The sequence below is a fragment of the Streptomyces sp. NBC_01244 genome (assembly GCF_035987325.1).
Classification (GTDB): Bacteria; Actinomycetota; Actinomycetes; order Streptomycetales; family Streptomycetaceae; genus Streptomyces.
This window is the reverse complement of the sequence record NZ_CP108488.1, coordinates 8,109,742-8,223,645: the sequence shown is the minus strand read 5'-3', so window position 1 is coordinate 8,223,645 and position 113,904 is coordinate 8,109,742. Positions and strand designations below refer to the sequence as shown.

The following is a 113,904-nucleotide window of genomic DNA, read 5'->3' as shown; positions in this document are numbered from 1 at the left end:
CGGACCGGCGACGGCACCCGGGTGGTCGTCGCCGTCGGCGGCGACGGGACGGTGCTCGAAGTGGTGAACGGCCTGATGGCCGGCGCCGGGCCCGGCGAGCGCACCGCGTTGCTCGTGGTGCCGGGCGGCACCGGCAACTCCGGTTACCGCTCCCACTGGGGCACGCGCCCCTGGCAGGAAGCCGTCGACACCGGGCTCGGCGCCCTTCCGGCGGCGCTGCGCCGGCTCGACCTCGCGCGGGTCCGGGAGCTCGACGCGCTGGTGGTGCTCGGCGCCGGCGCCGGACTCACCGCCGAAGTGCTGCGCAGCGCCCGGGAAGTGCCGCTGCGGGGCCGGGCCCGGCTCCAGGCGGGACTGGAACGCGCGGCGTCGGTGTTCACCCCGTACCCCGGACGGGTGACCATCGACGGGGCCGTCGTACACAAGGGCGAAACGGTGCTGGTCAACATAGGCGGCGGGCGGCACCGTGCCTGGCAGTACCTGGTGCTGCCGCATTCGGTGCTGGACGACGGGCTCCTCGACGTCTGTGTGGTGGGCGCCGGCACCGACCCCGTCGACGTGCCCCCGCTGCTGCTGACCGGGGAGCACGTCGACCGGACCGGTGTGGTCTACCGCACCGGCCGCAGCATCGTCGTGGAGCGCACGGACGGCCTGCCGCTGTGCTTCGAGCACGACGGCGAACTGGTGCCGTACGAGGGCTCGCGGCTGACCATCGACATCCTGCCCGGGGCGCTGCCCGTGCTGTGCGAACCCGCGCCCGCCCGGCCGGAGCGGACCCGGTGACCGGGCGCAGCCCCCGGCCGGGGCCGACGCAGCAGTCCGCACCCCCGCCGTCCCGAACCGCCGAGCTGGCGGGCTGGGCCGCCGGACTGCGCCTGGAGGAGCTCCCCTCCCGGGTCGTCGGGCTCGCGCGCAGCCAGGTCCTGTCGCAGCTCGCCGCCATACGCACCGGCCTCGCCCACCCGCTCGGGCGCAGACTGGTGTCCGCCTTCGGAGAGCCGCTGCAATCCGAGCCGGCCCGGTCCGCCGCCGTCTTGGCGGGCCTCGGGTCCTGGCTCAACCTGGACGACACCGCGTACGCCGGGCACTTGTCGAACTCGACGGTCGCGACGCCACTCGCCTACGCCCGCTCCGAGGGGCTCGACGGCGCCGCCTGTCTGACCGCCGTCGTGGCGGCCAACGAGTGCGCCGCCCGGGTCACCGCGGCGGCGACGCTCGGCCCCTTTCGCGGCCAGACCGCCGCGCACACCAGCCTGATCGGCGGTGTCACCGGCAGGCTGCACTGCACCGGAGCCGGCGCCGACACCTGGACCCACGCGATCGGGCTGGCCATGACCATGCCGCCGTGGACCTTGCTGCACGGTTTCCTCAGCGGCGACGCCCGGGTCCTCACCGCCCTGACACCGGTACGCGCGGCGATGGACGCCTGCGACGCGGCCGAGGCCGGACTGACCGCGGCCCCGGACGTGGTGGAACACCCCGACGGCTTTCTGGCCAGGTTCGCGGTGGTGCCGCTCCCCCAGGCCGTGAACGAGGGGCTCGGCCGGCGCTGGCACACCGACACCCTCTCCTTCAAGGTCCGTCCCGGCGGGCCGGGTGTCGACACCGCCGTGGACTGCGCCCTGGAACTGCGCCGCCGGTCACCGGGGGCCGACTTCGCCGAGGGGATCGAGGAGATCGTCGTGGAGACGTCGCGCTACACGACGTACGTCGCGCACCTGACCGACCGGCACGGCAACGGGCCGGACACCCCGCCGAGCATCCTGCCGCTCTCGGTGCCGTACGCCGTCGCCGTGGCGCTGCTCACCGGCGATCTGTCCGTGGCCGACTTCACGGCGCCCGCCACGCACGAGGCACGCCGCTGGGAACTGTCGTCCCGGGTACGGCTGGTGGAGGATCCCGGGATGACGGACGACTTGCTGGCGAGTGCCGCGCCGTTCGGAGCGGCGGTGCGGCAGGCGGGGGCGCCCGCCGTCGACTGGCTGGCCGCGTTCGCGGGGCGGGACGCCGCCGAGCGGGCCGTACTGGGTGCCCCCGAGGAGACCTTCGAGCAGTCGACCAAGCACACGGGCTCCCGGCTCACCGTGCGCTGGGCGGACGGCCGTACGGCCACCGCACGGCGAGACATCCCGATCGGCGCGGCGGGAGAGGAGACCCGGGCACGGCACTGGGGGCTGGTCCGGGAGAAGTTCCGCAGGGCCGGAGGCCCGGACGAGGCCGCCGACCTGTGCGCCCATCTGGAGGAACTGTCCCCCGCGGAGCTCGCCAAGCTGACCGCGACGGCACTCGGCGGCTGACCCGGCGTACGCCACGGGGGGCGGCCCGGGCTTCGACCGACCATGTCGCCGAAGCCCGGGCCGCCCCCCGTCGCGTACGTGTCTTCGGGCTTCCTCAGACGCCCCGGGACTGCTCCGCGGCCATCCGGACGTCCAGCTCGCGCACCACTTGGGCGGCGTTCCTGGCGATCTCCTCGTCGTCCGGGGCACCGATGACCTCCATCAGGAACGCGACGAGCGACTCCTGCAGGGCCTGGGTCTGCGACTTCTGTATCTGCTGGGACATGACCGACTCCTCTACGGCGTGAAGATGGGCGGGCGTGCGCTCAGAACGCCTTGCAGGCGCGGAAGACATGGGCGAAACCGGCTGGTGAGGCCGGCCCGTCGAAGGCCACGTACTCGGGGATCAGCTCCTCCGGAGCCCATTTCTCCTTGTAGGACAGCTGGGTCCTGGCCGGGTACAAGGCCTCTCCGTGGTCCCACAGGAAGTGCATCAGCCACTGGAACGCCGGGCTGTACCCCGGCACCTCGTGCGACGGGTCCAGTCCGGTGAACGGGGTGAAGCCGAAGTGCAGCCACTCCACCCCCTCCGCCCGGAAGGTGTCGATCGCCCGGGAGTTGATCGCTTCCATCAGTCCGGGCGAACCGCCGGGGATGCGCCGGCTCAGGTCGTGCATCCAGCCGGACCGGCTGCCGTAGACCGGCGAGTAGGAGATGTATCCCACGGCAGCGCCGTCGATCGTGCCGAGGAAGAGGCGGCGGTGCTCCTGTGCCGGACCGCCCAGCTCCCCGACGAGGAACTCCAGCGGACGGGCGTGTTCTCCCTTGGAACCCAGCCACGCCCGGTCGATGTCGTGCAGTGCCTCCTCCCACCGGCCGGAGTCCACCTCCTCCACCTCCAGGCCGTTGCGGAAGGCCCTGGAGATCTTGTTGCGCAGCTGCATGAAGCGGGTGCCGCGCAAGGTGAAGTCGGGCAGGTGAACGGCCCACGAGGCGCCGATCTGGTTGACCGTGAAGCCCTGTCGCCGGTACGCCACGGCATCCTGCCGCTGCAACTGCACTCCCACCAGGCCCAGATCCTGCTCACGGGCGAAGGCGGTGAAGCGTTCGAGCAGGGCGTCGTACGCCTCCGGGGCGGCGAACGGGCCGCCGAACTGCACCAGATGGCGCCCGGTCCGCCGGTAGACGACGAGGCCGTCCAGACCGGGCGCGGTGAACACCTCGTTGCCCTGGTTGAGGGCCAGAAAGGAACTGGGATTTTCGGACCGGGTGTGCCGCTGGACGGCACTCAGCACCGGATTTTCAAGAGCGGGGGAAATGGTCACGGTCTGCTCCCTGTCAGTACGAAGCAACTTGCCGAAAGTACATCAGCTGCAATGGCCCGGCGAAAGGGCAAGGGGACAGCGGCCGTTGCGCCGTCAGATCCGTATCAGCGCCGCATAAGCGAGATATCAGGTGGGCCTGGCAATGTAGTTGTTGTGAACGGCGCGGGAAACCGGGCCGGGAACGAGGAGAGGTGCCCGGAGTGGTTTATCGGGGTCCGGCGCTCGCGCCGGTCTGGCTCAGGCCTCCGCAGGTTCGAATCCTGCCCTCTCCGCCCATGGTGAACGCATTGAGTACGGCCGGTTGCCCCGGGAGGGCGGCCGGCCGTTCTTTCGTTGCGGGAAAGGTGAGAGTCAGTCGCTCATCAGCGGTCGGTCAGGTGTGGCTGTAAGCATCGAACCGTTCCGTGCGGAGCGTGAATTCGGGGAGGCGTGAGGATGCGCGACAAGCCACTGCTCAGCTACAAGCTCTACATCGCCGGGAAGGACGTGGAGGGCGACGGCTGGGTGTACACGGTCAGCTCCCGGTCCCTGCTCGAGGACGTGTTCACCAGTGTCGGTCTGAAGCGGGACCTGGAGCGCGACCCGACGTCCGAGGCCGCGCAGCACCCCTACGTCATCGGCCGCTGCGCCATCGCCTCTTCAGACGCCATCGACCTGGCGACCGAGGCCGCGGCCGCCGCGGCACCCGGCTGGGCCGCCGTGCCGCTGGAGCGGCGGATGCGGCTCGGCACCCGCTTCCGTGAGGAACTGCTGGCCCGCCAGGACGAGTTCGTCGACATGCTGGTGGCCGAGGGGCACCCCGTCAAACTTGCGCGGTGGGAGCTCAGCTGCCTCTTCCAGGTGTACAGCGAGGAGAGCCTGGGCTGGTACCGCGAACAGATGCACACCGAGTTCAGCCACGGCGGCCGCCGGCTGATCGTGCGCCGCCGCCCGGACGGAGTCGTCGGTTTCCATCCGCCTCAGAACGCCCCGGCTCCGAGCGCCGCACTGGCCGTACTGGCCCTGATGGCGGGCAACGCCGTCGTGGTCAGGGCGCCGCGCTCGATCGCGCTCAGCACGATGTGGCTGTTGCGCGACGTGGTGGGGCCGCTGCTCGACGAACTCGGTGCGCCTCCCGGCGTACTCAACGCCATCTGCGGCAATCCCAAGCAGACCCTGGACCGCTGGCTCGCCGATCCGCTGATCGACGACATCTTCTACATCGGCGGCAGCAAGGAGGGCCTGCTCTTCGAACGGGACTGCGTCGCGGCCGGCAAGAAGCCCATTCTGGAGCTGGCGGGCAACGACACCATCGTGGTGTGGCGCGACGCCGACGTGGAGAAGGCGGCGGAGGCCATCGCCGAGGCGTTCTACGGCTCCGGTCAGATCTGCATGGTGCCGAATTGCGTCGTCGTCCACCCCGCGGTCGCGGAACGGCTGTTCAAGGAGGTCCGGGCCCAGGTCGCCGCGATCCGCCCCGGGTACCCGCAGGACCCCGAGGTCCTGCTGTCCCCCGTACGCCGCAGCGAGCGGTTCTTCGGGCTGCTCAAGCAGGCCACGGACCTGGGTGCCGAGCTGGTGATCGGAGGCCTGCGCACGGAGCTGGACGGCACGCCGTCGCAGACCGGCGTCTTCCTCCAGCCGACCGTGGTGCGGGTGAACGGGCTGGCCGGGGCGCGCGCGTACGACGTGGTGGACCAGGAGACGTTCTTCCCGCTGCTGCCGATCGTGGTCGCCGAACCCGCCGGCGACGGCGAACTGCTCGACCGCTTCATCGACTTCGTCAACAGCAACCGGTACGGCCTGCGCAACTCGCTGTGGGCCGGGTCGGAGAGGGTGATCGACACCTTCGTCGGCCGGATCTCCAACGGCGGACTGCTGAAGGTCAACGACTCGCACATCGGGTTCCTGCCCTATCTGCCGAGCCACGGTGGCACCGGCCTCACCGGCGGAGCCTTCGGCGAGGCGAACTACCCGATGCTCAAGACCTCGCACCTCCAGGGCGTCAGCATCGCCCGCGGCATCAGTCCGCACGAAGCGGTCTTCGGCTCATGACCGTCCCCGTACCCACACCCACAAGGACCGCCATGCGTTCCCTCTCCACCGCACGAGATCTCTGCGACCACCACCACCCCGGCCTGCTCAAGGCCCTGGGAGACATCCCGTACGAGCGGCGCGAGGCCCCCGGCAGCCCGGTCATCGACCTGTTCCGCAACCACGACGGGGCCGGACTGCTGATCCCGCGGGAGTACGGAGGCCACGGCGCGGACGCGCTCGACGCCATCCGGGTCCAGCGCGCCCTCGGCTCGCTCTCGCCCTCCACCGCCGCCGTGGCGGCCATGCACCACTTCACCGCCGCGACGCTGTACGCCCTCGCCGCCGATCCCGGCAGGCTCACCCCCGCCCAGCTGGAGACGCTCTCCGGCATCGCGCCGGGGCGCCGGCTGATGGCGTCCGGCTGGGCGGAGGGACGTACCCAGCAGAACATCCTCGTTCCGGCGGTGGCTGCGACCCCCACCGAGGGCGGCTACCTGCTCAACGGCACGAAGAAGCCGTGCAGCCTGTCCCGTTCCATGGACCTGCTCACCGCCAGCATCGCGGTGCCCGGTCCCGACGGCGCCCCCGAACTGGCCCTGGCCATGGTGAACCTGCCCACGCGGGGGCTGTCCGTGCACCCGTTCTGGGGCAACGACGTCCTCGCCGCCGCCGAGAGCGACGAGGTCCGTCTGACCGACGTCTTCGTCCCCGAGGAACTGGTCGTCCGGACCACCGCCGAGGACCCCGGCCGGCTCGACGACCTGCAGACGGTCGCCTTCGTCTGGTTCGAGCTGCTGATCTCGGCCGCCTACGTCGGCGCGGCGAGCACGCTGGCCGAGCAGGTGCTGGTCCGGGAGCGGGGTACCGCCGGGGAACGTGCCGCCCTCGTCATCCGGATCGACTCGGCCTTCGCCCTGCTGGAGGGCGCCGCGCGGGCGGTCCTCGCCGGGCTCGGCGGTGAAGAGGCCGTCGCCCAGGTGCTGGTGGCCCGGTACACCGTGCAGGACCTCCTCGCCCAGGCGGTGGACCAGGCCGTGGAGCTGCTCGGAGGCCTCGACTTCATCCGCTCCGGCGACCACGCCCGGCTGGCCACCGCCGTGCGCGCGCTCGCCTTCCATCCGCCCGGCCGCGGCGCGGCCGCCGAACCCCTGGTGGCCTGGTTCGCGGGCAACCCCCTGGAGCTGTCATGACCACCACCCACCAGGTCCCCGGGACCCATACCGAACAGCAGATACTCGACCTGTACCGGGCCCATCTGAGCAAGGGCCGGGCCACCCTCGCAGAGCTCTTCGGCACTCACATGGAGATGGCGTCGGAGGGAGCGTGGATCACCACCAGCGACGGGGCGCGCTTCCTGAACGCGGGCGGGTACGGGGTCTTCATCATGGGAGCCCGGCACCCCGTCGTCATGGAGGCGGTCGAACGGCAGCTGCGCACGCACCCCGTCGCCACCCGCATCCTGCTGGAGCCGACCGTCGCGCTGGCCGCCGAGGCCCTCGTCTCGGTGATGCCTCCGGGCCTGGACAGGGTGCACTTCGCCCTGTCGGGCGCCGAGGCCGTGGAGACGGGACTCAAGCTGGCGCGGGCCAACGGCCGCAAGCGCACCGTCTCGATGAACGGCGGCTACCACGGCAAGACCCTCGGGGCCCTCTCGGCCACGGCGAAGGAGGTCTACCAGCGGCCCTTCCGCCCGCTCCTTCCCGACGTCCGGCACATCCCGTACGGGGACGCCGACGCCCTGGAGGCGGAGCTCGCCGCACACCCCGGCGAGGTGTGCGTGATCCTGGAGCCCGTCCAGGGCGAGGGCGGCGTGATCATCCCGCCCAAGGGATACCTCAAGCGGGTCGAGGAACTCGTGCGCGAGTACGACGGATTCCTCATCCTCGACGAGGTGCAGTCCGGCTTCGGCCGCCTCGGCGAATGGTGGGGCGCCGACATCGAGGGCGTCGTCCCCGACGTCCTGCTGGCGGGCAAGGCGCTCGGCGGCGGAGTGGTCCCGGTCTCGGCCGCCGTCGCGACCCGGGAGGCGTTCCGGCCCTTCGACAAAGACCCCTACGTCCACACCGCCACGTTCTCCGGACAGCCGCTGCTGATGGCCGCCGTCCAGGGCTCGATCCAGGCCATGCGGGACGGCCGGCTGGTCTCCCGCGCCGGCGACCTCGGGGCGGTACTGCTGCCGCGCATCGCCGAGATCGCCCGCCGCAACATTCCCGACCTGCTCGTCGACGTACGCGGTCAGGGGCTGCTCATCGGTGTCGAGCTGACCGAGGCGGGCCTGGCGGGCGAGCTGCTCATCGAACTGTTCAACCACGGAGTGGTGGCGAACCACTCGATGAACGGCAGTTCGGTGGTGCGGTTCACGCCTCCCGCGACCCTCACCGACCAGGAAGCCGACGTGCTCCTCGACTCCTTCGACAAAGCCACCCGCGCCCTGATCAGCGGGTCGGCCACCCTGCCCGGAAGGCGGTAAGAGATCGTGCGGCACGTCGAACTGGAGGCCTGTGTGCGCTCCGAAAAGGCCCGGCACGTCTACGACAACGTACTGCGCTGGGAGCGCTATCCCGAGCTCGCACCGCACGTGCAGTCGACCACGGTCCACGCGACCCACCCCGATCCGGAGGCCGGCTCCAGCTGGGAACTCCACTTCCGCAGTGGGCTGCTGCGCTGGACCGAACGGGACCGGTTCCTCCCCGACCGGCTGGAGATCCACTTCGAGCAGACGGAAGGGGACTTCGACGCCTTCTCCGGCACGTGGCGCCTGGAGCAGCGGGGTGACGACGTCGCGGTCCGCTTCTCGGCCGACTTCGACTTCGGCATCCCCAGCCTCGAAGGAATCCTCGACCCCATCGCGGAGCGCGTGATCAGAGAGACGGTCGCCTGGGCCGTCACCGGGCTGTTCCCCCGGACCGACCTGGTCGGCGACACCGGTCTCGACGACTCCGCCCCCGGCCTCCCGGCCACCGTCTGATTCCCGCCCGCCACCCCGGCGGGGCCCTCAGCAGGATCCGCAGGAGACGACTCATGGACCAGGCCAACCCCTTCGAAACGCCCAGGACCTTCAGCCTCCACCGCGCCGAGTATCTGGTCGGGCTGGCCGTGTCGACCGGGCTGATCATCGCTCACTTCGGCGAGATCCGGTGGCTGCCGGCCATCGCGCTGTTCCTCTACATCGACCTGATCGGCTACCTGCCCGGCGCCATCGCGTTCCGGCGCAGCGGCGGCCGGCCCATCGCCAAGACGTACTACGTGCTCTACAACGTGATGCACAGCATGATCACCCAGGGCGCGGTCGCCGCGCTGTGGTGCTGGCTGGTGAAGCCCGAGTGGGCCCTGCTCGTGCTGCCGTTCCATCTCTTCGGCGACCGGGGACTGTTCGGCAACTTCATGAAGTCGTTCGCGCTGCCCTTCGAACCGGTCCGGCAGACGGGCTACCTGCGACTGCTGGACGATCTCGGACTCGCCCACCCCAAGCCCGTCGGGCACGCCACCGAGCCCACCCCCGTCGGCCACGTGGCCCCGCAGTCGGCCGGAGCGGCCCGATGAGGTCCTCGGCGAAGGCACCGGCCCGGCTGCTGATCGACCAGTTGGCCGCACCGGTGGCGGTGCTCACCGTGCGGCACCAGGGGCGTACGCACGGCACCACGGTCAGCACTCTGACCCGGGTCTCGCACCGCCCGCTGCTCGTCGGTACGGCGCTGCGGGCCGGTTCGGTGCTGTCCCGGCTGGCCTCCGCCGAAGGGCGGTTCGCCGTCAACGTACTGGGTGCGTCCCAGAGTTCCATCGCCCGCTGGTTCGCTTCCAGCGCCCGCCCGGACGGCGTCGAGCAGTTCGCCGCCGTCGACTGGCACCCCGATCCGTACACCGCGGCGCCCCTGCTCGACGGTGCGCTCGCGCACTACGCCTGCCGGCTCTCGGCGAGTTACGTCGTCGGCGACCACGAGGTGCTGCTCGGGCAGGTCGTCCGGGTGGACAGCGGCGCCGGCGACCCGCTGCTGAGCTACGGGGGCGGACTCGTCGCCGGCGCGCTGCACCCGCAGACCGGCCCGGGCGGCATACCCCAACCCCACATCGAGGAGGAAGCCGGATGACCGACACCACGCGCGACCGGACGGCCGGCGCGAACCGGGTCACGGCCCCCGAGGCCGACTGGGACACCGCGCCGGGCCTGCTCGACGGCGCCATGAAGCTCACGCTCGGGCCCGAGGACTGCGACCTGGCGTACTGGATCACCTCGGTCGCCCAGGGCACGCTGCGCGACCGGGGGGTGACCGGACACCACGAGGACGCCGGGGTGCCGGAGCTGCTGACCCGGCCGGGTCCGCTGAACGAGGCGCTGACCCTGGAGTTCGGCTTCCGCAGCGTCGCCGAGGAGATCGCCACCCGGCTGCTCGGGCACTACGTGGCCCTCGCGCCCGGCATCCCCGAGATGGAGTTCTACGCCACCCAGATGATCGACGAGGCCCGGCACTCCCGGGTGTTCCGCAACCACCTGGTGGAGCTCGGCAGGCCGGCCGCGACCCTGCTGCGGGACATCGACGAGATGGCGGCCGACTACCGGCGCAGGGTACTGCGGCCGGTCGAGGACTTCACGCTCGAAGTCATCCGGGACGAGGGGGACTTCCTCGGCGGTGTCGCGGTGTTCGCCATCGTCATCGAAGGGGTCCTGGCCCCCGCGGCCGAACTCAGCGAACGCAAGTGGACCCCCCTGTCGCCCGCGACCGGGGAGATCTCCCGGGGGACGGCCATCGACGAGATCCGCCATCTGACCGTCGCCAGCACCATCCTGCGCGACCGGTTGCGGGAACACCCCGAGGAGCGGCCGCGGGTGCTGGACGTCATCGGGCGGGGCGTCAGGCTGTGGGACGAGATCCCCGACCGCGAGTTCGTCATCCACCGCGAGGAACTGTTCCAGGAAGGCATGAAGGAACACGCCGACCTCATCGGGGACTACGAGATCTGGCCCGGCGTACGGATGCTCGACACCACCGCCGAGCAGCGCTACGCCATGGCGGAGCGCTGGACCGACGAGATGGCCGAGGCGCGCATGGCCTACATGGAACTGCCCGTCGACGTACTGACCGGCGGTCCGGGGCGGCCGGCATGACAGCGGGCGCACCGGCAGCGGTGATCTGCGGCATCGGCGGGTACGTACCGCCCGGCGTGGTCACCAACCAGGACCTGACGAGCCGTCTGGACACCACCGACAAGTGGATCCGCAGCCGGACGGGCATCGCGTCCCGGCACGTGATCTCGCCCGGCACCGCCACCTCCGACCTCGCGGTCGAGGCGGGTGGGCTGGCCCTGGCCTCGGCGGGTGGCGAGCCCCCGGACGCGGTGGTGCTCGCCACCACCACACCGGACCGGCCCTGCCCGGCCACCGCACCCGAAGTGGCCGCCAGGCTGGGACTCGACGGCGCAGCCGCGTTCGACGTCGCCGCCGTGTGCTCGGGATTCCTGTACGGCCTCGCCACGGCCTCCGGGCTGATCGTGTCGGGGACCGTGCGCAGGGTCCTACTGATCGGCGCCGACGCCTTCACCACCATCGTCGACCCGGCCGACCGGGGGACCGCGGTCATCTTCGCCGACGGCGCGGGAGCCGTGGTCCTGCGCTCCGGTGACGCTACCGAACCGGGGGCCGTCGGGCCGCTGGTCCTGGGCAGCGACGGCCGGCTGAGCGACCTGATCGAGGTCCCGGCGGGCGGCTCACGCCAGCGGTCCTCCGGCCGCCCGCCCGCTCCGGGCGAGGAGTACTTCCGGATGCGGGGGCGCGAGACGTACCGGCACGCCGTGGAGCGGATGAGCGCCGCCTCGCGCACGGCCCTGGAGACGGCGGGCTGGGAGATCGGCGACGTCGACCGGTTCGCCGCCCACCAGGCCAACGGCCGCATCCTCACGGCGGTGGCCGAGGAGCTCGGTGTGCCGGCGGAGCGCTCCCTGTCCAACATCGAGCGGGTCGGCAACACCGGTGCCGCCTCGATCCCCCTGCTGCTGGCCCAGTCCGCGGCCGACGGCTCCCTCGTAGGAGGGCACCGGCTCCTCATGACCGCCTTCGGCGGAGGTCTCGCCTGGGGCGCCGCCGCCCTGGTCTGGCCGAACGTCAAGGCCGCCTGACCGACACCGCCTCACCGCCCTTCTCGCGTACGCGCCCATCGATGACTCAAGGAGACCGCAATGCCGAACACGTTCGAGACCCTCAAGGAAATCCTGGTCAGCAAGTTGAAGGTGGATGCCGGGCAGGTGACGCCCGAAGCCACCCGGGAGGAGGTCGAGCTGGACTCGCTGGCAGTGGTCGAACTCTCGCTGCTGCTGGAGAAGGAGCTCGGCGTGAAGGTCAGCGACGACGAGCTGCTGGACCTGGACACCATCGGCGACATGGCGCTGCTCGTGGAGCAGCGGATGTCGACGGTCTGATGCCCGCCACCGACACCGCGGTCACCGGCCTGGGTCTGGTCACGCCCGGCGGCGTCGGTACGGAGCCGACCTGGGAGGCCGTCCTTGCGGGGCGGGCCACCGCGGCGCTCGACCCCGTGCTCGACGGCCACCCGGTCCGGCTCTCGTGCCGGGTCCCCGGATTCGATCCGGACGCACTGCTCGGTGGCCGGCGGGCGCTGCGCCTCGACCGGTTCGTCCAGTTCGCGCTGGTGGCCGCCAAGGAGGCGGTTGCCGACGCCGGACTGGACCCGGCGACCTGGGACGGCGCCCGGGTCGGCGTCGTCCTCGGCTGCGCGGACGGCGGGCCGGGCACCGTCGAGACGCAGCACCGGACGCTGCTGAAGGAGGGCCCGCGGCGGGTGTCCCCGCTGCTGCTGCCCATGCAGCTGCCGAACATGCTGGCGGGGCAGGCCGCCATCGAGTTCGGCGCCCGCGGCCCCAACCTGGTGGTGGCCACCGCCTGCGCCTCGGGTGCCACCGCGATCGGCACGGCCCGTGATCTGCTGGCCATGGACCGGTGCGACATCGTGCTGGCGGGCGGCAGCGAAGCCATGATCACGCCCTTGGTCATGGCCGGCTTCGCGAGCATGGGGGCCTTGTCACGGCGCGAAGACGACCCGGCGACCGCGTCGCGCCCCTTCGACGCCGGGCGCGACGGCTTCGTCGCCGGTGAGGGAGCGGGGGTGCTGGTCCTCGAGCGGGTCGCCGACGCCCGTGCCCGCGGCGCCCGGATCCGGGCGCGCATCGCGGGCTATGGAGCCAGCGCGGACGCCCACCACATGACCAGCCCGGATCCGCGGGGCCGCGCCGTCGAGGCCGCCGTACGGGCCGCGCTCGCCGACGCGGGTGCCTCGCCCGGTGACATCGCGCACGTCAACGCGCACGGTACGTCGACGCCGTTGAACGACCTGATGGAGGGCCAGATGCTCGCCCGGGTGTTCGGAGGTCACCCGCTCGTCACCTCGACGAAGGGGGTGACGGGCCATCTGCTGGGGGCCGCCGGAGCGGTCGAGGCGGCGCTGGGTGTGCTCACCGTGGAGCGGTCGGTGATTCCGCCCACGGCCTCGCTCCAAGAGCTCGATCCGCGGCTCGACCTCGAGGTGGCCACCTCCGCCACCGGCGCGCGCATCGACCTGGCCCTGAGCAATTCCTTCGGATTCGGTGGTCAGAACGCGGTCCTGGCCATCGCCGCCGCCTGACCCGACGGACAGGGGAGTCCCGTGCACGACGTACGAGAACTGATCGAGCGGGACCAGAGGACGGCGGCCGCGCTCGCCCGCCGCGGCTACGAGCTGCGGGTCGCGCCGCTCCGGGAGGCCCAGCGGCGCCGTACCGAGGCCGCTGACCGGGTGACCCGGCTGCGGGCCGAGCTGAACCGGGTCTCCCGGGCCGCCCGCTCCGCCGGCGGCGGACCGTCCGATGCCGAGCGCGACGCGGCCCGGGAACTGCGCGGCGCGGTCCGGCAGGCCGAAGAGGCGGTCTCGGCGGCCGAACGGGAACTGCGCGACCGGCTGCTCACCGTCCCCAACGTGCCGGACGACGACGTGCCGGACGGCCGTACCGGGGACGACACGGTGGAGGTGCGCCGGGGCGGGCCGCCTCCCGTGCCGGCCGGTCCGGAACGCCATCACGCCAGGATCGGCGAGACCCTGGGGATCCTGGACGCCGCCGCGGCCGGCCGCCTGTCGGGGGCCAGGTTCAGCGTCGCCCGCGGCGCCGGAGCCCGGCTGGAACGGGCGCTGGCCGACTTCTTCCTGGACCTGCACACGGAAGGCCAGGGGTACACGGAGTACTCGGTGCCCTACCTGGTCAGCCGGGAGACCATGACGGGCACGGGGCAACTGCCGAAATTCGAGGACGATCTCTTCGCCACCTCGGTCGGGGGCCGGGAGCTGATGCTCATTCCGACCGGCGAGGTGCCTCTGACCAACCTCTTCGCCCGGCAGACGATCGACGCGGCGGGGCTGCCGCTCGCCGTCACGGCCCGCACCCCTTGCTTCCGCGCCGAGGCGGGCTCGTACGGCCGTGACACCCGGGGGATCCTGAGGCTGCACCAGTTCGAGAAGGTGGAGCTGGTCAGGATCTGCCGCCCGGAGGACTCCCGTGCCGAGCTGGAGGTCCTGCTCGGGCATGCCGAGGAGTGCCTGCGGAGGCTGGAGCTCTCCTACCGGGTCGTGCTGCTGCCCGCCGGTGACCTCGGGTTCTCCGCGCGCATGACCTACGACATGGAGGTGTGGCTGCCGGGTTCGGACGCCTACCGGGAGATCTCCTCGGTCTCCGACTGCGGCACCTTCCAGGCGCGCCGGGCCGGGATCCGCGTGCGGACGCGCGACGGCGTCAGGTCGCCCGCCGCCACCCTCAACGGCTCGGCCCTGCCGATCGGCCGTACGGTCGCGGCGCTGCTGGAGCAGGGGTTGCGCGAGGACGGTTCGGTGGAGCTCCCGGCCGCGCTCGTGCCGTACGCCGGGTTCCGCCGCGTGCTGCCCGGCGGCGGTACGGCATCGTGAGCGGCAGTGGACGGCACCCGTCCATCGCCGCTCGCGATGCCGGTCAGCAGACCGGGAAGGGCTGACGCAGCGACGGGTCCTGGTTGAGGATGTCCCTGAAGCGCTGCCGGAGCTGGACCGACGGCTCCATGCCCAGCTCCTCCACCAGCCGGCTGCGCGCCTTGTTGTACGCCTCGACGGCCTCGGCCTGCCGTCCGCAGCGGTAGAGGGCCAGCATCAGCATCTCGGTGATCCGCTCCCGCCAAGGGTGGACGGTACTCATCCGCTTGAGTTCCCCTATGACGTGGAACGGATCCTCGCATCCGATTCCGAGCCAGAGCTTGTCCTCCAGCGCCGTCATGTATTCCTCGTCGAGCTGGAGGGCCACGCTCTGGCACATCGGCCCGGCGGGCACGTCCTGGAGGGGCGAGCCCCGCCACAGCCCCAGCGCCTCTTCCAGTAATGCGTAGGCCCGCCGGGGGTCGTCGGCGACGACCCGCCGGGATTCCGCGATCCGCCCGCGGAAGACGTTCATGTCGAGGTGATCGGCCGCGACCTCCAGGGTGTACCCGGATGCCCGAGTGACCAGGTGGGCGGGTGGGGCGGTCGTTCCCGCCACCTTCTGGAGGGTCCCGCGCAACCGGTAGATGTGGGCTTGCAGAGAGTTGTTCGCCGTCGGCGGCGGACTTTCCCCCCACAGCTCCGTGTAGAGCTGCTCCGCCGGCACCGGCCGGCCACCGCTCACCAACAGGGCCGCGAGAAGTGTCCGCTGTCTCGCTCCCGGAATGCTGTGGAATTGACCATCCAGCTGATAACCGACCGCGCCGAGTATTCGGAACATCACTGGCTCGATTCTCCTTACGCGTGCTCTGCGTTGGCATATCCTCGGCGGGCCAGCAACCCGTGGGGAGGGTGGCCCGTGTCACAGATGGTTGCACCATACAGTTGGGGGATTCGCGCTCGATTTCAAGATTGCCATGGAACGTCCGCGCCGAGTCGGGGTATTTATGGGCAGCCGATGTTTATCCGCCAATGGAATGATCAAATCCGCATAAGTTTCGACCGATTTATCACCATCTCTACGGCGGATCGGGCGCACACACGTACGCCCTTCGGCCTGCGCGTCGATGGAGTGACCATAGAGCGAGAGGTCGGCGGCAATCCCGCCCCGGGAACACGGCCAAGGGCGGGACAGTGTTTGGCCTGATCTCTTCATTACCTCCGACGTAATTGACGGAACTGCAGGAGAGGCAGAAGCTGTTTGCCCGGTTGTAAATTCCGGATGAGCAAGCCGAACTGGAGTCCTGGGATGACGTCAGAAGCAACTCCTCACACCGACACCAGGAGCGGTGGCAAAACAACAGGTGGCGAAGGACCGTCCTGGGGCGCACTGGTCATCGTCATGGTGGGCACCTTCATGACCGTCCTCGACTACTTCATCGCCAATGTGGCCATCCCCGCCATCCAGAGTGATCTCCAGGCCAGTGCCGCACAGGCGCAGCTGGTCATCGTCGGATACGGCGTGGCCTTCACGGCGGGTCTGATCACGGGCGGCCGGATCGGGGACCTCTTCGGCCGCCGGCGGATGTTCGCCCTGGGCCTCCTGCTCTTCGCGGTGGCCTCCGCGGCCTGCGGCCTGGCGCCCAACGCCGAACTGCTCGTCGTGGCCCGGGTGGTACAGGGCGCCGCGGCCTCGCTGATGGTGCCCCAGGTCCTCGGCATCATCGGCACGGTCTACACCGGCCCGAGCCGCGCCGCCGCCTTCAACGTCTACGGAATGGTCGTCGGACTCGCCGGCGTCTTCGGACAGGTGATCGGCGGCGTGCTGATCACCGTCGACATCGGAGGCCTGGACTGGCGGAGCATCTTCCTGATCAACGTGCCGGTCAGCCTGGTGGCGCTGCTCTTCGTCTTCCGCACGGTCCCCGAGTCGCGCAACGCCGACGGCACCCGTCTCGACCTGCCCGGCGCGGTCCTGGTGACCGCCGCCCTGGCCCTGCTGGTGACCGCCCTCGTCGAGGGACGCGAACAGGGCTGGCCGACCTGGAGCTGGGTATCCCTGCTCCTGGCGGTCGTGCTGTCCGTCACGGCGGTCTCCCACCTGCGCAAGCGTGAAAGGGAGGGACGCGGCCCGCTGATCTCGCTCACACTCTTCCGCAGCCGCGTCTTCTCCATCGGGCTCGCCGCCACCGTCACCTACTTCCTCGCGATGGGCTCCTTCTTCTTCCTCCTCGCGCTCTATCTCCAGCAGGGCCGCGGACTGTCCCCGCTGGAGTCCGGACTGCTCTTCCTCGCCCTGGGCGCGGGCTACTTCGGCTCCTCGCTGATGTCCGGCCGACTGGCCGGCCGACTGGGGCGGAGCCTGGTGGTTTCGGGCCCGCTGACCCTCGCCGCCGGATACGTACTGACGGGTCTCGCGGTCACCCTGAACGGCACCGACGGCAACATCCTCTGGCTCGTCCCCTCTCTGCTGATCGCCGGCATGGGCATGGGAATGACCACCGGACCGCTCACCGGGCTGGTGCTGTCCGGTTCCGCCCCCGAGCACGCGGCCTCCTCGTCCGGAGCGGTCAACACGGCGCAGGAGGGCGGCGCCGCGATCGGCGTGGCCATCGCCGGCACGGTGTTCTTTCCCGCACTCGGCGGAGCCGCGCTGGCGGCCGACTACCCGCACGCCTTCACCCTTTCGCTGATCCCGCTCGTCGTCTTCTGCTGCGCCGCGGCCTTCATGATCCGCATGATTCCGGCCGCCGCCGACGCGGACTGAGGACACCGGGCACCCCGCTGCACCCGCCGCATCCACCCCGCCCACGCTCCGGCACGAACGAAGGGACCGATCTCCATGCCGTACATCACCACGGAAGACGGCACGAACCTGTACTGCACCGACTGGGGTTCGGGCCGCCCGGTCGTCCTGCTGGGCACCGGGGTGATGAGCTCACGGGTCTGGGAGTTCCAGGCGTCGTACCTGACGGAGCGGGGCCTGCGCTGCGTCAGCTACGACCGGCGGGGCTGCGGCCGCTCCGACTGGCCGTGGTCCGGGTACGACTACGACACCCTGGCCGGCGATCTGGCAGCGGTGCTGGACGGTCTGGACCTGCGCGAAGTGGCCCTGGTGGGCTGCGGCGTGGGCGCCGGGGAGGCGGTGCGCCACCTCTCCCGGTACGGTGCGGACCGCATCGACAGGCTCGTACTGATCAGCCCGACCACGCCGTTCATGATGCGCACGGACGACAACCCGGACGGCATCGACGTGGCGTTGCTCGACGCGATGGCGGCGACGATCGACGCCGACCGGCCGCGCTGGGCGGCCGGTCTGGCGGCGCCGTTCTTCGGCGGCCCCGGCGCCGGTCCCGAGGACCTCCCCGTCTCTCCCGAACTGGCCCGCTGGATGGCGGACCTGGCACTGGACAGCTCACCGCGGGCCACTCAGGAGATCTACCGGACCCTGTTCACCACCGACCAGCGCGCGGAGACCGCCGAGGTCACCGTCCCCACCCTCGTCATCCACGGGGAGGCCGACCTGGCGGCGCCGGTCGAGCTGTGCGGAGCGCGGACGGCGGGCCTCATGGCGAACAGCTCGTTCATCCGCTACGAGGGTGCGGCCCACGGTCTGTTCGCCACTCACGCCGACCGGCTCAACAAGGACATCCTGTCCTTCCTGTCCGGCTGACGTTCCGCGGCCGCCCGGAAGGCGGCGGCCGTGTGGCCGTCCGCCGGGTGCATCGTCTCCAGTGACAGCTCGGCCACCGTGATGTCGGTGGCCGCACCGAAGGTGGTGATCGTGCTGAAGAGCTTCAGCTCCGTGCCGAGCGCGCGGATCCGGATCGACGCGACGATGGTGTCCGAAAGTTCCTGACAGTCCTTCGCGGTGCGCTGGCCGTATCTCGTCACCTCCTCGTACAGCTCGCGCAGGCTCTCCCGCCCCGAGTACACCGACTGGCGGTAGAGCCGCCCCAGCAGGTGGCTGCGCCACTCGTCGACGTTGACGACCTGACGGGCCAGCCCCTCGGGGTGCAGGCAGACCCGCATGACGTTGACCGGAGGGACGAGGAGGGTGGGCGAGACTTCCGCCAGCAGCAGTTCGGCGCCCAGGTTCATGGCGACGATGTCCTCGTCGGCGTCGACGGCCAGTGCCGGATAGGGGGCGTGGGCGGTGATCAAGCGGTCGACCGCTTCCCGCACCACCTTCAGCCTGGGGGCCTCGAGGGGGGTCTCCTGGTAGAGCGGCGAGTAACCAGCCGAAACCAAAAGGGTGTTGCGCTGCCGGAGCGGGATCTCCAGACCGTCCGCCAGTCTGTGGAGCAGCGACCGGCTGGGCCGGGAACGCCCGGTTTCGACGAAACTGAGATGACGTGCCGAGGTCTCGACCTGGAGGGCGAGCTCGTGCTGACTGATCTTCCTTCGTCGGCGCCACTCACGTAAGAGGGAGCCAACTCCGCCTTCTGTAATGGGCAGGGTCATGGTGCGAGCATAACCGGCCAGGCTTCGTGCGGGCCGGTCCCAGCGCCATGATCCCGCTAAGACCAGCCACCCGAACCGCGCGGCCCGCACCGACCGCGACCCGCCGCCGAGCTGAACGATCGGGGTCTGGGCCCGGGGCGGAGGGGTGCCGCGCACCGTCCCGTGATGCGGGGCCGCTAGTCCAGAACCGGCCTGCCTGGGGCGGAAAATCCGACCGCCGTTCGCCTGGTGTACGCGCCGGCGTCACGTCAGGCTCCCTTACCGGAACCCCGGACGCGCTGTGCTGGGGTGTTCAGCCACCCCTCAACCGCGGAGGTCGTTCCCGCCATGGCAGAACTCAATCGTCGGCGTTTCCTGCAGCTCGCAGGCGGCACGACAGCCCTGACGATGCTGGGCGAGAGCATCGCCCGCGCCGCCGCGATCCCCGCCCAGGGGACCACCGGCTCCATCGCGGACGTCGAGCACATCGTGGTGCTCATGCAGGAGAACCGTTCCTTCGATCACTACTTCGGCGCGCTGCGCGGTATCCGCGGCTTCGGCGACCCGCGCCCGGTGACCTTGCCCAGCGGCAAGTCCGTCTGGCACCAGTCCGACGGAACGAAGGAGACGCTGCCCTTCCGGCCGCCGTCCGAGGACCTGGGCATGGAGTTCCTCCAGGGCCTCAACCACGACTGGGCGGGCGGCCAGAGCGCCTTCAACAAGGGCAAGTACGACAACTGGGTGCCCGCCAAGACCGCCACCACCATGGCCCACCTGACCCGCCAGGACATCCCCTTCCACTACGCCCTGGCGGACGCCTTCACCATCTGCGACGCCTACCACTGCTCGTTCATCGGCTCCACCGACCCCAACCGCTACTACCTCTGGTCGGGCCACACCGGCAACGACGGCCAGGGCGGCGGCCCCGTCCTCGACAACGCCGAGGCCGGCTACGGCTGGACCACCTACCCGGAGCGCCTGGAGGCGGCCGGAGTCTCCTGGAAGGTCTACCAGGACATCGGCGACGGCCTCGACGCCGCCGGCTCCTGGGGCTGGATCAACGACGCCTACCGCGGCAACTACGGCGACAACTCGCTGCTGTACTTCAACAACTACCGGAGCGCCCAGCCCGGCAGCGCCCTGTACGAGAAGGCCCGTACGGGCACCGACGCCAAGGCCGGCGAAGGCTACTTCGACAAGCTGCGCGCGGACGTCGTGAACGGCACCCTCCCGAAGATCTCCTGGATAGCCGCCCCCGAGGCCTTCAGCGAGCACTCCAACTGGCCGTCCAACTACGGCGCCTGGTACATCTCGCAGGTCCTGGACGCGCTCACCGCCAACCCCGACGTGTGGGCCCGTACCGCGCTGTTCATCACCTACGACGAGAACGACGGCTTCTTCGACCACGTCGTCCCGCCGTACGCGCCCGCCAGTGCCGCGCAGGGCCTGTCGACGACGCCCACCGCCCTGGACGTGTTCCCCGGCAAGGCCGGCTACGTGGCCGGACCTTACGGCCTGGGTCCGCGCGTCCCGATGCTCGTGGTCTCCCCCTGGAGCACCGGCGGTTTCGCCTGCTCCGAGACCTTCGACCACACCTCGGTCATCCGCTTCATGGAGCAGCGCTTCGGCGTCCACGAGCCCAACATCTCGCCCTGGCGCCGTGCCGTCTGCGGCGACCTCACCTCCGCCTTCGACTTCGCCCGCAAGGACACCGCCCCGGCCCCGCTGCCCGACACCGACGGCTGGTTCCCGCCGGACCGCGAGCGTCACCCCGACTTCCGGGCCACCCCGCCGGCCCAAGGGGCCATGCCCCGCCAGGAGAAGGGGCTGCGGCCCACGCGCGCGCTCAAGTACGCCCCGTACGTGGACGGCGCCGCGCTCGTCGCGGACGGCAGGTTCCGGCTGACGTTCAGCGGCGGCCCGGAGCTGGGCGCGCAGTTCTACGTCACCTCCGGCAACCGCACCGACGCCCCCTGGACCTACACCACCGAGGCCGGCAAGTCGATCGCGGACACCTGGAACACCGCCTACTCGGCCGGGTCCACCGACCTGACCGTGCACGGCCCGAACGGCTTCCTGCGCGGCTTCCGCAACCCCGGCACCGCCCCCGGCCCCGAGGTCACCGCCCGCCACAACGCCGCGACGGGGAACCTGGACCTCACCCTCACCAACGCGGGAGGCGCCACCGCCACCCTGACGGTCGCCAACGCCTACGGCGGCAGCCCGAAGCGCCTCACGGTCGCCAAGGGCGCCACCGTCACGCACACCGTCTCCCTGAAGAACACGCGCCGCTGGTACGACGTGAAGGTCACCGCGTCCGGCGCCCCGGGCTTCTTGCGCCGCTTCGCCGGGAAGGTGGAGACCGGCGCGGCGGGCCTGTCGGACCCGGCGATCCTGACGGAACAGTCCTCCTGACGGCACCCGCCCCGCCGGGGGTGTTGCCGGACGGAGTACCCGTCCGGCAACACCCGCCAGGTTGGCGCCCGCAGGGCGGGCGGGCTGATGAAATGCCTTCCACGGCAGTAGGGCGGCTGGTGGCGGGCGGAGGAGGCACGTGTCGGAACAGGGCGGGCTGGAGGCACGGCTGCACTCCATGGAGGAGGCCCTGGACCAGATCGGGACCTCCCCCGACGAACGGCAGACCTGCCGGGAGCTGGCCGGATTCCTGTTCCGCACCCTGTCCGACGCCGTGGCGGTGGACCTGACCGGCCCCGGCGCCCGTACCGAACGCGTGGCGGTGGCCGGCGCGACGGCCCTCCTGGACGGATCCGCCGCCGACGGCGCGCCGCTGGTCCGGGCGCGGGACCGCGACCATCCGCTGGAAACGTGGACCGCGGGCGCCGGGGCCGCCCGCACGTACCTCGCCTCGGTACCGCTGACCGCCCGGGGCGAGCTGTACGGCAGGCTCCTCACCGCCCGCACGCGGGGGGATTACGGGGACCACGAGCTGGCGACCCTGCACTTCGCGGCACGCCTGGCCGCCATCCACCTCGGTCACGCCCGGCGCCTCGCGGCAACCGAGAAGACCGCACTCGACCTGCAACGCGCCCTGGTGGCGGAGCCCGGCCGGCCCCACCCCAACCTGGAGATCGCCAGCCGCTACCTGCCCGCCGGGGCCCGCGCCCTGGTCGGCGGCGACTGGTTCGAGACGATCCGCCTACACTTCGGGCGCACCCTCCTCGCCGTCGGTGACGTGATGGGGCACGGCCTGGAGGCCGCGGTCGACATGAACGCCTACCGCTCCGTGCTGCGCGAGGTCGCCTCCACCGATCTCGCCCCGCACCGGGTACTGCGCCAGTTGGACTCCCTGTCCGCGTCGGACGACACCCGCAGGCCCGCCACCTGCCTGCTCGTCCGCATCGACCCGGCCCGGGGCATGGCCCTCTACGCCAGCGCGGGACACCTGCCGCCCGCCCTCTTCACCCGCGACGGCACCGGAGAACTCCTGGACGTACCGGTCGGCCCGCCCCTGGGCACCGGCGCCGGCGGCTACGAGGCCCTCGCCCGGCCGATCACCGCGGACCAGACCCTGCTCCTCTACACGGACGGCCTCGTGGAACGACGCAGCGAGGACATCGACACCTCGCTGGCCAGGCTCGCGGCCCTGCGGCTGGACTCCCGCAGGAGCCTCGGCGACGTGGTGGACGCGGTCTGCGCCGGACTCGACGCCCAACACGCCGAGGACGACGTGGCCGTACTCGCCGCGCGCCTACGGCACCGGCCGGCCTAGGCCTCCGCGCGGTCTTTCCACCCGCCCGTACGTCCTACGGGCTGTCGTCGTTCCGGAGGGAGGTGCGGACACCCGTGACGACCACGGCGATGAGGCAGAGGGCGATGACGGTTTCTGCCCACAGGAAGGCGTACCAGTCCAGCACGCAGCCGATCGGCGGCGTGCCGGGGGCGTTGTTGCGGAAGGCCGAGAGGGCGAACAGGGTGGCGGCCATCCAGCCGAGGGCGGCCCAGACCAGGCCCTCGCCGCGGGTCGTCACGTACCAGGCCCCGATGAGCACGGACGCCGCCAGCGCCCACATCACGACCATCATGAAGACCGTGAAGACGAGCAGGCTGCCCGATCGGGACAGCCCCAGCGCCACGCCGGCGGCCTCTTGACCGGGCAGGACGGGTGTCGCGGAGACCGAGAAGAGTGCGTCGTCGTTGGAGAACAGCAGCCGCACCGGCACCGGCTTGCCGTCCAGCTCCGCCCAGAACTCGACGTCGGTCTCGTAGGTGTCGAACGGGTAGTCGCTGATCGATCCATCCGTGAGCGCGACCTGCACGTCCCTGATCGTGAGCCGCTCGTGCGCGGTGAACTCCAGGTCGCCGAGGGTCTGCGCGGAGGTCTGGAGGCTGAGATCGGCCACCGGGGCGGTCCCGCCCTCCTCCCCCAGGGTCCCGCGCGGTGTGACCCGTACCCGCAGCGCCAGCTCTCTGGCCGTGGCGTCGACGCGTTGGACATCGGCCTCCACGTCCACCCGGTCGGCGGCCTGGGATCCGACCGTGTGGACCGTGTCGAGCCTCTGCCGCTCGGTGAACTGCAGCCACGACCCCACGGCCACCGCCATCAGGATCAGGACCGCGAGGGGAAGCAGGACCGGCAGGAGCGAGGCTCCGGAGCGGTGTGGGCTGCGTGCGTCCCAGGTGGGCGCCATGGTGACTCCGACGAGGCGGGAGGCGAGAGGCAGGAGGCGGGCTCAGGGAGCGATCTCGAACGCGGGCGCCTCGAGGCCCTTCAGGCATTCGGTCTTCGGCGCGTCCGGGGTCTCGAAGAACGAGACGACGATCTCCTGTGCGCACTTCGACGTGGCGATCACCACGTGCGGTTCGTAGGGGATCGTGACGACCTCGGCCTTGCTCAGCGTACGGGCCACGTACGGCCCGTTGTCCGCCCCGGTCTGGGCGTCGAAGGCACCCGACAGGGCGAGGGTGGGGATGTCGCTGGTCGTGACGTCCCGGATCGAGCGCTCGGCCGCGGGGATGTTCCAGGCGTCGCAGTCAGGATGGAGGAAGGTCAGGAGCGGAGCCTGGGCCTGCACCGAGGCGGGGAAGGACGGGAACTCCTTCTGACCGCCCTGGAGCGCCGCGTCCTTGCTCTCGTACGGCGTCCACTCGCTGCAGAAGACGCCGTAGGCGAGACCGTGCGACACCACGCCGATGCCCTTGGGGTTGGTCCTCCAGCCCGCCCACTGCTGTGCGATCCGCTGGGGGTCGCCGTTCGCCAGCTCGTCGATGGAGCGGGGTACGGCCTCCGCCGTGTGGGTGGCGGAGGTCAGCCAGTTCACCAGGGTCCCGCCGTCGATCACGACCTTCACCGGCTTGTCGCTGCCGGGGACGGTGACGGTGGTGGTGACCGGTTTGGCTTCGAGGTCGCCGACGAGCTTCTCGAAGGTGCCGCGCAGGTTCGGATAGCGCTCGTTGCAGGCCGGCTGGTCCGCGCAGGCCTTGAACAGCCCGTCGACGCCCTGCCGGAAGCTGCTCCAGGTCGCGGCCGACCCGGACCTGGACGGCGGCAGGATGCCGTCGATGCCCACCGAGCGCAGACCCTCGGGGTGCAGGCGCATGGAGACCAGCGCCAGGTGGGTGCCGTAGGAAATGCCGTACAGGTTCCACTGCTTGACGCCCAGCGCCGTGCGCAGGTCGGCGTAGTCGGCGGCGCTCTGGGTGTCGTTGTAGGCACTGAGGTCGACCCCGCGGGCCGCCAGCTTGTCGCGGCAGGCCTTCGTTGCCTCGACGTGCAGGCGCTCGGTGGAGGGAGCGTCGTAGACGAGGCCGACCACCTGCCCGTTGAACTGGTCGACGTTGGGGCAGAGAAGCTCCGGGTCGGCGGAGTACGTGCCGCGCTGGGACATGAGGATCACGTCACGGTCGCGGTTCAGGCCGCCGTCGACGGCCATCTTCGCCTCCCCCACCGCATCGTCGCCCGGTCCGCCCGCGAGCCACACGATGGGGTCGGGTCTCGGTGTGTCGGCCACCGCGGGCACGATCGCGACACCGAGCCGGATCGTTCGGCTGCTCGGCTCGGCGCGGTTCTCCGGCACGGTGAGCGTTCCGCAGCGGGCTTCCTTCAGCTCCTCGATCGGTTCCACGGTCTTCGGGCACGGGCCCGGCGTGAAGCGGGCGTCGCCCACCGTCCGGGCGGTCGTGCCGATCGGCGCTCCCGGGCCGGGACTGGCGTCGGTGGGGGCCTGCGCCCGGGAGGGCGCCGCCAGCAGGCCGGTGACGAGGAGACCGGCCGCGATGCCGGCCGACGGGCCGAGGAGTCGTCGTACGGTGCGCCGACGAGGGGGCGGGTGGTGGCGTGTCATCTGCTCTCCCGGTTACTTCGGGATGATCGTGAAGGGCTGGGGCTCGAGATCGTCCACGCAACTCGTCTCGGGATCCGTCGGGTTGGCGAAGAACGAGGCCAGGACGCTTTGCGCACAAGGGGACTGCGGGACCACCCAGTGGCCGATTCCGGGTACCTGTATGGCAGTCGAGCGGGACAGGTTGTCGGCCACGCCCTTCGCCCAGCTCGCCCCGGTCTTCACGTCGAACGTGCCGGAGACGACGAGTGCCGGCACCGAGCTGACCGTGGGCACCCGCTGGACGGACGCGCGGTCGGGAACGTTCCAGACCCCGCACACCGGGTACTGGAAGGGCAGCTGCGGAGGCTGGGCCAGGACCGTGTCCGGCCACCCGGGGTAGGTCTTCTGCCCCGCCTTCAGCACATCGGACTCCGAATGTCCCGGCGCCCATTCACTGCACGCGATCGAGTTCGTCAGGCCGTGGGCGAAGTCGCCGACCTTCTGGACCGAGCCGGCCGCGCGGGCCTGCGCGAAGCGCTCCGGGTTCCCCTTGCTCAGTTCCTCGAGCGCTGCGGGCATGTCCTTGGGCCGCGGGGTGAAGGCGACGAGCAGGTTCAGCAGCGCGCCCCCGTCGAGAACGGTCTTGACCGGCTTCCCACCGTCCTTCGGCGTGACGTTCAGCGTCAGGGGGTGCGCCTCCAGCTTGCGCACCTGCTCCGTCAGCATGCCGGGGAGGTCCGGATACCGGTCCTTGCAGGCCGGCTGCGCCGCGCACGCCTCGAAGATGTTGCGGATTCCCTCGGCGGTACTGCCCCACGTCCACGGCAGGGTCACGAACTGGGAAGGTGCGACCGAGTCGAGCGCCACCGCGCGGATCCCCTCGGGGTGCAGGCGCAGGTACGTCAGGGCCAGGTTGCTGCCGTAGGAGTACCCGTAGACGTTCCACCGGGGGATGTCCAGCGCGGCCCGCAGGTCGGCGAAGTCGGCGGCGTTCTCGGTGCTGTTGTAGGCGCCCAGGTCGACCCCGTCGGCCACGAGGCGGGCCCGGCAGTCCGTCACCGCCTTCAGCATGATCTGTTCCGCCTGCGGTGCGTCGTAGCCCAGCCCCACGGCCTTCTCGTTGAACCGGTCGACCTCCGGGCAGGCGAGGTTCGGCTGGTCGTAGAGGTTGCCGCGCTGGGCCATGACGATCAGCTCTCGGTCCTTGTTCAGACCGGAGTCGACGAGGAAGGGGATGTCGTCGAACGTATCGGCACCCGGGCCGCCCGCCATGAACACCACCGGTTCGGCGCCCGGCTTGGCGGAGGTGGCCGCAATGCGCGCGACGGCGAGCTTTATGGTGCGACTGCCGGGGTGGGAGCGGTTCTCGGGGACCTCGAGGTAGCCGCACTTCGCGGCGCTCAGCGCTTCGATCGGCTCGGGCGGCTCAGGACAGGCGCCGGGCACGAACCGGGAGGTCACCGGGCCGGGCTGCCCGGCGGGCCGGTCCGCTGGTGGCGCGGCGCTGCTGGGTGTGGGGCCGAATGCCGCCAGGCAGACCAGAGCGGCTGCGGCAGTCACCGCGGGGACGCTGTGCTGTGGCATGTGATCCCGTTCCTCTGCCGACATCGGCGGCGGCCCTGCCGGGCCAGGCCGCAGCGTTTTGGGCGGAACTCACGACGTTCACGCTACTCGCGGGCACGCTCACGCGCGCGCAGAGCAGCCGCGGCCGGTGCGGCGCTGCCCCTCGTGCGCGCCTTCCCGCCACCCGGTAGCGTTGATCGTGTGCGTTCCGCCCGCACCTCCACGGCGTCGCCCGTCGGGCAGCCGCCAGGCGATGAGCGATCCCCTGTCGGATTTCCCTGACAACCCGCCCGCCTGGGCGCGGAACGTCACCCTGGGCGACCCGATGCGCCACACCAGCGCGGCATTGCCGACTACCAGGATCTCTTGGAGGCCAAGGGCGTTGACGGATCCGGCCGGCCAGGAGGAAGTGGGGGTCGTCCTGACCGACCCCGGGGATCTGGTCCGCCGGGCCGACAACCACCGCACCGGGCACACCGGTGCCCCCGCAGCGACCACCCCGGCACCCGACGGGTCCCGACGGGTCCAGAAAACGATCAAGGGGCCGTTTCAGATTGCTCTGAAACGGCCCCTTGATCTGCGACTCTTTCGAGTCGGGACGACAGGATTTGAACCTGCGACCCCTTGACCCCCAGGAGTGCGGTTCGGCGGGATTGTCATGTCATGACAGACCAATTCAGGGCGTGAGCCGTGCGTGAGCACCCAGGCCGATCACTGGCGCGTACGCCGTGTGGTCCCCAACTGGTCCCCAGATTCACTACAACAGGGGCCAGATCCTGCCCGATGCTGCCCCGAGCCGCCTCTCACTGAAGCTCACCATCCGCCTCGACGACTCGCCGAAAGGAGCTGGAGGACGTCGGCCCGAAGCAATGCTCACTCGTCGGCGGTGTCGGGGTCGCGGCAAGTGAGGATCTGCACCGTCACCGGCTTGTCGGATTTGTTCTCGATCTTCACCACGCGATCCTCTCCCGCGGTCACGAGCTGATCGATGGCATCCGCGTTGGCCACCACGAACGCGCCGGTCACCTCAGTCTTCGTGCCGGCGGACAGTTCCAGCTCGACCTTCGCCGGCTTCTCCTCAGCGTCCACCGCCGTCACGGCCAGCAGCACCATCGTGCCATCCGGCAGCGTGAGCTCGTCCTTGTCCGTCTCACCCCCGGCCTCGGTGAGACGACTGAAGTGGAGGGTGTACGACTCCGGGTCCAGGGTGAGGTCCAGGGGAAGTTGCGGACCACCCGCCACCTTCACCGCTGCCGCTACCGATACCTGTACCACCGCGACCTCCTTCGACCTGGCATTCGCTGCGACGGTGCCATCGCAACGTCAACCAGGAGTCACGCTTCCGTCACCGATGGCCACCGCGGCCGTGACTGGCGCGTGATGCTGCGGTGACAGGGCTCGGGCACGATCGGCGAGCCGCATCGCCCGTCGTCGAAGGGGCCCAACAACCATGCCGGTGCAATTCAGTCACCCAGGCGTCTACATTCACGAAGTCACCGGCGGCAGCCGGGCCGTCGTCGGCGTCGCCACCGCCATCACCGCGTTCGTGGGACGTGCGCTCCGGGGCCCCGTGGAGGAGCCTGTCGCGGTGTCCTCCTTCGGGGAGTTCGAGCGGGTCTTCGGCGGTCTGTGGCGTACGAGCGGACTCGGCTATGCGGTACAGGACTACTTTCGCAACGGCGGGCAGACCGCCCTCGTCGTGCGCCTCGCCCCGGATGCCGATCCCGCGGAGGCCAACATCGGCGGGCTGCGACTGCAGGCCGCCAACCCGGGAACCTGGGGCAACGACCTCGAAGTGACGGTGGAGTACCCGGAACCGGACGAAGCGGCTCAGGTCGCGGAAGCGCAGGGTTCCGGGGTCACCACCGCGTCCCTGTACCACCTCCGCGTCACCGACACGGCGACCGGTTTCCAGGAGGAGTTCCTCAACGTCACCGGTGCCGAGGGCCCACGGCACGTGAAGCGGGTCCTGCTCTCCTCACAGCTGATCCGGGCGGTGGACGTCCCGCCCGTGACGCCGCCGACCGACGCCACCTATCCCTTCCCGGACAACGGCACGCACGGTGCGCCCCTGCAGCTCCAGCACTACCGGGCCGGCGGGCGGGAGAGTAAGAAGGGCATCTACGCCCTGGAGAAGGCAGACCTGTTCACGCTGCTGTGCCTGCCTCCGCCGACACCCGCCTCCGACATCCCCGACGAGCTGTGGGCGGACGCACTGGACTACTGCGAGCGGAAGCGCGCCTTCCTGATCGTGGATCCACCCGGGGGTGCGAGGGGCGCCACGGCCCTTCGCGCCTGGCTCGGCGAGCTCGGCCTCAACGTGCCCGCCGCCCGCAACAGCGCCCTGTACTTTCCGCGCATCCGCCGCTCCGACCCTCTGCGCGACGGCACGGTCGACGAGTTCGCGCCCTGCGGTGCCGTCGCCGGCGTGATGGCCCGCACTGATGTCGCGCGCGGCGTCTGGAAAGCGCCCGCCGGGATCGATGCCGGTCTGGCCGGGGCTCAGGGGCTCGCGGTCGATCTCACCGACGCCGAGCAGGGTCCCCTGAACCTCAAAGGCATCAACTGTCTGCGCACCTTCCGGGACTCCGGCTCGGTCGTCTGGGGTGCCCGGACGCTCCGCGGCGCCGACGTGCTGGCCGACGATTACAAGTACGTGCCGGTGCGACGGCTCGCCCTGTTCCTCGAGGAGAGCCTCTTCCGCGGCTCGCAGTGGGTCGTTTTCGAACCGAATGACGAGCCCCTGTGGGCGCAGATCCGCACCTCCCTCGGGGCGTTCATGCAGGACTTGTTCCGACAGGGGGCGTTCCAGGGAGCAAATCCGCGGGACGCGTACTTCGTAAGGTGCGACGGCCAGACGAACACCCCGTACGACATCGACCGCGGCCTCGTCAACATCCACGTCGGCTTCGCACCCCTGAAACCGGCCGAGTTCGTCCTCATCCACATCCAGCAGAAGACCGCCGGCTCACCGGCCTGAGACCGCTCCCGGCAGGAGGGACGGCATGACCGAGATCACCATCAACGCAACCCGGTTCGACCCGTACAAGAACTTCAAGTTCCGACTCCAGTGGGACGGCCGCTACGTCGCCGGTATCAGCAAGGTCAGTGCGCTGAAGCGGACCACCGAAGTGGTCACCCACCGCAACGGCGGGGATCCCAGCAGCAGCCGCAAGTCACCCGGACGGTCCGAGTACGAGGCCGTCACCCTCGAAAGGGGTGTCACGCACGACCGGGACTTCGAGGCGTGGGCGAGCAAGGTGTGGAACTTCGGTACGGCCCTCGGCGCGGAGACCTCGCTACGGGATTTCCGCAAGGACGTGATCCTGGAGCTCTACAACGAGGCGGGGCAGTTGGCGATCTCATACAAGATCTTCCGCTGCTGGGTCTCGGAGTTCCAGGCCTTGCCCGAACTGGACGCCAACGCCAACGCCGTCGCGATCCAGACGCTGAAGCTGGAGAACGAGGGATGGGAACGCGACCTGTCGACCCCGGTCCCCGTCGAGCCGTCGTTCTCGGAGTGACGCGTGTCCGCTCTGAGCGATCCCGCTCGTCTGCTGGACGCCTGGGAGGACGCCGCCTCCGCACCGGCGCCGGCTCGGGCCGCCGTGCTCGTCTACCACGGCGGGTTCACCGAGGACGTCGAGTCGGCTCTGGGCCTGCCGGTGGGTGAGGTCTGCGCCCTCGCCGGACGGGTGTACTCAGAGGAGTTCGGCGACGCGCTCGAAGCCCTGGCGTCGTGTCGGGCATGCGGCTCGTACCTGGACCTACGGTTCTCGGTGGCGGCACTGCGGACCGCGGTGCCCGATCGCGGGCGCCGCGTACCGGTGCCGAGCGGCCGTGAGGTGTCCGTACGCGCCCTCACCACACTCGATCTGCTCGCCGCGGGGCAGAGCGCGGACCCGGCGGGCGAACTCCTGGCGCGGTGCGTGACGGACGCCGCGGGCGAACCGGTCGACACGAGCGAGCTGGGTCCCGAAGTCATCGCTCGGGTGGAGGAGGCCGCCGAGCAACTGGCCGGCTCCGCCGCCGCCGTGGTGCGGACCAGCTGTCCGGACTGCGGCGGCGACACGCTGGTGCCGGTCGACATGGGGGCGTTGCTGTGGGAGCGGGTCGCGCGTTCGGCCTCGGCCCTGGTCTCGGAGGTGGCGGCCCTGGGCGCCGCGTTCGGCTGGCGTGAGAAGGACGTACTGGAACTGTCCGCGACACGGCGTCGGATGTACTTGCGGCTGGCTCGCCAGGGGGGCGCATGACAGGGTTCTTCGCACGGATGGGTGAGCGGTCACTGGGGGTGGAAGGCGCGTTGCAACTGCGGCTCCCCCAACCGTACGAGGCAGTCACCGAACCGCGGTCGGGGCCGACCGCCGGGGGCATCGTGGGGCCGCTGCCAGAGACCGGTGTGCCGGGGCCGCCACGTCCGCCCGAGCTGGAGCCGGGTTCCTTCCCCACACTGGTGGCCGCCCCTCGGCCGTCGGCACATCGTCCCGTCGACCGCAGTGCCCGCACGGCGACGACGGTCTCGGCGGACAGGCCGGAGCCGGTGCCCGGCGCGGTGGCCACGGAGGCCGTGTGGGCACCGGACCGGCCGCCGACCCGCCCTGATGCGCCGTCCGAGACCCGTACGGAAACGGAGTGGCCGGAGCCCGAGCCGACCTTGGGCGATCCGGTCGAGGATCGGACCCCGCCTCCGGCAACGGCGACCCGCGACCCGTTGCCGCCGAGGCATGTGCGGTCCGGCCCCGAGGTGGACGAGCCGGTCGACTGTCCTCCCACGCCGGGCACTCCGATCGAGCGGTCCACCTCCGGCAACCGGCTGCCCGCGCGGGCAGCCGTTCCTCCCGTGGACCTCGCCGAGCTGTTGCGCCGGCACGTGCTCCCGGCGCTGGCCGGGAAGGGGGTGCTGGAACCGGGGGAGGTCCCGGTTTTGCTGGAGCCCACACCGACCGCGGCGGCGCCTGCGGTCCGGCGTGCCCCGGCCCCCGGTACCGTGACCGTGCAGCCGGGCGTGATGAGCCTGCGCCGGCCCGTCACGGAAGCCCCCGCGAGCCCGCGGGCACAGGAAGGCACCACGCCCGCGGACGTGCACGTCCACATCGACCGGATCACCGTCACCCGGGCTGCGCCCGCGGCACCTGCCCCGGCGGCGCCGGCCGCGCCCCGGGGCCGCGCCGTCTCCGAACACTCGGCCTACCTCGCCCGCCGCAGGGAGCGGAGATGAGCCGTGCCCTGGCACTCGCCGCCGTCACCACCGCCATCCGGTTCATCCTGGAGCGCGCGCTGGACCCGGAGCTGCCGGGAGCCGTCGCCGGCGCCGAGGCGACCACCCGTCACCCGTCGAAGCTGGCCTGGTCCGAGCTCTCCCCGCAATGCGGCATCAACGTCTACTGCTACCAGGTCAACCCCCAGGCCACGGGCAACGTCGCCGCGCTGCCGACCAGGCGCTCCGACGGGTCCGTGATGGCTCGTCCCAGCGCCTCGGTCGATCTGCACTACCTCATCAGCTGCTACGGCAACGACCAGACGCTGGAGCCGCAGAGGCTGCTCGGCACGGCGCTGGCCGCCCTCACCGCCACACCGGTGCTCACGCCGGCCCTGGTCGCCAAGGCCGCACGGCACTTCGGCTCTGCCGACGACGCGCACCCGTTCCTGAAGGTTCCCGATCTGGCGACGGGAGGCGAACCGGCACGGCTGTCCCCGGTCACCCTGTCGCTGGAGGACACGTCCAGCCTGTGGGGGATGTTCGGCAACGACTACGTCCTGTCCGTGGCCTGGCTGGCCTCCGCGGCCGTGATCACCTCGGACGACCACGTCCGTGTCGCGCCGCCGGTCCTTGTCCGGACCGTGAGCCCGCGGCCGACGGGTGGACCACTGCTGGAATCGGTGGGCGCCGAGGGACCGGGTCCGGCCTCCGCGGCGGCGGGTGCGACGGTCGTCCTGCGCGGCCACCGGCTGCTGGGCCCCGGGACGCGCGTCAGCATTGGGACCGCCGAGTTCGCTCCTGCCGAAGGCTCCTCCGACACCGAGGTGCGCGTCGGTCCGCTCAGTGGAGTTCCGGCAGGGGTGCACTCCGTCCAAGTGGCGCACCGGTCCGCACCGGGAGTGGACGGGGACCCGCCTGCCGAATTGCTCGCTTCGTCGAACGTGTTGCCCCTCCTCGTGCGGCCTACGGTCACCGTGGGTACCCCGACGGCCTCGGACCTCGTCTTCGCCTTTGCCCCGCCGCTCCGTAAGGAGCAGCGGGTGACGCTGCTGCTGTCGCTCCGGTCGGGCGGCGATCCCGGGACACCTCCCGATCTGGCCCTCGATCTGCCGCGCGTGACGGCTGAGACCAGCGAACAGACGCTGGAACGCGGCAAGGTGCCCGCGGGGAGCTGGCTGGTGAGGGGACGAGTGGACGGCGTGGACAGCCTGCCCGAACTCGTCGGCAGCACCTTCGGACACCCGGTGCTCGTCGTCGGGGCCCCGCCGCCATGACGCCCGAGGAGCAAGAGATGGCCCATCGCGAGGCGCTGGTGGCCGAGCTGAACGTGATCCGGGCGCTTCTGCGCTCAGAGGCCACGGATGCCGCGGAGGAGGCTGCGGCCGCCGCCGCGCTACGGGTGGACGGCCCGACTCCGCTGGACGAGGTGACGGTCGGCTTCGGCCTCACCGCGTTCGAGCGGGCGGTGCTGTTGTTGGCGGCCGGTCCGGAGCTGGTGGCCGCGACCGCCGACGACATCGCCGCGGCCGGCGGCGATCCGCGTCCGACCTTCGGCCTGGCGCTGTCGCGGCTTCCCGAGCCGCACTGGAGTGCCCTGACGCCCGCCGGTCCGCTCCGCCGCTGGCATCTTCTGCACATGGCGGACAGCAGCTCGCCGACACGCAGCCCGCTGGTGGTCCCCGAGCGGCTGCTGCACCACCTGGTCGGGGCGGGGCACCTCGACGCGGAGCTGGCTCGGGCCACGCGGCGGGTCACCGCCGGCTACACGCTGACCGGCGCTCTCCGGGAGGCGGCGGCCCACACGGCGCAGGCCTGGGCCGACGGACGGATCGTCGTGCTGAGCGGGACCCAGCCCGGCAACCTCACCGCCGTCGCGACGGAGGCCGCGCGGACCGCCGGTGGCCGCCGGCTCCATGTGGTCGCGGCCGAGGACCTGCCGCGGGCCGCCGAGGACCGGGAGCGGTTCCTGCGGCTGATGGAGCGCGAGTCGGTGCTCGAGGGCTGTGCCTGGGCGATGGATCTCGGTGACGTACGGCCGGACGAGGTACCGGCACTGCTGCGGGCGACGCTGAGCCTGGACGTGCCCGTGGTGGTGCTGGGCCACGACATGGGCGCCCTGCCGGCTCCGGTCGCTCGCGAGGCCGTGCGGATCGCTGTACCGCGCCTCGGTGTGGCGGAGCGCACGGCGGCGCTGGAGGCCGCGTTGGAGGAGCACTGCGGACCGGAGGACGGCCCGGCGCGGCAGGCTGCGGCCGCCGTGGCGGGCCTGTTCGACCTGTCGGTTCCGGACCTGGACGCGGCGGCGGAGGAAGTCGCCCGGGGCGCGGACCTGTGGACCGCCTGCCGAATGCGGGCACGGGCCGGATTCTCCGGCGTGGCCCAGGTGGTGGAGTCCCATGCGGACTGGTCCCGGCTCGTACTGCCCGAGGTGCAGCTGGAGCAGTTGCGTGCGCTGGTGGGCGCGGTCCGGCACAGGAACCGGGTACTGGAGGACTGGGGCTTCGCCGCCGCGTCGGCGCGCGGGCTGGGAACGACGGCACTGTTCGCCGGTCCCAGCGGCACGGGCAAGACCCTGGCCGCTGAGGTCATCGCGAAGGAACTGGGGCTGGACCTCGTGGTGGTGGACCTCTCCCGGGTGGTCAGCAAGTACATCGGCGAGACCGAGAAGAACCTCGCCCGGATCTTCGAGGCCGCGGAGGACAGTGCGGCCGTGCTGCTCTTCGACGAGGCGGACGCACTCTTCGGGCGGCGGACCGAGGTCCGGGACAGTCACGACAGGTACGCGAACCTGGAGGTCGGCTATCTGCTGCAGCGCATGGAGTCGTTCCGGGGGCTGGCCGTGCTGACCACCAACACGAAGGGGGCCCTGGACCAGGCGTTCCTGCGGCGGCTGCGCGTGGTGGTGACCTTCCCTTACCCGGATCCCTCGGCACGCGCGGCGATGTGGGCGCGCGCGTTCCCCGCAGGGACCCCGACCGAGGGCCTGGACCCCCGGAGGCTGGCGGCAGTCGATCTCCCGGGCGGCGGGATCGCCGCCGCCGCACTCACCGCTGCCTTCCTGGGAGCAGAGCGCGGCGAGGTATCGGAGGCGGACGTGGCAGCGGCGACGCGCTGGGAACTGGCCAAGTCCGGCCGGTCGTCGGCGCGGCCCTGACCACCTGAGCGAGGTGGCGGGAATCAGACGGGGATGGGTTCCAGGCCCCGCTTGGCCAGGATGCGATTGATGTCCTGACGCTGTTTCGCGGCAGCCGCCTCGATCTTCGCCTTCGTCGGCCGGGGCTCGGCGTCGCTGCCGCGCTGGGCGCGGAGCGCCTTGTGGTCCGCCTCCACTGCCTCGACCGTGCGCCGCACAGCGCCCTTCGCCAACAGGTCGAACGCTCTGCGCGCCTTCGCCGGGGAATCCCCCGCACCGACGCGTCCGGTTTCCTTGCCTTCCTTCGCACGCGTGCGGAACTGTCCGAGCAGTGACTGGTCGGAACCGAGCTCTACGGGCTTGGCCGTCTTGAACGACGTCTGGCCGTGTTCCTTGCTGTACGTCTTGCCGTGCGCAGCGGTCCGGTAGATGAGGATCGTGTGCATGAAGCCGTATTCCTCCTTCGTGACCCTGAGCTTCTCCTTGTCAGTGCCCGGCGGATAGTGCACGGTCAGCAGCGAGTCGACGAAGCTCCGCGGGATGACATGCTCCGATTCCAGCTCCCAGAGCTGGGCGTAACGGGCCTCCTTGGGAGCCGGCCGGAAGCGCTGCGTCTGCGCTTGGTGCGGCGCCACCTCACCGAGGTTCGGGGGATCACCTCTGCCCCCGACCAGCAGACCGAGGGACTTGATCTGCTGGATCATCTTGTTGATGATCTCCGTCCGCTTCTCGGTCGGCGCCGTCTCGGGAAGTGCGAGGTACTGCTTGTGGAGGGCGTCCAGCCCCTCCAGGTCCCCCACCGGTTTCGGGTTCTTCGACGCGGCCATGAGCCGGCCCGCCGGGCCGGTGAAGATCTCGTGGTCCTCGCCCATGAGATCGAAGTGCACGTCGATCGGTGCGGCCTTGCCCACGGGCTTCTCCCCGGCCTCACCGGTTCGAGGCGCGGGGCCGGTGGCGCCGAGCGCCTGCAGCGCGGACGCGCCGACCTTCATCGCCTGTACGAAGAGCCACTCCACCGCCTCGTCGACGAGCCGCCGCACCTGGCCGATGATCCCGACGATGGCCTCCGGCACGTTGCCGATCCCCACCTGGGCGGCCAGGAAACCGATCGCGACCGGCACCGCGTTGGCCAGCCCCTTCTCGATCATCTGGGCACCGGGGTCGATCCGGCCGGCCGCGACCTCCGCGAAGGTGGTCACGTACTGGTCGACGATCTCCAGGATGTCCCGCAGGTACTCGATGGCCGACTGCACCGCGCGGAAGAACGCGATGAAGCTGTTGACCACGGCCATCACGCCCGTCGGGTCCAGCATGGACAGGAGTTTGGCGACGACCCCTTCGATGATCTCGCGCGTGATCCAGTCCCGGGCCATCCCCAAGACGGTCTCCCACAGGTTGCTCAGTTGTCCGGCGACGAACTCGGCAATCGCCGGTGCGCCGCGCGCCTGGATCTCCCCGATGAACGCCCATGCCCCGGTCATGACGCCCACCGCGCTGCGGAGTGCCGCCGCCCGCTCGGGCCCGATGTGCTTGGCGAGCTTCTGCCACAGCATGTCGATGCTCACCCCGAGGACCTCGAAGACCAGTTCCAGGACCGATTTGAGGGTGATCTCGGTCGGAATGGTGATGCCGAGTTTGCCCAGCCCTCGGAACAGCCATTTCACCAGGCCCTGGACGAGGTAGGCACCGATCCGTTCGAAGAACCGCATGAATCCGGATTTCAGCGCCTCCAGCATGCGCAGCAGGAAGGCCACCGGGTCCCGTTTGATGTCCTGGATGGCGCGGCTGACGTTGGCGAGGATGCGGGCGAGGAGGTCGGTCGGGAAGTTCATCAGTTTGAGGACCAGGCCGATGACGACCTCGACCACCACGCCGACGAACTGGACGATGCGGCTGAGCGGTTCGCCGAACTTGGCGACCACCCTGACGAAGGCGCCGATCGGGTCGAGGAGGTCCTGGAGCTGGAGTGTGTCCCAGACGCCGCGGAAGGTCGACGTGATCATCTCGGTGGAGATGCCGAGCCGCCCCATCTCGCCCTCGATGCGGGCCGCCGCCTCCGCGACGACCCCCGAGGCGGCGAGTTGCTCGTACGTGGCCTCGCCGTCCGGCAGCAGGGTGATGAAACCCTGGATCAGGTTTTGGGCGTTGCGCTCCACCAGCTCACCGGTGAAGGGGTTCTTGCCCAGGATCACCGTGAGCAGGTGGAAGCCGGGGATCTTGTGGACGTACTGCGAGAGCCAGCCCAGCAGCGCGTCCTTGATGAGGGCGAGGACCTTGCCGACGACGGTGCCCGCGAACTCGCCGATCCGGCCGGCGAGGGCGAAGGCCCGCCCGGCCAGTGACTTGAGGTTGCCCATCAGGTCGGGCAGGTTCTGCGGCTGGATCGCGGCCCACGCGTCCCGGAACAGCGCCTTCAGCTCACCGAGGATCCCCGTGAAGGCCGCTGCCTGGGCGTCGAGCCAGTCCGCCGTCTTCTGGAGAGTCCCGCGTTCCTTCATCTGGGCGAGCGCGGCCTCCTTGCCGATCAGACGCAGGAAGTCCTCCAGGACCTCGACGGTCGTGGCCTCGACGGGCCGGTCGCGCAGCGGGTCGCACCTCAGGACCTTCTTCGCGAGTTCCCAGACCGGCTTGAACTGCGGTGTTTCAAGGAGGGGTTCGACGATGGCCGCAGCCGCTGCCCGGATGAGCGCGATGACGCGGGCGGCGACGGCGCCGATGAACGCCCTGACGTCGGCGAGCACCGCCCCGACGTGCCTGCGGACGACGGCGAGCATGGCCTCGGTGCTCTGCCCGAGGTGGATCTCCTCCCAGGCCTCGGCGATCTCCCGCGAGAGACGGGCAGTCGTCAGGTTGTGCTGCGCCAGCCCCTCGGTCAGCAGGGAGAAGATCTCGTTGATGACGCCTGCCGCCTTGACGACCTCACCGGCGACCGGCCCGAACGGACCGAAGGCGAGCAGCTGGGCGACGAGCTGGTCGCGGTCCAGCTTGACCGGCGCCCCGCTCAGGAGGTCCTTGCCGGAGATCAGGGTGAGCACGGTGTAGCCGGGCATGGCCCGGACGGGGGCCGCCAGGGAGCCGAGGAAGTCGGGGAGGGCCGCCCCGGGGTCCGTCTGGCGCATGACGGTGGCGCGGGCAGCGGTGTGCTCCTGCTGCTGAGCCACGTGGGTGGCCTCGTGGGCCATCAGCCGAAGGTCGTACGGGGATTCGTGCCTGCCGAGGTAGACCGACGCCCCCGCGGTGAAGGCACGCGCCCCGAGCGCGGAGGCCGCCGCCGCGGCCTGCGGTCCGGTGTGCACACGCACGGCGCCGAGGTCCGTACCGAGGTGCGGCTCGATACGGGCACGCAGGGCGGGGGCGAGGGGGCGGCCGGGGCCGCCGCCATCGATGACCCGCCGCACCCCTGCCGGGACAGCGCCTGCGGCAGGAGCGGAGGCGGCTACGTTCGGGATGCGGAGCAGACTGGCAGGGAGCAATGGCGCGGCGGGGAAGGGAGTCGGGGACGCGCCGACCGCCACCTGTACGGCCACGGCATTGGCATGTCGCTCGTACGGATCGCCCGGCGCACTGAGCCGCAAGGCGTGCGTGGTGGGCATCGTGTGTCGAGTACCGGCTGGCAGCTGCGCCACGTCATGTGCCCCTCGTGCGCCGTCAACCGACTGGGTTGCACCCTTCGACCCACCGTGCGCGGGCTTTTCGGGCTTCCTACTGCGCTGGTCTGCCCGGGTACGGGCATGAGGGCTCATTGGATTACTAGTAGTTTCCGTCAATCACCCAGAACCACTGCGAGAAGCGGCCGGCGCCAACCGCGTCACCCGTGGGTGTGCTCGGGCTGATGCCATAGTCCGTGCGCACCCCCCACCCATCAGTGACGAGCCTGGAATTAACCTGGGTGTTCAATGGAAGATTGCCAGTCTTTGACAGGATCGCCCATCCATCCATCTCGAAACGTCCGATCAACCGCTTGTTGAGCGTGTATTGGTAGACGTACGAATCGAGCCATGCGATGGCCCGCTCGTCCGGTTTCCAGGTAATTTTCCCCCCCTCCGCGTCCAGCACGGCGCTGAGTGTCACCGACTGAGATCCGAACCGATCGGAAACTTCGGTCGAATATCGCTTGTCGATAAATTCCGGAAATGGAACCTCCAGGACAACCCGCACAACAGGTTTGTAAAGAACCTCGCCCGTAAGGTGGAGGGGATACCTGAGACAGCCCCGATTAACCGCCTTGTCCAGCTGCACCGTGATTCCGCCCTTCAGCAGCGCGACATCCGTACCGTGATCATTCATGAATTTCTTGTCCGGTGCCCCGGTGAAGTAGAGGTCTGTGATGTGCATCCCCTCGCGATACGCGAATGAGACCTCTGGCTGCGCCGTCACCACGATCGGCGCCCTGACCGTGTCGTTCTCCAGCTGCACCGTGAGCGCGGCCGCCGTGTCCCCGGAGAACATCGGTTGCCACCAGAACGACGCCGACCCATCCGTCTCGGTCAGCGCGGGGACGGAACTCAGCCCGGAGGTCAGCGCGTCGGGCCGGACGGGCTCATCCGGCTTGGCCCACTGAACCTGCGCACCCGCCGTGGTGGTCGCCCAAACCGTCGCTCCGGCGACAGGGCCACAGGCTGAGTCCGCGATGACCCGGATCCGCCGCGGAAGCACCTTCGTCCCAGCGGGCAGGTACTGGCCGTCACCGCCGAGCAGGCGCAGTTCGCGTGTCGAGACAAGGCCCTCGAGTGCCTTCTGGACCGTCTTCGTGTCCTTGAACGCTTCGCATCCCGCCTTCGGCGTCCAGGCGATGTCCTGCGCCCTGCTCATCCGGCCGGTCACCACGACCTTGACGTCCGTGCCGTCGCCCGCGCTGTCCAGACGTCGCGCTTCGAGCGTCTGCGCACTGGGGCCGTTGGTGTCGAGCGTCCACCACACCTTGGCCACGCCGTCGTCACGTGTGTAGACCGGCTTGTCCAGGGGATGTGGGGTGGCACTGCCCTCGGTGCGGATGGTGCCCCCGATCGGCCTGAAATGCACGGGCGCGCCCACGACCGGCTCCTCGCCGTTGCGAACCACCACCCGGATCGCAGCCTCGAGTTCCTCCCCCGGCAGGGCCTCCTGGCCGTCGCCCCCGACGAGGTCGAGCGTCGTCAGCCGGGTCAGGGAGGGCGCGATGCGGCGGCAGTCGGACTCCATCGTCCATGTGGCGACGCCGTCCGTGGTCTTGCGCGCCAGGATGGCCAGGGGAGCGATGCGCCGCTGCGGCCCGTGCGGCGCCAGGGCCGTCGAGGGGTTCTCCAGCCCCATCGGCAGCAGGGTGCCCGGATCGGCGGCGAGTCCGTAGCCGAGCCGGGCCGAACGAGCCGTGATCAGCCAGTAGTCGCCCGTCTGCAGCTTTGTCAGGTCAGCGAACTGGACGCAGATGCCCCCTTCCAGATCGGTGGGCGTGGTGGCCGAGACGGGATGGGGTTCGCTCTCCCAGCGGCGGACGATGGGCGCCCGCCCCAGGCGCTTGACGTGGTCGATGCCGGGCCCGTTGAGCCAAGTGACCGGGATGCGCCGACCCTCCGGATGGACTGCCTTCGCCAGATACCCTGATTCGCGACGCAGTTGAAGGGCGGTGCTGGTGACCTCGACGATGTCGCCGTGCCGAATGGACAGGGACTCGTCCCGGCCCTCCCGGTCCACGGTCAGCACGGCGTCCGCTTCTGTCGGCACTCCCACGGTGCCGATCTCCCGGAGGGCGCCGGTGACGCTTCCGTTCTCCCGCGACCAGAGGAAGTCGGTGCCCTTCTTGTGGATCTGCACCCGGTACAGCTGGTTCTCCAGCCGCGTGTACCGAGCCTCGGCCGTGAGAGCACACGGATCGCCGTTCGCGGTCCCGGCCTTCAGCGAGGCGGTCATCGTGCCCCGCTCGAGCGACTTCCAGTTCCATCCCGGCCTGTTCAGCTCGCGACAGGTCGTGGTCTCGCTGAACACGGGCGCATGGCGCACCTGCCAGACGGTCCGGGCCCTGGTGGTGGTGTCCGGTCCACCGAGCGCGGTCTCCCGTAGCTCCGGCGCCTCGTCCATGGTCACGTGATGGGTGCTCACGTCCAGGTAGAACGCGTACCGCCCGTCGCCGGGCTCGTCCAACCCCGGGTCCTTCAACTCCGGGTCGTCCATGCGGATGCCCGGAAGGTCCGGTTGGTCACCCAACGTGATGCCGCCTTCCGGCTCGGCTGCTTCGGCCAGCACGCCGTCGACGTACATGCGTCCGCCCGTGATCCGCAGCTCTCCCCATGGTGTGTCCAGCGGAGGATCGCCGGCCGTGTCCGTGATTCTGAAGGAGTCCCTGACCTCCATCGGCACCCCGGAGTGGCCGAAGGCATCGCGCGCCCGTGCCTCATCGTGATGGGCGGTGATCTGGGCCTGTTCGTTCCAGTCCGCGTCCAGCAGGACGCGCCCCTGCTGGAGCAGTACGGAGCGGAACCGCGCCCGCGCGTCGAAGGTCCAGCGACTGAAGTCGCCCTGCATGTCAGCTCCCGCAGATTCCGAGGTCGAGTTGGACGGGCAGATAGGGCGCAAGGCCCCGTTCCACGGCCGAGAGCCGGAGCGGACGCCTGAGGTGGTGGTGGACCCCCATCTCGGCACCGTGTTCCGCGCCCGCGCGGATCGCTTCGTGACAGCCGCGGGCCAGCGCGAGGTAGAGCGGCGAGCCGGGTTGGACGGATGCGTACACCGGCGCGGATGCCGCTCCGTGCGCCTCGGCGGGCACACACTGGTGGCGCCTCGGCGTGTGTGAGCCGGGGCCGGTGTAGCTGAAGCGCACGCACCCGGTCTGCCGGTCGGCGACGGTGACGCGGCCGTCCAGGAGACAGCTGCTCGCGTCCACGGTCCGCACGGCCGTGTCACCCCGCACCGTGCACCCTTCGAACGACGCGTGGGTCTCCGCCCCGGTCACGTCTCCGTCGATCGCGCTGTCGCTCGCGCACAGCAGGGGCACCGGAGCGCCGAGTTCGATGCCGCCCAGCGTGCTGCGCAGCACGCTGATCCTCAGCTCGCCGTTGTCGCCGGCGCCGCCCTCGACCCGCAGCCGACCGGTCAGGGTGCAGTGGCTGATGGTCAGGGCGCCGAGCTCGCCGGGAGCGACGACGATGTCCCCCTCGATCGCCAGTCCGTCGAGCACCACGCTGGAGCCTTCGCCGCCCGTGAAGGTCAGGGTGCCCAGCAGATGCGGTCGCACTCCGTCCGCTACGTAGCCGTCCCCGGGCGGGAGTTCCGATCCGTCCAGCGAACCTCGCTGCGGCCACTGAGCCGCGACGGCGACGAGTCGGGTCCGGGAAAGGAGTTCTACGTCCATCGTCGGTTCGGGGTAGGTGGCGCTGTCGGTGATCGACAGCACGTAGCCGGCACCCGGGCGGTCGGCGTGTGCCTCCAGGACGGTCCGAGCCCGGGTGAGAGCCTCCCCGACCGTCGCCGCCGGATGCCCCGGACCCGCCGCTCCGCTCCCCACGGAGGACGCGCCCACGATCCGGTCCTCGAGGCCGCCCCCGGGGCGGCAGTCGGTCACGGCAAGGGCGGCCTCGTGCGCCCCGCTCCGGTCATGGCCGCCGGCACCCACATCAGCGAGCGCTCCGTATGCGTAGCGTACGAAGACGTCCTCGGTGTCGTCCGCCTGGCAGCCCCGGTAGCACCTGAGCGTGCCGTCGACCGGGTCGACCACGACCTGTCGGGGTTCCGCCGGGTCCAGCCCTTCGAGTCCACGGACTCGGATGGCCTTCGGGCCCAGCGCCGTCGCCGTCGTACCGATCCGGACACCCAGGGGTAGAACCTCAGGGTCCGCTCCTCCCGTCCGCGCCGCCTCCAGCAGCCGGAGCAGCCGCCTCGGGCGCAGCGGGACCGGCAGGTCCGCCTCCCCGGTGCGCGCTGCGTGGCCGTCGTCGCGGTCCCGGCTGGTCCGGGGCGCGAAGAGCGGCGACAGCCGGCCGAGGGGATCGAAGGTCCAGCCGCCGCCCTCCTCGTCTGCCCTTCGGCGTGCCTGGGACCATCCGCCTTCCGTCCCCGTGCCCGCCTTCCCGTCCGGCCTGCCGATCTCCGCCACCTGGAGCGGGTGGAGGAAGACGCCCACGGCCGGAATCCCGTAGCGTCCCCGCCCGGAGGTGATGCGCCGGACCTCGGCCGTGTGCGCGAACGGGTCGAGTCCGGGGGTCAGCGAGTGGGCGCCCACCAGGTCGAGGCCGCACAGTTCGGCGCGCGAGGCGTCCCGGACGCAGGCCGTGGCGGGGCGGTCCGTGCGGACGTGGTTGGTGTGCGCCGTGGCGACCAGGAGCTGGTAGAACTCGACGGCCCGCGCGGACCACCCCGTAACGTCCTGGGCGACCTCCTCCAGTACGCCGACCGTTCCCTTGCGTCTGCGGTGAGCCACCGTGTTCGCCACCAGGGCGCGCGGGCCTGCCGGCAGGCCGAGTCCGCTGGGCAGGTCGTCGAGGCCGACGAGGTCGGCCAGGTACGGCAGCACCCAGTCGTCGCACGTCTCGACGAACCAGGCGTCGTACAGGTCTTCGAGATCCGCTTCGAGGAGGGCGAGTTCGCCCGCCACGGCGTGGAGCAGCCGCCCGACGAATCCGTCCGACTCGGTGTCACGGGCGAGGAGGTGGGCCGGGAGCCGGCTGCGCAAGACGTCCAGGGCTTGTGCCCGTGCGTCCACTTCGGCTGCGGTCACGGCATCTCTCCGATCACGATCCGGTCCCGGTCGACGGCCAGGATCTGGGCAGCGAGCGGCACCGGCTCCCCCGGCAGCCATCGGGCGGGGGCGGCCGTGAGGACCGGCGTCCCCGTCCCCGACCCGGCGACGAGCTCCAGCCGGGGCATGGTGCAGGCGACCACGCCGGGAGTGCGGCGGATGGTGAGGAGTGTTCCGGCGGGGGTCACGGGTTCGGTGAACCCCCGGGCAGCGGGCGCGTACGCCTCCCTCAGCGCGACGCTCACGGCGGCCCGGACCGCCGCCGGTTCGAACGCGGGATCGTGTCGCAGTTCCACGGCGACGCCGAAGCAGAGGACCTGGCCCGCCAGGACCGCCAGCCGGGTCGCCGGGTCCCGGGCCGCGTCCAGGGCGCTGCGCAGGTCCGCGAGCAGACCGTCGGACGGCGTGTCTCCCGTGGCGCCGATGACGCTGATCACGACAGTGGTCGCCTCCCCGTCCCACACCGCGTCGGCACGGGACTTGCCGACGCCCGCGAACCCTGCGGCGAAGTCCTCGTGGTCGGCGACCGACACGGCCCGGTCGAGGGTGCGGACCCGCTGCGGGGCGTTGCGGCGGGCATCGGCCGGAGCCTCCGCCGGCGCCCAGTCGCGGGACGGCGCGGGGTTGGCCACGGACCTGATCCCGAGCGGGCGGCGGGTGAGCAGGCTGAGCCGTCCCGCGTCGACCGCGCCCTCGGCTCCGATGCCGACGCGGTAGGTGGCGGTGATGTTCTCCACCCCGCCGGCGGGGCGGGCTCCATGGATGCCGTCCCCCAGCATCAGGGAGCTCCCGCCGCCCTCTTCCGTGCGCAGGGTATGGACCCGGTCCGTTCCCTTGGCGGTGTCGAGGGCGAGTGTCTGCTCCCAGACCACCCCGTCCACCCGGAGTTCCAGGGCGGCGCGCACACCGGTGGCGTTCCGGGCGCGCACGTGGGTCAGCGGGCTGCGCCGGGGCCGGAAGCGCGGGAAGGGGAGTCTGCCGTCTCCGCTGCCGAGAACCTCCGTGACGGTCTCCCCGTGCGTGGCGGTGACGACGTTGGCCAGCACGCGCAGGGAGCGCGGGTCGAACTGCGGCAGTTCGCGGTCCAGTTTCAGGAGCATGGCGGGTTCCGCGCCGGTGGGCACGGAAGCCTCCGGGACGCAGGCGACGACGACCGCGCGCTCGCACTGCGGCGGCGGTTCCAGGTCGGCTGTGCCTACGGGCGGTCCGGTGGGGGCCTCGCCGTTCGGATGCCCGGTGACGAGCACGGTCCGGCCCGCCGGCAGCAGGGGATCGGTCAGGGCCAGGCGCAGCTCGCTGCCGGAGACGGGGCCGACGGGCGGGGCGAAGCGGGCCGGCAGCGGACGGGACAGGCAGTGCACGAGGGTCCGGCGCCGGTCGTACGCGTCGAGCCGGGTCCTCCTGTCGAGCAGCACGCGGGTGAGACGCCCGCTGAGCGCGTAGCGGGCTTCGCCGCCCGGTGCCACTCTCACGACGCGGTACAGGTCGCGGCTGCCGTGGCTCTCCAGCACCATCCACGAGGCCGACGCCACCTCGTCGGCGACATCCCCGGCGGCGTCGCCGACTCCGACGCCCGCGCCCAGGCGGGGGTGGTCGCCGTCCAGCTCGATCCGCCCCAGCGGGACCCCTGGCTCACCTGGTGCGGGGGCGGGCGGCTGATCGGGGGCGAGGGCGGACGAGTTGGCCCAGGTCACCTCGGGCGGGTTGGACTCGTTGCAGCCCTCGGAACCCGGCGGCCCCGGTCGGTCGGGAACGCACAGAAGGGCGGGATCGGGCGCGTTCCACCCGAAGAGGGAGGCGCGTTCGTCGAACGCGAAGACTTCTACCTCCTCCTGGGGAACAGTGGAGGGCCACCCGTTCTTGCCGAGCCCGGGGCGTACGTGCAGCCGCGTCCACCCCTCGTACCCGTCGGCCGCGTCGGTGACGGACTCGACCAGTCGGAAGGACCAGCGCGCGCTCGCAGGATCGTTCAAACGTTCCCGGCCGACGACGAGCAGGCCGGAGCCGGGGCGGATGCCCGTCGCTGCGCCGCGGACCCAGATGTCGGCGGTGCCCGGTGGCAGTTCCTGGCCGACGGCAGGAGCCAGGGGAACGGAGTTCCAGCACCCGAGGGCCCGAAGGTCCGACTCCGTCTCGAAGGTCTGCGGCAGTTGCCCGGCCGCGGGCACTGACTGGACCGGAGTGCCGGCAGGGACTTCCGCGAAGCCCGGGGCTCCGGGCAGATCCTCGACGGTGAAGGCCAGGTCGGCCGTCGCGGACACGCCGGGCCGCAGCTCGTGCCCGAGGGTCCGGGCGAGTTCCCTGACCGACTCCAGCTCGGTGGCGGTGCGCAGGTACGCCTCGTTGGCGATGCGCTCCGTGTAGAAGGAGACCACGTCTGCGACGTACGCCCAGCTGTCGAGCAGAGCTCCCGCCGCGTCGTCGACCGGGAGCGGGGCACCACCCGCGGCGAGGGCGGCGTTCATCCGCCCGAGGGAGTCGGCGTGGGGTGCTACGCGCCATTCGAGGGCGGGGCGGCGGGGCAGGTTGTGGATCTTGGGGGCCGTGGGCTCGGAAGCGTCGCAGGCGCAGCGCCCAGGGCATTCGCAGAGCCGGTTCACCAGGCACCTCGGATCCGGCAGACGAGCCGCCCGTGCTCCGGGTTGCTCGGATCGCTGTCCACCCGCAGTACCTCGCCCGCTGCGGCGTCGATTCTGCCCCGCCGCACCTCGTCGTCGGGCGCGACGCCCAGCCGACGGAAGCGCAGGCCTTGGGGGTTCGTGTCTTCGTCGCCGACGTCCACTCGGGCTACGCCTGGTACGGCCATCGCGGTGGCGACGAGGTCGGACAGGAACAGGGACGTTCCGAAGGTGAAGTTGTCAGGATGGAAGAAGCCGCGGCTACCGTCGGGCAGCCGGCCGGCCGAGAAGACCCGGGCAAGGGAGGCCCCGACGTCCGCACGCCGGTGGCCGGGGAGGGTGCACACGTCCACGACGATCTCCAACGGTACGTAAGCCGTACGGGTCACCACCACGTCGACGCCGGCCATCCGGTGCGTCTCCAGCAGATCGGTGATCTCGGCCGGCATGGACCGGTCGTCCGAGAACGCCGCCAGAGGATCCAAGATCACCTCCTGCTCGTGCCAGGACCCCGTCCAACGCCGGCGGCCCACGGCACGCTGCACGCCGGAGTGGCGCATGGCCACGTCGGCGTAGTCGCCAGGAGTGACCGCCCGGAGCGGGGAGCGGAAGGCGTGCGGGGCGAGTGCGCGGACCTCGTCCAGGCTCTCCGGGTCGCCGCCGCCGCCCGCCGGAAGCGGGTTGGTGACGGTGACTCCGGCCGGGACGGTACCCGTGCCGGGCAGCGGGAGCAGGGTACCGAGGGTGTCGGGTCCCGTGTTGCCAACGGTGCCGCCGCCGATCCGGTACGTGGCGTCCAGCGCACTGTCGTACGCAGGGCGGCGGCCGGACGCACCGTCGCCGAAGCGGAGCCGGACGGTGTCGTCGTTGTCGGTCTCGACCGCGAACGTCGCGGCGAGGCGGTCGCCGGGCGGGCGGTCCCCTGCCGGGCGCCACACGCGCAGGCCGTCGTGGACCTCGATCTGCGCCCGGGCCTGGTGGGGGTCGGGCCGCAGGGCGGAGGAGGCGCTGCTGACCCGCGCCGGGACGGGTTCGGCCCAGGCCAGTCCGGGTTTCGGCAACCGTGGGCGGTTCCGGCTGCCGGGACGGAAGCGGGTCAGCGGCTCGCCTGCAAGGGTGCCGCCATGGTCGGCGAGGACGATGTTGGCGCGGGCCTCGGCTACGGGGACCGGTAGTCCGCCGGGGCCCCGTTCGCCCGCGGTCACCTGGAGCGGCGCGCACAAAGCGTCCTCTCCGGCCCAGTGGATTTCCAGCACCACCATGTCCGGCTGCAGTGGATCTTCGTGCGGGACGGGATTTCGGTCCAGCATGACGGCGTGCGGACGGCCGGGGAGCGTGGCTCGGCCGGGGCGCCCGGCGGGTCCCAGGATCAGGACGTCTCCGGCCCGCAACTCCGGGGCGAGGAAAAACGGGTGGATGAGGAAGGCCGAGGTGGCACCCTCGGGCAGACAGTGCCGGGGCGCTCCCCAGGAGTACAGAGCGATCCTGTTGCGCACCTTGGTGACGACGGTGTCGGCGCAGGTCTCGAAGACCAGGTCTCCGGTGTCCAGAGCCTCCTGGACGGTCCTTGTTCCGGCGGTGGCGTCGGTGATCTGAGTGACGGGCGTGCCCTGGGGCAGCTTGACGGTCGCCGCGCCCGTGCCGTCGGTCTCGAACGCCAGCCAGACTCGGGCGCTGACGCTTTCTCGCACCCGGTAGTCCAGCAGCCGGGCATGGCGCCGCACGGAGGTGCGGCGTCGTGCCGTGCCCAGGTATGCCTCGGCGCCGATGCCGTCCTGCCAGGCGGCCAGTCTGTCCCCGAGCGCGGCGAACAGTTCGACGAGGGTGACGGCCGGATCGGCAGGGCTGTGGTCGGTCCATCCGGGGATCAGCGTGCCGAGCCGGTCGAGCAGCCGACCACGAAGGGCGCCGTAGTCCCGGGCGAGGTAGTCCTGGACCGGGGAGGCGGCGAGTGCGGGCGGGCACGCGGAGGCGGTGGGAGCGCAGTCGAGTTCGGAGGGACAGTCGACGGTGAAAGTGAACGCGGCGCGGGACAGCACCGGGTCGAAACCGACAAGTGTGCCCGGCCCGTCGGCGGCGGCCAGTGCGAGCACGTACGTGGACCAGTCGCCGCTGGAGGCAGTCCGGACGACCAGCACCTGGTCGCGGTCGCCCTCGCTGGTGGCATGCGCGATCAGCTGCCGGTCCGCCGCGTCGACGCCCGGCAGCGGACCGCCGTTCACGACTGCCTCGGCGGTGTGCGCCCAGTCGACCCGGACCGGATTGATCCGGGGTGCGGGGCGTACTCCGCCGAGGACGCGTACGGTCCCGGCGTGCAGTGCCCCGGCGCCGACAGGGCGCAGCAGACGTACGAGCAGGGTCTGCCTGCCGGGTACACCGGGCACATGCCCAGGTGTACCGGGCGTGTTGGTCAGTACCTCGACGGTGTCGATGCCGTTGAGAGTGGATGCCTGGTGACGCAGGAGGGCGCGCCGCGCCTCACGGTCGGCGGTGTGGACGAGGACCCCTGCCATGGCCTCATGGGTCTGGCTCACGGCGCACCCCCCGCTGACCCGCTGACGGTCATCGTCCGCGGCGGGCCGACGACGGCACCTGCGCGGAGAGGTGCGTAGACGACGGTGACCTGGATGGTGGACTCCTCGGCCTCGACACGGATGCCCTCGACCCGGATCAGTTCGCCCAGCCATTGCTGGAGGCTTGCCTGTACGAGGGAACGGGTGACACCCGCGAGTTCGTCCCCGGCGGGCGCGAAGACGAGGGCATGGACGCCGGTGCCGAACTCCGGCCGGTTGATCCTCTCCCCCGGTCGTGTGAACAACACCGCTTCCACGAGCCCCCGCAGGTACGCCTCCTCCTCGGAGTGCTGGAGGCGCCCGCGCCGGTTCAGTCGCAGGGGGAACCCGAGGTGTACCGGCCCGCCTGTGTTCATGTGAGCCTCACACGGGGCTGTGCGGTGGCGACGATCAGCGGGACGGCGGTCGGCACGCAGGTGGCGAAGCCTCCCTGGATGACCAAGGGCCGGCCCATGGAGGTCACCCGGACACTCCCGGCGGACCAGGAGGCCGACGCGCAGGGCCCCCCGGAGACGGGAGGGAAGGGGCAGCCGAGCACCGTCCACGGCGCGCCCGTGTTGACGGCTGCGCCGCCAGAGAACCGTACTCGGGGGCTGGTCTCCGTGGGCTGTGCCCGCCCGCCGTGCGCGCACAGCACGACGGCTCCCAGCTGCACTCCTGCACCGGGCATCAGATCACCTCCAGGGCGCCGTTGTTGACGGAGACCGAGGCGGGTGTCAGTTTCACGCTGGACGTGCCGATCGAGAACTCGATGCCTGCGGACGTGCAGGCGATCTTCATGGGTACGGCCGCGGCCGGGGCTCCGACTTCGACGGTGAGTCCGCCCGCGCCCGGCAGGTCGCTGAGCGTGATCGTGACGGAGTCGGTCTTCCACACCTTGACGGCGGGGAGCGCCGGCCCGGGCGCGCGCTGCAGCGCGGCCCAGGTCGCCCCGGCGAGGATTGGGTACTGGGGGTTACCCTGCTCGAACTCCACCCAGACGCAGGCCCCTTGCGGGGGCACGGCATAGAAGCCCACGCCGGGTCCGGCGTAGGGAACACACGCCTCGGCCCAGGCCAGCCTGCCGTCGCCGAGGGCGGCGGGGACGGAGACCTGGACACGGCCGCGACCCTGCGGGTCGAGGTTCTGGACGACGGTCCCCCGGTATTTTCCGTAGAAACGGGTCTCGTTCTCCATCAGATCACGCCGCCCACAGGAAGGACCGGCGTCAGCGCGCCGTGGCCCTCCCTGGCCAGGACGAAGGCCGCCTGGTAGCCGCCGACGGCCAGCTCGTGCCGGACCTCGCGGACGTACCACAATCCGTCGTGGGACCAGCCGGCTCCGCGTACCCCGACCAGCGCACGCGGACGGAGCACGCCGCCGTAGCGGACGCCGTCCAGTCGCCCTTCGGCGATCACCGCGTCGAGGGAGCGATCGACCTGCGCACGGGCCTCCGCATAAGCGGCGACGGTACTGCTGGTCGCCCCGCGGAGGCGGCGGACACGTGTCTGCCCGAGGTTGGCGGCGGCAAACGGTACGGCGGCCAGCGGGGGCCGCACCCCCAGGGGCACCATCACCGGTACCGCAAGCCCGGTCTGACGATCCATCACCCTGCCTTCGACGGCGATGGGCCCGAGTGCTTCGGTACGGAAGTGGATCTCGGTCACGTTGGTCTGCGGGCCGAGGTCCACCGAGAGCGCGGGCTGTGGTGGACCGCCGCGCACCGCGGGGCCCCAGTAGAAGGTGCTGGTACCCGGCGCGGGTCCCGGCATGGCATAGGCGACGTGGCCGTGATCGCGGGCCAGGGCCGCGAGATGGGCCAGGTCGGTGCCGTGCTGCGTGGGGATCCTGTCGATGGGGAGCGGCGGATCTGCCACGGGCGAGGGTACGGCCCGGGGCACGATGCCGTGGGTGGCATACGGAGCGAGCACGCGCAGCACCTGTGCGTACGCGTCCATCGCCGGGTGCTCGACGTCACGTTCTTCACGGTCGAGCAAGTATGAAACGTCCTCCCCGGTGACGGACAGGGTCGCCGCTCCGGGGCCGTCGCCGGGGGTCAGCTTCACCTCGGTGACGATCCCGTCGGAGAGGACGAACGGCACGGCCCCGAGCTGGACGACGACCACCACCCGCGAGAACGCGGCCAAGGGCGGGCCGGTCAGCCAGGGGACGTCGACGGCGCCTGCGGACTGGGATCGTCCGGCGTCCAGGGTCAGGGTGAACACCGACCGCTCACTGTCGTTCTCCGTCACCTCGACGGACCGGATGCGAGCCGTGAGGGGTCCGGGGAGCGGAACGGGGAGGCGGGGTCCGGCCAGTACCGTCAGCCGGAGTCCGAGCGAAGACACGGCTCACACCTCCGGAACAGGGATGACGAGGAGGGCGCCTTCGGCGTGCGGTCCGACCAGTTCGTCGGGGTCCAGTGCGCCGTTGGCGTCGGCGATGAGCCAGAAGGCGGAGGGATCCCCGAGGTGCCTCGCGGCGATCAGGTCCATGCGGTCCCCCCGGGCGACCGGATGAAGTGCGAGGACGCGCGCCCGTTGCGGGTCGGGCAGGGGGCGCCGGCGCAGGTGGCGCACCTGGCGGACGCCCCCGGCGCCGTCGGTGACGGAGGCGGTGGCGATGTCATTGCCGTCGTAGCGGCTCGGTCCCGGCATGTCAGCTCCCGCCCGCCGTCGTGAGGGTGGAGACGGCGCCGGAGACCGCCGCGGTCGTGGCCATGGATTCCTTGAGCACCTGATGGGCGAGGAACAGTGCGTAACCGGGGTCGGTCACCGGCAGGTCGTGGTACGAGAGGACTTGGGCGGATAATTCGACGGCGGCCCGGATCGGATTGAGCGCCGCGTCGAATGCCTGCTCGGTGATGGACAGGCTCTCCAGCCTGATGGGCACGACCCTCGCGGGCCCCCATACGAGCAGGATCAGCGGCCCTTCGGGCGGCAGCACTCCGATCGTCCCGGCCTGCAGCAGGACAGAGTTGGCGAGGACGAGGGCGCTACTGGGGTAGAGCAGCATCTCGAGCGCCGCCAGTTGAGGGGCGATCCCCGTCGCCACTGCCACCGGATCACCTTTCTCGAGCTGGTCGACAGCGTCCACCTCGACCGTCATGGTGACCGTCTCGATCGGGGCACCCCAGATGCGGTGCGCGTCCGCGGGCGCGGACTGGGTCTCCTTGGGGGCGGAGCGAGGGCGAACGGAACGGGTCATGGAGTCCGGGTTGTACTGGAAGATCACGATTCGGGCGAGCGGGTTCGCCCGCGAGACGGCCACGATGGCGCCCCGGAGGGTCCGCGGACTTCCCGGAAAGGTGCTCATGGCCCGAAAGGCTGGCCCCCGGGCGTCACGCCCGCGTCACCCTCCGGTCACGGATCTCGGCCCGTCACCCCCGCCACCACGCATTTCACCCCCGCCATCAGGGTGTCGTCGAGGAATATCGGGTGGAGCGTCGGCATCTTCGACCCAAGTGGAAGGGACCGGACGCGGCGAGGCCGTGGCCCAGTGGGAAGGAAAGAAGATGACCGGTGCGTGCGGAAGGGCCGACATCTCACGACAGCAGGGCACATCTGACGGGGCGGCCCGGCGGCGACCCGGAGAGCGCGCCCGGCAGCGGGTCACCGTCATCCTGTCGGGCGGATTCCGGGTGACCGTGGAGGGGCGGGAGACCGAGTTGCCCGGCGGCGCGCAACGGCTCGTGGCGCTACTCGCCTTGCGGGGCCGCACCGCCCGCAGTGCGCTGGCAGGCACGCTCTGGCCGGAGACGGACGAACAACGGGCGCTGGCCCGGTTGCGCACCGCGATCTGGCGCGTCAACCAGGCCGTGCCGCGCCTCGTCGAAAGCGTGGGCGACCAGATCGATCTCTGCGCGCACACCGCGGTCGACGTCCGGGAGCAGATCGAGCGGTCGATGGGACTGCTCGGTGGCGGCACGGTCAACGCGGCGTCGTGGGCGGCCGGCATTCCACCCGGGGACCTGCTGCCGGACTGGTACGACGAATGGCTGATCGGCGACCGCGAGCGCCTGCGCCAGTTGCGGCTGCACGTCCTGGAGGACATCTCCTCACAGCTCTGCGAGCAGGGCCGGTTCGGCCTCGCGATCGATGCCGCGCTTACGGTGCTGCGCGCCGACGCGTTGCGGGAGAGCGCGCACCGCGCGGTCCTGCGCGTGCATCTCGCGGAGGGCAACCTCGCCGAGGCCCGGCGGGCCTACCAGTCCTGCGTCGACCTGTTCCAGAGGGAACTCGGGGTCAGGCCCAGCCCGGCGACGAGCGCACTGCTCGCGTCCTACCCGCTCTCGGCGACCAGGCCGCGAGAGTCCTCCCTGGCGGCATCCTGACCTGCCTCGCCGCCGATTGACGCCGCCATCAGCGGCCTTGCACCGCCCGGCGCCGGCAAACCGTCCGGAGCCGACAATCGGACCTTCCTCGGAAACCGCCGACCCGGCGAAGTCCAGCCGGACACCCGGCGGTGACGGAGCGTGTTGCCCCGTCATCACGGGCCGCCGGTGCGAGCATCCGGCCAGCGATCCGCTCCACCGTCACTCGCCCTTGAGGGAGACCGCCGGATGCCAAGGGTCAATTCGTTCGTCCGTCTACTTGCCGTGCTCCTGCTGGTGCTGGCGGGGGTGGCCGGCTTCGGCACCACTCCGGCCCAGGCCGCGACGCAGGACATCACCATCAGCCTCTACCGAGTCGTCGAGCTTTCGTGCGACGAAGGTCTCGGTGAGGCCTGCAGCAACGACTACTATCCGAAATTCGAGATCGACCACCAAGGACTGTTCGACGGCAGGGACGCCCACTGCTGCGGCCACGGTCCCGATTTCCGAACCGACTGGGTCTACACGGCCACGGTGGACACCACCCACAACCCCGTCGCCATCCAGATGCAGTTGTGGGACCAGGACGACCTGACCGAGGACGGCCCCATCCGCTGGACGAGTTCCGGAAGCGCCGACCTGAACCTCTCGTTCGACCTGGACACCTGCACGTTCACCGGCGGCGGACTCACCGTCCAACAGGGAGCAGACGAGCCGACGCTGGCAGGTGAGAGCGAAGGCAGCGGCGAGGACTCGGCCCGCGGGTACTTCACGATCACCACCCCCTTCTGCGTCAACCTGGCGAAGGACTCCGACAGCGACGGCGACGGCATCATGAACACCTGGGAAGTCCCCGGCAAGGGGATGGACTTCGACAACGACGGGTTCGTCGAGCTGCCGCTCGGTGACCCGCCGTACAGCGCCGTTCCCTATCGCAAGGACCTGTTCGTCGAGGCCGACTACATGGCGAAGGACAAACCTCAGGACGGACTGCTCCCGGGCGACCGAGCCCTCGGGGACGTCGTCAGGGCGTTCGCCGACGCGCCGGTCGACGGCTACGACACCCCGGGCGGCAGGAGTTACCGCGGGATCAACCTGCACATCACGGAGGGCGAGCCGTTGCCGGACGTGCCTGCCATCCTGTTCGACAAGGACGGCCCGGGCCCGCAGGACGACTTTAACGACCTCAAGAGCGGCCACCCGGCCGAACCGTGCAAGGGGTTCTTCGGCACGCCGGCCGACCGCGCCGATCCGAACTGCGCGAACATCCTGCAGGCGAAGCGCCAGGTCTACCGCTACATGATCTTCGGTGACAGCTTCGTCGATGAGGACGGCGACACAGGTTCCTCGGGCGTTGCCGAGGTGGACTGGAAGGGGTCGCCCCCGCCCCCCAGAGGGGGCAACGACTTCATGGTGACGCTCGGCTCCTGGAGCGCAGACCGGATCAACGGCTCCGGCGGACGGAAGGTGGCCGAGTCCGCCACGTTCATGCACGAGCTCGGGCATACTCTCGGCTCGCTCCACGGCGGCAACGACAACGTCAACTGCAAGCCCAACTACCTCAGCGTGATGAACTACAGCTTCCAGTTGCCTATCCTCGAGCCGTCACGGCTCCTCGACTACAGCAGCACCGCCAAGGGCACCGCGCTCGGGATGAACCAGTTCACCCAGCTCAACGAAAAGGACCTCGACGAGCGCCGAGGCCTGTACCGGACGCCCGACCCGGCTCGGAAAACGGTCTACGGAGTCAACGGCAAGCCCAAGGTGGTACCGGCCACGGGCGGCCCCATCGACTGGAACGGGAACGGCACCACGGAGTCGGGCGTCGCCGCCGACATCAACCGCATCGAGTCCAAGCAGGCTTGCAGCGCCGCCACCCCAGGCGAGTCCCTGCGTGGTTACGACGACTGGGCCAACATTCAGTACAACCCCCGCCTGAACACCAAGTTCTTCGCCGACGGCGCGCGTCCGGACCTCCTGCCGGAGCTGACGGAGGACGACGTGCGCGCGATGACGCAGAAGGCCGACCTGTCGATCTCCAAGACCGCCGACCACGCCGACGCCACCGGCGGTGACACCGTGAACTACACCACCACCGTCTCCGACCTCGGACCCGGTACCGCCACGAGCATCCACGTCACCGACACCCTGCCCGACGGCAGCACGCAGCAGCGTTCGCTGCCGGACCTGGCGAACGGCGCCGTGACCACCGTCATGCCGGGCTTCACATACCGGGTGCCCTGCGACACCGCCGACGGCGCGGTGCTCGCCAACCGCGTCACCGTCACGGGCAACGACACCCACGGCGTCCCCGACCCGTACACGTCCGACAACACGGCGCAGGCCATCACCACGGTGCACGCCCCGCGTCTGACGGTGGACAAGTCCGCCACGGCCGCCGTCAACGCGGGTGAGGCCATCACGTACACCATCACCTACGCGAACACGGGCAGCGGCGGCGCCTCCGGCGTCACAGTCACCGACACTCTGCCGGCCGGCGTCTACTACAGCCAGGCGCTCGATCTCGGCACCGGCCCCAGGCCCGGCTCGGTGACGCTGAACGGCGACGGCACCCGCACCCTGGTCTGGAACGTGGGCGACCTGCCGGCCGGCTCCGGTGATCGACGGATCGTCTTCACGGCTCGGCCCACGCTCCTGGCCCTGGCGGGGACGACGTACACCGACACCGTGTCCGTGAGCTACAAGAATGCCGGCGGTGCGTGCACCTTCGCACCGGTCACCGACTCGGCCGGCACCGCCATCACCGTCCTGCCGCCCACCCGCAACCCGCTGTCCCAAGGGTTCTGGAGGAACCATCGGGAACTGTGGACCGCCGAGTTCTTGGCGCGGATCCAGGCAACCGACCAGCGCTACGACACCGACCGAAACGGGGCTCTGTCGGTCAGCGAGGCCGCAGCAGGGTTCAACGACAGCAACGCGCCGAAGAGCGTTCTAAGCAAGCAGCTCCTGGCCGCCTACTTCAACCTGGCCTCCAGGCGCATCAACGCCGCCACGGCGATCATGTCTAGGACGACCCAGTCACTGGGGCTGAGCAACGTGCGCGAGGCGGTGATCTACGCGCAGGACACTCTGCTCCTCCCGGTGAATCCCGGCACCTCACCGCGCTACAGCAGCATCATCGGCGTACTGACCGACATCAACGCCAACAGGATCGAGGTCTACCGGTGAGAGCCGGGCGAGCCGTTCTCACGGCTGTTCGAACGTGGTCGGCTCTGTCGAGCCACCGTGGACGATCCCGGCCCGGAGACCGTCCGTAGCCAGTCAATGAGCCAGTTCGAGGCGGATCCAAGGCCCCGTACACGCCTGCAGCGCGTGTACGGGGCCTTTGCGCGACGGAGAGGGTCAGGAGTCAGAGAGCACCTGCGAAGCGGTATGTCCGCGCTGGTTGGAGGACGCGGCACGGGCATGCTGAGAAGCCGTACAGTTACTGGCCGAGGGCTGGAGGCTGTGGCATCCCATCGATCCCACTCGGCCCGAAGCCGCATTGGCCGACGTCCAGAAAATCGGCCCCGTACGGTGGTCTGGCTGAACGAAGCGCAGCACTATCTACTCCCCTCGACCGGCGCCCGGGGCGAGCGGGTGGTTGCAGATCTTCGGGCACTGCTTCAGGATCGGCTCCGCTCCCCCGCCCCGCCCGCTTTCAGCACCTGGCGGACCAGACCCGAACAGGGAGTGCGACCACACTGCGGCCACCAGGACTCCGGGCATGGAAAAGGCCGTCCTCCCATGGTTGAGAGAACAGCCTCCGACCTGCATGAAGCATGGTCGGGACGACAGGATTTGAACCTGCGACCCCTTGACCCCGCGCACATCGTATTTGGTCCCCAACTGGTCCCCAAATTTACTGTGCTGAAAGTAGGGCACAACCTCATCCTTCGGCCGCGACGAGCTGAGGGGGGCGGCCCCACGACACCGACCTCTACGATGCGAGCCGGGCAGACAAGCGCACCTTGACCGGGTCAAGGTGCGGTTTTCCCTGGTCAAGTGCGCTGGTCCCCAAGTGGTCCCCAGAAACGATCAAAGGGCCGTTTCAGATTGCTCTGAAACGGCCCCTGATCTGCGACTTCGAAAAGTCGGGACGACAGGATTTGAACCTGCGACCCCTTGACCCCCAGTCAAGTGCGCTACCAAGCTGCGCCACGTCCCGATGTGCGTCTGATCTGGGGTTTCCCCCGTCTCGGCGGCACATGCAGAACATTACCCCACACCGAGGGGTGTCCATGCACCGGTTATCGGCGGGAAGGGGGAGGAAGAGAGGATGGAGGGGTGAACGCACGGGATCGGGACGGTGAGGGGCGGGCGCGGAACGCGCGGCCCAGGGACGGGCTGGGGCGGCCGCTGCCCTACGGGGCCCGAGGGGTGGAGCGGCAGCCCGAGGGAGTGGTGCGCACGCCCGGGGAGACGGTGGCGCAGGCGCAGCTGCTGCTCGACGCCGGAATGCCCTTCCACGCGCACGAGGTGTTCGAGGACGCCTGGAAGTCCGGGCCCGGGGCCGAGGCACCGCTGTGGCGGGCGCTGGCGCAGCTGGCCGTCGGGCTGACGCATTCGGCACGCGGGAACGCGGTCGGCGGGGCCCGGCTGCTGCGCCGCGGAGCCTCTGCCCTGGCCGGGCCGGACGGAGCCGGGGGCGGGCCCGCGTACGGGATGGACCTGCCCGGGCTGGCCCGCTGGGCCCGGGAGCTGGCGGGGCGGGTGGAGGCCGGCGCGGCCGTCGACGCCGCCGCCGAGGCGCCGCACCTCACGGGCGGCCCCGGCCCGGCCTGAGCGAGGGGCGACAGCGGCGGCCGGGGCGGGCCGGGCTACGCCGGCTGGAGGAGGTCCCAGCGGTTGCCGTAGAGGTCCTGGAAGACGGCGACCGAGCCGTACGTCTCGTGGCGCGGCTCCTCGAGGAAGCGGACGCCCTCGGCGGTCATCCGGGCGTGGTCGGCGGCGAAGTCGTCGGTGTAGAGGAAGAAGCCGACCCGGCCGCCCGTCTGGTCGCCGACGCGGGAGCGCTGGGCATCGTCCTTGGCGCGGGCCAGCAGGAGGGCGGACTCCTTGGCGCCCGGCGGGCGGACCACGACCCAGCGGGAGCCGTCCGGGCGCGGGGTGTCCTCGGCGAGGTCGAAGCCGAGCGCGCGGGTGTAGAAGTCGATGGCCTCGTCGTAGTCGTGGACCACGAGGGCGGTGAGGGCGAGGTGGGAGGACATGCCCTCATTGTGTGCCGAGGAGGACCACTTCCAGGGTGCGGGGGCCGTGCACGCCCTCCACCCGGTCCAGCTCGATGTCGCTGGTGGCGGAGGGGCCGGAGATCCAGGTCAGGGGGCGGGTGGGGTCCAGCAGCGGCAGCGCGCGGGGGACGGAGTCCACCACCTGGCCGGGGACGCGGACCACGCAGATGTGGTGGTCCGGGATGAGGGTGATCCGGCGCCGTCCCTGCTCGGGGCCGCCGTCGAGGACGATCGTGCCGGTCTCGGCGATCGCCAGGGCGCAGCCGGTCACCACGCTGTCCACCGCGTCCAGTTGGTACGGGGTGGAGTCCGCGCGGTCGTGGATCCGGGTCGGCGCGGCCGCCGCGAGCCAGTGCGGCGGCAGCCCGGGCGGTACGAGGACCGAGGAGGCGCCCCGTTCGGCGAGGAGGCGGGCCAGCAGCGCGGCGATGCCGTCCTCGCCGACCCGGTGGACCTTGGCGCGGTACTCCGTGAGGTTCGCGGCGAGCAGGTCGACGGTCTCGGCCGGGGTGCGGGCGCCGTGGACCGCGAGGTAGTCCCGGGGGACCGCGGTGTCCGGGCGCGGCTCCGGCAGGGCCCGGCGGATGCGGGCCAGGATCTGCTCCCTGGCGCTCATGGGCGTGCCTCCTTCTCGCGCGCCGCCCACCAGTCGCGGAACGAGCGCTCCGGGAGCTCGGGCAGCTCCCTGCTGTCGGTCCAGGCGTGCCCCGGCCCCGGCAGCCGGCGGGGTCGCAGCCGCCGGGCCCGGGCCAGCAGCCGCTCCCCCGCGCGCAGTGCCCCCGGATGGTCGAGGAGGAGTCGGGCGGCCCGCATCGCGGCCCGTTCGGCGGTGTGGCCGTCGGCGGGGCGGATGCGGACGCGGATGCCCTCGCGGGTCACCGGGCCGCCCTGGACCACACGTTCGCGCAGGTGGACCAGTACCTCGGGGATGTCGATGGCGACCGGGCAGACCTCGTAGCAGGCCCCGCACAGGGTGGAGGCGTAGGGCAGGGTGGCGTCGATCTCGCTCGCGGTGCCCCGGAGCTGGGGGCTGAGGATGGCGCCGATCGGGCCGGGGTAGACGGAGCCGTAGGCGTGGCCGCCGGCGCGCTCGTACACCGGGCAGACGTTGAGGCAGGCCGAGCAGCGGATGCAGCGCAGGGCCTGGCGGCCCACCTCGTCGGCGAGGGTGTCGGTGCGGCCGTTGTCGAGGAGGACGAGGTGGAAGGCGGAGGGGCCGTCGCCGTCGGCCCCCTTCGAGGGCCCCAGCCCGGTCCACATGGTCGTGTACGGGTTCATCCGCTCGGCGGTCGAGGAGCGGGGCAGGGTCTGGAGGAAGATCTCCAGGTCTCGGAAGGTCGGGACCACCTTCTCGATGCCGACCACCGAGATCAGGGTCTCGGGCAGGGTCAGGCACATCCGGCCGTTGCCCTCGGATTCGAAGACGACCAGGGTGCCGGTCTCGGCCACCATGAAGTTGGCGCCGGACACGGCGACTTTGGCCCGCAGGAACTTCTCGCGCAAGTGCAGCCGGGCCGCTTCGGCGAGCTCGCGCGGGTCGTCGCCCAGCCCCTCGGGGGCCGGACGGCCCCAGCCGCCCATCTCCGCGGCGAAGATGTCGCGGATCTCGCCCCGGTTGCGGTGGATGGCCGGGACCAGGATGTGGGAGGGCCGGTCGTGGCCGAGCTGGACGATGAGCTCGGCGAGGTCGGTCTCGTACGCGGCGATCCCGGCCGCCTCCAGGGCCTCGTTGAGGCCGATCTCCTGGGTGGCCATGGACTTGACCTTGACGACTTCCTTCTCCCCGGTGGCCCGGACCAGTTCGGTCACGATGCGGTTGGCCTCGCCGGCGTCGGCCGCCCAGTGGACGGTGCCGCCCGCGGCGGTGACGGAGGCCTCCAGCTGGAGCAGGTAGCGGTCGAGGTGCGCCAGCGTGTGGTCCTTGACCGCCTTGCCGGCGGCGCGCAGCCGGTCCCAGTCCTCCAGTTCGGCGACGGCCCGCGCCCGCTTGTCGCGGATGGTGTGCGTGGCGTGGCGGAGGTTGGCGCGCAGCACCTCGTCCCGTACGGCCTCGCGGGCTGCGTCGGGGAAGGCCGGCATGCCCAGGTACGTGCCCGTCATGTGAGGGGTTCCTCCTCCGTCGAGGCCAGGATCTCGGCGAGGTGCAGGGCCCGCAGCGGGGCGCCCTGGCGGCGCAGGATGCCGTCGAGGTGGGCGAGGCAGGAGTTGTCGGCGCCGCACAGTACCTCGGCGCCCGTGGACATCGCGTGGGCGGTCTTGTCGGTGCCCATCGCGGCCGATACGTCGGGGTTCTTGACGGCGAAGGTCCCGCCGAAGCCGCAGCACTCCTCGGCGCCGGGCAGTTCGCGCAGTTCCAGTCCGCGTACGGCGGCCAGCAGCCGCCGGGGCCGGTCCCCGAGTCCGAGGCCCCGCAGGCCGTGGCAGGACGGGTGGTAGGTGACGGTGTGCGGGAAGTACGCGCCGACGTCGGTCACCCCGAGGACGTCGACCAGGAACTCGGTGAGCTCGTACACGCGCGGTACGAGGCCTTCGGCGAGAGCGGCCAGTCCCGGGCCCCGGCCCTCCGCCTCGGCCGCGCGCCCGATCCGGGGGTAGTGGGAGCGGATCATGGCCGCGCAGGAACCGGACGGGGTGACCACGTACGCGTACCCGGCGAAGGCCTCGGCGGTACGCCGGACCAGTGGTTCGGCCTCGCGCCGGTAGCCGGTGTTGTACTGCGGCTGCCCGCAGCAGCTCTGCGCGGCGGGGAAGTCCACGGTGACCCCGAGCCGCTCCAGGAGGCGGACGACGGCGATGCCCGTGCGCGGGTAGAGCGCGTCGTTGACGCAGGTGACGAACAGGGCGGCGCGCATGACGGGCAGAATAGCCCGGTGAAGAAGTTCTCAGTGATCGGCATAGGCGCGGGCGACCCGGACCACCTGACCCTCCAGGCGGTCAGGGCGATCGGCGCGGCGGACGCATTCCTCATCCTGGAGAAGGGCGAGGAGAAGGCGGATCTGACCGGGCTGCGGCGCGCGATGCTCGACGCGCACGCACGCCCCGGACACCGGCTGGTGGAGGGCCGCGATCCCGACCGCGACCGGACGCCCTCCGACTACACCCCGACCGTGGACGGCTGGCGCAGCGCGCGGGCGGAGCTCTTCGAGCGGTTCATCGCCGAGGATCTGGCGGAGGGCGAGACGGGCGCGTTCCTGGTGTGGGGCGACCCCTCGCTCTACGACTCCACGCTCGCGATCCTCGACGAGGTGCTGGAGAAGGGCAGGGTCGCCTTCGAGCACGAGGTGGTGCCCGGCATCAGCAGCATCTCCTCGCTGCTGGCCCGCCACCGCACCAACCTCAACCGGGTGGGCCGTCCGGTCCAGATCACCACCGGGCGCCGGCTCGCGGAGGGCTGGCCGGAGGGTGTGGACGACGTGGTGGTGATGCTGGACGCCCGGCACGCCTTCACGGCCCACCTCGACCAGGACCTGTACATCTACTGGGGTGCGTACGTCGGCACCCCCGACGAGATCCTGGTCTCGGGGAAGCTGGCGGAGGTCGCCGGCCGGATCGAGGAGCTGCGCACCGAGGCCCGTGCCCGCAAGGGCTGGATCATGGACACGTACCTGCTCCGGCGCGGCTGAGACCTTCCGCTAGGCCGGGAGGTGGCCGGGGAGGTAGGCGGGGAGTACCTCGGCGAGCCGTTCGTACTCCTCGGCCCGGTTGTAGATCTGCCCGCTCACCCGGATCCCGCCGCCGCCCGGCCAGGGCCAGATCAGCACCCGGATCCGCTGCTCGGCCGCGATCCGCTCCCGCAGTGCGCCGGCCGCCGCCGGGGTCTCGGCGACCCCGGGCGGCAGCCGCAGCGTGCGCAGGGCCAGGCCCTCGGTGTACGGGAGCGGGGCCACCCCGGGGATCTCGGCGAGCAGGGCCGCGCCGTAGGCGGCCAGTGCGCTGTTGTGGGCGCGCACCTTCGCGGCGTCGAGTTCCTCCAGCAGGTCGAGCCCTTCCGGGGCGGCGAGCCAGCCGGTGTAGTCGAAGGTGGCCCGGTTCTCCACGGAGCGCGGGTAGCCGTGGTGATCCTCCCAGGAGGGCACCGGCGGGCGGACCCGGTCGCGGTGGTGCGGGGCGACGGACAGGATCGCGGTGCCGGAGGGGGCGTAGGCCCATTTGTGGAGGTTGCCGAACCAGAAGTCGGCGCCCCCGCCCAGGGGGTCGGGGATCATGCCGGGCGCGTGGGCGCCGTCCACGATGGTGGTGACGCCCCGCTCGGCGAGTTCGGCGAGCAGCCGGGGCGAGGCGATGAGCCGGGCGGTGGGCGAGCTGATGTGGTCGAGTACGGCGACCCGCGTCCGCGGGGTGACCCCGGCCAGCACGGTTTCCCGTACGGCGTCCTCGTCGGGGAGGTCGGTGCCCAGGGCCACGGTGGTGAGCGGGGCGCGCCGGGCGGCGGCCGCGACGACCGTGCCGTAGCCGTGGTCGGTGACCAGGATCTCGTCACCGGCGGCGAACTCCACGGCGTCGAGGGCCACGTTGGCGGCCTCGGTGGCGTTGGAGACGAAGGCGAGCCCGTCCGGATCGGTGCCGAGCCGGGCGGCGATCCGGGTCCGGGCCGCGACGAGCCGGTCGGGGGCGCCGATGAAGAAGGCGTCGGGGTCGGCGTGCGCCTCCGCCCGGAGGGCGGCCTGTGTTTCCTGGACGGGGATCGGGACCGCTCCGAACGACCCGTGGTTCAGGTGGCCGACCTCCTCGGAGAGCCGGAACAGCTCCCGCCCGCCCGGGAATTCGGGGGGACGGCGCAGGGGCCCGCCGCGTGAGGCGGCCCCGGCCCGTCCGGCGGCGTCGGTGGGGCCGACGCGGTCGGTGCGGTCGGTCGGCTCTGCGGGCTGGGTCACGTGGGACCTCCGTGGGTGCGGCGCGGCTGTCGGCCCGATCATGCCCCGCCGCCCGGCGGAGCGACAGCCCCTCCTCCGGCCATCGCGGGCGCGGGCCCGGCGCCGCCGCGGGGGCACCGTCGAAACCGGGGCCCGCGCCCGGGCCTCAGGCCGCCGGCCGGCGCATGGTCTGGCGGAGTGTGGCCCCCGCGCCCAGCTCCGCGAGCCAGTCGTCCAGGTCGGCCATGGCGGGCGGGTCCAGGAGGTCCGGGTCCACCGTGGTGCGGAGCTGGCGGGGGACCCCCGAGGCGAGCAGCAGGCGCAGGCTCCGCTCGGCCGAGGCGGCCGCGTGGCCGATGCCGGTGACCCGTTCGTAGCGGCCGGGCGGGGCCTTGACGTCGAAGCCGACCCAGTCCAGCAGGCCGGCGTCCAGCAGTCGGGCGAGGCGCCGGGGGAAGGCTCCCCCGGTGTGCAGGCCGACCTCCAGGCCCAGCGCACGGGCTTCCCGTACGGCCCGCGGCAGGCCGCGCTGGAGCAGCGGTTCGCCGCCCGAGAAGACGATCCCGTCGAGCAGCCCCGTCCGGCGGGCGAGGTGGCCGAGCACCTCGTCCCAGGAGACGGCGGCGGGGGCCCGGGCGGGCAGCAGGCCGGGGTTGTGGCAGTAGCCGCAGCGCCAGGGGCAGCCCTGGCAGAAGACGGTGGTGACCAGCCGGCCGGGCCAGTCGCAGGTGGACAGCCGGGACCAGCCTCCGATGCGGATGACCTCGTCCGGCTGCGCGGCGGGGCTCACACCGCCGCCTTGAAGGGGACGCGCTCGGCGTGTTCGCCCTTCTTGCCGAACGGGTCGTCGGTCCATCCGGCGGGAAGCTGGGAGGAGTTGGTGTAGTACGGATTGGCGTCGGTGCCGGCCTGGAGGATGCCGGGGAAGCGGGCCCGGTCCTCCTTCGCGAAGCGGTACGTCGTGCCCTCGGCGGGGGTGGCCTCCAGGTTGTAGAGGTGGCCGGTGCTCTCCTGGAAGTCGACCATCCGGGCCCGGACCCGGTCCAGGAGGCGGACCGCGAGGGCGTGGCCCTCGGGCGCGGTGATGTCGTGGGCGCCCCCGCTGAAGTTGCGGACCATCTCGTTGACGCCGTTGACGCCGATGGTGGAGAAGTGGTTGCGCAAGGTGCCCAGGTACCGCTTGGTGTACGGGAAGAGGCCGCCGTCGATCAGGTCCTGGACGGTGATCCGCTTGATCTCGAGGCTGTCCTTGGCGAGCTCGCAGAGCCGGTCCACCTCGGCCAGCAGCCGCTCCTCGTCGCCCGCGTAAAGATGCCCGAGGCGGGCGCAGTTGAGGGTGACCACGCCGAGCGAGCCGGTCTGCTCGGCGCTGCCGAAGAGGCCGTTGCCGCGTTTGAGCAGCTCGGTCAGGTCGAGCTGGAGCCGGCAGCACATGGAGCGGATCATGTTCGGTTCGAGCTCGGAGTTGATGAAGTTCTGGAAGTACGGGAGCCCGTACTTGGCGGTCATCGCGAAGAGCCGCTCGGCGTTCTCGCTCTCCCAGAGGAAGTCCCGGGTGATGTTGTAGGTAGGGATGGGGAAGGTGAACACCCGCCCGGCGGCGTCGCCTTCCGTCATCACCTCGATGTACGCCCGGTTGATCATGTCCATCTCGGCCTGGAGCTCGCCGTAGGTGAATCCGGCCTCCTCCCCCACGACCACCGGGATCTGCTCGCGGAGGTCCTCGGGGCAGGTCCAGTCGAAGGCGAGGTTGGTGAAGGGCGTCTGGGTGCCCCAGCGCGAGGGCACGTTGAGGTTGTGCACGAGCTCCTGGACGCATTGCCTGACCTGGTCGTACGTCATCGCGTCGAGGCGGACGTAGGGGGCGAGGTAGGTGTCGAAGGAGGAGAAGGCCTGGGCGCCCGCCCATTCGTTCTGCAGGGTGCCGAGGAAGTTCACGATCTGGCCGACGGCCGAGGACAGGTGCCTGGGCGGGGCGGAGTCGATCTGTCCGGGGACTCCGTTGAAGCCCTCGGTCAGCAGGGTGCGCAGGGACCAGCCTGCGCAGTAGCCGGAGAGCATGTCCAGGTCGTGGATGTGGAGGTCGCCCTCGCGGTGGGCGCGGGCCACGGCGGCGGGATAGACCTGCTCCAGCCAGTAGTTCGCGGTGACCTTGCCCGCGGCGTTGAGGATGAGCCCGCCGAGCGAGTAGCCCTGGTTGGCGTTGGCGTTCACCCGCCAGTCCCGGCGGTCCAGGTATTCGGTCACGGTCTCTACGGCATCGACGACAACAGTCACGGCAGCCCTCCCACGAGGCTCGGCACGGAAGAATGGCGGGCCCTTTCGAAAGCCCGTGCCGGCAGGTGTCGGACTCGTCCGCCGTGGCGGACTCACCGTTGCGGGGCAGTCCCGGATTCCCACCGGGTTCCCTGTTGCCTCGGTCGGGGAGAGGCCCCGCCGAACCGGCAAGGCCAACACTACATATGGATACGACAGCAGAGTGCCACCACTACATATGGGGTGACGAAGGTCCCGAACCAAGGGACTTCAGCCCTGCGGAGAGCGGCGGCCTAGGGCCTTTCGGCCTCAGCTCCGGCCGCTGCTGGCGGCGTGGTACTGAAGGTCCTGCACCTCCACCGTGCGGTCCACCCGGTACCCCAGCTCCACCCGGGCCCCGTCCCTGCCGTCGCGCACCACGGCCGCCGAGCCGGTGCCCGGACGGAGGGGAAGCAGCTCGGAGTGGACCCCGGCCGGGGCCGCGTGCGCGTCCTCGGCCGCCCCCACGGCCGTACGGATGCTCGCGGGCGCGGTCAGGAAGCTCAGCACCTCCACCGTGTCCCGGGCCGCGGCGCTGCCGCCCCGCAGCGACATCACGAGGGACTGGCCGCCGCTCGGGTCGGCGGCGGCGAACTGGGTGCGCGAGCTCAGGTACAGCGTGTCCCGGACGATCTTCGGCCAGCCGCCCGTCTTGAACCGGGTGAGGTAGTACGAGGAAAGGTCCAGGTAGGCGTGGCCGTTGTGCAGGGAGGGCGCGAACTGGCTTCCCTCGCTGTAGTCGTTCCAGGTGGTGAGCTGGACCCAGTCGGCCCCGTCCTCGATGGCCCGGTTCCATGTGGCGCGCAGGGTCGCGGTGTTGCCCGCCTCGTCGTAGATGCCCTGGTTGGGGCGGGCGTCCTGGACCGATACGGGCTGCATCCAGATCTTGCCCGCCGCGTGGGCGCGCCGTACGTCGCGCGTGGAGCTCTCCTGGCCGACGTAACTGCGGCTGCCCCACTCGGAGAATCCGTAGCTGATGGACTCGAACTCGCCGCTGTGCGCGCCGAAGTCGAGGAAGAGCGGGACGAAGGCGGTACGGATGCCGTGCCGGGATTTCAGGACGTCCATGACCCGGGTCCACCAAGCGGCGCTCTTCTCCTCCGCCTTGAACGGCGAGACGACCAGCCGTCCGTCGGGGAGCCGGTGGGCGGCCGGGGCCTTGCCCAGTTCCGCGAGGAGGTCGGCGAGCACGGCCGGGTCGTCGGTGTCCAGGGAGGTCATGTCCGGCATCAGCATGACCTTGAAGGCCGGGTCCACCGAACGGGCCGCCTCCATCAGGAGGTTGCAGCGTTCGAGGTTCTTCCCGGAGAGGGAGAGCAGGTCGAGGGTGAATCCGTCGATGCCGGCGGCGCGCGCGGTGCGGACCTCCTGCCGGAGGTTGGCGAGCTCCCAGTCCCCGGCCTTGGGCGGGACCGGCAGCGGTCGGTCGCGGAGCAGGCCGCCGTAGCGCTGGTGCTTGCCGTTCTCGCCGTCCGGCTTCAGGTAGTTGCGGGTGTAGTAGTCGGCGTCGGCGTTCGCGTTGTCCAGGGAGAGCGGGTACGGGGTGAAGTAGTGGGCGAAGACCAGCTTCTTGCCGGCGGCGCCGGAGCGCAGGGCGGCCGGCTGCGGCAGGTCGAAGGGCAGGGCTCCGGTGGGGCGCGCTCCGCCGTCCGTACCGGATCCCTGGGGTTTGGGGTCCGGGGCCGGCCCGCCCGGGCTCTGCGGGGCGGTGGTGCCCGGGCCGGTGGTGGCGGGGCCTGCGGTGGCGGGCGCGGAGCTGTCGCCGGGCGCCCCGGACAGGGAGTCGGCCGGGCCGGGTGCCGAGCGTGCCCGTGCGTCCGAGACGGTACGGGGCTCCCAGGCGATGCCCGTCGCGGCGCAGACCCCCACGAGGAGGAAGGCGGAGAGCAGGAGGCTCAGCAGGGGTCTTCGGCGCCGGAAGCCCGCACGGCGCCGGTGCGACGCGGGTCTCGTGCCGCGCCCTGCCCGCCGCCGGTCCGCACTCATCCTGGCCCTCCCCCGAATATGCCCGCGCCATGCCCGTACGGGCCACACAGCAGCAGTACAGCGGATTCCCGCCCCCCGGACAACTGTTCCCCGGGAGACGGGGCGTGAGACGGGACGGGACTGCGGGGCCACCTGAGCCCCGGCCGCGGCAGCCACCTCAGCCGACGGGCCCCTTGGCCTGCGCGGTTCGGACGTCGGGGCGGCACTCTTCGCACGCGGTTGGACAAAGGCATGCGACCTGTACAACTGCTGCGATCACCGGGCGGCACGGGCTTTTCGCCGGAATAGGGAATTCCACTGGCCTTTCGCGAAAAGTGGCGCATAATCGTCTCCATGCGGCTTGAAACAACCCTCTTGCCGCAGGTCACGCATGCAGGGGGCATCGTGTCGATGGGGGATTCCAGAGGCGCCGGTACGTTCCCGGCGACCTCGGCGGAGCTGTCCCGTCTTTTCACCGCCGTGCGGCGGGGCAAGGTGCTGACCGTCACCGGTCGGTTCCGTGAGCCCCGGAGTCAATTGGTGCAAGAGATCGGAAAACGGCTCTCGTCCAATTTCTACGACGGCGTGGCCGTGGTGTCCATGGACCGGCGGTTCGGGGTCCGCGACCTGACGGCCGCGCTGGGGTGCGTACCGGGCATGCCGTTCCTGCCCTACGGGACGCCGAACGCCGCGTCGTGGCTGGCGGAGCGCGACATGCTGCTCGTCCTCGACGGCTGCGAGCACCTCGCGTCCGAGGCCCTGGACTGGCTGCGCGAACTGCTCGCCGCGGCCCCCGGGGTGCGGGTCCTGGCCGCCGGGCGCGACCCACTGGCCTTGGCCCGGGAGCAGGTGCATCCACTGTGACCGGGCACTGAAACGGGTCCGCCCCGGTCGGCGACTGCCGACCGGGGCGGACCCGTAAAGCGTTGAAGCGTTGAAGCGCTGAACCTCAGCCGAGGATCGCGAGCGCCTCGTTCAGCGTCGCGGACGGCCGCATGATCGCGGAGGCCTTGGCGGCGTCGGGCTGGTAGTAGCCGCCGATCTCCGCCGGGGCGCCCTGGACGGCGATGAGCTCGCCGACGATCTTCTCCTCGGACTCGGCCAGCGTCTTGGCCAGCGGGTCGAAGGCGGCGGCCAGCTTCGGGTCCTCGGTCTGGCGCGACAGCTCCTGCGCCCAGTACAGGGCGAGGTAGAAGTGGCTGCCGCGGTTGTCGATGCCGCCCAGCTTGCGGCTCGGCGACTTGTCCTCGTTGAGGAAGGTGCCGGTCGCCCGGTCCAGGGTGTCGGCCAGCACCTGGGCGCGGGCGTTGCCGGTGGTGGTGGCGAGGTGCTCGAAGGAGACCGCCAGCGCGAGGAACTCGCCGAGGGAGTCCCAGCGCAGGTAGTTCTCCTTGACGAGCTGCTGCACGTGCTTCGGAGCGGAGCCGCCGGCGCCGGTCTCGAAGAGGCCGCCGCCGTTCATCAGCGGGACGACCGACAGCATCTTGGCGCTGGTGCCCAGCTCCAGGATCGGGAACAGGTCGGTCAGGTAGTCGCGCAGCACGTTGCCGGTCACCGAGATGGTGTCCTCGCCGCGGCGGATGCGCTCCAGGGAGTACGCGGTGGCCTCGACCGGCGACAGGATCTTGATGGTCAGACCGTCGGTGTCGTGGTCGGCGAGGTACGTCTTGACCTTGGCGATCAGCTGCGCGTCGTGCGCGCGGCCCTCGTCGAGCCAGAAGACGGCCGGGACGCCGGTGGCGCGGGCGCGGGTGACGGCGAGCTTGACCCAGTCCTGGATCGGCGCGTCCTTGGTCTGGCAGGCGCGGAAGATGTCGCCGGCGGCGACCTCCTGCTCCAGGACCGTGGCACCCGAGGCGTCGACGAGGCGGACGGTGCCGGCGGCGGCCAGCTCGAAGGTCTTGTCGTGGCTGCCGTACTCCTCGGCCTTCTGGGCCATGAGGCCGACGTTCGGCACCGAGCCCATCGTGGACGGGTTGTACGCGCCGTGCGCGCGGCAGTCGTCGATGACGACCTGGTACACACCGGCGTAGCTGCTGTCCGGGAGGACGGCGAGGGTGTCGGCCTCGGCGCCGTCCGGGCCCCACATGTGGCCGGAGGTGCGGATCATGGCCGGCATCGAGGCGTCGACGATGACGTCGGACGGAACGTGCAGGTTGGTGATGCCCTTGTCGGAGTCCACCATCGCGAGGGCCGGGCCCTCGGCGATCTCGGCGTCGAAGGAGGCCTTGATCGCGTCGGCGTCGGGCAGCGCGCCCAGGCCGTTCAGGATGGTGCCGAGGCCGTCGTTCGGGGACAGGCCGGCGGCCGCCAGGGTCTCGCCGTAGCGGGCGAAGGTCTTCGGGAAGAAGGCGCGGACCACGTGGCCGAAGACGATCGGGTCGGAGACCTTCATCATCGTGGCCTTGAGGTGCACGGAGAACAGGACGTCCTCGGCCTTGGCGCGCTCGATCTGGTCGTTCAGGAAGGTGCGCAGCGCGTCGACGTGCAGGACGGACGCGTCCACGACCTCGCCCGCGAGGACCGGTACGGAGTCGCGCAGCACCGTGACGGCGCCGTCGGCGTCGACGTGCTCGATGCGCAGCGTGCCGGCCTCGGCGATCACGGCGGACTTCTCGGTGGAGCGGAAGTCGTTCTCGCCCATGGTGGCGACGTTCGTCTTCGACTCGGTGGTCCAGGCGCCCATGCGGTGCGGGTGCGCCTTGGCGTAGTTCTTGACCGAGGCGGGGGCGCGGCGGTCGGAGTTGCCCTCGCGCAGGACCGGGTTGACGGCGCTGCCCTTGATCTTGTCGTAACGGGCGCGGTTCTCGCGCTCCTCGTCGCTCTTCGGGTCGTCCGGGTAGTCCGGAAGCGCGTAGCCCTGGCCCTGGAGCTCGGCGACCGCGGCCTTGAGCTGCGGGATCGACGCCGAGACGTTGGGCAGCTTGATGATGTTGGCGCCCGGGGTCTTCGCCAGTTCGCCGAGCTCGGCGAGGGCGTCCGCGATCCGCTGGCCCTCTTCCAGGTACTCGGGGAAGCTGGCGATGATCCGACCTGCCAGGGAGATGTCACGGGTCTCGACATTCACACCGGCCGTCGACGCGTACGCCTGGATCACAGGCAGGAACGAATACGTCGCGAGGGCCGGGGCCTCGTCAGTGTGCGTGTAGATGATGGTCGAGTCAGTCACCGGATGCTCCGCTCCACAGTCTGCGTCTCTCGTCTGCAACATTGCTCGACATCAAGATATCTCGTGATCGGGCCGGTCTGGACAGCCCCCGACGCAAGCCCGGGCGAGACGCGCGTCACTCTCGGTGGCCGGGAGGGCCCCGACCCGCCCACAAACGGCGAAACGCCGCCACCGGCTGTTTCCAGCCAGGGGCGGCGCTTCGGGCACGACGACTGCCGACCTGCTCAGGCGTGGACGGCCTTGGGGCTCGGGCCGTACTGGTTCGGGTTCGGCTGACCCTCGGTGGCCGTCAGGACCAGCAGCCAGATGCCGCCGACGAGCGGGATCAGAGCGATGAGCAGCCACCAGCCGGACTTGCCGAGGTCGTGCAGGCGACGGATCGAGAGGCCGAGACCCGGAAGGAAGGTGGCCACCGCGTAGAGCAGGTAGATCCACGGCGAGGTGCCGAGAACACCGTCGATGACGGCGGCGATGATCAGCGCGGCGATGTCGAAGAGGACGAACATCCAGTACTCCTGGCGGCGCGCGCGGCCGGAGAAGACGGCGTACTTCTTCAGAACGTCGGTGTAGTAGTGCATGGGTCCCCCCAAGAGACGGTGTGCCGGCCGGTCCCCGATGGAGCGAGCCGGGGCAGAACTTATGCCCCGCTTACGTCGCGGTCAAGCCAGTTGGCAAGGCACCAAAAGGGTTACTTTTCGCCGCTCGGTCACTCAAACACCCTGGTATCGGACGCAACTTGGGACACCCTGCCCCCATCCACTCACCGCCCGTGACCAAATGAGCTGACGGAAGTCTTACGGCAAGGCGTGGGACACCCCGTCGGCCCCCGGAATTCCGTAGCGTCGCCGGCATGCGCGTACTCGTCACCGGCGGATCCGGGTTCATCGGCTCCCACATCGTTACCACTCTGCGTCTTCGCGGCCACGATCCCCTCGTCCTGGACCTCGTCCCCCCGGCGGACGACGCCGCGTTCGTACGGGCCGACGTCCGCGACCCCGAGGCCGTACGCGCCGCCCTGCGCGGGGTGGACTCCGTCTGCCACCAGGCGGCGATGGTCGGCCTCGGCAAGGACTTCGCGGACGCCCCGGCGTACGTCTCCCACAACGACCTCGGCACGGCGGTCCTACTGGCCGCGATGGCGGACGGCGGAGTCCGGGACCTCGTCCTCGCCGGCTCGATGGTGGTCTACGGGGAGGGGCGGTACGAGTGCCCGCGCCACGGGGTGGTCCGCCCGGGCCCGCGCCGCGCCGCCGACCTGACCGCCGGCCGCTTCGAACCGCACTGCCCCGTCTGCGACTCGGAGCTCGCGCCGGGCCTGGTCGCCGAGGACGCGCCGACGGATCCGCGCAACGTGTACGCGACCACGAAGCTGACCCAGGAGCACCTGGCGGCCTCCTGGGCGCGGTGCGTGGACGGCCGGGCGGTGTCGCTGCGCTACCACAACGTCTACGGCCCGGGGATGCCGCGCGACACCCCGTACGCGGGCGTGGCCTCCTTCTTCCGCTCCTCGCTGGCGCGGGGCGAGGCCCCGCAGGTCTACGAGGACGGCGGCCAGCGGCGGGACTTCGTCCACGTGACGGACGTCGCGGAGGCCAACGCCCTGGCCCTGGAGGCATCGACGCCGCTCGGCGTGTGCACCGCCTACAACACCGGCAGCGGAACCCCGCACACGGTCGGCGAGATGGCCACGGCCCTGGCCACGGCCCACGGCGGCCCCGCCCCCGTCGTCACCGGCGAGTTCCGCCTGGGCGACGTCCGCCACATCACGGCCGACTCCCACCGCCTGCGCACGGACCTGGGCTGGCGCCCGGAAGTCGACTTCGCGAAGGGCATGACGGACTTCGCACACGCCTGACGCCGACCGGTCGAATCCGGCCCCGCCTGGCCCCTTTGAGCCCACAGTCCCGCAGATCCAGGCGGTCGCCGGCCAAATCCAGCCCCTCCGGCGTTTGAGGAGCGGGGGTCCGGGGGCCGGTCCCCGGCAACGGCGCGGCACCCACCCACGGCGGGCACCACCATCCGGCCCCGCCGGCGCTTGAGGCGCGGGGTCGGGGGCGGCGCCCCCGGGGCCCCGGCCCCGGCCCCCCGGCCGGCCCAGCCTCAGGGAGACACCGGCAGGGTCACCTCGAACCGGCACCCCCCGGGAACGTTCCGCACCGCCGCCCGCCCCGCATGCGCCTCCACGATGCCCCGCACGATCGCGAGCCCCAGCCCCGCCCCCGCCGGAGGCGCCGGCACCGACGCCACCCCCGCCGGAGGCGTCCGCGCCGGGGTGCCCCGCCAGCCCGTGTCGAAGACCCGCGGCAGGTCCTCCGGCGGGATGCCGCCGCAGCCGTCCGTCACGGAGACGACCACCGCTCCCCCGCCGGCCGGGACGGAGGCCGCGATCGCCACCGTGCCGTCCGCCGGCGTGTGCCGGATCGCGTTGATCAGCAGGTTGGCCAGGACCCGCGTCATCTCCTTGCCGTCCACCTCCACCGGCACCCGGTCCACCGCTCCGCCGTCGAGCCGCACCCCGCGCTCCCGCGCCAGCGGGTGCACCCCGGACAGCGCGTCGCCGACCAGGTCGTACACGGACATCCGGCTCGGGCTCAGCGTCAGCGCCCCCGCGTGGATGCGGGACAGTTCGAAGAGGTCCCCGACCATGGAGTTCAGCCGGTCCACCTCGGTGCGGATCTGCCGGTGGTACCGCGCCGGATCCTCCGCCATGCCGTCCTCCAGGGCCTCGGACATCGCCCGCAGACCTGCCAGCGGGGTCCGCAGGTCGTGCGAGATCCAGGCCACCAGCTCCCGCCGCGAGGTCTCGAGCGCCCGCTCCCGTTCCCGGGACACCGCCAGCTTCTCGCTCGTCGCGGCCAACTCCCGCGACAGCGAGGCCAGTTCCGCGGTCGCCAGCCCCGGCGGCGCCGCGAAGCTGCCGCCGTCACCGAAGTCCCGCGCGGCCCGGGACAGTTCCCGGCTGCGGGCCACCACCCACCGCCCCAGCAGCAGCGCCACGGCGAGCGAGACCACCGCGGCCATCGCCACGACCAGGGTGACCACCCCGAGGTCGTGCCGGGAGAGGAACATCGCCTGGGCCACGGCGAGCGTCCCGGCCAGCATCGCGGTGACCGTCACGGCGGCGATCACGGTCAGGGACACCGCCACCGACCGGTGCCGCACCAGCCTCAGCACGAGCGCGCCGAACGCCCCCGCGCACACGGCCCCGCCGAACGCGAACAGCGCGATGAGCAGGATGTCCTTCATGCCGCGGCCACCTCGCCCGGTTCGAAGCGGTAGCCGACGCCCCACACCGTCTGGATCAGCCTCGGCCGCCCGGGGTCCTCCTCGACCTTGGCGCGCAGGCGGCGTACGTGCACGGTCACCGTCGACAGGTCCCCGAAGTCCCAGCCCCACACCTCGCGCATCAGCTCCTCCCGGCCGTGCGCCTGGCCCGGATGCCGCAGGAAGTGCGCGAGCAGGTCGAACTCCCGCACCGTGAGCGCCAGTTCGCGTCCGTCCTTCGCGGCCCTGTGGGTGGCCGGATCGAGCGTGATCCCGGCGCCCGTGAGGCGGGCCTCCGCCGCGCCCGCGCCCGCGGCCCCCGCGGCACCGGCGGCCGCCGCGCGCCGCAGCACGGAGGTGACCCGCAGGACCAGCTCGCGCGGGCTGAACGGTTTCGTGACGTAGTCGTCGGCGCCCAGTTCCAGTCCCGCGATCCGGTCGTCCTCGTCGCCCCGCGCGGTCAGCATGATCACGGGGACCGGGCCGGTCGCGCGGAGCCTGCGGCACACCTCCAGCCCGTCCAGACCCGGCAGCATGAGGTCCAGTACGACCAGGTCCGGCCGGATCAACCCGGCGCGGGCGAGCGCCGCCGGGCCGTCGGCGACGCTCTCCACCGTGTAGCCGGCGCGCCTCAGGTAGCCGGTGACGACCTCCGCCACCGTCGGGTCGTCGTCGACGACCAGGATCCGCGCGGGCGCCGGTTCCGTACCGCCACCGCCGCCCTCGCCGCCACCGCTGCTGCTCACGTCGTCACCGCTCATACCGTCCAGCCTCCCACCCACGGGCGCCGGCGAGGGCCCCGGACCGCGGCCGTGGGGGCGACGTCCGCGTTTCGTAAGGAGTCCACGGCCCTTTCGCGCGGCCCCGGTTCCTACGGTGAGACCGTGAGCGAAACCGTGACGGTAGACGTCGTACTTCCCTGTCTGAACGAGGCCGAGGCCCTGCCCTGGGTCCTCGCGCGCATCCCGGCCGGCTGGCGGGCCCTGGTCGTGGACAACGGTTCCACCGACGGCTCCGCCGAGCTCGCGCGGGCCCTCGGCGCGACCGTGGTCACCGAGTCCCGGCGCGGTTTCGGCGCCGCCTGCCACGCCGGGCTGCTCGCCGCGGAGGCGGACGTCGTCTGCTTCTGCGACTGCGACGCCTCGCTGGACCCCGGGCTGCTGACCGGCCTCGTGGCGGCCGTCGCCGCGGACGAGGCCGATCTGATGCTCGGCCGGCGCCGGCCTCAGGGCCGCGGCGCCTGGCCCGTGCACGCCCGCGCCGGGAACCTGGCGCTGGCCCGGCTGCTGCGCCGTAGGACCGGGCTGCGGCTGCGCGATCTGGGCCCGATGCGGGCGGCGCGACGGGAGGGCCTGCTCGGGCTGGACCTGTCGGACCGGCGCTCCGGCTACCCCCTGCAGATGGTGGTCCGGGCCGCGGACGCGGGCTGGCGGGTCCGGGAGGTGGACGTGCCGTACCTGCCGCGCTCGGGGAAGTCGAAGGTGACGGGCACCTGGCGGGGCACCTGGCAGGCGGTGCGCGACATGAGCCGCGTCCTGGCCCAGTCCGCCGACGGTCGGCCGGACGGACGGACGGGTGCCGGCGCGCCCTCCGGTGGTGCGCGATGAGCACGACCACCCTGCTGGTGATCGCGAAGGAGCCGGTTCCGGGCCGGGTCAAGACCCGGCTCACCCCGCCGTTCACCCCGGTCGAGGCGGCCGCGCTGGCCGAGGCCGCGCTCGCCGACACCCTCGCCGCCGTGGCCGCGGCCCCCGCACGGCGCCGGGTCCTGGTCCTGGAGGGCCGGCCCGGCCCGTGGCTGCCGCCCGGCTTCGAGGTGCTCCCGCAGTGCGCCGGGAGCCTGGACCTGCGGCTCGCCGCCGCGTTCGGCGCCTGTGACGGCCCGGCGCTGCTGATCGGCATGGACACCCCGCAGGTCACGCCGGAGCTGCTGGACGTCGACTGGTCGGGGTACGGGGCGTGGTTCGGGCCCGCCGTCGACGGCGGGTTCTGGGCGCTCGGACTGGCCGTCCCGGACCCCGCGCTGCTGCGCGGCGTACCGATGTCGGTCCCCGGGACGGGCGCGGTCCAGTACGAACGGCTGCGCGCGGCCGGGCTGCGCACCGGCCGGCTGCCCGTGCTGCGCGACGTCGACACCGCCGAGGACGCCGGTCCGGTCGCCGCGCAGGCCCCGGCGGGCGCCTTCGCCGCGCGACTGGCCGGCCTCACCCGGCCGGTCCCGCGATGACCACGCTCACCTCGGGCGGGGCCCGGGCCCGCGGTCCGGTCACCGCCTGGTCGGCAGACCCGTACACGGTGGCCCTGCGGCGCGGCCGGGGGCCGCTCTACCTGCGCCGGGGCGACGGATGGCTGCTCCCGCTGGACGTGGAGCGCTGGTGCGAGGCTCCGGACGGCGCCGACCGGACGGTGCTGGGCCGCTGCCGGGGAGCCGTCCTCGACATCGGCTGCGGCCCCGGCCGGCTGGTGGCCGCGCTCGCCGCACGCGGACACCTCGCCCTGGGCATCGACGTCAGCTCGGAGGCGGTGGCCCGGACCGCCCGCTCGGGCGGCAGCGCCCTGCACCGGTCGGTATTCGACACCCTTCCGGGAGAAGGCCGCTGGGACACGGCGCTGCTCATCGACGGGAACATCGGCATCGGCGGCGACCCGGAGGCACTGCTGCGCCGGACGGCCGAGGTGCTCGCGGTGACCGGCTCGCTGATCGTGGAGTGCGCGCGGGCGGAAGCCGGGGCCGACGTGGACGAACGCTGCGAGGTCCGGGTGGCCGACGGCCGCGGCGGCCTCGGGGCGCCGTTCCCCTGGGCCCGCGTCGGCCCGGCGGCCCTGGCCCGGCACGCGGCGGCCGCGGACTGGACCCCGGCCGGCCACTGGACCGCGGCGGGCCGGGCCTTCACCGTACTGACGCGCGGGGCCGCAGCCCCGTAGGCCGCGGTCGGTGCGGTCCGGCGTCGGTCCGGTCCGCGGTCAGTGCGGTTCGGCGTCAGTCCGGTCCGCGGTCAGGGCGGTCCGGCGTCAGTGCAGTCCGGCGTACGCGGCCAGGACGATCTCCATGCCGCGGTCGTCCTCCTGCCGGTCCCGGTCGATCATCTGGTTCATGACGTAGGCCACCGTCATCCGTGCGTCGGGATCGCTCACGACCAGCGAGCCGCCCCAGCCGCCCCAGCCGAAGGTGTTGCCGAACTTCCCGAAGCCCGCCGTCCAGGACATCGGCGTACCCAGGACACGGTCCTCGCCGCTGAACACCTCCTGCCACGCCGGCTCGCACCCCCGGGGGGACAGCAGGCGGACACCGCCGGCCGTGCCCCGGTTCGCCAGGACCGACTGGACCAGGGCGACGGAGCGGGCATTGCCGAAGCCGTTGACCGCGGGGATCCGCGCACGCCGCCAGGCCGGGGAGTTGACGTCCCTGACCCGGACGGCGACGCCGGCGCCCTCCCGGCGTGCGCCGTCCGGTCCGGGCGGCGCGCTGGCGGCGTACTCGTCGGTCAGTGACGGCGGCGCGATGAGCGGTGCGACGCGGTGGTCGTGCTCCGCAGGGAGCCCGATGTGGAAATCGGCGCCCAGCGGCCCGGACACCTCCCGCGCGAAGAACTCGCCGAGACCGCGGCCGGTGATGCGGCGGACGATCTCACCCACGAGGAACCCGAAGGTGAGCGCGTGATAGCCGGCGGCCGTTCCCGGTTCCCAGGCGGGCGACTGCGCGGCGAGCCCCGCCGTCACGCGCTCCCAGTCGTAGAGGTCCTCGACCGCTTGCAGCCCGGGCAGATCCGGCAGCCCCGCGGTGTGCGACAGCACGTGCCGCACCAGCACGCCCTCCTTCCCCGCCGCGGCGAACTCGGGCCAGTAGGCGGCGACCGGCGCGGACAGGTCGAGCAGCCCCCGGTCGGCCAGGATCAGCGCGCACAGGGCCGTCAAGTTCTTGGTCGTCGAGTTCACGCAGGTGAGGGTGGAACGCTCCCAGCCGGCGGAACGGTCCGCGTCGGCGTACCCGCCCCAGAGGTCGACCACCGGCTCGCCGTCGAGGTAGACGGCTGCCGACGCGCCCACGTCCTCCTTGGCCAGCAACCCTGCAAGTGCCTCGTGGACCGCACCGAACCGCGGCTCGCAATATCCCTTAATGTCGTTCATGGGCGTAAGCCTCGGGCAGCGCCGCGGCGTGCCGCCCGACAATTCCCGCACGGGATGTGTCGGGTGGGCGCGGAAGGACGGACAGCGTGCTGGAGCGGCTGAACCGGGCGTTGGAGCACCTGGAGTCCCGCCTCGACCAAGAGATCGACATGGCCGAGGTGACCAGGATCGCCGCGGTGTCCGAGTACCACTTCCGGCGGCTGTTCTCCGCGCTCGCCGGGATGCCGCTCCCGGTCTACGTACGGCGCCGGCGCATGACGCTCGCCGGGGCCGAGGTGCTGGCCGGGGAGCTGACCCTGCTGGACGTGGCGGTGCGGTACGGGTACGGCTCGGGCGAGGCCTTCGCCCGCGCGTTCCGCTCGGTGCACGGCATCGGGCCGGGCGAGGCACGGCGCACGGGTGCGGTGCTCACCGCGCAGCCCCGCATGTCCTTCCGTGTCGTCGTCGAGGGCAGTACGACCATGCGGTACCGGATCGTGGAGAAGGCGCCGTTCCGGGTCGTCGGCAGGAAGGCCCGGGTGCCCCTCGTGCACGAAGGGCCCAACGCGGCCGCCACGGCCCACGTGGAGAGCCTGGACGAGCAGGCGATCGTACGGATGAAGGCGCTGGCCGGCCGGGAGCCGGAGGGGATCTTCTCGGCGGTGGTGCACCTGACCGACAGCCGGGAGGAGGGCGCCGAGGTGGACTACTGGGTCGGCGTGGCGACCGGCCCCGGGACGGCCGCCGAGGATCTCGACGCCCTCGACGTGTCGGCGGGGACCTGGGCGGTCTTCGACAACCGCGGGCCCTACCCGAGCTCCCTCCAGGAGCTGTGGCGGGACGTGTTCACCCAGTGGTTCCCCTCGAACCCGTACGCGAGCCGGCCGGGTCCGGAGTTGCTCCTGACGCAGCCGGTGGAGATCGGCGCGGAGACCGACTCCCAGCTGTGGATCCCCGTCGAGCGGGGCGGCGCCGGCGCCGGCTGAGTCACGTACCGCTTCGCGGCGCGGACGCTTCCCGGGAGCCGGGCCGTGAGCGCCGCCACCGTCCCACGGCCGCCGTCGCCCCGGCCGCGACCGCCACCGCGGCGAGCACCAGGAGCAGGTTCCGCCCGTACGGCAGCGGCAGGGCCGACGGGTTCGGCGGCGTCCCCGGTCGCAGCAGCAGGGGCAGGGTGACCAGTACGAGCACGCCCGCCGTCAGCAGGGCCCCCCGTACGAGCCCCCGCGCGGGCACGGCGGCGACCGCGAGGCCGCCCGCCAGGACGAGGGGCGCGATGATCCCGTCGTGCAGGACGAGCGCCCCGCCCATCCACACCAGCACGTCGAGGGGGTCGGGCAGATCGGCCAGCAGCCGGCCGCCGATGGCGATCAGCAGCAGCCCGGCGCCGCCCAGGAGCAGGCGCACGCTCTTCACAGGGTCTCCCCCAAGATGACTCGGGCTTCAGCCCGGTGAGGAATGGGTCCCGCCGTCGTCAGCGTGCAGCGCCGGAGTTCTCTGCGCATCTGTCGTTACCTGCGCTTTCAGTCGTTGTCAGTGGGCTGGTCTAGGTTGATTGCATGACGGCATCTCAGGAGACGGAGGCCACCGGGCACGCCCGGTTCACCTACCGGCTTCGTGTGCCGTCGACCGGTCTCGCCAAGCTGTTGGCCGAGTGGGACCGGTGTCGGTGGGTCTGGAACGAATGCGCCGCTCGGTCGAAGAGAGCCCGCACCGAGGATGAGAAGTGCGGTCCGGCCCGGCTGGACCGGATGCTGACCGAGGCCCGTAGCCGCAACGGTTGGTTGGGCGCTGGTTGCAGCGTTCCGCAGCAGCAACTGGTGCGAGACTTCGGGAAGTCCCGGGCCAAAGCTTTGAAGGACATCAAGGCCCGGTTGCCGCTGCGGCAGCGGGCGGGGATGCCCAAGTTCAAGAAGAAGGCCAAGGCCGACCCGAGCCTCAACTACAAGCACGCACTACCTCTCTCGGAACGAACCTACTCGTGTACCGCGTGCGGAGCTGTGTCCCCCAGGGACAAGAACTCCGCCCGCGTGATGCTGGTCCGGGCTGGTCTCAACCCGGCCGGTGCCGATCGTGCAAGAGCTGATGGGCCGCCGGTCCACAGCCAACGTGAGCCAGGAATTCCCGCCGTTCAAGGGCGGGGAGGATTCAAAGCACCTCCAGCAGGGTGACCCATTTGGTCTGCAGCACTCCGGGCCGGTTCGGCGCGATGACGCGCGCCGGATAGCCGTGGTCGGCGGTCAGGACCTGCCCGTTCAGTTCCAGCGCGAGCAGGGTCAGCGGGTCCTCGGCGTAGTCCCGGCCCATCTCCATCACCCGGTAGGCGCCGCCCGCTTCCAGCGAGGTGACCCTGAGCCCGGCCCCGGCCGGGGCGCCGGCCCGTGCCATCAGGTCGCGGATCCGGACGCCGCTCCAGCGCGCTTCCACGCTCCAGCCCTCCACGCACGCGATCGGCAGCCGCGCCTGCGCCCTGGGCAGGGCACGGAGTTGATCGAGCGTCAGGGTGTAGGGGTCGGGGCCCCGCACCTCCAGCCGCCAGTCCCGTACCGCCCGCCCGGTGATCCCGGCAGCCGCGGCCGTGCGGTTGACCGGGAGGCCCTGCGGTCCGTGGTCGGGGTGCCGTGGTGCGAGGAGGTCGAGCCGCTTCAGCGGGGTGAAGGACTGTCCGACGGTGGTGAGGGTGACGGCTCCGACGGCTGCTCCGACACCGAGCATCAGGGAGCGTCGGTCCGGGCCGTCCCGGGCGGGGAGTTCGAGCGTTCCGGGCGACCGGCGGCTCCAATGGGCCTTGATGTCGGGGGCCTTGACGGCAATGTGCAGGAGCAGCGAGCCGATCACCACCCAGGCGAGCGCGAAGTGTGTCTGGATGAAGCCGAAGGGCCACGGGTACCACTCGGCGATGTTGAGGAGTCCGGTGAAGACCTGGAGTACGGCGGAGGCCACGAGCACCGCCACCGACAGCCGTTCCAGCCCGTGCCGCAGACCGCGCACCGGGGGCCACACGAACAGCCTCGGGTACACCGTCCACAGTTTCGCCAGCAGCAGCACGATCGCCGCGAGCCCCGTGGCGATGTGCAGGCCCTGGCTGAGCCGGTAGCCCCAGACCGGGCGGCTGGGCAGCGAGTTCGCGGCCCAGCCGGGCGGGTGCTGGAGGTAGTGGCTGATCAGGCCGGTCAGGAAGCAGACGGCGAAGGCCGCGCCGAGCCAGCGGCCGAGGCGGGTGGCGGTACGGGCGTCGTGCAGCCGGCCGCCGAAGGAGGGCGGGCGGAACGGGAAGCGGGAGGCGGGTTCCGGCGGAGCGGGGGGCGGCGACGGAGGCGGAGGCGGGAGAGGAGGCGGGGGCGGCGGCACGGATGGAGGTACGGACGGAGGCACGGGCGGAGTCATGCCCTCCATGAGAGCGCCGCCGGGCCCCGCGCGGGCGGCCCGACACCTTACGAAACGCGGACGCCGGGCCGGGTCGCCCGCCCGGCGGCGCCCCGCGCTGCCAGGCTGGCCCGTATGGACCACCCCCGTGCCCGGACCCTCCTCACCGTGCTGCTGCTCGCCGCGCTGACCGCCGTGCTCGTGCCCGCCGTCGGCGAGGAGGGCGACTTCGCCGACCCCGCGCGGCTCATCTGGTGGTACGCCGCCGCCTGGACGCTGTTCGGCGCGGCCGCCTGGTCGCTGCGGCGGGTGCCCGAGCGGTACGTGGTCCCGCTCGTGCTGGCGGGTGCGCTGGCCGTCTGCGCCGCGGGACTCTCCGGGCCGCCCCTGACCAGCACCGATTCCTTCCGCTACGCCTGGGACGGGCGGGTGCAGGCCGCCGGGATCTCCCCGTACGACCATGCCCCCGCCGATCCGGCGCTGCGCGCCCTGCGCGACGAGTGGCTGTTCCCGCGCGGCGCGGCCGCCTGCGCGGGGCCCGACCGGGTGGTCGTCGAGCCGGGGGTGTGCACCCGCGTCAACCGGCCCACCGTGCACACCGTCTACCCGCCCGTCGCGGAGGGGTGGTTCGGGCTGGTGCACGCCCTGTCCCCGGCGGGCGTGCGCCACAAGGCCCTGCAGACCGGCGGGGCCCTGCTGGCGCTCGCCGTCACGGGGGCGCTGCTGCTGGTCCAGCGCCGCCGGGGCGCGCGGCCGCGTACCGCCGCGTACTGGGCCTGGTGTCCCGCGGTGGCGGTGGAGGCGGTGAACAACGCGCATGTCGACGGGCTCGCCGTCCTGCTGTCGGTGGCGGCGCTGGGGGTGGTGGTGCGCCGACGTCCGCTCGGCGGAGCCCTGTTCGGGCTGGCGATCGCGGCGAAGCTGCTGCCCGCGGTGCTGCTGCCGGGCGCGCTGGCCGGCGTACGGCGGTGGCGGGACGCGGCGGCGCTGCTGCTGCCCGCGGCCGCGGTGGTGGGCCTGGCGTACCTGCCGTACGTGCTGGCCTCGCGCGCGTCGGTCTTCGGGTACCTGGGCGGCTACGCCGAGGAGGAGGGGTACGAGGACCCGGGCGCGGGCGGCCGCTACGCGCTGCTGCGCCTCGTGCTCCCCGACTCCTGGTCGGTGCCCGCGGTCGCGGTCGGGATGCTGGGCGTGACGGCGTACGTCTGGCGGCGCGGGGATCCGCGGCAGCCGTGGAGCGCGGCGCTGCTGGTGACGGGTACGGCGTTCCTGCTGATGACTCCGGGGTACTCCTGGTACGCGCTGCTGCTGATCGCGCTGGTGGCGCTGGACGGCCGCGCCGAGTGGCTGGGGGTGGCGGTCGCCGGGGCGGCGGCGTACGTCTCGGTGCGCGCGCTGGGCGGGGCGACGATCCCGGTGGCGTACGGGCTGGCGGGCGCGGCCGTGCTCGTGGGATGGGCGCTGCGGCGGCGTGCGGCCGCCCGGGGAGGGAGAGGAGTCCACCCCGGGCCGCCGCCTCACGCTCCGCGGAGCGGTCAGCCGATGTGGAACGGGTCCCCGTAAACCTTCCAGTCCAGGGGGGTGTTGAGGTTGAGGTTGCCCTTCTTGAGCCATACCCGCTGGGCCGTGTCGACCCGGCTGGTGTCGCTGTGCGCCTCCTCCTGCTTCATCGCCCAGACCCGGGCGTCGAGGAAGGCGTTGAGCCAGGTGGTCTCGTTGCCGCCCTGGGCCGGGGGCTTGGCCTTGGTGAGGGCGCGCTTGCGGATGTTGCGGAAGCTGGTGGAGTCGTCGCCGTCGCCGTGCATGACGATGGCGTCGTAGTAGGTGAACTGGCCGAGCACGCCGACGCCGTCGGACTTGCCCCGGCTCACTGCCGGGTTGAAGTAGACCCGGTCGCGCTCGTGGTCCTGGGCCTTCTTGAAAACGGAGTCGGAGGCCGCCTTCACCCAGTCCTTGGTGAAGTTGGGGTCGAGGCCGGCGTGCGAATCGCTGCCGTCGACCTTCCGCAGGGCGGGGAGGTACTTGGCGAGGACGTTGCCCGGCTTGATCTGCGTGTAGTACTCGACGAGTTCGAGCATGTCGTGGGTGCCGGAACAGAAGCCGATGATGCCGGCCGTGTAGCCGCGGCCGTCGTCTATGTCCTCGATGTACTTGTACTGCGCCTTCCAGTTCAGCGAGGAGTTCTCCGCACTGGAGACGATCTGCATGGCGATGTCCTTCTTCGCCGGGTCGTCGAGTCCGACGGCGGCGGCCGACACCTGCGCGGCGGCCGGTGCCGCAGTGGTGGCGGAGGCGGTCGCGTGGGCGGTGACGGGCACGGCGAGAAGGGCGGCGCCGAGCAGGGTACTTACGGCCAGCCGCTTGCGGTGGGGGGTGAACACAGTGCCTCCATGAGGGAGTTGATGCTCGGGCGACTTCGTTAGGAAACTTTACTACCAGAAGTCCCGCGACCTCAAGACCCCGGCACGGCCCGCTCCGGCCGGGCGGATTTCGGCCTGCCCATGCCTGGCATATGAGAGGCTGCACAGGGCATGCTTACGCAGATGCGGCTGATTCTGGCCAGTAGACCCTCATGTGCACCATCAACGAAAAGCCCACTGCAGGCCAGTGCGAGCGCGGAGCAGGTCGGCGCACGCACGAGAGCAGGCACGAGCACGACGCGGGAAAGGGAGGCGCCGATGGCCGTCCTCGTCATCGGAGACGCACCCACCGCCGCCATCGAGGCGGCCGGGCTACGGATCCACGCGTGCCGGAACGACGCCGACGACCCCCTGCCGGTCACCCTCACCGGGATCGACGCCGTGGTCCTCTCCCCGGGCGCCACCCCTGCCGCCCTCCCCCTCGTCGGGCCCGCGCTGGCCGCCGAAGTGCCCGTCCTCGCGCTGGGCGAAGGGGCCCGGCTGCTCACGGAGGCGGCGGGTGCGACGCGCGGCGCCGGGGGCGACAGCACCGACCCGGTGCTCGGCGGCGGCTCCGCGCCGCACGGCTTCCGCGTGGGCGCCAGCGCCTGGGGGCTGCCCGTCCCCGGCGAGGCCGACCGCGAACTGCTGCGCCGCTTCGCGGAGCTGGTCGCCGGGCGGGCCGAAACCACCGCCACCCGAACCTTCTTCACGCCCCGGGCCGCCGCCTGGGAGGAGCGGTTCGCGTACCAGACCCCGGCCTACGAGGCCGCCGTCGCCCGGATGCGGCTGCGCCCCGGGCAGCGCGCCCTCGACCTGGGCTGCGGCAGCGGCCGCGCCCTGCCCGCGCTGCGGGCCCTGGTCGGAGCCGCCGGCACGGTCATCGGCGTCGACCTCACGCACGCCATGCTCACGGCCGCCGCCCGCGCGGGCCACGGCGGCCCGGCGCGGCTGCTGCTCGCCGACTGCGGGCGGCTCCCGCTGCCGGCCGGCGCCGTCCACGGCATCTTCGCCGCCGGGCTCCTGGACCACCTGCCGCATCCCGGCGCCGCCCTGCGCGAGTGGGCCCGGGTCACCGCCCCCGGCGGGGAGTTGCTCCTCTTCCACCCCTCCGGCCGTGCCGAGCGCGCGGCCCGCCACGGCCGCGCCGTCAGCCCCGACGAGCCCGGCGACTTCACCGCCGAACCGAACCTCCGACCGGCCCTCGAAGCGGCGGGCTGGCACGTGGCCACGTACGAGGACGCCCCCACCCACTTCCTGACCCGCGCCACCCGCTGACCCCGCAGGGGCTCCGCTCAGCCTTGGAGCGGGGCTCCGCTCAGCTTTCGGAGCGGCCGGCGGTCCGAGCCGCCAGGCGGTCCAGGAGGCCCCGCTTCACGTCCGGCCACTCCGGGCGCGTGATGCTGTAGACCGCCGTATCGCGGATCCAGCCGTCCCGCATGACCATGTGGTGGCGCAGTACGCCCTCGTGCTTCGCACCGATCCGGGTGATCGCCGCCCGCGACTTCTCGTTCCGCACGTCCGTGAGCAGCTCGACCCGGTTCATCCCCATCGCCTCGAAGGCGTGCGTCAGCATCAGCAGCTTCGCCTCGGCGTTCGCACCGCTCCGCTGCCAGGACGCGGCGAGGAAGGTCCAGCCGATCTCCAGCCGCCGGTTCGCCGTGTTGATCACCATCAGCCGGGTGGACCCGATGACCCGGCCCGTCGCCGCGTCCACGGTCGCGTACGGGATCTGCGTGCCTGCCGCCCGTGCCGCGACCGCGTCCTCGATGAAGCCCCGGACATCGTCCGGGTGCGGGACGATCGTCACCGCGAGCTCCCACAGACTGCCGTCGCGGACCGCCTCGCACAGGCCGTCGTGGTGGCGGATCTCCAGCGGCTCCAGCCGCACCCGCTCCCCGGTCAGCTCCGCCGTCGCCGCCTCGTCCGCGTCCACCTGCTGCATGTCCGACCTGCCCGTTCCTCGTGGTTGCGCGCCAACACGCGGACCCTATCGGCGTGGCCGGGCGCCCTCACCCGGTTTTCCGCCGCCCCGGCAGGGCACGGTCAGAGCCAGCCGTTGCGCCGGAAGCCCCGGTGGATGACGAAGCACGCGACGACCATCACCCCGAGCACGAGGGGATACCCGTAGGTCCAGTGCAGTTCGGGCATGTGCTCGAAGTTCATGCCGTAGACCCCGCAGACCATCGTCGGGACGGCGATGATCGCCGCCCACGCGGTGATCTTGCGCATGTCCTCGTTCTGGGCGACGGTCACCTGCGCGAGATGGGCCTGCAGTATCGAGTCGAGGAGGGTGTCGTACGCACTGATCTGGTCGGTGGCGCGGGTCAGATGGTCGGCGACGTCCCGGAAGTAGGTGCGCATCTCCGGCGGGATGACCGCAATGGGCAGGGTGCTCAGCTGCTGGAGCGGCCGGCCCAGCGGGGCCACCGCCCGGCGCAGTTCCAGCAGTTCGCGCTTGAGCTGGTAGATCCGGCCGGCGTCCCCGCGGCCCCCGTGCTCGCTGAAGACCATGGTCTCGACGGCGTCTATGTCGTTCTGCACCGCGTCCGTGACCGCCACGTACTCGTCGACCACGTGGTCGGCCAGCGCGTGCAGGACGGCGACCGGCCCCTTGGCCAGGTGCTCGGGGAAGGCCTCCAACTCCTCGCGGACCGACCCGAGGGTGCCCCGGCCGCCGTGCCGGATGGTGATGACGAAGTCGTTGCCGGCGAAGGCCATGAGTTCGCCGGTCTCCACCACCTCGCTGTTCGCGGTCAGCTCCTCGTGCTCCACGTACCGCACCGTCTTGAACACGGCGAAGAGGGTCTCGTCGTAGCGCTCGATCTTGGGCCGCTGGTGGGCCTGGACCGCGTCCCCGACGGCGAGCGGGTGCAGGCCCAGCAACTCGGCGAGCCCGGCCAGCTCCTCCTGCGAGGGCTCGTGCAGGCCGACCCAGACGAAACCCTCGCCCGTCTTGCGGACCCGGCGCAGCGCCTCGCCGACATCGGCGTGGCCGTGGCCGTCCTGGCGCACGCCCTCCCGGTACACGATGCAGTTGACGACGGCACTGCCGAGCGGGGAGCGGACCGGGTGACTGAGGTCGACGGCCCGCCGGTAGCTGCGGCGCACGACCCGGCGCAGGTTGCTGAACATGGACAACGGACGTACTCCCCTTCGGCGGAACACCGGCCAGTGTGCCACCGGCACGCGGACCGCGGGACCACAGACCTACGGGGCTCCGGGGCTCCGGGGCTCCCGGGTCCACGCGGCTACGGATCTCCGCACGCCGGGCGGGCCGGGTCGCCCGGGTGAGGGCGCGCGCAGCCGGTCCGCCCCGCAGGGTTCGGCAGCACCGGAGACGAGGCTTACGTCCGTTCCCGGATACCGCTCCCGGCACGGCGGGCGCGGGCGCCCTCGCGCGGGCAACCGCCGCTCAGGCGCGGTCGATGAAGACGCTCGTGGACTTCACCCGAGCCGTCGCCCTCGCCCCGACCTCCAGGCCGAGTTCCTCCACGGCCTCCCGGGTCAGCAGCGACACGACGCGGTGCGGTCCGGCCTGGATCTCCACCTGTGCGTCGACCGTGCCCAGTTTCACGCCCGTCACGATGCCGGGGAAGGCGTTGCGTGCCGAGGTGTACGGGGCCCCCTCGCCTTCGCCGCCCTCCTGCGCGACCTCCACGCAGAACGCCGCCAGGTCCGGCCCGTCGACCATCCGACGGGTACCGTCCCGACGCGTCGGGAACCGTTCCGCGTCGGCCCACCGCCGGGCCGTGTCTACGCTGACGCCGAGCAGCCGGGCCGCCTGGCCGATCGTGTAGGACTCCATGCCCGCAGCCTAAGCCCTCCCCCGACCGGTCCTCGCAGGCCAGGGGGCCGGGACTCGACCCCGGCGGGCCCCAGATGGGCCCCAGATGGGCCCCGGCACGGCTCCCGCAGGGCCCCGTACGACTCCCGCCCGCTAGTCGAGCGCCGCCGCGGCCGCCCGCGCGATCGCCTCCGCGACCGTCGACAGGGCGGGCGATTCCAGCTTCCACTGCTGCCAGTACAGCGGTACGTCCAGGGTCCGCCCCGGCGCGATCACCACCAGCTCCCCCGACTCCACCCGTGGGCCGGCCTGTGCCTGCGGCAGCATCGCCCAGCCCAGCCCGGCGACCACCGCATCGCAGAACCCCTCCGACGTCGGCACGTAGTGGCGGACCTCCGAGGCCCTGGCGCCCGCGTCCCCCGTCACCAGCCGCACGAACTCGTCCTGGAACAGGTCCAGCCGGTCGAACACGACGACCGGCGCCCCGCGGAGGTCCCGCTCCACCGCCTCCCGCAGGTGCCGCGCCGCGAAGGCCGGGCTCGCCACCGGCAGGTACCGCGCGACCCCCAGCCTGCGCACCGTGCACCCCGCCACGGGCGCCGGCTGTGAGGTGACCGCCGCCATCACGCGTCCGTCCCGCAGCAGTTCGGTCGCGTGCGCCTCGTCCTCCCGGTGCAGTTCGAAGCAGACCGGCGGATCCTGCGGCACCCCCGCCAGCGCGGGCAGCAGCCACGTGGCCAGCGAGTCCGCGTTGACCGCGATCGGCAGCCGTACCGGCCCCAGGCCCTCGGCCATGCCGAGCTCGGCCCGCGCGTCGCGCTCCAGCCGGACGAGCTGTCGGCCGAAGCGCACGACGACCTCCCCGGACTCGGTCGCCCGTACGGGCTTGGTGCGCATCAGCAGCACCCGCCCGGTCCGCTGCTCCAGGGCTTTGACGCGTTGACTGACGGCGGAGGGGGTCACGTGCAGGGCGGCGGCCGCCGCGTCGAAGGTGCCCTCGTCGATCACCGCGAGCAGGGTCCGTACCTGGTCGACAGGCAGCTCATCCATCACACCGGCTAATGGTACGTAAGAATCTTTAGCTGTACTCCTCACCGCGCCGCTGCCTACGGTCGAAGGCATGACACACGGCATCATCGCGGCGGCCCTCGCCGGCTTCGGCACCGGACTTTCCCTCATCGTCGCCATCGGCGCCCAGAACGCCTTCGTCCTGCGCCAGGGCGTACGCCGCCAGTCGGTCCTCGCCGTGGTCGCCATCTGCGCGCTCTCGGACGCGGCACTCATCGCCCTCGGCGTGGCCGGCGTCGGCGCGTTCGTCACCGCCTGGCCGCCCGCCCTCACCCTCGTCGGCCTCGTCGGCGGCGTCTTCCTGATCGGCTACGGAGCCCTCGCCGCCCGCCGGGTGCTGCGCCCCGACCCGGGCGCCGCCCTCGCCGGGGACTCCACCGGCAGGGCCGCCGGCTCCGCCACCACCCGGCGCGCCGTGCTGACCTGCCTGGCCATGACCTGGCTCAACCCGCACGTGTACCTCGACACCGTGCTGCTGCTCGGGTCCATCGCCGCCGGCCGCGGCGACCTGCGCTGGGCCTTCGGCGCCGGGGCCGTCCTGGCGAGCCTCACCTGGTTCGGCGCGCTCGGCTACGGCGCCCGGCTGCTCAGCGGCCCGCTCGGCAAGCCCTCGGCCTGGCGGGCACTGGACGGGCTCGTCGCGGCGACCATGGTCACGATGGGCGGCCTGCTCCTCGCCCGGGCCTGAACCCCGCCACCCCGTGCGCCCACCACCACGCGGCTCATCGGCTCGGCTCGCATCCGCTCCGCCACCGTCCCCGGAGGTCCACCCCATGGACACTCCCCGAGTGGGTACGGATCACCCTGCCCCGCCCCGCACCTCCAGGAGCCCCCGTGCCGGATCAGCCCGCGTCCCCGCCGCCCTCGTCCCCGCCACCCTCGCCCCCGTACGGCGACTCGGTCCGCGCCTACTACGCCGCCCAGCCCTCCCCCCTCGTGGCCGCCACCGGGATCGTGCTGGACCCGCGCGGGCGGGTCCTCGTCCTCACCACCTCGTACAAGGCGGAGTTGGAGCTCCCCGGCGGGGGCGTGGAGGACACCGAAACCCCGGAGGAGGGGCTGGCCCGCGAGCTGAAGGAAGAGCTGGACCTGAGCGTGCCGGTCGGGCGGCTGCTCGCCGTGGACTCCCGCCCACCGGGGCCCCTCGGCCGCTCTCTCGTCGTCCACGTCCACCTCGTCGGACCACTCGCGCCCGAAGAGATCTCGGCGATGTCCTTCCCCGACGGGGAGGTCACCGAGGCGCGCTGGCTCACCCCGGACGAGGCCTACGAGGCCCTGGGCAGCCGGAAGGCGTCCCGCCTGCGCGCCGCCCTGGCAGCCCTGTACTCCGGCTCCCTCGCCCACCTGATCGACGGGGTACCGCAGCCCGGCTCCCCCGCCGGCCTGGACCCGGCCCGCCGGGCGGAGCTGGAACACGCGGGCGCCTTCGACACCGCCGGCCACCGCGCCGCCCGCCCCAAGGCCCTCACGGCGGCGAGCGTGCTGTTCACCGACGCCGCGGGCGGGGTCCTGCTGGTGCGGCCCGCGTACGGGGATCCCGACCACTGGAACCTGCCCGGCGGCGGCATCGACAGCGACCTCGGCGAGATCCCGCGCGCCGCGGCCCGCCGGGAGGTCCTCGAGGAGCTCGCCCTCGACCTCGCACCCGGCGCGCTGCTCGCCGTCAACTGGTCCCACCGGTCCGGCTATCCGGCCCGGGTCCGCTTCCTCTACGACGGCGGCACCCTGGACGCCGCCACCCTGGCCCGGATCCGGCTGCCCGAGACGGAGCTCCTCGAATGGCGCGCGGTCCTCCCGGCCGACCTGCGCCGCTTCACCAAACCGGCGCTCCGCCGCCAGATCGAAGCCTGCCTCACCGCCCGCGCCGCGGCCGTCGGCCCCCTCGAACTGCACGCCGGCCGGCGGGTGGATCAGCTCAGAAGAGCTGAGTGACGCCGGTGGCCCAGCCGCTCCCGCCGACCAGCAGGGGCGCCTTGAGTCCGGTGGGACCACCCGGATGGAAGAGCAGGCATCCGCTGGGGCAGGTCGTGGTGGCCGGCGCACCCGTGCTGGTGACGTAGTTCACCACGAGCTTGGGATCGGCCGGAGTGGTGGCCCACAGGTCGCCCTGCTCGTCACCCGCCTTGGGCTGGAACTGCTTGTACGGGATGACCTGGCCGTCGTCGGTGATCGTCTTGCTGACGACGGTGCCCTGGGCATTGCCGTGACTGACGATCAGCGGACGGTTGGCGGTCTGCCAGCCCCCGGCGGCGTAGACGGCGCGGGACGCGAGACCGAAGGTGCCGTCCGTGCCGATCTTGCCGGGATAGAGGTACAGCTTCCCGTCGATCTTGTTGCGGGCGAGGACGTCCTTGACCCCGTCGCCGTTCTGGTCCCCGATGCCGAGGATCGTGTAGTTCTTCCAGGTGTTGCCGCCGGTGAAACCGGGGTTCTGGAAGTCGAAGGGCTTGCTCTGGTCCGCGCCTGAACCGCCTATGGTCCGTCCGGAATAGATGCGCAGGCGGGCACCGGAGCAGGCGTCGTCCACGCATTCGACGACGGCCAGGTCGTTGCCCTTCCTGAAGTCGGCATCGGTGCGCTGATCCAGATCGCCGGGGGCAATGATCTGCTGGATTCGCCCCCAGCCCATGGAGCCGAGGCCGGGGGGCGGGGTCAGCTCCCGGCGGTTGGCGTGCGAGAAATCGCCGAAACCGTTGCCGGGGTAGACGTAGAGCTTCTTGTCGCTCAAGCGGGCGATGACGTCCTCATAGCCGTCGGGGACGGCCGTGGGGCCGGCGAAGCCGACGAAGTCACCGCCGTGCGCGATCAGCGCACCCTTCCAGCCCGAGTCCGCGACGACGCGCATCTGCACGCGGCCGGCTCCGTTGCCGGCGTAGAAGCGCAAACCGCCGTCCGCTTCGGGGCCGAGCAGGTCGACGAAGCCGTCGCCATTGAGGTCGCCGAGGAGGTCCGCGCGCGTCCCGTTCAGCGGAGTCTGCCCGGCCGGGTAGACGAAGGATGCCGGGGATGTCTTCAGCACCGTGGCATCGACGCCACCCCCGGTCGGCGAGTGGTTGCCGGCCTTGTCGAGGGCGTGGACGTACAGAGTGTGCTGGGGAAAGACCGTGAGGCGGACGTCGACCGTGGCTTCCGTGACGCCATGGGCGAGAGGAATCCAGTTGGCTCCCTCACAAGGAGTGCCGGACACGGAGACGGGACGGTCCATGGACCAGCAGAACCCGGCGAGGTCGGTGGCCGGGTTCTTGAACGTGAGGCGCACCTTGGTGCGCGCCTGCTGCGTGGTGAGGGCGGTGCCGTCCGCCTTGGTGACGGTGACGGGGTCCGCGGGCGCGTTCGCGTCGACGCGGAAGGCGCACTCGCCGGTGTAGGCGCTGTAGGCGCCTTCCTGGTCCTTTGCGCGGACCTTCCACTTGTAGGTGCCGGTGGGGAGGTTCTGGGCGAGGACCGTTGCGGTCGCCGTGCCTCCGCTGGGCACGGTGGTGACGTGGGAAACCGGTACGGCCGCACCCGCGGCGGTGGTGACGACGAACCGAGGGGTGACGGTGCCGCCGTCGCCGTCGCGCAGGTTCGCGATCAGTGCCAGGCCACCGTTACCCGTCAAGCCGTTGCAAGGGACGGGCTTGTTGCCATCGGCGGAAGGCGCCCAGCTCCCTGCGAAGGCTCCGGCGCTGATGACCTCGGGCTTGGTCGGGGTCGCCGCGGCCGCACCCGGTGCGGAGAGCAGGTCTGCCGCCGTGAGCGGGAGGACGAGCGTGAGGATGGCGGTGAGTGCGCGGGGCACTCGTGCACCGGCTCTTCGGTGAGACATGTGAACGGTGAGTCCTTCTGCGGGTGTCCAGGGCGTGGATCACCGCAGAGTAGGCCACGCGGTTCGCATGGGCACAGCGAAATCCGAGTGGACCGCGGCGACGCCGCTACTTCGGCTCGGTCGCGAGCTGGATCAGGTTGCCGCAGGTGTCGTCGAAGACGGCCGTCGTGACGGGACCCATCTCCAGCGGCTCCTGCGTGAAGCGGACGCCGAGGCCGCGCAGGCGCTCGTACTCCGCCTTGACGTCGTCGACGGCGAACTGGGCGAGCGGGATGCCGTCCTCGACGAGCGCGTCGCGGTAGGTCCTGGCGGCCGGGTGACCGGCGGGCTCGAGGAGCAGTTCGGTGCCGCCGGGCTCGTCGGGCGAGACCACGGTCAGCCACCGGTCCGGCCCGCCCAGCGGGACGTCGTGCTTCTTCACGAAGCCGAGGATCTCGGTGTAGAAGCGCAGGGCCTTGGCCTGGTCGTCGACGAAGACGCTGGTCAGGTGGATCTTCATGGGGTGCTCTCTTCCGGTCCGGACGGGTCGGGGATGCGCCACCGCTCGGCGATCTGCCGCAGCGGGGCCGTGTTCAGGTCGTGGAACTTGTACCGGCCCTCCCGCCGTGTCTCGACGAGTCCTGCGGCCTCCAGCACGGCGAGGTGCTGGGAGACGCCTTGGCGCGAGATGCCGAGCCGGTGCTTCATCGTCAGCCGCGAGCAGATCTCGAACAGTGTCTGCCCGGACTTCTCCGCGAGCTCGTCGAGGATGGTGCGGCGGGTCGGGTCGGCCAAGGCTCTGAAGAGTTCGTCGGCCACCACCACAGGATAGGCAAGCAATCACTTGCCTATCAACCCGAGGAAGACTTCGGCCGGCCGCGAATCCTTTTCGGGCCCCGCCGCCTCTTGTCCGTGTACCGGCCGAACGGGCCGACAGGACCAGGAGGAAACACCCATGATGATCACCAGCCTCGTAGTGATCGGAGCCCTGCTCGTGGGCGCGTGCAGCTGGCACCTGCTGCGGCGCTACAAGAGCCGGGTCTGACCAGATCCCGGCGCGGGACACCTTGGGACACCATCCGGGAATGAGCACCATGAACCAACGCTTCCCCTGGCCGGACGAGCGGCTGATCAGGGCCGCTCAGGACGGCGACGTCACGTCACTCACCACCGTGGTCATGGAATCGCAGCCCCATGTGCGCAAGTTCGCCCTGTCGCTCTGCGCCTCGCCGCAGGACGCGGAGGACGCGGCGCAGGAGGCCCTGATCATCCTCTACCGGAAGATCGGCACCTTGCGGGCCACCGGCGCCCTCGCCTCGTGGATGTTCCGGATCGTGCGCAACGAATGCCTCCGGCAGATACGGCTGCTCTCCGCGCGGAGCGAGGAACCGCCGACCCGGCCGGCGTCCGCGGAACCGTCCGCCGAGGACGCCGTGCTGCACAGGCTGGAGGCCGAGCGGATCGCGGCCGCGCTCAGCGCCCTCCCCCGCGACCAGCGGCAGGTCCTGATCCTGCGCGACGTCCGGGGCCTGCCGGGCAAGTCCGTCGCCGATGCGCTCGGCCTGAGCACCGCCGCGATGAAATCGCGGCTGCACCGAGCGCGCGCGGCACTGCGCCACTCATTGGAAGCGATCGACCCATCAGCCGAAGGAGACCCACGACGGTGAACACCGTGAAGCCCGCACCATCCGCGGCGCCCGAAATGAACTTCGCCAGCACGTCCGTCCCGCGCCACCTGGCGCGCGGCGCCATCGGCTTCGGGCTGATCATCGGCTCGATCGCCCTGGTGCCCGCCGTCGGCCCGGTGACCCTGCTGGCGGCCCCGCTGGCCCTCGTCGCCTTCCGCGGCTGCCCCACGTGCTGGATGGTCGGCCTGGCGCAGACCATCTCCCACGGCCGCCTGGAGCGACAGTGCGAGGACGGCGCCTGCACCCTCACCAAGGCACACCCGACGCTGAAGGCCGCGCAGTAGCCGACAGGCCCCGGACACACGAAAGGCCGTTCTCTCGTGGATGAGAGAACGGCCTCCGACCTTGCGTTTCCGCATGGTCGGGACGACAGGATTTGAACCTGCGACCCCTTGACCCCCAGTCAAGTGCGCTACCAAGCTGCGCCACGTCCCGATGCCCGTTGACCTGGGGTTTCCCCTGGTTGAACGCGCAGGAGAACGATACCGCACTTCCGGCAGTGGTCGCGCGCACCTTTCTTCCCCGGGGAGTGTTGACCTCAAGCGCGCTTGAGGTTGCACGATCGGTCCATGACACCGACAGCACCCGCGGACACCCGCTTCCGCTACGAAGACCTGGGGGGCCTCATGGCCCTCATGACCGGGGCCGAGAAGCACGGTCCCGCCGCCACCTCCACGCTCGACGCCCTGTGGGCGCTCTACGACCGGGTCCTGCGGGTCGGGCCCGCCAGCGCCGGGGATCCGGGACGGGACCGGTTCCTGCTGTCGAAGGGGCACGGGCCGATGGCCTACTACGCCGTGCTCGCGGCCAAGGGGTTCTTCCCCGTCGCCTGGCTCAGCGGGTTCGGCGCGTACGACTCGCCCCTCGGGCACCACCCCGACCGCACCTTGATCCCCGGCGTGGAGATCGGCAGCGGCTCCCTCGGACACGGGCTGCCGCTCGCCGTCGGGAGCGCGCTCGGACTGCGGGCCCAAGGGCTCACCGACCCGGCCGTGTGGGTGCTGATCGGGGACGCCGAGCTGGACGAGGGAAGCAACCACGAGGCGATCGCGTACGCCGGCTCGGCCGGTCTGGAGCGTTTGCACACGATCGTGATCGACAACGACTCCGCGACCCACGGCTGGCGGGGCGGCATCGCCTCCCGCTTCGAGGCGGCCGGCTGGTCGGCGGTCACCGTGGACGGCCGGGACCACGCGGCGCTGCACACGGCGTACACCACACCTCATCCGGGCCGGCCGCACGCCGTGGTCGCCCGGGTCGAGAAGAAGCAGTGAAGAGGGGGAGACATGGACACCATGCGCGAACGGTTCATTTCGGTCACGTCGCGGGCGCTCGACGAGGATCCCCGGCTGGCCCTCGTGCTGGCCGAGATCACCATGGACGGCTTCCGGCCCGCCCGGGACCGCCACCCGGACCGCGTGATCAACGTCGGCATCCGCGAACAGCTGCTGATCGGCGTGGGCGGCGGCCTGGCCCTCACCGGGCTGCGCCCGGTGGTGCACACCTTCGCCAGCTTCCTCGTGGAGCGGCCCTTCGAGCAGGTCAAGCTCGACTTCGGGCACCAGGGCACGGGCGGGGTGCTCGTCAGCGCGAGCGCGAGCTACGACTGGCCGGCCGGCGGGTTCACCCACATGGCTCCGGGTGACGTGGCCCTGCTGGACACCCTGGACGGCTGGACCGTGCACGTCCCGGGCCATCCGGACGAGGCCGAGGCGCTACTGCGCCACGCCTACGCCGCCGGGGACGACAAGGTCTACGTACGGCTCTCCGCGCAGTCGAACACGGCGGCCCGCCCCATCACGGGCCCGGGGTTCCAGACCGTACGGGAGGGCCGTGCGGGCGTCGTCGTGGCCGTCGGGCCGCTGCTCGACAACGTCCTCGCCGCGACCGAGGGCACGGAGGTGAGCGTGCTGTACGCGCCGACCGTACGGCCCTTCGACGACGCGGCACTGCGCGCAGCCGTCGGGCCCGGCCCGGCCGACGTGGTGCTGGTCGAGCCGTACCTGGCCGGGACCTCCACGGCTGCCGCGAACCAGGCACTCGAAGCGGTGCCGCACCGGGTGCTCGGCCTCGGGGTCGGCCGCGGCGAGCTGCGCCGCTACGGCACGATCGAGGAGCACACGGCGGCCCACGGACTCGACCCGGCCGCGCTGCGCGCGCGGATCTCCGCCTTCATGACGAGGTGACCGGCCCCTTCGGCGCGGGGCGGTCCAGGTCCGGATGGGCCGCCACCAGGCGCTTGGGAGCCGCCTGGCGCCAGGAGTCGGTCAGGATCGAACGGAGCTCCGCCGCGTCCTCCACCGCCGCGAGCCGGACCCGGAGCCACGCGTAGTTGTCGTCGTGACCGGGCCGTATGAAGAACTTCTCCGGCTCCGCCTCGATCAGCTCGGCGCGGTCCTCCTGGGGGCACTTCACCCCGATCGACGTGTCGTCGTCGGCCAGCGCCGCGAAGATCTTCCCGCTCTTCCCGCTCGCCCCGCCGCCCACCCTGAAGGTGGGCATGCCCCAGGCCGGCTTTTCGCTGCTGTCCGGGAGCGACAGCGCGATCCTCCGGACGTCCTCCGCCGTCGTGGCCATCCCCCGACTCCTCTCCGGTCCGCTGCGGTGCCATCCCTCGTCTCCGACCGTAGCCCCGGGCACTGACATTCACCCGCGGGCCGCGAGGTCCTCCCGGTGGTGCACCAGGTCCACCAGCTCCGCCGCCAGCGCCTTCACCGCCGCGAGCCCCGCCAGCCCCCACCGCCTCGGCACCACGTCCACCGCGCACACCGTCCCGAGGACGATCCCGCGCCGGTCGGTCAGCGGCGCGCCCGCGTAGGAACGCACCCCGCTCTCGTCCACGACGGCGTTGCCCGCGAAGCGCGCGAAGTCCCGTACGTCCTCCAGCACCAGCGCGCGCCGCCGTACCACCACGTGCGGGCAGTACCCGTGGTCCCGGGGGAGCGTCCGCGCCGGATAGCCGCTCGCCGGGGCGTCGGCGGCGTGGTGCAGGCCGGCGAAGAACTGGCGTTCCTCGCTGATGAAGTTGATACCGGCGTACGGCGCGGCGAGCTCGTCCGCGACCCGCCGGGCGAACGCGTCCAGTTCACCGTCCACCCGCTCCCCCAGCCCCAGTTCACGCAGTCTCAGCACGCGTGCGGGGGCCTCCCGGTCCACCGGTGTGAGCAGCAGGTGTCCGGTCGATTCGTAGTAGGTCATGGTGTCTCCCCCACATCACGTCACTCCGCGCGCCGCGCGGACCTCATGGACATCGCGTGCTCCGGATGCGCCGCACGCTTCGGGTACTTCGTGTCGAGCAAGTGGTGGACCAGGGCTGCCAGCACCCCCGTTCCGGAGCTCGGCAGGCGTGCGTCGCAGCGCACGACGGGCACGTCCGGGCCGAGCCCCATGGCGTCCCGCACCTCGCCGGCGGTGTAGCCGTGCCCGCCGTCGAACTCGTTGACGGCGACGAGGAAGCCGATCCCCCGCCGCTCGAAGAAGTCCACGGCGGGGAAGCAGTCGGCGAGGCGGCGCGTGTCGGCGAGCACCACCGCCCCCAGCGCGCCCGCGCACAGCTCCTCCCAGAGGAACCAGAAGCGCTGCTGGCCGGGGGTGCCGAAGAGGTAGAGCACGTGCCGCTCGTCCAGGGTGATCCGGCCGAAGTCCAGCGCCACGGTCGTGGTGGTCTTCGCCTCGACCCCGTCCAGCGGGTCGGCGGACTCGCTCATCCCGCTCAGCAGTTCCTCCGTGCTCAGCGGCTCGATCTCGCTCACCGCGCCGACGAAGGTGGTCTTGCCCGCCCCGAACCCGCCCGCGACCAGGATCTTCAAGGTCGCTGAGGTCGCTGAGGTCGCGGAGGATCCGCGGGCGGCCGGGTCAGAGCCGTTTGCGCAGGCCATCGAGCACCGCCCGGAGCAGGGACTGGTCGTCGTCGGCGAAGGAGCCGCCGGTCGGGAAACAAGGTGCCCGTACCGTCACGGCCCCGTGTTCCATCAGGTCTCCGAGGACGACCTTGACCACCACCGCCGGCAGCCTCAGGTGCCCCGCCACCTCGGCGACGGTGACCGCGGCCGAGCCCGCGCACAGGCGGAGCGCAAGAGCGTGCTCGGCGCCGAGCGGCGCACGCGGGCGCACTCCGGTCGCCGTCACCAGCGACAGCAGGTCGAGGGCGACCGACGGCCGCGTCCGCCCGCCGCTCGCGGTGTACGGGCGGATGACCCGGCCCGCCGAATCGTCCAGCCACGGTGCATCACGCGGTCCTCCCGGTGCCGTCGCCCCCCTCGCACCGGCCCTCATCGCTCCGCGTCGGCGGCGGGCCGCCTCGGCGGGGCCGCCAGGTACGGGCGGACGCTCTTGACCAGCATGGCCATCTCGTAGCCGAGCACGCCCGCGTCGGCCTCCCGGTCGGCCAGTACGGCCAGGCAGGTGCCGGATCCGGCCGCCGAGACGAACACGAGGGCGGTGTCGAGCTCGACCACCACCTGCCGGACCTCGGCGCCCTCCGCGAACCGGGACCCGGCGCTGCGGCCCAGCGCGTACAGCCCGGAGGCGAGGGCCGCCAGGTGGTCGGCGCTGTCGGCGTCGAGCCCGTGCACGCAGGTGACGAGCCCGTCGGCGGTCAGCAGGACCGCGCTGCGCGTGTACGGCACCCGTTGGACCAGGCCGCTGAGCAGCCAGTCGAGGTCCGAGAGCCGACTGGTCGTGGTCGCCACTTCGCCGCCCATGGGGGTGCGCTCCTTCGCTGTCGGGTGAGAGGCCGGGGTCACGTCTGGTGCTCCGACTGGGCGAGGCCGAAGCCCCGTTGGAAGGCGGCCATCAGGCCGGGGTCGTGGACGGGCCGCTCGGCGCCCTCGGCGCCGGCCTGCCGGGGTACGGGAGCCTCGCGCAGCTGGGGCGCGAGGTGTTCCTGGGCCCGCCGGCGGGGCAGCGGCGGCCGTTCTCCGCCGTCCCGGGCGGCGGGTACGGACAGCGGTGGCGCGAGCGGCGCCCTCACCGCGGCCACCGCCACCACCGCGGCTTCCACAACCACCGGCTCCGCGACCACCGGCTCCGCGACCACCGGCTCCGCGACCACCGGTTTCGTGATCACCGGTTCCGCGACCGCATGTTCCACGACCGCGGGTTCCGCACCCGAGGGCCCCGTACGAGGCACCCTGCCCGGTGCCCCGGCATCCCAGCCCGGTACCACCGGCGGAGCTCCGGAGGGCTCCGGCGCGGGCAGGGGCACCCGTACGGGCTCCAGCCGCGGCGCGCCCGTCCCCTCGCCGGTCCCCCAGGAGGTGGCCCGGGAGCCGCCCAGGGCGTCGGCGGCGCTCGGCGCCTCGGCCCCCAACAGCTCCTGGGGCAGGACCAGTACGGCGAGCACGCCACCGTAGATGTTGGACTTGAGCTCGACGGCGATCCCGTGCCTGCGGGCGAGCGCCGAGACGACGAACAGGCCGATCCGGCCGTCGGCCAGCAGTTGCCGGACGCTGATCTGGTCGGGATCGCCGAGCAGGGCGTTCATCCGGTGCGCTTCCTCGGGCGGCATGCCGAGGCCCCGGTCCTCCACCTCGACCGCGATCCCGGCGGTGACCCGCTCCGCGCGCACCACGACATCGGTGTCGGGGGCGGAGAACACGGTGGCGTTCTCGACGAGTTCGGCCAGCAGGTGCACGACGTCGGCGACGGCGTGGCCCCGTACGGAACCGCCCGCGGGGGGCACCACCTTGACCCGGGTGTACTGCTCGACCTCCGCGACCGAGGAGCGCAGCACCTCGCTCAGGTCCACGGGCCGCGTCCACTGACGGCGCGAGGCGGCTCCGCCGAGCACCGCGAGGTTCTCCGCGTGGCGCCGGATCCGGGTGGCGAGGTGGTCGACGTGGAAGAGCTCCTTGAGCAGGTCCGGGTCCTCGACCGTGTCCTCCAGGTCGTCCAGCAGGGAGATCTCCCGGTGCACGAGGGACTGGAGGCGGCGCGCGAGGTTGACGAAGACCTCGACCTTGCGGTCGCTGTCGGAGGGCGTGACGGGGCCGCCGAGGCGGACCAGGGTCGCGTGGGCCTGTTCGCGGGCGCCGCGCAGTTCCTGCGAGAGCAGCCAGAACTCGTCGATCCCCGCCGTCTCGGCACCGAAGGACGGCGCGGTCGGCCCGCCGCGCACCGGGCGGGCGGGCAGCTCGCCGCGCTCCAGCCGGTCGGCGGTGATGTGCAGCTCCTGCCGGCCCCGGACGCTGGAGCGGCGCAGCGCCTCGCAGCGGTCCCGTACGGTCTTGGCCGCGCGCTGGGCCCCGAGCAGGGCGGCCGCGAGCGCGCCGGCGAAGAGCAGGGCGCAGCCGCTGAGGACCGGCCACAGCCGGGGGTCGCGGGCACCCGCGCCGCCGCCGAGCTGGAGCGCGAAGATCACCGCGGCGGCGCCGCTGAGCCCGGCGGCGAGCGTGGGCAGCAGGGCGGCGCGGATCAGCTGGGGCCGTATCTGCCGACCGGGACCGGTGACGGCATGTCTCGACGGGGAGTGGCGGGCGGCGCGGAGTCCGGACATCGTCGTCCTCGGTATGTGGGGCCCGGCCCCCGGGCTTCCCGGGATCCGGTGTTGATCACCGGATACCCACGCTAGACCGCACGCTCGGCCCCAGGACGGCCAGTTGGGGAACTTCGCCCGGGTGCTTCCCGCTCCCGATGGAGCGCTCGCACGACAGCCCGAATGCGCCGGGAGCGCGCACGCCCCGGCTCTCCGCGGGCACGCGCCGCCTCCCGCGGGTCCCGCCCGCACCTCACCCCTCTCCCGCCCCACCACGACCGAGTTCGGCAAGGCGACCTCGGGGGCCCCACCTCGTCGGCAGCCTCCCCAGCGACGCCGCGGGCGGCCCCGAAAGCACAGCGGAGCGGGACCTCCCCACCCGGGAGGTCCCGCTCCGCTCACGTTCCAGTCCTACGGCCTGCGGGCCTAGGAGCCCACCGCCTCCGGCTCCTCGCGCGTCACGGCCTCCGGCCGTGCGACCACGGTGGGCCGGGCCGCCGTGACCGGCGGGGGCGAACCCGCGGCGACGAAGGGCCGCCACCAGGGTGCGCTCGGCGCGTCGGCCGCGCCCGGCTCGAAGGGCTGCCCCGGCACCGGCAGGGCGATCGCTGCCCCGGCCCCCGCCGCGGCGGTCACCGTGCCCTCCCCGGGCTCGTCCCACGGGTGCGGGGCCAGGTTGAAGGTGCCCCAGTGGATCGGCAGCATCGTCCCGCGCGGGACACCGCCCTGGAGGTCGAGGTGGGCACGTACGCCCTCCTCGGGCGTCATGTGGATGTCGGTCCAGAACTCCGAGTACGCACCGATCTGGATCATCGTGGCGTCGAACGGCCCGTGCGCCGCGCCGATCTCCTTGAAGCCGGGAAAGTAGCCGGTGTCCCCGCTGTGGTAGATCCGGTGCTCGTCGCCCGCGACGACCCAGGACGCCCACAGGGTGAACTGCTGGTTGCGCAGACCGCGCCCGCAGAAGTGCTGGGCCGGGGTGGCGGTGAGCGAGAGTCCGGCGACCTTGGTGGTCTCGTTCCAGTCGAGCTCGCGCAGCCGGTCGGCCGGGACTCCCCAGCGCTCCAGGTGCGCGCCGACGCCCAGCGGGACGGCGAAGACCGTGTCCGTGCCGGCCAGGGCCTTGATCGTCGGCAGGTCGAGGTGGTCGTAGTGGTCGTGCGAGATCACCACCACGTCCACCTCGCCCAGCGAGGCCAGCGGTACGGGTACCGGGTGCAGCCGCTTGGGCCCGGCGAAGGGGAAGGGGGAGCACCGCTCGCCCCAGACCGGGTCGAAGAGGACCCGGCGCCCGTCGATTTCGGCGAGCACGCTCGAGTGGCCCATCCAGGTCAGCCGCAGGCCGCTGACCGCGGGCTTCGACAGCTCCGCGAGGGTCGTCGGGTAGACCGGGATGGGGGCGCCGGGGCTACGCCGGAGGCGCTGCTCCTTGTGGAAGTAGATCTTGGCGAACTCCGCCATGGACCCGGACGGTCTGGTCCGGGTCCCGGCCGGGTTCTGGAAGACTCCGTCGGCGAAGTTCGGCGAACGCCGGATCCGCTCCAGCCGGGCACCGGACGGGTCCGCGCCGAAGGCTTCGGGCCGCAGTGCACGCAGCCGTGGACGCAAGGGACGGGAGCCGGTCAAGGCGCCTCCAGTGTGGGGGGTGCGGGCGGGGCGTTCTCATGGTTACCACCATCCCAACGCGCGACACTCCCCAAGGATTCCGCTACCCGGCTCCGAACGCGCCCGGCCCCCCTCCCGGCCCGCCCCCGCACCCCTGCTACAGCGGCAGCAGGTCCGGCCGCTTCGCCTCCATGTGGTCCCCGGAGGACTCCCCGCGCAGCCGTCGGCCGATCCACGGCACCAGGTGCTCGCGCGCCCAGTGGATGTTGTCGCGGGTGGTGTCCACCGATCCGCGCGGGCGCATCGGCGGCCAGGGCTGGTCCGGGTCGGCCGGCGTGTCGAGGCCCAGCACCTGGGCGGCGCGCAGGGCCACCCGGGTGTGTCCCTCGGGCGAGAGGTGCAGCCGGTCGTCGTCCCAGGCCCGCCGGTCCTGTACGGATTTCAGCGACCAGAGGTCCAGTACGGGGCACTCGTACCGGTCGGCGATCGAGCGGACGTGCGCGCTGAACGTCGCGATCTTGCCCCGCATGTGCTTGAGGACCGGCACGTCCCGGGTGTCGAAGCCGGTGGTGATCACGACCAGGCCGACGGATCCGGCGAGGTCGCGCACGGCCGCCTCGTACCGTTCGGCCACGTCGTCCGGATCGCTGCCGGGCCGGATGATGTCGTTGCCGCCCGCGCAGAAGGTCACCAGGTCGGGTGCGAGCTCCTTGGCCCGGGGGACCTGCTCGGCCACGATCTGGTCCAGCAGCCGACCCCGTACGGCCAGGTTCGCGTAGCGGAACCCGCCGGAACCGGCGTACTCGCCGGAGTCACCCGACGCGCCGGAAGCTCCCGCCCCGCCGGGCGCCCCTGATTCTTCGTTTCGCTCCTCGCGCCGGTCGGCCAGGAGGACGGCCAGCCGGTCCGCCCAGCCGAGGTAGGTGCCCCCCGGTCCCGGGTCCCCCACGCCCTCGGTGAAACTGTCCCCGAGCGCCGCGTACGAGCCAATGGTCTTGGTCTTGGATGTCGTCGTCGCTGCCACGGGACCCCATACTTCACCGTGGATCATGACCTACGCGACCGTAGCCAGGGCCTTACGGACCGTGATCTTCACCACCCCCCGGGCGGGGAATAAGAAAGGTGGGACCGGGACCCCCCTCCGGTCCCGGCCCCACGGCTCAGACGAGCAACCGGGTTTCGGCGCTCGGTAGTTTGCTCCACCAGTGGCCGTACCGCCGGTAGACCTCCGGTTCGCGGTCGGCCAGGAGGGCCGTCAGCGCGCGGGCCTCGCCCGCGAGCGCCTCCCAGACCTCCTCCGGCAGGGGGTGGAAGGCGGTCGCCTCGATCCCGCCGCCGGGCCCGGCCGGGCGCCACACCCCGGCGACGTGCCCGTCGACCAGCAGGGTCGCCAGGGTGTCGCCGTTCATCCGCGCGACGAGCTTGCGGTACTGCGGCGGGACGATGCGGCTCCGGTCGAAGTACGCGAGCAGCACGCTGTCCCACATGGCCATCAGCCGGGGCGGCGCCGGCGTGTCCTGCGCCGGGCGCGGTGCGCCCTGGACGTCGAACAGCTCCTCGCCGTCCGGCCCCTCCAGCCGGTCGAGCCTCCCGGAGAGCTCCAGCACCTGCAGCGCCTGGCGGACCCTGGCCCGCTGGACCAGGGAGAACTGCGCCACGTCCGCCGCCGACGCCGGCCCGAACCCCTCCAGGTAGCGCAGGACCAGCGTCCGCAGGGATTCCTCCGACGCCTCCGGGTCCGCCGGTACCGTGCGCGGCCGGCGCGGGGGCGCGACGTAGGACGGCCGCTCCCCGAACGACCACGGCGCGGCGGTGGGCGCGTGCAGGAGCGGTGCGTACTGCCGCAGCCCCCACCACGCTCCGGGCCGCGGCGCCGCTCCCAGCCGGTGACCGAGCCAGTCCTCGCACTCCGCCGTCGTACGGGGCCGGTCGGCGAAGTCCAGCAGCTGCGGCACGAGGACGTCGGCGTCCGCGGCCGTCAGCCCGGAGTCCGTGAAACGGGTCCCGAGCCGGGCGGCCCGTACGGAGGGCTGCACGGCCTCCCGGAAGGCCGGGTAGTCCTCCGCGTGCACGGCGTGCAGGGTCAGCCGCATCAACGTCGACTTGACGACCGCGCGCCCCGTGAAGGCGGCGTCGAGGTCTGCCGGGTCGAAGCCGGCGAGCCGGTTCCACAGCGCGAGGTACGGCGAGGCGGCGTGCTGCGCCTGCAGGGCGACCACCCGGCGCACCGCGTCACCCACGTCCATCGCCTCGCGCCCCAGCAGCAACTGCCGTGCGAGCGTGGAGCGGTTGAGCTCCCCCGCGCTGACCTTCATGCCATGACCGTCCCGTCCCCTGTCCGAACGGGCAGCCTAACCGGCACCTCCGACAGCGCCTCGGATTTCAGATGCTGACGCCCTTCGACCGCAGGTAGGCCAGCGGGTCGATGTCCGAGCCGTACGAGGGACCGGTGCGGATCTCGAAGTGCAGGTGCGGGCCGGTCACGTTGCCCGTGGCACCGGAGAGGCCGAGGGTCTGCCCGGCGGTGACGCTCTGACCGGTGGAGACGGAGAGCTGGGAGAGGTGCGCGTACTGGCTGTAATTGCCGTCGTCGTGCCGGATGACGACCTCGTTGCCGTACGAGCCGCCCCAGCCGGCGGAGACCACGGTGCCGGCGCCGACCGCCTTGACGGTGGTGCCGGTGCTCGCGGTGAAGTCGACACCGGTGTGGTAGCCGCTGGACCACATGGAGCCGGCGGTCTTGTAGGCGGTGGACGGGCCGCCGCTGACCGGGGCGACGAAGCCGGTCGACGCGGAGCCGCCCTGCTGCTTGGCGGGCGCCTTGGCGGCGGGCACGGCCTCGTCGGAGGAATCCGACGAATCGACAGAAGCGGAGGAATCAGAGGAATCGGGGGAACTGGAAGAACCGGAGTAAGCGGACTTCTTGGCCGGCTTCGGCGCTTCGGCCGGCGCGGACTCGGCCGCCGCGGCCGGAGCCGAGCCCTTCGCGCCGAGCGTGAGCTCGAGGCCCGGGTGGATCAGCGACGGGTCGGTGCCGACGGCCTCGAGGTTGTCCGCGTAGAGCTGCTCCCAGCCACCGGCGAGGTGCTGACGCTCGGCGATCTTGGAGAGGTGGTCGCCCGGCACCACGGTGTAGACGGTGGGGGCGGCCTGCACGGCGGCGGGCGCGGCCGCGGCCCGGAAGGCCACGGTCTGCGGAGCCTGGACCGGAGCGGCGGCGGGCGCCGCGGCCGGGACACCCGCGGCCTGGGCGCCGGTGGCGCCGAGCAGCGGAAGCGCGAGGGCCGCGCCACCGGTGCCCGCGACGGCGAACCCACGGGATATCGAGCGGGACTTGGGACGGCGGTGCTTACCCGTTCCGGACATGGCGAATTCCTCTCCGACGCCTGCGAGGTGAGCTGTCGGGTTCGGACTGGAGATGTCCGGCGGTGTATGTGCCGGTGAACAGCACATGCACGGCTTCACCCCGAGCTGTCCCGTTGTAAAGATCCCGAAGGAGCTCCGGAACAGCGGCTTACCTGGTTCCCCCGCTCCTGCCGCGCGCGTGAATAGTCGGGTGCGGTTTCCGGACGGCGGCAGGATTAGGCGGTCCATCCGGATCGATCGCGAAGGTAATCGAGCCCGGCCGCACGGAACAAGTCCCGAATTCCCCGACGGATTCCCAGTGATGATGGACCGACGGAATTACGGTCACCCTGCGTCCATTCCCCTCCCCCAACAGCCGTCCGGACAGGGGAATTCGCCATTCGCGATCAGGCACTCACGGTCACCGTATGATCTGGCTCACGGGGACGTGTCCGATCTCGCCTCTCGCTATGGCAAGTTGGCCACAAGTGGCGTAATTCGGACACGAGCGACGGTGAGCGACGAAGAGCGACGACGACCGCACGGAAAACACGGAGGAGCCCCTGTGACCCAGCAGATACCCCAGAGCCCCCACACCGATCCGGCCGCGCCGGAAGCGGCACTGACCGGAGTGCGCAACTTCCGCGACGTGGGCGGCTTGCCGACCACGGAGGGCCGAAGGGTCAAGTCGGGACGACTCTTCCGAAGCGGACATCTGGCGCATGCCACCGAAAGCGACGCGGAATTCCTGGGGTCGCTCGGACTGCACACCGTCTTCGACTTCCGCAACGGCGCCGACCACGCGCTGGAGGGTGCGGACGTGGAGCTGCCCGGGGTGCTCAAAGTCAACATTCCGCTGTCGGATCCGGCCGACGGCAGCGAGTTCTGGAAGATGGTCCGCGACGGGGACCTGGCGCAGCTCCGCGAGATCCTGGGCGAGGGCAAGGCCGCCGCGCGGATGTCCCGTTCGTACCGGACGATGATCCGGACCCGTACCGCCGAGCACAGCCGGGTCGTGCACGCGCTCGCCGAGGACAGCGTCCCGGCGCTCATGCACTGCGCCGCCGGGAAGGACCGGGCCGGTCTGTCGATCGCCGTCACCCTGCTCGCGCTGGGCGTCGAGCGGGAGGCGATCCTCGCGGACTACCTGGAGTCGAACGCCCCGCACAACCGATACCGGGTCCGCCGGGGCAGCGACTCCCCCGAGGCCCGCGCCCCCGAGGTGATGGAGCTGCTCGCCCCGCTCTTCGACGCCCGCGCCCCGTATCTGACCACGGCCTTCGACACCATCGACGAGGAGTGGGGCGGGGTGGAGCGCTACCTCGCCGAGGGCCTCGGGCTCACGCCCGAGACCCTCGGCCGGCTCCGCGACCGGCTGCTGGACTGACGTCCGACGAGGTGGGCCGTCAGCGGTTCGCGACGGCCTGCCTCACCAGGGTCCGGCCGAAGTCCCACATCAGCGCGCCGCCGCCGTGGGCCTCGTCCATGACCGCGCGGAAGGCGCCGACGAACCGGTCGACGTCCGCCTCGTTCACGATCAGCGGCGGGATCAGCTTGATCACCTCCAGGTGGTCGCCGGAGACCTGCGTGAGGATCCGGTGCTTCTGCAGCAGCGGTACCACCACCATCTGCGCGAACAGGCCCTTGCGCGCCGCCTGCAGCATGCTCCAGCGGCTCCGCAGCCCCAGTGAGGACGGCCGGCCGAACTCGATGCCGATCATCAGCCCGCGTCCCCGTACCTCGTGGAGCAGTTCGTACTCGTCCACGAGCGCGGCGAGCCGCCCGCGCAGCAGGTCGCCCATGGCGCGGGCATTGGCCACCACCTGCTCGTCCTCCATGACGGACAGGACGGCGAGCCCGGCCGCCATCGCCTGCGCGTTGGAGCCGAAGCTGGCGGAGTGGACGAGCACCCGGTCCATGGAGGAATAGACCTTCTTGAAGATCCAGTCCTTGCCCAGGGTCGCGCCGACGGGCACGTAGCCGCCGGAGAGCGCCTTGGCCACACAGACCAGGTCCGGTTCGACTCCGGCCTCGTGCTGGTAGGCGTAGAAGTCGCCGGTCCGTCCGAGGCCGGTCTGCACCTCGTCCGCGATCAGCAGTGCTCCCCGCCGGTGCAGCAGCTCCTGCGCGGCGAGCAGGAACCCGGGCGGGGCGGCGAGCACCCCCTTGCCCTGGATCGGCTCCACCACGAAGGCCGCGACGTCGCCCTTCTTCAGCTCCCGCTCCAGCGCGGCCAGGTCCCCGAGGGCGACCTTGGTGTCCGGCAGCAGCGGCGCGAACCCGTCGCGGAAGCCGGCCTCGCCGTTGACCGAGAGCGAGCCCGTGGTGAGCCCGTGGAAGGCGTGGTCGCAGTAGAGGACCCTGGGGCGCCCGGTGGCGTACCGGGCGAACTTCAGGGCGGTCTCCACCGCCTCGGTGCCGCTGTTGCCGAAGAAGACCCGGTCCAGGTGCGGACTGTGGGAGAGCAGCTTCTCCGCCAGCAGCCCGGGCAGCGGCTGGCAGTCGAAGCGGGTCAGGTCGGCGAGCTGGGCATCCAGCACGTCGTGCAGGGCCTGTCTGACCACCGGATGGTGGCGGCCCAGGCCCATCACTCCGAAGCCGGCCAGCATGTCGAGGTAGTCGTTGCCCTCGGCATCCCAGAAGTGGGCCCCCTCGGCCCGCTCGTAGACCTTGTCGAAGCCGATGGTGTGCAGCATCCGGGGCAGCTGGTGGTTGAGGTGGCGGGCGTGCAGTTCGTACCGCTCGCCACCCCGCTCGGCCAGCAGGGCACCGAGATCGAAGCCGGTCATGCCGACTTGTCCCGGTTCCCGCCCCCCACGGTCTCGCGGACCGCCCGCAGCGACTCCTTCAGCGACCCCATGGTGGCCAGGACGGCCGTGGGCTCGTACCCGCAGTGCGCCATGCAGTTCGCGCAGCGCGGGTCCTTCCCGCGGCCGTACTTGCTCCAGTCGGTGTCCTCGATCAGTTCCCGGTACGTGGGCACGTACCCGTCGCTCATCAGATAGCAGGGGCGCTGCCATCCGAAGAGCGAGTAATTCGGAATGGCCCAGGCGGTGCAGGGGAAATCGGCTTTGCCTTCCAGGAAGTCCAGGAAGAGCGGGGAGTGGTTGAGCCGCCAGCGCCGCCGGTTACCGCCCGCGAAGGCCTTCTTGAAGAGTTCGCGGGTCTGTTCGACGCCGAGGAAGTGCTCCTGGTCGGGGGCCTTTTCGTAGGCGTAGGCCGGCGAGATCATCATCTCGTCCACCTGGAGATCGTCATTGAGGTAGTTCAGGACCTCGATGATGGTCTGCGGGGTGTCGGTGTTGAAGAAGGTCGAGTTGGTCGTCACCCGGAATCCGCGCTTCTTCGCCTCCTTGATGGCCGCGACCGCCTCGTCGAAGACGCCTTCCTTCGCCACCGACTCGTCGTGGCGCTCGCGCAGACCGTCGATGTGCACGGCGAAGGCGAAGTACGGGGAGGGTGTGAACTTCTCGATCTTCTTGCGGAGCAGCATCGCGTTGGTGCAGAGGAACACGTACTTCCGCTTCGCCACCAACTGGCGCACGATCTCGTCGATCTGCGGGTGCATCAAGGGCTCGCCGCCCGCGATGGACACCATCGGCGCGCCCGATTCCAGCACGGCGCCCACCGCCTGGGCCACGGGCATGCGCTGCTTGAGCACCCCGGCCGGGTGCTGGATCTTCCCGCACCCCTCGCAGGCCAGGTTGCAGGCGTAGAGCGGTTCCAGCTCGACGATCAGCGGGAACTTCTCACGCTTGCGGAGCTTCTGTTCGAGCAGGTACGTCCCGACCCTGATGGTCTGTCGCAGTGGCATGGCCATCTGGCTCACCTCCTGGGGAGCAGCAAAGAACGGTGCCATTCATAAAACGCGGGCAGTACGGCACGCAGTACGCGAAAGGCCGATATTCCCCCGCGAACGGTGCCGATACGGACGAGCTCATGCTCCGGAGCGTCCACGATCACCCGGACGGCCGCAACCGGACGGTCCCGGGCTCCCGGGGCACTCCCGCCCCGGGTCGCGGTCCACAGCGTGGCGGCCGATTCCATGTCGACCCCGATGGCGCCGCCGGCGCGCAGCTGTGCGCGCTCCTGGCCCCGGACGACGTGGTCGGATCCGGTCAGTGCACCGAGGTGTACGGTCCGGCCGGGTACGGCCCGGGCCAGCGCCTCGGCGAGCAGGGCGGTACCGGCGCAGGCGACCGTGCCGCGCGGGTCCCGGGTCTCCTCGGCGACGATCAGGTCGCCGGGGCTCATGCCGGGCAGCAGCCCGGCACAGAATCCGGTGGCGAGCACGGCGGCGCCGTGCAGCTCCGGCTCGGCCAGCTTCCGGCCCACGGCGCGCTCGGCCGCGCGCGGGCCCATGCCGGTGCGCAGGACCTCGTGGCGCTCGGGCGCGCCCCGCTCCCGGCCGCCGCGGTACGGGGCGCTGCGCAGGGCGGTCCGTTCGATGCGCAGCGCGCAGGCGATCAGCAGCGGCGGCGGGGCGGCCACGGCCGCGGCCGCGGGGCCGGTCATCAGGCCTCCCTGGGGGAGGGGGCCGCGTGCGGGAGGGCGGCGGGATCCGCGTACCGCCCGCCCGGGCCGAACGGTTCTCCGTACAGGTAGCGGCCGAGCGCGGTGAGCGGGAAGACCTGGCGGTACAGGTGGTAGTTGATGGAGAAGTCCCAGGGGAAGCCGGTACCGGTGAAGTACGGCTCGTCCCAGGTGCCGTCGGAGCGCTGGGTGGAGACGAGGTAGCCGATCCCCCGTTCCACGGACGGCGCGTCGCGCTCCCCGGCCGACAGCAGGGCCATCAGCGCCCACGCCGTCTGCGAGGCGGTCGAGGCGCCCTTCCCCGCCCAGGACGGGTCCTGGTAGGAGCGCTGGTCCTCGCCCCATCCCCCGTCCTCGTTCTGTACGGATTCCAGCCAGTGCACGGCCCGCCGGATCGCGGGGTGCGAGGGGGAGAAGCCGGCGGCGGTCAGGGCCGGGACCACGGAGCCGGTGCCGTAGACGTAGTTGGTGCCCCAGCGGCCGAACCAGCCGCCGTTCGGGTCCTGTTCGGCGAGGAGCCAGGCGATGCCGCGCCGGGTCCGCGCGTCGCCCGCCCGGCCCTCGACGGCGAGCATCTCCACCACGTGGGCGGTGACGTCGGCCGAGGGCGGGTCGATGACCTCGCCGAAGTCGCAGAAGGGCAGCTTGTTGGGGAAGGGGCTGGTGTTGTCGGCGTCGAAGGCGCCCCAGGCGCCGTTCTTCGACTGCATGCCGAGGTTCCAGGACACTCCCCGGGCGATGGCGCCTTCCATGCGCGCCGGGTCGGGATGCTTGACGCGGCGCAGAGCGAGGACGACCTCGGCAGTGTCGTCGATATCGGGGTAGTTGTCGTTGTGGAACTCGAACGCCCAGCCGCCCGGGGCCAGTTGGGGCCGGCGCACGGCCCAGTCCCCGCTGCGCACGATCTCCTCGCCGAGCATCCAGTCGGCGGCTTTGACCAGGGCGGGGTGGTCGGGACGCAGTCCCGCGTCGGCCAGGGCGATGGCCGCCAGGCAGGTGTCCCAGACCGGGGACTGGCAGGCCTCGATCATGCGGGCGCCGTCCGCGCGCCAGACGGCGAAGCGGTCCAGCGACTCCAGTCCGGCGCGCATCACCGGGTGCCGGAGGTCGTAGCCGAGCAGGTGCAGGGCGATGACGGAGTACACGGCGGGCGGCTGGATGCCGCCCCAGCAGCCGTCGTTCTCCTGCCGTTCCACGATCCAGCGGCCGGCGCTCGCCATGGCCGCCGCGCGCAGCCGGCGCGGGGCGAACCGGCGGTAGACGTGCAGGGCCTTGTCCATGCGCTGGAAGGCGCCGCCCCAACTGGCCAATGGCGCCAGCTTCTTGACGGGGTACGGCGTCCGCGCGTCGGTGTGCAGTTCATCCAGGGCGAAGGGGGCCGGGCGGACCGGGCGCAGTGCGGAGACCACGGTGAGCGGGACGATCGTCTGGCGGGCCCAGCAGCCGAAGTCGTAGATGTTCAGCGGTACCCAGGGCGGCAGGAACAGCAGTTCGGGCGGGAGTTCGGGCAGGTGGTCCCAGCTCCACCAGCCGAACAGCGCCAGCCAGATGCGGGTGAACACGCGGGCTCCCGCGACTCCCCCGTGGGCCCGGATCCACGCCGAGGCGCGGGCCATGTGCGGGGCGTCGGGCGCGTCTCCGGCGAGGCGCAGGGCCACGTAGGCCTCGATGGTGGCGGAAAGGTCGCAGGGGCCGCCGTGGAAGGTGGCCCAGGTGCCGTCGTCCTGTTGCTCTCCGCGGATGAACAGGGCCGCGGCCCGGGTGGTCGCCTCGTCCCTGATGCCGAGGAACTGGCGCAGCAGCAAGTCCTCGGCGTCCATGGTGACGTTGGTCTCCAGGTCGCCCTTCCACCAGCCGGCCGGGTCCTGCCGGTCGAGCAGGTCCCGGACCGCCCGCTCGGTGGCCTCTCGGACCCCGCGCAGCCCGGCGGGGCCGGGATCCGGGCCGGCTCCGGGGGCCGGACCCGGCGGCCCGGCGGCGGGCCCGGGACCGGGCTCGTTCGGGTCGGCGCCGCAGGCACTGGCGCCGCCGTCGGTCGTCGCAGTCATGGCTTCCCCTTTGCGTGCAGTGTCCTCTGCTGTCATCCGCTGTACTGGGGGCCGCCGTCGGCCGGTACTACTGGCAGGCAGTACCGGCCGGCGACTCGCGATTCATATGCGCGTACGGGTGGCGATCACCTCTTGCGCACGACGACGAAGTCGGCGAGCGCCACGAGCTGGTCGCGCACGCGCTGGTCCATGTCCACGTCGTCGAGGGCCTTGATGGCGATCTCGTACTGGCGGCGCGCCTCGTCGGCGGTCCACCGGCGGCCGCCGGCGGCCTCGATGAGCGCGGCGCGGGCCGCGAACTCCTCCTCGGAGAAGTTCTCGAAGTCGTTGCTCTTGGCGTCGGCGGAGAGCAACTGGGTGAGTTCCTCACTGGCCGGTCCGCCGGCGGCGAGGGCGGCGACGACCGGCAGCGACTTCTTGCGCTGGCGCAGGTCGCTCCAGGTCTGCTTGCCGGTGGACTCCGGGTCGCCCCAGATGCCGAGGAGGTCGTCGACGGCCTGGAAGGCGAGGCCGAGGTGGTAGCCGTACTCCTCCAGCTTGTCGGCCGTACGGTCGTCCGCGCCGCCGAGCACGGCGCCGATGGAGACCGCGCAGGCGAGCAGGGCGCCGGTCTTGTTGCCCTCCATCTCCAGGCACTCTTCGACGGTGACGCTCTCGCGGTGCTCGTAGGAGATGTCCTGGGCCTGGCCGTCGATGAGCTTGCGGCTCGCCGTGGTCAGGCGGCGCGCCGCCCGGCCGGCCTCGACCGTGCCGAGCTCCAGGAGCACCTCGTTGGCCAGGGCGAACAGCGCGTCGCCGACCAGGATCGCGAGGGCGGGTCCGTGGACCTTCCACACCGTGTCGCGGTGGCGGCGCTGCTCGTCGCCGTCCATCAGGTCGTCGTGCAGCAGCGAGAAGTTGTGGACGAGCTCGACGGCGACGGCGCCGGGGATGCCGACCTCGGCGGCGGCGCCGGCGGCCTCCGCCGAGAGCAGGGCGAGGGCGGGGCGGACGGCCTTGCCGCCGTCGCCGTCCGCCGGGTTGCCGTGGGCGTCGATCCAGCCGAAGTGGTAGGCGGCGACGGTGTCCATGGGCGCGGCGAGCCGGTCCACGGCGGCGCGGAGCACGGGCGTCGAGAGCGTACGGCCTCGTTCGAGGAGGGCGAGCGTGTCCGCCTTCTCCCCGCCGGCCGGGCCCGCACTGGCGTCCGTGTTCTCGACGGCCGGATTCCCCGGGTTCACTGGCTCTCCTCTGGTTCCTGTACGTACTGCGGTGCGTGATGCTGCGGTGCCGGTGGTGCCGGTACCGATGGCGCCGACGGTGCCGGTGGTGGTCATACCGCCTCCTGCAAGGGGTGTTCGCGGTGGCGGCCCAGCGGGACGAGCGCGGCATGGGCCGCGCTCAGTCCGCTGCGGACGGCGCTCTCCATGGTCGCGGGCCAACCCGTCGCGGTCCACGCACCGGCGAGGAAGAGCCCCGGCGTGTCGGTCCGGGTTCCGGGCCGCAGCCGGCCGACGCCGGGGGTGGGGGCGAAGGTCGCGGTGCGCTCCCGGGTGACGAAGAAGTCGCGCACCTTGGCTCCGCGCGCGGCGG

General features: G+C 71.8%; 101 protein-coding genes, 3 tRNA genes and 2 riboswitches (2 of these 106 cut by a window edge). Of the genes, 44 read left to right on the top strand and 60 right to left on the bottom strand.

The window, feature by feature from the left end; all coding sequences use genetic code 11:
* Together OG247_RS36585 and OG247_RS36580 are read left to right on the top strand one after the other, a co-directional pair.
* Window positions 1–783 carry the 3' portion of a diacylglycerol/lipid kinase family protein gene (locus tag OG247_RS36585; protein ID WP_327256260.1) on the top strand. 192 nt of this gene lie to the left of the window's left edge, so 783 of the gene's 975 nt are visible here — the last part of the coding sequence; the start codon falls outside the window, past its left edge; its stop codon occupies window positions 781–783.
* Window positions 780–2,297 (top strand): MmgE/PrpD family protein, encoded by a 1,518-nt coding sequence (locus OG247_RS36580; protein WP_327256259.1) that lies wholly within the window; start codon window positions 780–782, stop codon window positions 2,295–2,297. Before OG247_RS36585 ends, OG247_RS36580 begins: the two co-directional genes overlap by 4 nt.
* A 94-nt stretch (window positions 2,298–2,391) precedes the next feature.
* Here the strand turns inward: OG247_RS36580 and OG247_RS36575 are convergent, their stop codons facing one another.
* Together OG247_RS36575 and OG247_RS36570 are read right to left on the bottom strand one after the other, a co-directional pair.
* Window positions 2,392–2,562, bottom strand: a complete 171-nt coding sequence (locus OG247_RS36575) for a hypothetical protein (RefSeq protein WP_327256258.1) — start codon at window positions 2,560–2,562, stop codon at window positions 2,392–2,394.
* Between the two features lie 40 nt (window positions 2,563–2,602).
* Window positions 2,603–3,601, bottom strand: a complete 999-nt coding sequence (locus OG247_RS36570) for a bifunctional lysylphosphatidylglycerol flippase/synthetase MprF (protein WP_442813504.1) — start codon at window positions 3,599–3,601, stop codon at window positions 2,603–2,605.
* Window positions 3,602–3,786: 185 nt separating this feature from the next.
* Here OG247_RS36570 and OG247_RS36565 point away from each other — a divergent pair.
* The 12 genes from OG247_RS36565 to serS all read left to right on the top strand — a co-directional run bounded on the left by OG247_RS36565 (window position 3,787) and on the right by serS (window position 14,556).
* Window positions 3,787–3,873, top strand: a tRNA-OTHER gene (locus tag OG247_RS36565).
* Window positions 3,874–4,036: 163 nt separating this feature from the next.
* Window positions 4,037–5,635, top strand: coding sequence for an aldehyde dehydrogenase family protein (locus OG247_RS36560; RefSeq protein ID WP_327256257.1), 1,599 nt, complete (start codon window positions 4,037–4,039; stop codon window positions 5,633–5,635).
* Window positions 5,636–5,667: 32 nt separating this feature from the next.
* Window positions 5,668–6,807, top strand: coding sequence for an acyl-CoA dehydrogenase family protein (locus OG247_RS36555; RefSeq protein WP_327256256.1), 1,140 nt, complete (start codon window positions 5,668–5,670; stop codon window positions 6,805–6,807).
* Entirely contained in the window at window positions 6,804–8,087 is a 1,284-nt protein-coding gene (locus OG247_RS36550) for an aspartate aminotransferase family protein (RefSeq protein ID WP_327256255.1), read from the top strand. The genes OG247_RS36555 and OG247_RS36550 overlap by 4 nt, the downstream gene beginning before the upstream one ends.
* Before the next feature lie 6 nt (window positions 8,088–8,093).
* Window positions 8,094–8,585 (top strand): type II toxin-antitoxin system RatA family toxin, encoded by a 492-nt coding sequence (locus OG247_RS36545; protein WP_327256254.1) that lies wholly within the window; start codon window positions 8,094–8,096, stop codon window positions 8,583–8,585.
* A 53-nt stretch (window positions 8,586–8,638) separates the two neighbouring features.
* Window positions 8,639–9,160 carry a hypothetical protein gene (locus OG247_RS36540; protein WP_327256253.1) on the top strand — a complete coding sequence of 174 codons (522 nt, stop codon included), beginning with the start codon at window positions 8,639–8,641 and terminating at the stop codon, window positions 9,158–9,160.
* On the top strand, window positions 9,157–9,705 hold the full coding sequence (locus OG247_RS36535) for a flavin reductase family protein (protein ID WP_327256252.1): 549 nt from the start codon (window positions 9,157–9,159) through the stop codon (window positions 9,703–9,705). The genes OG247_RS36540 and OG247_RS36535 overlap by 4 nt, the downstream gene beginning before the upstream one ends.
* Window positions 9,702–10,721 (top strand): VlmB-like protein, encoded by a 1,020-nt coding sequence (locus OG247_RS36530; protein WP_327256251.1) that lies wholly within the window; start codon window positions 9,702–9,704, stop codon window positions 10,719–10,721. Before OG247_RS36535 ends, OG247_RS36530 begins: the two co-directional genes overlap by 4 nt.
* Window positions 10,718–11,728 carry a beta-ketoacyl-ACP synthase III gene (locus OG247_RS36525; protein ID WP_327256250.1) on the top strand — a complete coding sequence of 337 codons (1,011 nt, stop codon included), beginning with the start codon at window positions 10,718–10,720 and terminating at the stop codon, window positions 11,726–11,728. The genes OG247_RS36530 and OG247_RS36525 overlap by 4 nt, the downstream gene beginning before the upstream one ends.
* A gap of 60 nt (window positions 11,729–11,788) precedes the next feature.
* Entirely contained in the window at window positions 11,789–12,028 is a 240-nt protein-coding gene (locus tag OG247_RS36520) for an acyl carrier protein (RefSeq protein ID WP_327256249.1), read from the top strand.
* Entirely contained in the window at window positions 12,028–13,248 is a 1,221-nt protein-coding gene (locus OG247_RS36515) for a beta-ketoacyl-[acyl-carrier-protein] synthase family protein (RefSeq protein WP_327256248.1), read from the top strand. Before OG247_RS36520 ends, OG247_RS36515 begins: the two co-directional genes overlap by 1 nt.
* 21 nt (window positions 13,249–13,269) lie before the next feature.
* On the top strand, window positions 13,270–14,556 hold the full coding sequence (serS, locus tag OG247_RS36510; protein ID WP_327256247.1) for a serine--tRNA ligase: 1,287 nt from the start codon (window positions 13,270–13,272) through the stop codon (window positions 14,554–14,556).
* 43 nt (window positions 14,557–14,599) lie between these two features.
* Here serS and OG247_RS36505 read toward each other — a convergent pair whose 3' ends face one another.
* Complete coding sequence (locus tag OG247_RS36505) at window positions 14,600–15,376, bottom strand: AfsR/SARP family transcriptional regulator (RefSeq protein ID WP_327256246.1); 777 nt, start codon at window positions 15,374–15,376, stop codon at window positions 14,600–14,602.
* A gap of 468 nt (window positions 15,377–15,844) precedes the next feature.
* Between OG247_RS36505 and OG247_RS36500 the strand changes: the two genes are divergently transcribed.
* Both OG247_RS36500 and OG247_RS36495 read left to right on the top strand, forming a co-directional pair.
* Window positions 15,845–17,302 (top strand): MFS transporter, encoded by a 1,458-nt coding sequence (locus OG247_RS36500; RefSeq protein WP_327256245.1) that lies wholly within the window; start codon window positions 15,845–15,847, stop codon window positions 17,300–17,302.
* A 75-nt stretch (window positions 17,303–17,377) separates the two neighbouring features.
* Window positions 17,378–18,208 carry an alpha/beta fold hydrolase gene (locus tag OG247_RS36495; protein ID WP_327256244.1) on the top strand — a complete coding sequence of 277 codons (831 nt, stop codon included), beginning with the start codon at window positions 17,378–17,380 and terminating at the stop codon, window positions 18,206–18,208.
* On the opposite strand, the gene OG247_RS36490 is transcribed toward OG247_RS36495, so the two are convergent.
* A complete protein-coding gene (locus tag OG247_RS36490; protein ID WP_327256243.1) occupies window positions 18,160–18,999 on the bottom strand; it encodes a helix-turn-helix domain-containing protein in 840 nt (279 codons plus the stop codon). The two genes, OG247_RS36495 and OG247_RS36490, sit on opposite strands and share 49 nt — an antisense overlap.
* A gap of 327 nt (window positions 19,000–19,326) precedes the next feature.
* On the opposite strand from OG247_RS36490, the gene OG247_RS36485 reads away from it, so the two are divergent.
* The gene (locus OG247_RS36485) at window positions 19,327–21,393 is read left to right on the top strand and encodes a phosphocholine-specific phospholipase C (protein ID WP_327256242.1); all 2,067 of its coding nucleotides are present in this window, start codon (window positions 19,327–19,329) and stop codon (window positions 21,391–21,393) included.
* Between the two features lie 139 nt (window positions 21,394–21,532).
* Complete coding sequence (locus tag OG247_RS36480) at window positions 21,533–22,708, top strand: PP2C family protein-serine/threonine phosphatase (RefSeq protein WP_327256241.1); 1,176 nt, start codon at window positions 21,533–21,535, stop codon at window positions 22,706–22,708.
* Between the two features lie 34 nt (window positions 22,709–22,742).
* Here the strand turns inward: OG247_RS36480 and OG247_RS36475 are convergent, their stop codons facing one another.
* From OG247_RS36475 to OG247_RS36460, 4 genes are all read right to left on the bottom strand, one after another.
* Entirely contained in the window at window positions 22,743–23,627 is an 885-nt protein-coding gene (locus OG247_RS36475; protein WP_327256240.1) for a DUF4436 family protein, read from the bottom strand.
* A gap of 42 nt (window positions 23,628–23,669) precedes the next feature.
* Window positions 23,670–25,280 carry an alpha/beta hydrolase gene (locus tag OG247_RS36470; RefSeq protein WP_327256239.1) on the bottom strand — a complete coding sequence of 537 codons (1,611 nt, stop codon included), beginning with the start codon at window positions 25,278–25,280 and terminating at the stop codon, window positions 23,670–23,672.
* 12 nt (window positions 25,281–25,292) lie between these two features.
* Complete coding sequence (locus OG247_RS36465; protein WP_327256238.1) at window positions 25,293–26,843, bottom strand: alpha/beta hydrolase; 1,551 nt, start codon at window positions 26,841–26,843, stop codon at window positions 25,293–25,295.
* 852 nt (window positions 26,844–27,695) lie between these two features.
* Complete coding sequence (locus OG247_RS36460; RefSeq protein ID WP_327256237.1) at window positions 27,696–28,097, bottom strand: hypothetical protein; 402 nt, start codon at window positions 28,095–28,097, stop codon at window positions 27,696–27,698.
* Between the two features lie 175 nt (window positions 28,098–28,272).
* Between OG247_RS36460 and OG247_RS36455 the strand changes: the two genes are divergently transcribed.
* From OG247_RS36455 to OG247_RS36430, 6 genes are all read left to right on the top strand, one after another.
* The gene (locus OG247_RS36455) at window positions 28,273–29,802 is read left to right on the top strand and encodes a phage tail sheath family protein (RefSeq protein ID WP_327256236.1); all 1,530 of its coding nucleotides are present in this window, start codon (window positions 28,273–28,275) and stop codon (window positions 29,800–29,802) included.
* A gap of 25 nt (window positions 29,803–29,827) precedes the next feature.
* Entirely contained in the window at window positions 29,828–30,346 is a 519-nt protein-coding gene (locus OG247_RS36450) for a phage tail protein (protein WP_327256235.1), read from the top strand.
* A gap of 3 nt (window positions 30,347–30,349) precedes the next feature.
* On the top strand, window positions 30,350–31,075 hold the full coding sequence (locus OG247_RS36445; protein WP_327256234.1) for a hypothetical protein: 726 nt from the start codon (window positions 30,350–30,352) through the stop codon (window positions 31,073–31,075).
* A gap of 458 nt (window positions 31,076–31,533) precedes the next feature.
* Window positions 31,534–32,040 (top strand): hypothetical protein, encoded by a 507-nt coding sequence (locus tag OG247_RS36440; protein WP_327256233.1) that lies wholly within the window; start codon window positions 31,534–31,536, stop codon window positions 32,038–32,040.
* Entirely contained in the window at window positions 32,037–33,296 is a 1,260-nt protein-coding gene (locus tag OG247_RS36435) for a DUF4255 domain-containing protein (protein WP_327256232.1), read from the top strand. The genes OG247_RS36440 and OG247_RS36435 overlap by 4 nt, the downstream gene beginning before the upstream one ends.
* Before the next feature lie 17 nt (window positions 33,297–33,313).
* Window positions 33,314–35,176, top strand: a complete 1,863-nt coding sequence (locus OG247_RS36430) for an ATP-binding protein (RefSeq protein WP_327256231.1) — start codon at window positions 33,314–33,316, stop codon at window positions 35,174–35,176.
* A gap of 23 nt (window positions 35,177–35,199) precedes the next feature.
* Here the strand turns inward: OG247_RS36430 and OG247_RS36425 are convergent, their stop codons facing one another.
* The 11 genes from OG247_RS36425 to OG247_RS36375 form a co-directional block, all read right to left on the bottom strand.
* Window positions 35,200–38,748 carry an eCIS core domain-containing protein gene (locus OG247_RS36425; protein WP_327256230.1) on the bottom strand — a complete coding sequence of 1,183 codons (3,549 nt, stop codon included), beginning with the start codon at window positions 38,746–38,748 and terminating at the stop codon, window positions 35,200–35,202.
* A 157-nt stretch (window positions 38,749–38,905) separates the two neighbouring features.
* Window positions 38,906–41,656, bottom strand: coding sequence for a DUF6519 domain-containing protein (locus tag OG247_RS36420; protein WP_327256229.1), 2,751 nt, complete (start codon window positions 41,654–41,656; stop codon window positions 38,906–38,908).
* 1 nt (window position 41,657) lies between these two features.
* Window positions 41,658–43,844: a phage tail protein gene (locus OG247_RS36415; protein ID WP_327256228.1), complete on the bottom strand. Its 2,187-nt coding sequence runs from the start codon at window positions 43,842–43,844 to the stop codon at window positions 41,658–41,660.
* Complete coding sequence (locus tag OG247_RS36410; protein WP_327256227.1) at window positions 43,841–46,465, bottom strand: baseplate J/gp47 family protein; 2,625 nt, start codon at window positions 46,463–46,465, stop codon at window positions 43,841–43,843. The genes OG247_RS36415 and OG247_RS36410 overlap by 4 nt, the downstream gene beginning before the upstream one ends.
* Window positions 46,462–49,017, bottom strand: a complete 2,556-nt coding sequence (locus OG247_RS36405) for a hypothetical protein (protein WP_327256226.1) — start codon at window positions 49,015–49,017, stop codon at window positions 46,462–46,464. The genes OG247_RS36410 and OG247_RS36405 overlap by 4 nt, the downstream gene beginning before the upstream one ends.
* Window positions 49,014–49,412, bottom strand: a complete 399-nt coding sequence (locus tag OG247_RS36400; protein WP_327256225.1) for a GPW/gp25 family protein — start codon at window positions 49,410–49,412, stop codon at window positions 49,014–49,016. The genes OG247_RS36405 and OG247_RS36400 overlap by 4 nt, the downstream gene beginning before the upstream one ends.
* On the bottom strand, window positions 49,409–49,726 hold the full coding sequence (locus tag OG247_RS36395; RefSeq protein WP_327256224.1) for a hypothetical protein: 318 nt from the start codon (window positions 49,724–49,726) through the stop codon (window positions 49,409–49,411). The genes OG247_RS36400 and OG247_RS36395 overlap by 4 nt, the downstream gene beginning before the upstream one ends.
* Window positions 49,726–50,232, bottom strand: coding sequence for a phage baseplate assembly protein V (locus OG247_RS36390; protein ID WP_327256223.1), 507 nt, complete (start codon window positions 50,230–50,232; stop codon window positions 49,726–49,728). The genes OG247_RS36395 and OG247_RS36390 overlap by 1 nt, the downstream gene beginning before the upstream one ends.
* Window positions 50,232–51,383, bottom strand: a complete 1,152-nt coding sequence (locus tag OG247_RS36385) for a hypothetical protein (RefSeq protein ID WP_327256222.1) — start codon at window positions 51,381–51,383, stop codon at window positions 50,232–50,234. Before OG247_RS36385 ends, OG247_RS36390 begins: the two co-directional genes overlap by 1 nt.
* A 3-nt stretch (window positions 51,384–51,386) precedes the next feature.
* Window positions 51,387–51,692 (bottom strand): hypothetical protein, encoded by a 306-nt coding sequence (locus OG247_RS36380; RefSeq protein WP_327256221.1) that lies wholly within the window; start codon window positions 51,690–51,692, stop codon window positions 51,387–51,389.
* Between the two features lies 1 nt (window position 51,693).
* Window positions 51,694–52,350, bottom strand: coding sequence for a hypothetical protein (locus OG247_RS36375; protein ID WP_327256220.1), 657 nt, complete (start codon window positions 52,348–52,350; stop codon window positions 51,694–51,696).
* 148 nt (window positions 52,351–52,498) lie between these two features.
* On the opposite strand from OG247_RS36375, the gene OG247_RS36370 reads away from it, so the two are divergent.
* Together OG247_RS36370 and OG247_RS36365 are read left to right on the top strand one after the other, a co-directional pair.
* Window positions 52,499–53,368, top strand: a complete 870-nt coding sequence (locus tag OG247_RS36370) for an AfsR/SARP family transcriptional regulator (RefSeq protein WP_327256219.1) — start codon at window positions 52,499–52,501, stop codon at window positions 53,366–53,368.
* A 228-nt stretch (window positions 53,369–53,596) separates the two neighbouring features.
* A complete protein-coding gene (locus tag OG247_RS36365) occupies window positions 53,597–56,536 on the top strand; it encodes a hypothetical protein (protein ID WP_327256218.1) in 2,940 nt (979 codons plus the stop codon).
* Between the two features lie 905 nt (window positions 56,537–57,441).
* Here OG247_RS36365 and OG247_RS36360 read toward each other — a convergent pair.
* A tRNA-Pro gene (locus OG247_RS36360) sits at window positions 57,442–57,515 on the bottom strand.
* 119 nt (window positions 57,516–57,634) lie between these two features.
* On the opposite strand from OG247_RS36360, the gene OG247_RS36355 reads away from it, so the two are divergent.
* Window positions 57,635–58,132, top strand: a complete 498-nt coding sequence (locus OG247_RS36355) for a DUF309 domain-containing protein (protein WP_327256217.1) — start codon at window positions 57,635–57,637, stop codon at window positions 58,130–58,132.
* 35 nt (window positions 58,133–58,167) lie between these two features.
* Here OG247_RS36355 and OG247_RS36350 read toward each other — a convergent pair whose 3' ends face one another.
* The 4 genes from OG247_RS36350 to OG247_RS36335 are packed head-to-tail and all read right to left on the bottom strand — an operon-like array spanning window position 58,168 to window position 61,430.
* A complete protein-coding gene (locus OG247_RS36350) occupies window positions 58,168–58,557 on the bottom strand; it encodes a VOC family protein (RefSeq protein WP_243340214.1) in 390 nt (129 codons plus the stop codon).
* Window positions 58,558–58,561: 4 nt separating this feature from the next.
* Window positions 58,562–59,194 (bottom strand): LutC/YkgG family protein, encoded by a 633-nt coding sequence (locus OG247_RS36345; RefSeq protein WP_327256215.1) that lies wholly within the window; start codon window positions 59,192–59,194, stop codon window positions 58,562–58,564.
* Window positions 59,191–60,678: a lactate utilization protein B gene (locus OG247_RS36340; protein WP_327256214.1), complete on the bottom strand. Its 1,488-nt coding sequence runs from the start codon at window positions 60,676–60,678 to the stop codon at window positions 59,191–59,193. The genes OG247_RS36345 and OG247_RS36340 overlap by 4 nt, the downstream gene beginning before the upstream one ends.
* Window positions 60,675–61,430, bottom strand: coding sequence for a (Fe-S)-binding protein (locus OG247_RS36335; protein ID WP_327256213.1), 756 nt, complete (start codon window positions 61,428–61,430; stop codon window positions 60,675–60,677). The genes OG247_RS36340 and OG247_RS36335 overlap by 4 nt, the downstream gene beginning before the upstream one ends.
* Window positions 61,431–61,448: 18 nt before the next feature.
* Here OG247_RS36335 and cobF point away from each other — a divergent pair, with 18 nt between their 5' ends.
* A complete protein-coding gene (gene cobF, locus OG247_RS36330; protein ID WP_327256212.1) occupies window positions 61,449–62,201 on the top strand; it encodes a precorrin-6A synthase (deacetylating) in 753 nt (250 codons plus the stop codon).
* Window positions 62,202–62,210: 9 nt separating this feature from the next.
* Here cobF and OG247_RS36325 read toward each other — a convergent pair whose 3' ends face one another.
* The 4 genes from OG247_RS36325 to OG247_RS36310 form a co-directional block, all read right to left on the bottom strand.
* Complete coding sequence (locus tag OG247_RS36325) at window positions 62,211–63,452, bottom strand: aminotransferase class V-fold PLP-dependent enzyme (RefSeq protein WP_327256211.1); 1,242 nt, start codon at window positions 63,450–63,452, stop codon at window positions 62,211–62,213.
* A gap of 145 nt (window positions 63,453–63,597) precedes the next feature.
* Window positions 63,598–64,221, bottom strand: a complete 624-nt coding sequence (locus OG247_RS36320) for an anaerobic ribonucleoside-triphosphate reductase activating protein (RefSeq protein ID WP_327256210.1) — start codon at window positions 64,219–64,221, stop codon at window positions 63,598–63,600.
* On the bottom strand, window positions 64,218–65,708 hold the full coding sequence (locus tag OG247_RS36315; protein ID WP_327256209.1) for a ribonucleoside triphosphate reductase: 1,491 nt from the start codon (window positions 65,706–65,708) through the stop codon (window positions 64,218–64,220). Before OG247_RS36315 ends, OG247_RS36320 begins: the two co-directional genes overlap by 4 nt.
* Before the next feature lie 43 nt (window positions 65,709–65,751).
* Window positions 65,752–65,892, bottom strand: a riboswitch (cobalamin riboswitch).
* A 104-nt stretch (window positions 65,893–65,996) separates the two neighbouring features.
* Window positions 65,997–67,712: a glycoside hydrolase family 71 protein gene (locus tag OG247_RS36310; protein ID WP_327256208.1), complete on the bottom strand. Its 1,716-nt coding sequence runs from the start codon at window positions 67,710–67,712 to the stop codon at window positions 65,997–65,999.
* A 390-nt stretch (window positions 67,713–68,102) separates the two neighbouring features.
* Between OG247_RS36310 and OG247_RS36305 the strand changes: the two genes are divergently transcribed.
* Window positions 68,103–68,555 carry a hypothetical protein gene (locus tag OG247_RS36305; RefSeq protein WP_327256207.1) on the top strand — a complete coding sequence of 151 codons (453 nt, stop codon included), beginning with the start codon at window positions 68,103–68,105 and terminating at the stop codon, window positions 68,553–68,555.
* 85 nt (window positions 68,556–68,640) lie between these two features.
* Here the strand turns inward: OG247_RS36305 and OG247_RS36300 are convergent, their stop codons facing one another.
* A complete protein-coding gene (locus tag OG247_RS36300) occupies window positions 68,641–70,860 on the bottom strand; it encodes an NADP-dependent isocitrate dehydrogenase (protein ID WP_327256206.1) in 2,220 nt (739 codons plus the stop codon).
* Between the two features lie 224 nt (window positions 70,861–71,084).
* The gene (locus OG247_RS36295) at window positions 71,085–71,438 is read right to left on the bottom strand and encodes a DUF805 domain-containing protein (RefSeq protein WP_327256205.1); all 354 of its coding nucleotides are present in this window, start codon (window positions 71,436–71,438) and stop codon (window positions 71,085–71,087) included.
* Between the two features lie 272 nt (window positions 71,439–71,710).
* On the opposite strand from OG247_RS36295, the gene OG247_RS36290 reads away from it, so the two are divergent.
* Entirely contained in the window at window positions 71,711–72,715 is a 1,005-nt protein-coding gene (locus OG247_RS36290) for an NAD-dependent epimerase/dehydratase family protein (protein WP_327256204.1), read from the top strand.
* A gap of 245 nt (window positions 72,716–72,960) precedes the next feature.
* Here the strand turns inward: OG247_RS36290 and OG247_RS36285 are convergent, their stop codons facing one another.
* Window positions 72,961–74,106, bottom strand: a complete 1,146-nt coding sequence (locus OG247_RS36285; RefSeq protein WP_327256203.1) for a sensor histidine kinase — start codon at window positions 74,104–74,106, stop codon at window positions 72,961–72,963.
* Window positions 74,103–74,810 (bottom strand): response regulator transcription factor, encoded by a 708-nt coding sequence (locus OG247_RS36280; RefSeq protein WP_327257760.1) that lies wholly within the window; start codon window positions 74,808–74,810, stop codon window positions 74,103–74,105. The genes OG247_RS36285 and OG247_RS36280 overlap by 4 nt, the downstream gene beginning before the upstream one ends.
* Window positions 74,811–75,008: 198 nt before the next feature.
* Here OG247_RS36280 and OG247_RS36275 point away from each other — a divergent pair, with 198 nt between their 5' ends.
* The 3 genes from OG247_RS36275 to OG247_RS36265 are packed head-to-tail and all read left to right on the top strand — an operon-like array spanning window position 75,009 to window position 77,049.
* A complete protein-coding gene (locus OG247_RS36275; RefSeq protein WP_327256202.1) occupies window positions 75,009–75,731 on the top strand; it encodes a glycosyltransferase family 2 protein in 723 nt (240 codons plus the stop codon).
* Window positions 75,728–76,351 carry a TIGR04282 family arsenosugar biosynthesis glycosyltransferase gene (locus OG247_RS36270; RefSeq protein WP_327256201.1) on the top strand — a complete coding sequence of 208 codons (624 nt, stop codon included), beginning with the start codon at window positions 75,728–75,730 and terminating at the stop codon, window positions 76,349–76,351. Before OG247_RS36275 ends, OG247_RS36270 begins: the two co-directional genes overlap by 4 nt.
* Window positions 76,348–77,049 carry a class I SAM-dependent methyltransferase gene (locus OG247_RS36265; protein WP_327256200.1) on the top strand — a complete coding sequence of 234 codons (702 nt, stop codon included), beginning with the start codon at window positions 76,348–76,350 and terminating at the stop codon, window positions 77,047–77,049. The genes OG247_RS36270 and OG247_RS36265 overlap by 4 nt, the downstream gene beginning before the upstream one ends.
* A gap of 87 nt (window positions 77,050–77,136) precedes the next feature.
* On the opposite strand, the gene OG247_RS36260 is transcribed toward OG247_RS36265, so the two are convergent.
* Window positions 77,137–78,252 (bottom strand): serine hydrolase domain-containing protein, encoded by a 1,116-nt coding sequence (locus OG247_RS36260; protein ID WP_327256199.1) that lies wholly within the window; start codon window positions 78,250–78,252, stop codon window positions 77,137–77,139.
* 86 nt (window positions 78,253–78,338) lie between these two features.
* Here OG247_RS36260 and OG247_RS36255 point away from each other — a divergent pair, with 86 nt between their 5' ends.
* Complete coding sequence (locus OG247_RS36255; RefSeq protein WP_327256198.1) at window positions 78,339–79,217, top strand: AraC family transcriptional regulator; 879 nt, start codon at window positions 78,339–78,341, stop codon at window positions 79,215–79,217.
* A gap of 1 nt (window position 79,218) precedes the next feature.
* Here the strand turns inward: OG247_RS36255 and OG247_RS36250 are convergent, their stop codons facing one another.
* Window positions 79,219–79,647 (bottom strand): hypothetical protein, encoded by a 429-nt coding sequence (locus OG247_RS36250; protein ID WP_327256197.1) that lies wholly within the window; start codon window positions 79,645–79,647, stop codon window positions 79,219–79,221.
* Window positions 79,648–79,790: 143 nt separating this feature from the next.
* Between OG247_RS36250 and OG247_RS36245 the strand changes: the two genes are divergently transcribed.
* Window positions 79,791–80,402 carry a hypothetical protein gene (locus OG247_RS36245; protein WP_327256196.1) on the top strand — a complete coding sequence of 204 codons (612 nt, stop codon included), beginning with the start codon at window positions 79,791–79,793 and terminating at the stop codon, window positions 80,400–80,402.
* On the opposite strand, the gene OG247_RS36240 is transcribed toward OG247_RS36245, so the two are convergent.
* On the bottom strand, window positions 80,380–81,618 hold the full coding sequence (locus tag OG247_RS36240; RefSeq protein WP_327256195.1) for a molybdopterin-dependent oxidoreductase: 1,239 nt from the start codon (window positions 81,616–81,618) through the stop codon (window positions 80,380–80,382). The two genes, OG247_RS36245 and OG247_RS36240, sit on opposite strands and share 23 nt — an antisense overlap.
* Window positions 81,619–81,732: 114 nt before the next feature.
* On the opposite strand from OG247_RS36240, the gene OG247_RS36235 reads away from it, so the two are divergent.
* Window positions 81,733–83,160 carry a glycosyltransferase family 87 protein gene (locus OG247_RS36235; RefSeq protein ID WP_327256194.1) on the top strand — a complete coding sequence of 476 codons (1,428 nt, stop codon included), beginning with the start codon at window positions 81,733–81,735 and terminating at the stop codon, window positions 83,158–83,160.
* Here the strand turns inward: OG247_RS36235 and OG247_RS36230 are convergent.
* The gene (locus OG247_RS36230) at window positions 83,133–83,978 is read right to left on the bottom strand and encodes a chitosanase (RefSeq protein WP_327256193.1); all 846 of its coding nucleotides are present in this window, start codon (window positions 83,976–83,978) and stop codon (window positions 83,133–83,135) included. The genes OG247_RS36235 and OG247_RS36230 overlap by 28 nt on opposite strands.
* Before the next feature lie 297 nt (window positions 83,979–84,275).
* Here OG247_RS36230 and OG247_RS36225 point away from each other — a divergent pair, with 297 nt between their 5' ends.
* Window positions 84,276–85,274: a methyltransferase domain-containing protein gene (locus OG247_RS36225; protein WP_327256192.1), complete on the top strand. Its 999-nt coding sequence runs from the start codon at window positions 84,276–84,278 to the stop codon at window positions 85,272–85,274.
* Window positions 85,275–85,314: 40 nt separating this feature from the next.
* Here the strand turns inward: OG247_RS36225 and OG247_RS36220 are convergent, their stop codons facing one another.
* From OG247_RS36220 to OG247_RS36205, 4 genes are all read right to left on the bottom strand, one after another.
* Window positions 85,315–85,941, bottom strand: coding sequence for a GNAT family N-acetyltransferase (locus OG247_RS36220; RefSeq protein ID WP_327256191.1), 627 nt, complete (start codon window positions 85,939–85,941; stop codon window positions 85,315–85,317).
* A 101-nt stretch (window positions 85,942–86,042) separates the two neighbouring features.
* On the bottom strand, window positions 86,043–87,131 hold the full coding sequence (gene corA, locus OG247_RS36215) for a magnesium/cobalt transporter CorA (RefSeq protein WP_327257759.1): 1,089 nt from the start codon (window positions 87,129–87,131) through the stop codon (window positions 86,043–86,045).
* A gap of 280 nt (window positions 87,132–87,411) precedes the next feature.
* Complete coding sequence (locus OG247_RS36210) at window positions 87,412–87,804, bottom strand: TOBE domain-containing protein (protein ID WP_327256190.1); 393 nt, start codon at window positions 87,802–87,804, stop codon at window positions 87,412–87,414.
* 132 nt (window positions 87,805–87,936) lie between these two features.
* Window positions 87,937–88,833 carry a LysR family transcriptional regulator ArgP gene (locus OG247_RS36205; protein ID WP_327256189.1) on the bottom strand — a complete coding sequence of 299 codons (897 nt, stop codon included), beginning with the start codon at window positions 88,831–88,833 and terminating at the stop codon, window positions 87,937–87,939.
* Window positions 88,834–88,903: 70 nt separating this feature from the next.
* Here OG247_RS36205 and OG247_RS36200 point away from each other — a divergent pair, with 70 nt between their 5' ends.
* Both OG247_RS36200 and OG247_RS36195 read left to right on the top strand, forming a co-directional pair.
* A complete protein-coding gene (locus OG247_RS36200) occupies window positions 88,904–89,539 on the top strand; it encodes a LysE/ArgO family amino acid transporter (protein ID WP_327256188.1) in 636 nt (211 codons plus the stop codon).
* A 146-nt stretch (window positions 89,540–89,685) separates the two neighbouring features.
* The gene (locus OG247_RS36195; RefSeq protein ID WP_327256187.1) at window positions 89,686–90,783 is read left to right on the top strand and encodes an NUDIX hydrolase; all 1,098 of its coding nucleotides are present in this window, start codon (window positions 89,686–89,688) and stop codon (window positions 90,781–90,783) included.
* On the opposite strand, the gene OG247_RS36190 is transcribed toward OG247_RS36195, so the two are convergent.
* The 3 genes from OG247_RS36190 to OG247_RS36180 form a co-directional block, all read right to left on the bottom strand.
* Window positions 90,767–92,632 carry a hypothetical protein gene (locus tag OG247_RS36190; RefSeq protein ID WP_327256186.1) on the bottom strand — a complete coding sequence of 622 codons (1,866 nt, stop codon included), beginning with the start codon at window positions 92,630–92,632 and terminating at the stop codon, window positions 90,767–90,769. The two genes, OG247_RS36195 and OG247_RS36190, sit on opposite strands and share 17 nt — an antisense overlap.
* A gap of 133 nt (window positions 92,633–92,765) precedes the next feature.
* Window positions 92,766–93,158, bottom strand: coding sequence for a VOC family protein (locus OG247_RS36185; RefSeq protein WP_327256185.1), 393 nt, complete (start codon window positions 93,156–93,158; stop codon window positions 92,766–92,768).
* A complete protein-coding gene (locus OG247_RS36180) occupies window positions 93,155–93,457 on the bottom strand; it encodes an ArsR/SmtB family transcription factor (RefSeq protein WP_327256184.1) in 303 nt (100 codons plus the stop codon). The genes OG247_RS36185 and OG247_RS36180 overlap by 4 nt, the downstream gene beginning before the upstream one ends.
* 275 nt (window positions 93,458–93,732) lie before the next feature.
* On the opposite strand from OG247_RS36180, the gene OG247_RS36175 reads away from it, so the two are divergent.
* Complete coding sequence (locus tag OG247_RS36175; RefSeq protein ID WP_327257758.1) at window positions 93,733–94,305, top strand: RNA polymerase sigma factor; 573 nt, start codon at window positions 93,733–93,735, stop codon at window positions 94,303–94,305.
* Window positions 94,306–94,340: 35 nt separating this feature from the next.
* Window positions 94,341–94,610 (top strand): hypothetical protein, encoded by a 270-nt coding sequence (locus OG247_RS36170; protein ID WP_327257757.1) that lies wholly within the window; start codon window positions 94,341–94,343, stop codon window positions 94,608–94,610.
* 74 nt (window positions 94,611–94,684) lie between these two features.
* On the opposite strand, the gene OG247_RS36165 is transcribed toward OG247_RS36170, so the two are convergent.
* Window positions 94,685–94,761: transfer RNA gene (locus OG247_RS36165), tRNA-Pro, on the bottom strand.
* Window positions 94,762–94,895: 134 nt separating this feature from the next.
* On the opposite strand from OG247_RS36165, the gene OG247_RS36160 reads away from it, so the two are divergent.
* Window positions 94,896–95,600 carry a transketolase gene (locus OG247_RS36160; RefSeq protein ID WP_327256183.1) on the top strand — a complete coding sequence of 235 codons (705 nt, stop codon included), beginning with the start codon at window positions 94,896–94,898 and terminating at the stop codon, window positions 95,598–95,600.
* 12 nt (window positions 95,601–95,612) lie between these two features.
* Window positions 95,613–96,512: a transketolase family protein gene (locus tag OG247_RS36155; RefSeq protein WP_327256182.1), complete on the top strand. Its 900-nt coding sequence runs from the start codon at window positions 95,613–95,615 to the stop codon at window positions 96,510–96,512.
* On the opposite strand, the gene OG247_RS36150 is transcribed toward OG247_RS36155, so the two are convergent.
* From OG247_RS36150 to OG247_RS36105, 10 genes are all read right to left on the bottom strand, one after another.
* Window positions 96,499–96,903 (bottom strand): MmcQ/YjbR family DNA-binding protein, encoded by a 405-nt coding sequence (locus OG247_RS36150; protein WP_327256181.1) that lies wholly within the window; start codon window positions 96,901–96,903, stop codon window positions 96,499–96,501. The two genes, OG247_RS36155 and OG247_RS36150, sit on opposite strands and share 14 nt — an antisense overlap.
* 69 nt (window positions 96,904–96,972) lie before the next feature.
* Window positions 96,973–97,524 carry a GAF domain-containing protein gene (locus OG247_RS36145; RefSeq protein WP_327256180.1) on the bottom strand — a complete coding sequence of 184 codons (552 nt, stop codon included), beginning with the start codon at window positions 97,522–97,524 and terminating at the stop codon, window positions 96,973–96,975.
* Between the two features lie 20 nt (window positions 97,525–97,544).
* Entirely contained in the window at window positions 97,545–98,204 is a 660-nt protein-coding gene (locus OG247_RS36140) for a GTP-binding protein (RefSeq protein ID WP_327256179.1), read from the bottom strand.
* Window positions 98,182–98,601, bottom strand: coding sequence for a DUF742 domain-containing protein (locus tag OG247_RS36135; protein ID WP_327256178.1), 420 nt, complete (start codon window positions 98,599–98,601; stop codon window positions 98,182–98,184). Before OG247_RS36135 ends, OG247_RS36140 begins: the two co-directional genes overlap by 23 nt.
* Window positions 98,598–99,029, bottom strand: a complete 432-nt coding sequence (locus OG247_RS36130; protein WP_327256177.1) for a roadblock/LC7 domain-containing protein — start codon at window positions 99,027–99,029, stop codon at window positions 98,598–98,600. The genes OG247_RS36135 and OG247_RS36130 overlap by 4 nt, the downstream gene beginning before the upstream one ends.
* A 38-nt stretch (window positions 99,030–99,067) precedes the next feature.
* Entirely contained in the window at window positions 99,068–100,822 is a 1,755-nt protein-coding gene (locus OG247_RS36125) for a sensor histidine kinase (protein WP_327256176.1), read from the bottom strand.
* A 405-nt stretch (window positions 100,823–101,227) separates the two neighbouring features.
* Complete coding sequence (locus tag OG247_RS36120; protein WP_327256175.1) at window positions 101,228–102,427, bottom strand: MBL fold metallo-hydrolase; 1,200 nt, start codon at window positions 102,425–102,427, stop codon at window positions 101,228–101,230.
* Between the two features lie 136 nt (window positions 102,428–102,563).
* Window positions 102,564–103,457 carry an SGNH/GDSL hydrolase family protein gene (locus OG247_RS36115; RefSeq protein WP_327256174.1) on the bottom strand — a complete coding sequence of 298 codons (894 nt, stop codon included), beginning with the start codon at window positions 103,455–103,457 and terminating at the stop codon, window positions 102,564–102,566.
* A gap of 109 nt (window positions 103,458–103,566) precedes the next feature.
* Window positions 103,567–104,721, bottom strand: a complete 1,155-nt coding sequence (locus OG247_RS36110) for a winged helix DNA-binding domain-containing protein (protein WP_327256173.1) — start codon at window positions 104,719–104,721, stop codon at window positions 103,567–103,569.
* 67 nt (window positions 104,722–104,788) lie between these two features.
* Window positions 104,789–105,772, bottom strand: a complete 984-nt coding sequence (locus tag OG247_RS36105; RefSeq protein WP_327256172.1) for a M23 family metallopeptidase — start codon at window positions 105,770–105,772, stop codon at window positions 104,789–104,791.
* A gap of 2 nt (window positions 105,773–105,774) precedes the next feature.
* Window positions 105,775–105,971, bottom strand: a riboswitch (cyclic di-AMP (ydaO/yuaA leader).
* A 345-nt stretch (window positions 105,972–106,316) separates the two neighbouring features.
* Here OG247_RS36105 and OG247_RS36100 point away from each other — a divergent pair.
* On the top strand, window positions 106,317–107,138 hold the full coding sequence (locus OG247_RS36100) for a tyrosine-protein phosphatase (RefSeq protein ID WP_327256171.1): 822 nt from the start codon (window positions 106,317–106,319) through the stop codon (window positions 107,136–107,138).
* A 19-nt stretch (window positions 107,139–107,157) separates the two neighbouring features.
* Here OG247_RS36100 and OG247_RS36095 read toward each other — a convergent pair whose 3' ends face one another.
* The 6 genes from OG247_RS36095 to hpnE all read right to left on the bottom strand — a co-directional run.
* On the bottom strand, window positions 107,158–108,540 hold the full coding sequence (locus OG247_RS36095; protein ID WP_327256170.1) for an aspartate aminotransferase family protein: 1,383 nt from the start codon (window positions 108,538–108,540) through the stop codon (window positions 107,158–107,160).
* A complete protein-coding gene (hpnH, locus tag OG247_RS36090; RefSeq protein ID WP_327256169.1) occupies window positions 108,537–109,571 on the bottom strand; it encodes an adenosyl-hopene transferase HpnH in 1,035 nt (344 codons plus the stop codon). The genes OG247_RS36095 and hpnH overlap by 4 nt, the downstream gene beginning before the upstream one ends.
* Window positions 109,572–109,576: 5 nt before the next feature.
* Window positions 109,577–110,266, bottom strand: coding sequence for a phosphorylase family protein (locus tag OG247_RS36085; protein ID WP_327256168.1), 690 nt, complete (start codon window positions 110,264–110,266; stop codon window positions 109,577–109,579).
* Window positions 110,266–112,332, bottom strand: coding sequence for a squalene--hopene cyclase (shc, locus tag OG247_RS36080; RefSeq protein ID WP_327256167.1), 2,067 nt, complete (start codon window positions 112,330–112,332; stop codon window positions 110,266–110,268). Before shc ends, OG247_RS36085 begins: the two co-directional genes overlap by 1 nt.
* 125 nt (window positions 112,333–112,457) lie before the next feature.
* Entirely contained in the window at window positions 112,458–113,552 is a 1,095-nt protein-coding gene (locus OG247_RS36075) for a polyprenyl synthetase family protein (protein ID WP_442813685.1), read from the bottom strand.
* Between the two features lie 92 nt (window positions 113,553–113,644).
* Window positions 113,645–113,904, bottom strand: the 3' end of a protein-coding gene (gene hpnE, locus OG247_RS36070) for a hydroxysqualene dehydroxylase HpnE (protein WP_327256165.1). Its footprint extends 1,114 nt past the window's final position; the window shows 260 of its 1,374 coding nt (coding positions 1,115–1,374); its start codon lies off the right edge, out of view; its stop codon occupies window positions 113,645–113,647.

Excerpts from the sequence above, each read along its gene's own strand:
- OG247_RS36575 (WP_327256258.1), bottom strand. The coding sequence starts at position 2,562 with ATGTCCCAGCAGATACAGAAGTCGCAGACCCAGGCCCTGCAGGAGTCG.
- OG247_RS36560 (WP_327256257.1), top strand. The coding sequence starts at position 4,037 with ATGCGCGACAAGCCACTGCTCAGCTACAAGCTCTACATCGCCGGGAAG.
- OG247_RS36555 (WP_327256256.1), top strand. The coding sequence starts at position 5,668 with ATGCGTTCCCTCTCCACCGCACGAGATCTCTGCGACCACCACCACCCC.
- OG247_RS36550 (WP_327256255.1), top strand. The coding sequence starts at position 6,804 with ATGACCACCACCCACCAGGTCCCCGGGACCCATACCGAACAGCAGATA.
- OG247_RS36540 (WP_327256253.1), top strand. The coding sequence starts at position 8,639 with ATGGACCAGGCCAACCCCTTCGAAACGCCCAGGACCTTCAGCCTCCAC.
- OG247_RS36535 (WP_327256252.1), top strand. The coding sequence starts at position 9,157 with ATGAGGTCCTCGGCGAAGGCACCGGCCCGGCTGCTGATCGACCAGTTG.
- OG247_RS36530 (WP_327256251.1), top strand. The coding sequence starts at position 9,702 with ATGACCGACACCACGCGCGACCGGACGGCCGGCGCGAACCGGGTCACG.
- OG247_RS36525 (WP_327256250.1), top strand. The coding sequence starts at position 10,718 with ATGACAGCGGGCGCACCGGCAGCGGTGATCTGCGGCATCGGCGGGTAC.
- OG247_RS36520 (WP_327256249.1), top strand. The coding sequence starts at position 11,789 with ATGCCGAACACGTTCGAGACCCTCAAGGAAATCCTGGTCAGCAAGTTG.
- OG247_RS36515 (WP_327256248.1), top strand. The coding sequence starts at position 12,028 with ATGCCCGCCACCGACACCGCGGTCACCGGCCTGGGTCTGGTCACGCCC.
- OG247_RS36505 (WP_327256246.1), bottom strand. The coding sequence starts at position 15,376 with ATGTTCCGAATACTCGGCGCGGTCGGTTATCAGCTGGATGGTCAATTC.
- OG247_RS36500 (WP_327256245.1), top strand. The coding sequence starts at position 15,845 with ATGACGTCAGAAGCAACTCCTCACACCGACACCAGGAGCGGTGGCAAA.
- OG247_RS36495 (WP_327256244.1), top strand. The coding sequence starts at position 17,378 with ATGCCGTACATCACCACGGAAGACGGCACGAACCTGTACTGCACCGAC.
- OG247_RS36490 (WP_327256243.1), bottom strand. The coding sequence starts at position 18,999 with ATGACCCTGCCCATTACAGAAGGCGGAGTTGGCTCCCTCTTACGTGAG.
- OG247_RS36485 (WP_327256242.1), top strand. The coding sequence starts at position 19,327 with ATGGCAGAACTCAATCGTCGGCGTTTCCTGCAGCTCGCAGGCGGCACG.
- OG247_RS36475 (WP_327256240.1), bottom strand. The coding sequence starts at position 23,627 with ATGGCGCCCACCTGGGACGCACGCAGCCCACACCGCTCCGGAGCCTCG.
- OG247_RS36470 (WP_327256239.1), bottom strand. The coding sequence starts at position 25,280 with ATGACACGCCACCACCCGCCCCCTCGTCGGCGCACCGTACGACGACTC.
- OG247_RS36465 (WP_327256238.1), bottom strand. The coding sequence starts at position 26,843 with ATGCCACAGCACAGCGTCCCCGCGGTGACTGCCGCAGCCGCTCTGGTC.
- OG247_RS36455 (WP_327256236.1), top strand. The coding sequence starts at position 28,273 with ATGCCGGTGCAATTCAGTCACCCAGGCGTCTACATTCACGAAGTCACC.
- OG247_RS36450 (WP_327256235.1), top strand. The coding sequence starts at position 29,828 with ATGACCGAGATCACCATCAACGCAACCCGGTTCGACCCGTACAAGAAC.
- OG247_RS36435 (WP_327256232.1), top strand. The coding sequence starts at position 32,037 with ATGAGCCGTGCCCTGGCACTCGCCGCCGTCACCACCGCCATCCGGTTC.
- OG247_RS36430 (WP_327256231.1), top strand. The coding sequence starts at position 33,314 with ATGGCCCATCGCGAGGCGCTGGTGGCCGAGCTGAACGTGATCCGGGCG.
- OG247_RS36425 (WP_327256230.1), bottom strand. The coding sequence starts at position 38,748 with ATGCCCACCACGCACGCCTTGCGGCTCAGTGCGCCGGGCGATCCGTAC.
- OG247_RS36420 (WP_327256229.1), bottom strand. The coding sequence starts at position 41,656 with ATGCAGGGCGACTTCAGTCGCTGGACCTTCGACGCGCGGGCGCGGTTC.
- OG247_RS36400 (WP_327256225.1), bottom strand. The coding sequence starts at position 49,412 with ATGAACACAGGCGGGCCGGTACACCTCGGGTTCCCCCTGCGACTGAAC.
- OG247_RS36395 (WP_327256224.1), bottom strand. The coding sequence starts at position 49,726 with ATGCCCGGTGCAGGAGTGCAGCTGGGAGCCGTCGTGCTGTGCGCGCAC.
- OG247_RS36390 (WP_327256223.1), bottom strand. The coding sequence starts at position 50,232 with ATGGAGAACGAGACCCGTTTCTACGGAAAATACCGGGGGACCGTCGTC.
- OG247_RS36380 (WP_327256221.1), bottom strand. The coding sequence starts at position 51,692 with ATGCCGGGACCGAGCCGCTACGACGGCAATGACATCGCCACCGCCTCC.
- OG247_RS36375 (WP_327256220.1), bottom strand. The coding sequence starts at position 52,350 with ATGAGCACCTTTCCGGGAAGTCCGCGGACCCTCCGGGGCGCCATCGTG.
- OG247_RS36365 (WP_327256218.1), top strand. The coding sequence starts at position 53,597 with ATGCCAAGGGTCAATTCGTTCGTCCGTCTACTTGCCGTGCTCCTGCTG.
- OG247_RS36350 (WP_243340214.1), bottom strand. The coding sequence starts at position 58,557 with ATGTCCTCCCACCTCGCCCTCACCGCCCTCGTGGTCCACGACTACGAC.
- OG247_RS36345 (WP_327256215.1), bottom strand. The coding sequence starts at position 59,194 with ATGAGCGCCAGGGAGCAGATCCTGGCCCGCATCCGCCGGGCCCTGCCG.
- OG247_RS36340 (WP_327256214.1), bottom strand. The coding sequence starts at position 60,678 with ATGACGGGCACGTACCTGGGCATGCCGGCCTTCCCCGACGCAGCCCGC.
- OG247_RS36335 (WP_327256213.1), bottom strand. The coding sequence starts at position 61,430 with ATGCGCGCCGCCCTGTTCGTCACCTGCGTCAACGACGCGCTCTACCCG.
- OG247_RS36310 (WP_327256208.1), bottom strand. The coding sequence starts at position 67,712 with ATGAGTGCGGACCGGCGGCGGGCAGGGCGCGGCACGAGACCCGCGTCG.
- OG247_RS36305 (WP_327256207.1), top strand. The coding sequence starts at position 68,103 with ATGGGGGATTCCAGAGGCGCCGGTACGTTCCCGGCGACCTCGGCGGAG.
- OG247_RS36295 (WP_327256205.1), bottom strand. The coding sequence starts at position 71,438 with ATGCACTACTACACCGACGTTCTGAAGAAGTACGCCGTCTTCTCCGGC.
- OG247_RS36290 (WP_327256204.1), top strand. The coding sequence starts at position 71,711 with ATGCGCGTACTCGTCACCGGCGGATCCGGGTTCATCGGCTCCCACATC.
- OG247_RS36285 (WP_327256203.1), bottom strand. The coding sequence starts at position 74,106 with ATGAAGGACATCCTGCTCATCGCGCTGTTCGCGTTCGGCGGGGCCGTG.
- OG247_RS36270 (WP_327256201.1), top strand. The coding sequence starts at position 75,728 with ATGAGCACGACCACCCTGCTGGTGATCGCGAAGGAGCCGGTTCCGGGC.
- OG247_RS36265 (WP_327256200.1), top strand. The coding sequence starts at position 76,348 with ATGACCACGCTCACCTCGGGCGGGGCCCGGGCCCGCGGTCCGGTCACC.
- OG247_RS36260 (WP_327256199.1), bottom strand. The coding sequence starts at position 78,252 with ATGAACGACATTAAGGGATATTGCGAGCCGCGGTTCGGTGCGGTCCAC.
- OG247_RS36245 (WP_327256196.1), top strand. The coding sequence starts at position 79,791 with ATGACGGCATCTCAGGAGACGGAGGCCACCGGGCACGCCCGGTTCACC.
- OG247_RS36240 (WP_327256195.1), bottom strand. The coding sequence starts at position 81,618 with ATGACTCCGCCCGTGCCTCCGTCCGTACCTCCATCCGTGCCGCCGCCC.
- OG247_RS36235 (WP_327256194.1), top strand. The coding sequence starts at position 81,733 with ATGGACCACCCCCGTGCCCGGACCCTCCTCACCGTGCTGCTGCTCGCC.
- OG247_RS36225 (WP_327256192.1), top strand. The coding sequence starts at position 84,276 with ATGGCCGTCCTCGTCATCGGAGACGCACCCACCGCCGCCATCGAGGCG.
- OG247_RS36220 (WP_327256191.1), bottom strand. The coding sequence starts at position 85,941 with ATGCAGCAGGTGGACGCGGACGAGGCGGCGACGGCGGAGCTGACCGGG.
- corA (WP_327257759.1), bottom strand. The coding sequence starts at position 87,131 with ATGTTCAGCAACCTGCGCCGGGTCGTGCGCCGCAGCTACCGGCGGGCC.
- OG247_RS36210 (WP_327256190.1), bottom strand. The coding sequence starts at position 87,804 with ATGGAGTCCTACACGATCGGCCAGGCGGCCCGGCTGCTCGGCGTCAGC.
- OG247_RS36205 (WP_327256189.1), bottom strand. The coding sequence starts at position 88,833 with ATGGATGAGCTGCCTGTCGACCAGGTACGGACCCTGCTCGCGGTGATC.
- OG247_RS36200 (WP_327256188.1), top strand. The coding sequence starts at position 88,904 with ATGACACACGGCATCATCGCGGCGGCCCTCGCCGGCTTCGGCACCGGA.
- OG247_RS36185 (WP_327256185.1), bottom strand. The coding sequence starts at position 93,158 with ATGAAGATCCACCTGACCAGCGTCTTCGTCGACGACCAGGCCAAGGCC.
- OG247_RS36175 (WP_327257758.1), top strand. The coding sequence starts at position 93,733 with ATGAACCAACGCTTCCCCTGGCCGGACGAGCGGCTGATCAGGGCCGCT.
- OG247_RS36170 (WP_327257757.1), top strand. The coding sequence starts at position 94,341 with ATGAACTTCGCCAGCACGTCCGTCCCGCGCCACCTGGCGCGCGGCGCC.
- OG247_RS36160 (WP_327256183.1), top strand. The coding sequence starts at position 94,896 with ATGACACCGACAGCACCCGCGGACACCCGCTTCCGCTACGAAGACCTG.
- OG247_RS36155 (WP_327256182.1), top strand. The coding sequence starts at position 95,613 with ATGGACACCATGCGCGAACGGTTCATTTCGGTCACGTCGCGGGCGCTC.
- OG247_RS36150 (WP_327256181.1), bottom strand. The coding sequence starts at position 96,903 with ATGGCCACGACGGCGGAGGACGTCCGGAGGATCGCGCTGTCGCTCCCG.
- OG247_RS36145 (WP_327256180.1), bottom strand. The coding sequence starts at position 97,524 with ATGACCTACTACGAATCGACCGGACACCTGCTGCTCACACCGGTGGAC.
- OG247_RS36140 (WP_327256179.1), bottom strand. The coding sequence starts at position 98,204 with ATGGCCTGCGCAAACGGCTCTGACCCGGCCGCCCGCGGATCCTCCGCG.
- OG247_RS36135 (WP_327256178.1), bottom strand. The coding sequence starts at position 98,601 with ATGAGGGCCGGTGCGAGGGGGGCGACGGCACCGGGAGGACCGCGTGAT.
- OG247_RS36130 (WP_327256177.1), bottom strand. The coding sequence starts at position 99,029 with ATGGGCGGCGAAGTGGCGACCACGACCAGTCGGCTCTCGGACCTCGAC.
- OG247_RS36125 (WP_327256176.1), bottom strand. The coding sequence starts at position 100,822 with ATGTCCGGACTCCGCGCCGCCCGCCACTCCCCGTCGAGACATGCCGTC.
- OG247_RS36115 (WP_327256174.1), bottom strand. The coding sequence starts at position 103,457 with ATGATCCACGGTGAAGTATGGGGTCCCGTGGCAGCGACGACGACATCC.
- OG247_RS36110 (WP_327256173.1), bottom strand. The coding sequence starts at position 104,721 with ATGAAGGTCAGCGCGGGGGAGCTCAACCGCTCCACGCTCGCACGGCAG.
- OG247_RS36105 (WP_327256172.1), bottom strand. The coding sequence starts at position 105,772 with ATGTCCGGAACGGGTAAGCACCGCCGTCCCAAGTCCCGCTCGATATCC.
- OG247_RS36095 (WP_327256170.1), bottom strand. The coding sequence starts at position 108,540 with ATGACCGGCTTCGATCTCGGTGCCCTGCTGGCCGAGCGGGGTGGCGAG.
- hpnH (WP_327256169.1), bottom strand. The coding sequence starts at position 109,571 with ATGGCCATGCCACTGCGACAGACCATCAGGGTCGGGACGTACCTGCTC.
- OG247_RS36085 (WP_327256168.1), bottom strand. The coding sequence starts at position 110,266 with ATGACCGGCCCCGCGGCCGCGGCCGTGGCCGCCCCGCCGCCGCTGCTG.
- shc (WP_327256167.1), bottom strand. The coding sequence starts at position 112,332 with ATGACTGCGACGACCGACGGCGGCGCCAGTGCCTGCGGCGCCGACCCG.